Here is a 115343-nt window from a genome sequence, read left to right on the forward strand (position 1 = left end):
CTCGGGTTCGAGCGCGGATACGGCTCGCTCGACGAGCTGCTGGCCGACCCCTCGGTCGACGTGGTGCACGTCTGCACGCCGAACGCGCTCCACGCCGAGCAGGCCCTCGCGGCCATCGCGGCCGGCAAGCACGTCGTCTGTGAGAAACCCCTCGCGACCGACGCCGCGACCGCCGAGCGTCTCGTCGCCGCCGCGGCCGAGGCCGGTGTCGTCGGCACGGTGCCGTTCGTGTACCGCTTCCACCCGCTCGTCCGGGAGGCCCGCGCGCGTGTCGCCGCCGGTGACCTCGGGACCCTGCTCACGATCAGCGGGTCGTACCTCCAGGACTGGTTGCTCGCGCAGGCCGACGACAACTGGCGGGTCGACTCGGCGGCCGGCGGCCGTTCGCGCGCCTTCGCCGACATCGGTTCGCACCTCGTCGACCTCTTGGAGTTCATCACGGGCGCGCGCATCACCGAGCTGAGTTCGACGGTCCGCACCTTCTTCGCCGAACGCGCGAACACCCCGGAGGTCACGACCGAGGACGCGGCCGCGGTCGTCATCCGACTCGAGGGCGGTGCCATCGGCACACTGCTCGTCTCGCAGGTCGCGCCCGGTCGGAAGAACCGGCTGCACCTCGAGGTCGCCGGGACCGAGCTCAGCATCGGTTTCGACCAGGAAGCGCCCGAGACGCTGTGGCTCGGCCGTCGGTCGGGCACGCAGGTGTTGCCGCGCGACGCCGACCAGCTGCACCCGGACGCCGCACGCCTGTCCATCGTCCCCTCAGGGCACCCGATGGGCTACCAGGACGCCTTCAACGCCTTCGTGGCCGACAGCTACGCGGCGATGGCCGGACAGTCGCCGGACGGCCTGCCCGTCTTCGCCGACGGACTCCGCACCGCGCGCATCACCGAGGCCGTCCTCGACGCGGCCGACACCGGTCGCTGGGAAGCGATCGCCACCTCCACCGACGACGAGCAGAGGATCATCGCATGACCGACACCACCGACAAGCAGTACGCGAGCCGCCTCCCAGTGACCCTGTTCACCGGACAGTGGGCGGATCTCCCCTTCGAAGAGGTCGCCCGCCTCGCCGCCTCCTGGGGCTATGACGGCCTCGAGATCGCGGCCTCGGGCGACCACCTCGACCTGAAGCGCGCGGATGAGGACGACGCCTACCTGCAGTCCCGCCTCGACATCCTCGACCGGCACGGCCTCGAGGTCTTCGCGATCTCGAACCACCTCACCGGCCAGGCCGTGTGCGACGACCCGATCGACTTCCGTCACCAGGCGATCGTCCGCGACTACACCTGGGGCGACGGCGACGCGGAGGGGGTGCGTCAGCGCGCGGCCGAGGACATGAAGCGGTCCGCGCGGGTCGCGCGCAAGCTCGGCGTCGACACGGTCGTCGGCTTCACGGGGTCCAAGATCTGGCAGTACTCCGCGATGTTCCCGCCGGTGCCGGCTTCCGTCATCGACGCCGGGTACGAGGACTTCGCCACCCGCTGGAACCCGATCCTCGACGTCTTCGACGCCGAGGGGGTCCGCTTCGCCCACGAGGTGCACCCGTCCGAGATCGCCTACGACTACTGGACGAGTGTCCGCACCCTCGAGGCGATCGACCACCGCCCGGCCTTCGGCTTCAACTGGGACCCGTCGCACATGATGTGGCAGGGCGTCGACCCGGTGGGGTTCATCGTCGAGTTCGCGAACCGGATCTACCACGTCGACTGCAAGGACACGCGGATCCGGCCGGCCACCGGTCACGCCGGCATCGTCGGCTCGCACCTGCCCTGGGGCGACCCGCGACGCGGCTGGGACTTCGTGTCGACCGGTCACGGCGACGTGCCGTGGGAGGATGCCTTCCGTGCCCTGTCGAGCATCGGCTACGCCGGGCCGATCTCCATCGAGTGGGAGGACGCCGGCATGGACCGTCTGCACGGTGCCGAGGAGGCCGTCGGGTACATTCGGAACCTGCTTTGGAAGCTGCCCGAGCAGTCCTTCGACGCGGCGTTCAGCACACAGTAGCCCCGGTCCCTGAGCCGCTCCTTCGGTCCCTGAGCCGCTTCCTCGGTCCCTGAGCCTGTCGAAGGGCTACAACGCCTTCGCCGCCGCCACGAGCACCTGGTTGAGCGTGGGCGCCCCGGTCGCGCGGAACACCTCGGTGCCGTCGTCGGCCGTGATGATGACCGTCGGGGTGGAGCGGATGCCGTCGGCCTCCGCCTCCGCCGAACGGAAGGCGACGTCGCGCTCCTCGACGACGGCGCCGGCCACGAGTGCCGGGACCTCGGCCAGGACGGCGCGAGCCTGCATGCAGGGGGCGCAGAACGCGGAGGTGTACAGGGTGAGCTTCACATCTCGTCCAACGCGACCCGGCGGTCCGCCATTCCGCCGCGACCGCCGGTTCCTGGGTGAGTTGTCAATCGCCCACCCATTCCTCGTCGGATGGACCAGGATGGCGTCATGAGAATCGCAGTGACGGGAGGCTCGGGCAAGCTCGGGCGAACAGTGGTCGGCCATCTTCGGGAGCACGGTCACCTCGTGATCAACCTCGACCAGGCGGGAGAGCGCGGAGACGGCTTCGTCCGCATCGACCTGCGTGACGCGGGCCAGGTGTTCGACGCCCTCACCGGTGTCGACGAACAGGCGCCCGACGGGTTCGACGCGGTCGTCCACCTGAGCGCCATCCCCGCGCCGGGGCTCTCGACGAACACCGCGGCCTTCCAGAACAACATCCTCAGCACCTACAACGTGTTCAACGCCGCCATCAAAGCCGGCATCACGAACATCGTCACGGCGTCGAGCGAGACCGTCCTCGGGCTGCCGTTCGACACCCCGCCGCCGTACATCCCCGTCGACGAGGCCTACGCCGCCCGACCCGAGTCGACGTACTCATTGTCGAAGCACCTCGAGGAGCAGCTCGCGATCGAGCTCACGCGGTGGCACCCCGAGCTCAAGATCATCGCCCTCCGCTTCTCCAACGTGATGGACGAGGCCGACTACGCGGCGTTCCCGTCGTTCGACGCCGACGCCACCCTCCGCAAGTGGAACCTCTGGGGCTACATCGACGGCCGTGACGGCGCCCAGGCCGTGCGGCTCGCGCTCGAGCATCAGGCCACGGGGTTCGACCGGTTCATCATCGCGGCGGCCGACACGGTCATGTCGCGCGACAACGTCGAGCTCGTCGCGGAGGTCTTCCCGGACGTGCCCGTCACCGGCGACATCGCCGGCAACGGCACGCTGCTCTCGATCGACCACGCCCGCGAGGTCCTCGGGTACGACCCGAAGCACAGCTGGCGCTGACCCGTTCTCAGGAGTTCCTCGGCGCGTCGCTCGCTCGCGAGCCCGGCGCTCCGGAGGACTCCTGAGAAAGGGACTTCAGAGGGCGCCGTTGAGCTTCGCGAGGAGTTCGGCGAGCCGCCGCACCTCGGCCTCGTCCCAGGACGAGAGCTGCTGGTAGAGCATCGCCTGATCGTTGGCCCGTGTCGACTCCATCCGGCGCTCGCCCTCGGCGGTCGCGACGACGAGGCTCGCACGACCGTCCTCGGGGTCCGGCGTCCTCGTCACGAGGCCGAGCGTTTCCAGTTGGTGGATGAGGCGGCTCACGGCGCTCTTGTCCGTCGCGAGCATCTCGGCCAGGGCACCGGCGCGGATCGCTCCGGAGCGCGAGACCATGCTGAGCAGCTTGTAGCCGGCCGGCTGGAGTCCGGGGGAGATCCGCTCGGCGCGGTCGCGGATGCCGTTGCGGATGCGGTTGATGAGCAGCGCGAACTGCTCCTCCACGGCACCGATCGCGAGGTCGTGCGCGGTGCCGGCCGCTGCGTCGTCGGCAGCGGCCGGCCCGGCCTGGGCGTCGTGATCGATGGACATCGTTCGCATTGTACGGACTAGCGGCCGTGGCGGGGGCTGTGTGCCTCGGCCTCCGAGCCGCTGTCGGCGTCGGCGGTCTCGTCCCGTCCTCGCTCGAGTCGGGTGTCCGCCTCGCCACCGATCATGGCCTCGGCCACGTCGAGCGCACCGGTCGCGAACGACTGGGTCGACGTGGACGCGGTGGTCGTCGTGACGGAACCGGTGGCCGCGCCGACGAGGGCCGGCTCCCCGGCGCCCTGCTCGGCCATGCGCTGCACGGCGTTCTTCGACCCGAGCTTCTTGTTCGGCAGGAAGATCACGGCGATGATCGTCAGGATCGCGAGTGGTGCGGCGACGAGGAAGATGTCGGCCACCGCGTCACCGTAGACGGACTCGATGATGGTCCGCACCGACTCGGGCAGCGTGCTCACCTTCGGGATCGTGCCGCTCGAGAGCGTCTCGGCGATCTTGGCGCCGGGAGCACCGAGGGCGACGATGGCCGCCTGCAGGTCGTCCTGTCGGTCGGACAGCATGTCGGTGACCTTCGTCGCGAGCACCGAGCCCATGACCGAGACGCCGATCGTGCCGCCGAGGCTGCGGAAGAACGCGACACCCGCGCTCGCCGTGCCCAGCTGCTGCGGCAGGACGTCGTTCTGCACCACGAGCACGAGGTTCTGCATGACCATGCCGACACCGGCGCCGAGGACGAACATGTACACGGAGACGAGCAGGTAGTTCGAGTCGTAGTGGATCGTGCTCATGAGGAACAGGCCGACGGTGAGGAGGATCGAACCCACGATGAGGTACGGCTTCCAGTGGCCGAAGCGGGAGATGAACTGCCCGACCACGATGGAGGCGATCAGGAGGCCGCCGATCATCGGGAGCGTCAGCAGGCCCGACTCGGTCGGCGTCGCTCCACGCGCCAGCTGCATGTACTGGCTGAGGAACACCGAGGTGCCGAACATCGCCACACCCACCGAGATGCTCGCGACGACCGCGAGGGTGAAGGTGCGGTTCTTGAACAGCGACATCGGGATGATCGGCTCGTCGACCTTGATCTCGACGATGACCGCGGCGGCGAGCAGGAGGACGGAGATGCCCACCATGACGAGCGTCGTGAAGCTCGCCCACTCGAACTGCGTCCCCGCCAGGGTGACCCAGATGAGCAGCAGCGAGACGCCGCCGGCGATGAGGGCGGCGCCCAGGTAGTCGATCTTGACCTTGCCGACGTTCCGCTTCGGGAGGTGGAGCGTGCGCTGCAGGAGGAAGATCGCGGCGATCGCGAATGGGACGCCGACGAAGAAGTTCCAGCGCCAGCCGAGCGAGTCGGTGAGGAGGCCGCCGAAGAGCGGGCCGCCGACCGTGCCGACCGCCATGACCGCACCGAAGAGGCCCATGTACCGCCCACGCTCACGCGGGCTGATGATGTCGGCCATGATGATCTGGCTGAGCGCCGTGAGACCACCGGCGCCGAGGCCTTGCAGGACGCGGAAGCCGATGAGCGTGCCGGTGTCCTGCGAGAAGCCCGCGAGCGCCGAGCCGAGGACGAAGATCCCGAGCGCCAGCTGGATGAGCAGCTTGCGGTTGAAGAGGTCGGCGAACTTGCCCCAGATGGGCGTCGAGACGGTGGTGGCGAGCAACGTGGCCGTGACGACCCAGGTGAACGCCGTCTGGTCGCCGTTCAGGTCGGAGATGATCCGGGGGAGGGAGGTCGAGACGACGGTTCCGGCGAGGATCGACACGAACATGCCGAGGAGGAGGCCGGAGAGGGCCTCGAGCACCTGGCGATGCGTCATGCCGTTGTCCGCGCGAGCGGGCGTGGCTGGTGTTGAGGTGGTGTGTGACATGGGCTCCGCGATCGTGATGACGTCAGCTAGTTGATATGCATCAACTATATGAGAAGTAGTTGATCAGTGTCAACCAATCACGACGGCGGGGTATTCCCGTGACCCTTCGACAGGCGTAGGGACCGGGGCGGGGCGGCTCGGGGACCGGGGAGGGGCGGCGCGGATCGCGGAGGGGCGCGTCGGGGAGCGGGCGGGTGACTCAGGGACCGGGGCGGGGTGGCTCGGGGAGCGGATGGAGCCGCTCCCCGAGCCTGCCGAGGGATCGGTCAGCGCCGAGCCGTGACGTCCTTGAGCTTCCCGTTCGCGATGTGCAGACGACGCTCGGCGCGCTTGGCGACCGCGGTGTCGTGCGTCACCACGACGACCGTGAGCCCGCGGTCGCGCCACAGGCCCTCGAGGAGGTCCATGATCTCGTCGCGGGTCTCCTCGTCGAGGTTGCCGGTCGGTTCGTCGGCGAGCAGCACTTCGGGCTCCTTGACGAGCGCACGGGCGATCGCGACCCGCTGCTGCTGCCCGCCCGACAGCTCAGCCGGGAGGTGCGAACCCCGCTCGGCGAGTCCGACGGACGCGAGCGCCGCCCGTGCCCTCGTCTCGCGTTCGGCCCGCGGGGTGCCGATCGGCACCAGGGCCATCTCGACGTTCTCCTGTGCCGTGAGCGTCGGGATGAGGTTGAAGCCCTGGAACACGAAGCCGATCTCCGTGGCGCGGATCCTGCCGAGCTTGGTCTCGCTGAGCGTCGAGAGGTCGTCGCCGGCGAGGGAGATGCTGCCGGCGGTCGGTCGGTCCAGCGCGCCGAGCATCTGGAGGAGCGTCGACTTGCCGCCGCCGGTCGGGCCCTGGATGGCGACGAGCTGTCCATCGGGGATCTCGAGGTCGACGCCGTCGAGCGCCGTGACGGAGCGCTTGGCCTGGCGGTACTGCTTGGTGAGGCCGGTGATCGTGTACATGGGGTCCTTCGTTCTGCTGGCTGGAGTGAGGAGTGGGACCGCCGGGTGGTCGCGGGGGAGACGACCACCCGGCGGCGTCTGGTGCGTCGCCTAGGCGACGGAGCGGAGCGCCTCGGCCGGGCGCAGTCGTGAGGCGCGCCACCCGCCGATGGCACCGGCGAGCAGCCCGCCGAGGATGGCGATCCCGACGGCGATGACGATGATCCACGCGGTCACGGGGGCCTGGAGGACGATGTCGGTGGTGGTCGCGGCCGCAGCGCCCGGGGCACCGCCGAACGCACCGGCCGCTCCCGCCGCCGCGTCCGCCGGCATGCCCGCGGCGCCGCCGGGTCCGCCGAGTCCGCCACCGGCCGAGGTCGTCGCCGCCGCGCTGAGCGTCGGGGCGACGAGGTTCACGACGAGGATGCCGAGGAGGCCGACCGCGACACCGACGGCGCCGCCGATGAGTGACTGCACGACGGACTCACCCGCGACCTGGCCGACGATGCGCCGGTCGCTCCAGCCGATCGCCTTGAGCGTGCCGAACTCGCGCGTGCGGCGCGTGACGCCGGAGATCGTGAACAGGATCGCGATGAGGAACGCGGCGGCGAGCACGATGAGCGACAGCCAGGTGCCGAGGTTGGACACGAGCGTCGACGCCGAGGCGAGCGAGCCGGACACGGTGGACGCGAGGTCCTCCTGGGTGCTCACGGTCGCGTCGGGCAGTGCCGACTCGATGTCCGTCTGCACCTGTGTGATGTCGGTCGACGAGGCGGCCTGCACGTACACGTCGCTGACCTGGCCGTCGAGTCCTGCGAGCGTCTGCGCGACGTCGAGGGGGATGTAGACGTTCGACGCGGTCGTGGCGTCGGCTCCGGAGGCGGTCACCGTGCCGACCACGCTGAACGTGGTGCCCGCGATGTCGATCGTGTCGCCGGTCGCGATCCCAGCCTCGGTCGCGTAGGCGGCGTCGAGGACGGCGACGTCCGTGCCCGCGTCGTCGGCTGCGAGCGAGCGACCGTCGCTGAGGGTGACGGCCGAGAGCGGACCGACGGCGTCACCCGAGGGGTCGAGACCGAGGACCGTGAAGGAGTCGACGCCGAAGGAGCTCCCGCCTGCGCCGTCCGGACCGCCCTGCGGCGGGGTCGCGCCGGTCGTGTCACCGCCGGCGACACCTGCCGCCCCGTCGGAGCCCTGTGCCTGCGAGAAGTCGGGCAGCTCGCCCGTGAAGGTCGTGTTCGTGAGCGACAGGGTGGCTGCGGCGGCCTCGACGTTGGCGACGTCGGTGATCGTGCCGAGGGCCGTCGCGTCGAAGGTCGACGTGCCGCGCGCCGCCTCCAACCGCGACTGGTTGACGGTCGTCGTGCCGTCACTCGTCGACCCGTCGCCCGAGCCGAAGTCGAAGTTCTGGCCGGGGCCGCCGCCCTCCGTCGGCGCCTCGGCGGCCTGACTCACCGTGATGTCCGTTCCGACCCCGTAGACGGATTCCAGCACCGACGCCTGCGCCGTCTTCACGCCGGCTGCGACCGAGTTGACGATGATCACGAGGGCGATGGCGAGCGCCATCCCGATGGCGATGATGATGGTCTGTTTGCGACGACCGACGAGTTCCCGCCGGAGATAGGTTCCGAACATGTCTGCGTTTCCTTCTGTTCTGGTGCACGTGCCGGCGTCCCCGTTGCGCGACGCCGACGATCCGCACGTCGCGGATGACTTGGACCGGACGCTACGGAGGCCCGCTTGGCCTGCGCCTCGGCGACGCTATGAATCGGCCCAGGCCGCTGCGGGCGCTTCGCCGACTCGGGAAGGGCACAGCATCCGTCTGGTCGGTTCATAGACAGCTCATAGGGCGGCGGCGAATACTGAACCCGTGAACATCCCGACCCAGGCGCCCGGTGCCGCGCGAAGCGCACTCAAACGGGCCGACGGCACCGCCGTCCGCGTGCTCGTCGTCGACGACGAGGCCACGCTCACGGACCTCCTGCAGATGGCCCTGCGTTACGAGGGCTGGGAGATCCGGACCGCCGCCGACGGCCGCGAGGCCCTCACGATCGCCCGCGACTTCCGCCCGGACGCCATCGTGCTCGACATCATGCTGCCCGACCTGGACGGCCTGCAGGTGCTGAACCGCCTGCGGACCTCGGGGAGCGACGTCCCCGTGCTGTTCCTCACCGCCAAGGACTCGCTCGACGACCGCATCGCCGGCCTCACCGCCGGCGGCGACGACTACGTGACGAAGCCGTTCAGCCTCGAGGAGGTCGTCGCCCGGCTGCGCGGGCTCATCCGCCGCTCGACCCTCCTGGCCGCCGACGAGTCCGGCCCGGACATCGTGGTCGGCGACCTCGTGCTCAACGAGGACAGCCACGAGGTGACACGCGACGGCGAGCCCATCGAACTCACCGCGACCGAGTTCGAGCTGCTGCGGTTCCTCATGCGGAACCCGCGCCGGGTGCTGAGCAAGGCCCAGATCCTCGACCGGGTGTGGAGCTACGACTTTGGTGGTCGTGCGAGCGTCGTCGAGATCTACATCTCCTACCTGCGGAAGAAGATCGACGCCGGGCGCGAGCCCATGATCCACACCGTGCGCGGTGCCGGGTACATGTTGAAGATCCCGACGGTCGGTTCGTGACCACGAGCGCCCCCGTCACCGACCCGGCAGCGACGACCACCGGCTCCACCCGCCCCAAGCGCGCTCCGTGGACGCTCCGTCGACGCCTCATGGTCGTCGTCGTCGGGCTCCTCGCCCTCGGCAGCGCCATCGTCGGTGTCGCGAGCGCGGTGGCGGTGAGCGGCCTCCTCACCGAGGGCGTCGACAACCAGCTCACGAAGGCCGCCGAGCGGATCGTCGACTACGGCCGGAACGGTCAACTCCCCGCGCCGGACTCCATCCCCGACGCCGCGATCCCGGACGGCTACGGTGGCGGTTCGGGGACGCGCGAGCCACCCGCCTTCATCGGCGCTCCAGGCCTCGGGCCCGGCGCGCTCGGGGCGATCGTCGTCGACGGCACCATCGTCAACGCCGGATACCTCAACGCCGACGGCAGCACGGTCCCGTGCACCGAGAGCCAGGACGCCATGATCCTCACGGTGTCGGCCGGCGACCGACCGTCGACCATCAACCTCGGTGAGCACCTCGGCGACTACCGCGTCGTCGCCGTCACCGACGCGAGCGGCGCCACGAGGATCATCGGGCTCCCGCTCGCCGAGGTCGCGTCGACGGTCATGCAGCTCGTCACCCTCATCGCGATCATGAGCGTCGTGGTCCTGCTGCTCGCCGGGCTGGCCGCGTTCGCGATCGTGCGGTACTCGCTCCGCCCGCTCGACCGGGTCGTCGCGACGGCCGCGGTCGTCGCCGAGCTGCCCCTCGACCGCGGTGAGGTGGCGCTCGCCGTCCGGGTACCGGAGTCGGACACCGACCCGCGCACCGAGGTCGGGCGCGTCGGATCGGCGATCAACCGCATGCTCGGGCACGTCTCGTCCGCGCTGAACGCCCGGCAGGCGAGCGAGAACAAGGTGCGCCGGTTCGTCTCGGACGCGAGCCACGAGCTCCGGACCCCGCTGGCGTCCATCGCCGGATACTCGGAACTCGCCGCCCGGAAGTCGGACGCACTGCCGGAGGACGTCACCCACTCCCTCGGCCGGATCCGCTCCGAGGCCGGTCGCATGACCACGATCGTCGAGGACCTGCTGCTCCTGGCGCGGTTGGACGAGGGACGCGAACTCGCGAAACGCCCCGTCGACCTCACCGAACTCGTCATCCACACCGTCGGCGACGCCCATGTCGCCGGGCCGGACCACGTGTTCGAACTCGACTTCCCCGAGGAGCCTGTCCTCGTCACGGGTGACGCGTCCCGGCTGCAACAGGTGATCGTCAACCTGCTGGCGAACGCGCGGACCCACACGCCCGCCGGGACGACCGTGCGGACGGGACTGGCGGTCGAGAGCGGTCCTGCGGGCGAGATCGCCGTGCTGACCGTGTCGGACGACGGCCCCGGCATCGACCCTGCGCTGCAGCCCAACCTCTTCGAGCGCTTCGTCCGCGGTGACGACTCCCGCTCCCGGGCCACCGGGAGCACCGGCCTCGGGCTCGCGATCGTGCACGCCGTCGTGGCCGCGCACCACGGCACGGTCAGGTGTGAGAGCACACCAGGACGGACGGTGTTCCGCGTGGAGCTGCCGGCCGTCGTCACCCCGGGCGTCCCCGTCCCGTCGGCGGAGTGATCCGTGCGGCCGGGTAGCGTGGTCCCCATGTGGGTCAAGGTGTGCGGTCTGTCCGAGGCGTCCGATGTCGCTGCGGCGGTGGACGCCGGAGTCGACGCGATCGGCTTCGTCTTCGCGCCGGGGTCGCCCCGGACCGTCGAGCCCGAACGCGTCGCCTCGCTGCTCGCCGACGTCCCGGAGTCGGTGCTCACGGTCGGCGTCTTCCGGCGGCAGTCGGTCGAGGAGGTCTCGCGGATCGCCGGTGCTGCCGGGGTGCAGGCCGTCCAGCTCCACGGTGACGAACCACCCGAGGCGTTCCACGAGCTGCAGGCGATGGGATGGCGGACGCTCCGGGCGACCTCGGCGGTGCACTACGCTTCCGAGAACGCCGCCGAGCGCGCCGCCTACGCCGAAGAGCTACTGCTCCTCGACGCACCGGACCCGGGAGCCGGGAAGACCTTCGACACGATCGCCCTGGTGGCGAACCCACCCACCCGCACCTGGATCCTCGCGGGTGGGCTCACACCGGAGAACGTCCAGGGCCTCATCGCGGAACTCCGGCCCTGGGGGGTCGACGTGTCCAGCGGGGTCGAGTCCTCGCGCGGGGTGAAGTCGCCGGAGCTCATCCGGTCGTTCGTGCACGCCGCCCGCACCGCCCGGGCCGTCTGAGCGTCTGCGGGACACCCGCTGGTCCGCGGTGTGACCCGCACGCTACATTCGTCGGATGAGGCGGTCGGTCGACCGCGATGACGACAAGGAGCGCCACCACCGTGTTCGACACCATCCTGCTCGCCGCGGACGACAACGGTCGTGCCGCCATCGAGTTCATGAACGCCCCCGCCAACGTCTTCGGCGGCATCATCGGCTACGCCCTGTTCGTCGCATCCGTCTGGGGCATGTTCGAGAAGTCGGGCCGCTCCGGCTGGACCGCGATCATCCCGATCTACAACTGGTACGTCGTCGTCAAGCTCGCCGGCTTCTCCGGCGCGGCGACCATCCTCTACTTCATCCCGCTCGTGAACATCGTGTTCGGATGGATCGTCGGTTGGCACATCGGCAAGCAGTTCGACAAGAGCACGGTGTTCCGGATCTTCGGACTCGTCCTGTTCCAGCTGATCGGGTTCTTCATCCTCAGCTACGGCTCGGACCGCTACCTGGGCAAGCAGGCCGACCGCGCCTAGACGGCGGTCACCGGAGCCGGACGCTCACCGCGACGGCCAGGCCCACGGCGGCGTCGACAGCAGACCCTGATCCTCGATGGTCGTCTCGCCGAGTCGCTTCACCAGCCGGTGCTCATGCACCTCGCCGGCCTCGAGCATGGCCTCGATGAGCGGACGGGCGTGGGAGACGACCACGAGCTGTGTGTCGGCGCTCGCCGCGGTGATGAGCCGAGCGAGCTGGGGGAGGAGGTCCCCGTGGAGGCTCGTCTCGGGCTCGTTCAGCACCATGAGCTCGGGCGGGCGTGGCGTGAGGAGCGCCGCGACGAGCAGGAGGTAACGGAGCGTGCCGTCGGACAGCTCGCCGGCCGAGAGTGGACGGAGCATCCCCGGCTGTTCGAGCTCCAGCCGGAACACCCCGTCGTCGGCGCGCACGCGCAGCACGCTGCCGGGGAACGCATCGTCGACGGCGGCGTCGAGGCGATTCCGGCCGCCGGACTCGATGATCGTCTGCACCGCGGCGGCGAGGTCCGCGCCGTCGTGCCCGAGCACAGGCGTCCTCGTCCCGACCTGCGGCGCACGCGCCGGGGCCTCGCGGTCGGTCCGGAACTGGTCGTAGAACCGCCAGCCGCGCACCTGGCCGCGCACGCGGAGGACCTCGGGCGTCGCGTCGGCGTCCGAGAACTCGGTGAGGATGCTCTCCGAGGTGCCGAGCGTTCGACCGATCGGACGCCACGACCCGTCGCGGACCCGGACCGCCGGACCATGTCGGTCGACGAGCAGGCTGCTCGGTTTGGCCAGTGCGCCGGCGAAGATCTGCTCCCGCTTGATCTCGGGGTCGCGGCCGAACAGCGTCGTGGACGGTTGCGGGATCCCGAGGTCGACGAGATACCCCAGCGTGTCCGTCGCGAATCCGAGTCGCAGGCTGATCGGACCCGAGCGGCGCGTGCCCTGGACCGGGACGGAGCCGTCGACCATGGCCCGACTCACGTGCTCGGGGCCGGCCCAGAGCGTCGAGGAGAGCCCGCCGTCGCGCGCGAGGGATCCGACGACATCGCCGTCGCCCGCACTCGCGAGGAGGCGGAGTGCCCGGTAGAGGTTGGACTTGCCGGTGCCGTTCGCGCCGGTCACGACGTCGAGGCCGTGCAGCGGCAGCACGGTGTCTCGGATGGACCGGTAGCCGGAGATGGCGAGCGTCTGGATCATGGCTCCATGGTGCCGGGCGCCTCGGACATCCGGACGGGTGGTGGATGCCCGGTGCACGCCTGTCGGGACGGGGCCGGGGGTGTGTTATGGTTGTCGAAACCAAAGACCGCCGGTCACTGTCGCGTGCAAACGAGACAGTCGAAGGTTCTCATGACGAGACGTCCAGCGCAGGTGTATGAAGATCTGATCGAGGCTTGCCTTTCCCCAGCTCCGTGCGCTTGCGCCGGAGCTTTTTTCATGCCCGAACCCTTCACCGGCCCGGCGGTTGGTGTGTGCGGCCTCCGCTGCATGCATTCAAGATTCGAAAAGGAGTGGCCATGGCGAACAAGGAAGCCTCGGTTGCCGAACTCACGGAGAAGTTCCAGAGCTCGACCGCCGTTCTGCTGACCGAGTACCGCGGCCTCACTGTTGCTCAGCTCAAGAACCTGCGCAAGAGCATCAGTGCGGACGCAACCTACGCCGTGGTGAAGAACACGCTGACCAAGATCGCGGCGAACAACGCCGGCATCTCGTCGTTCGACGACGAGCTCGCCGGTCCGTCCGCGATCGCATTCGTGCACGGTGACCCAGTCGCCGTCGCGAAGGCTCTTCGTGACTTCGCCAAGGCAAACCCTCTCCTCGTGGTCAAGGGCGGTTACTTCGACGGTAACCCGCTGACCGCTGACGAGGTGCGCAAGCTCGCCGACCTCGAGTCCCGTGAAGTGCTGCTGGCAAAGCTTGCCGGCGCCGTCAAGGCCTCGCTGTTCGGAGCTGCCTACCTCTTCAACGCACCGCTCTCGAAGGCCGTTCGCACGGTCGAGGCGCTGCGCGAGAAGCAGGAGTCCGCGGCCGAGTAATTCGGTTCCGCGAACAATCAACCCCGTACCTGTCCGCCGCGTGATGCGGTTGCAGGGCATGAAACAAGGAGAACAATCATGGCAAAGCTGTCAAACGAAGAACTGATCAACGCGTTCAAGGAGCTCACGCTCATCGAGCTCAGCGAGTTCGTCAAGCTGTTCGAGGAGACCTTCGAGGTCACCGCTGCTGCTCCCGTCGCCGTCGCCGGCCCGGCTGCTGCTGGCGCTGCTGTTGAAGAGGTCGAAGAGAAGACCGACTTCGACGTCATCCTCGAGGCTGCTGGCGACAAGAAGATCCAGGTCATCAAGACGGTCCGCGAGCTCACCTCGCTCGGCCTCGGCGAGGCCAAGGCTCTCGTCGACGGCGCTCCGGCTGCCGTCCTCGAAGGCGCCAACAAGGAAGCCGCTGACAAGGCGAAGGAAGCCCTCGAGGCTGCCGGCGCCACCGTCACGCTCAAGTAGTCGGTCCCCTGCGGGGGACAACCACTGGGCTGGCGACCGACTCCGGTCGGTCGCCGCTGACGATCGCGGATCTTCCTGACACGAGTGCTGCACGCACTCGGCAGAGACATCCGTGATCGGAGGGCATCGCCCCCGATTCGTTCGGGAGCGGTGCCCTCCGTCAGTTAATCGGAGGGCCTGCGATTCGTCGCGTCGCTCCACACGGACGCGGATGCTCTGCACCCGTCGACGACGTTCGTCGACGGTTCACGCAGGTATCCGCGTCGTCGCCCCGCTCCGTGTGAGCGTGGGCTGTCGGTGCGGTGCCCGAATCGGGAGAACCCACCACCATGAACACCCACGCACGCTGGCGTGCAACCATCACCTGGATCCGAGCCCAGCTCGCATCCGCTTTCACCGAGTCGGAACGGGCGAGCGACGCCCACCCGCCCGATCCGCGGGTCAGCCAGTCCTTCACCACCTGGATGCGCTGACCGGTTCACAATGCAGGTCCGCCTGGGCGAGTCCCGCCCTGCGGGAGGCTCCCGGTGCCGACGCGCCGGGAGCCTCCTGAATGGTGATCACCGGACTGAATGCGCAAATGCATAGCTTGGCTATGTATACTGGATGGATCATGACCGAGAACCGTACGCATTCACCCCTGCACACCATCCTCGGCGACCTCATCACGGCATCGCACCGGCTCACCCGCCTTGCCGCCCAGGCCACCGGATCCTCCGAATCGCCCGCCGTCTGGCGCACACTCTCCGTGCTCACCACGGTCGGCCCCGTCCGGGTCGGCGAACTGGCCCGCCAGAGCCGGGTGTCCCAACCCACGATGACGAAGCTCGTACAGAGCCTCGACGAGCGCGACTGGATCAAGCGGATCGCCGACGTCGACGACCACCGCGCGTGGCTCATCGCCATCGCCCCCAAGGGGACGGCCGCTCTCCTCGCCTGGCGCGACGAGCTCACCGACGCTCTGGAGCCGGCCTTCACCGACCTCGAGGACGACGACCTCGCCGCGATCGCCAGGACCGTCGAGATCATCCAGGCCCGCGTTGCCGTCGAGGTCGCCTCGGAGCTGACGGCATGAGCGCCGACACCAGCGCACGCACGTCCTCCGTGCCCACGTCCGCAGCGTCGAGCCACGGCCACGGCGCCAGCCACAGTGCCGGCCTCGGCGGCATCCTGCATCAGCCGAAGGCCGTCTGGGCGGTCGCCTTCGCGAGTGTCATCGCCTTCATGGGCATCGGCCTCGTCGACCCGATCCTCCCCGCGATCGCCGAAGACCTCCAGGCGACGCCGACGCAGGCCGAGATGCTCTTCACGAGCTACCTGCTCGTCACCGGCGTGGCCATGCTGTTCACGAGCTGGCTGTCGAGCCGGATCGGTGCCAAGCGCACGCTCCTCATCGGACTCGCGCTCGTCGTCCTGTTCGCGCTCCTCGCGGGCCTGTCCGACTCCGTCGGTGCCGTCATCGGCTTCCGGGCCGGCTGGGGCCTCGGCAACGCGCTCTTCATCTCGACGGCACTCGCCACCATCGTCGGAGCCGCAGCGGGCGGCCGCGCCAACGCGATCATCCTGTACGAGGCCGCACTCGGGCTCGGCATCGCGATCGGTCCACTCCTCGGTGGTCTCCTCGGCGGTATCGGCTGGAAGTGGCCGTTCTTCGGCACCGCGACGCTCATGGCCGTCGGGTTCATCGCGATCGTGACCCTGCTGAAGACCGAGGGACCGAAGCCCGCGCCGCTCAAGCTGTCCGCGCCGTTCAAAGCGCTGGCGATCCCGTCGCTGGGCATCCTCGCGGCAGCAGCCCTGTTCTACAACATCGGCTTCTTCACCCTGCTCGCCTACTCGCCGTTCCCGCTCGGCCTCGATGCGATGGGTCTCGGGTTCACCTTCTTCGGGTGGGGTGTCGCGCTGGCGATCACGAGCGTGTTCGTCGCACCGCTGCTCACGGCTCGGATGCGCCGCACCTCCGTGATCAAGCTGGTCCTGCCGTTGCTGGCGCTGGACCTCGTCGCGGCCGGACTCCTCGTGCAGTCCACCACCGGCCTCATCGTCTGCATCGTCGTCGGCGGGCTCCTGCTCGGCGTCATGAACACGGTGCTGACCGAGTCGGTCATGGAGGCGACGGACCTGCCGAGCAACGTCGCATCCTCGGCCTACTCGTCCGTACGGTTCCTCGGTGGGGCCATCGCGCCGCCGGCCGCCGCGGAGATCGCGAAGCTCCTCTCGCCCGCCGCGCCCTACTACGTGGCCGCAGGCTCGCTCATCGTCGCGGTCCTCATCGTCGTCCTCGGTCGCAAACACCTCGCCCGCGTCGACGGCCCGGTGGAGAGCGAGCTCGACGAGGCCATCGCGATCACGGCAGCCGACGCGAGCTGATCCGACCCGTCACCGCGCCCCACTGACGCGAGCGCTCCCCTCCGGGGGCCCGCGCTCACGTCAGTGGGGCGCGCTCGCGTCAGCGCACCGCGCTGGGAGCGCAGCCGGGGGAGGGGCTACTCGGCGGACTCGGGGCGCGTCGTGGTCTGTCGGATCACCAGACGGGTCGGCCAGCGCACCTCGGAGACGGTACTGCCCGGCTCCCCGGAGTCCGGGGCCTGCGCGCGTTGCTCGTCCTCCAGGTCTTGGAGGAGGATCTCGACGGCATGCCGCCCCTGCGCGCGTGGCTCCTGCTCGAAGGTGGTGAGCGCGAACATCTCCGCGTAGGAGTGCCCGTCGATCCCGATGACCGACAGCTCCGCCGGAACGGTGATCCCGAGGCGTCGTGCGGCGATGATGATGCCGATCGCCACCTCGTCCGTCGAGGCGAACACCGCCGTCGGGCGGATCCTCGCATCCCGGAGCAACTGCGCCGCGGCTTCGTATCCGCCCGGCAGCGAGTGGACGGCGGGCAGGACGTGCACGGCCGAGGTGAGCCCTGCCTCCTCCATCGCCGCCAGGTAGCCGGCCAGGCGCCTGCCGTGCACGGTGTCCGTCTGGAGCTCGGCGTCGTGACCGGTGATGTGGGCGATGCGCGTGTGCCCGAGTGTCATGAGGTGTTCCGTCGCCTCGCGCCCGAGTGCCTGGTCGTCGATGTTGATGGAGTGGGCCCCGCGGATGTTGCCGCCGATCGACACCAGTGGACGGGGGTTGGCGAGCAGGCGCGCGATCTCGTCCTGCGAGGCCTCGATCCCGATCGAGATCATGCCGTCGAAGCGCTTGTTCGTGAGGTAGGCGTCGAAGATCCGATCGCGTTCCGGGGAGTCGGGCGGCAGATGGTGGAGTGTCAGGTCGTATCCCCGCGCACGGAGGGCTCCCTCGGCGCCTTCCAGGACCTCGCCGAAGTACCAGCGGTTGAGAAACGAGGTGAGGACGCCGATGGCCAGCGTGCGTCCGGTGGACAGGCTCGCGGCGATGGGCGAGGCGACGTACCCGATCGTGGCCGCGGCCTGCACGACCCGTTCCCGGGTCTCGGCCGACACGTATCCGCGCCCGGTGAGCGCTCGCGAGGCCGTCGCTTTCGAGACGCCGGCGAGGGCCGCGACATCACTGATGGCACCACTCATGCCGACTCCCTCCGTTGGGTAGCACCACCATAGCGAATCTGGAACAGACCTGGAACTGTCGACTGGAACCGATCCATAACATCTGGAACACGAATGGTCCGCCCAGGCGTGTGATTTCGGTGGGAGCGCTCTCACTGTCTATTTCGTTATGTTCTCGTGCTTGCATCCTGTCGCCGGGTGAAGTACTTTGACGCATGGAAACGGTTCCGCATCCGGACCGATTCCGCACCAGTGCATCATCGGAACGGCTCGACCCTGGAGACGTTCGAACCTGCAGCACTCAATGAGGAGGACACAGATGAGTTTCATTCGGACCCGCCGGACGGCCCTGCCGCTGGCCGTCCTGGCCGTCGCGGGCGTCGCGCTCACCGCTTGTTCAGGCGGATCGGGCAGCAGCGGCGGTGGCGACGACGACAAGACCGTCACCATCTACGGGACGATCGCCGACACCGAGGCGAAGCTGCTCGAGGAGAGCTGGGCCGACTTCGAGAAGGACAGCGGCATCACGATCAAGTACGAGTCCTCCAAGGAGTTCGAGTCGCAGATCGGTATCCGCGCCCAGGGTGGTAACCCGCCCGACCTCGCGATCTTCCCGCAGCCCGGCCTCCTGGCCGACCTCGCCAAGCGCGACTACCTGAAGCCCGCGCCCGACAGCGTCAAGGCGAACATCGAGAAGTACTGGTCGACGGACTGGGCCGCCTACGGCACCGTCAACGACACCGTCTACGGCGCGCCGCTCATGGCGAGCGTCAAGGGCCTCGTCTGGTACCAGCCGGCCAAGTTCAAGGAGTGGGGCGTCGAGGTCCCGAAGACCTGGGACGAGCTGCTCACGCTGACCAAGACCATCCAGGAGAAGACGGGTTCCGCACCCTGGTGCGCCGGCTTCGGCTCCGGCGACGCCTCGGGCTGGCCCGGCACCGACTGGATCGAAGACCTCGTCCTGCGCCAGCAGGGCCCGGACGTCTACGACGACTGGGTGGCCAACAAGGTCAAGTTCACCGACCCGAAGATCAAGGAAGCGTTCGACTCGGTCGGCGAGATCCTCAAGAACCCGGAGTACGTGAACGCGAGCTTCGGCGACGTGTCCTCGATCAACTCGACCGAGTTCGGTGACGTCGCTCCGGCGCTCGCCTCCGGCGCCTGCGCACTGCACCACCAGGCATCGTTCTTCTCCGGCTTCCTCGAGGACGCCGGCGCGACCGTCGCCCCCGACGGTGACGTGTGGGCCTTCGTGACCCCCGGCATCAAGGAGGGCGAGACCGCTGTCACCGGTGGTGGCGAGATCGTCGGCGCGTTCAGCGACGACGAGAGCACCGTGAAGGTCCAGGAGTACCTCTCGAGCCCTGAGTGGGCGAACAAGCGGGTCAAGCTCGGCGGCGTCATCTCGGCCAACAACGGCCTCGACCCGGCGAACGCCTCGACCCCGATCCTCAGCCAGGCGATCGAGATCCTGCAGGACGAGAAGACCACGTTCCGCTTCGACGCCTCCGACCTGATGCCCGGTGCCGTCGGCGCCGGAACCTTCTGGAAGGGCCTCGTGAACTGGATCAACGGCGACGAGACCGACCAGGTCCTCAAGGACATCGAAGCCGGCTGGCCCTCCAGCGAGTAATCGATATCCGGAACTGCTGCTCATGAGCGGAAGCGCCGGAGGGTGATCACTCTCCGGCGCTTCCGCCTCGGCAGTGGAACCCCCTAGGGTTCACTCAGGGTCCAACGCCGTACTCGAAAGGCCAGCTATGTCAGGTTTCCTCAACTGGTTGGGCGGACTCCCACCGCTCGCCCAGATCCCGATCGTCGTCATCGCCTTCGGTGCGGTGGTGGCCCTCCTCCTCTTCTTCGTGGACATAGCGCCACGCAAGGGCACCCTCTACACGGTCATCCGTCTGGCGTTCTGCGTCCTGGTGCCCGTCGTCGTCGTCCTCTTCTTCGGCTCGTTCCTGTGGGCCGCGGCCGTCGCAGCCGTCCTGGGTGGCGTGCTCTTCCTCCTCGACTACCGGTCCAAGAAGGGCGTCGGGTACCTCGTCCAGCTCGTCGGCTTCCTCGCACCGGCGTTCCTGCTGCTGCTGATCGGCCTGATCCTGCCGTCGATCAACACGACGATCGCCGCGTTCATGTCGGCGTCCGGTAAGAACTTCGTCGGCCTGAACAACTTCATCTGGCTGTTCACGCAGCCGAGCGCGATCCGCACCGTGATCAACACGATCATCTGGGTGCTGCTCGTCCCGGCGCTGTCGACGGCCTTCGGCCTCGCCTACGCGGTGTTCATCGACAAGTCCCGCGGCGAGAAGTACTTCAAGATCCTCGTCTTCATGCCGATGGCGATCTCCTTCGTCGGCGCATCCATCATCTGGCGCTTCATCTACGCCTACCGTGAGGCCGGCGCGACCCAGATCGGTCTGCTCAACCAGATCGTCGTGTGGTTCGGCGGCACCCCGGTGCAGTGGCTGCAGAACGAGCCGTGGAACACGCTGTTCCTCATCGTCGTGCTCATCTGGGTGCAGACCGGGTTCGCGATGGTCGTCCTGTCCGCCGCGATCAAGGGTGTCCCGACCGAGCAGATCGAGGCCGCCGAGCTCGACGGCACGAACGGCTGGCAGCGTTTCACCAACGTCATCGTCCCCGGCATCCGCTCCTCGCTGGTCGTCGTCGTCACGACGATCTCCATCGCGTCGCTGAAGGTCTTCGACATCGTCCGCACCATGACCGCCGGCAACAACGGCACCTCGGTCATCGCGAACGAGATGTACACCCAGTTCAAGAACTTCGAGAACGGCCGGAGTGCGGCGTTCGCCGTGATCCTGTTCATCCTCGTGCTGCCGATCGTCATCTACAACGCACGGCAGATCAAGAAGCAGAGGGAGATCCGATGAGTGCTGTGCAGCCGATCGAACTACCGATCGACGAGTCCACGAAGGACCAGCTCGCGAAGGGTGAACGCGGCATCGAGGCTGCGAGCCGACGGACGAAGAAGCGGCTCACGAGCCGTGGCGCGACCATTGCGGCCGTCGTCATCGCCGTGCTGTGGACGATCCCGACCTTCGGTCTCTTCGTCTCCTCGTTCCGGCCTGAGCAGCAGGTGAAGACCACCGGTTGGTGGACGATCTTCTCCGACTTCCAGGTCACCATCGACAACTACGTACAGGTGCTGCAGGCCGGCAACTCGACGCTGAACCTGGCGGGTTCGTGGGTCAACTCGATCGCCATCGCGGTCCCGGCGACCCTGATCCCGCTGGTGGTGGCGAGCCTCGCGGCGTACGCGTTCGCGTGGATCGACTTCCGCGGCAAGAACTTCCTGTTCATCCTCGTGTTCGCGCTGCAGGTGGTGCCGATCCAGATGGCGCTCGTCCCGCTGCTGTCGACCTTCTCCCGTGGCCTGAACATCTTCGGTCTGCAGGTCGGCGAGGGACTGGACGCGAGCGGCACCTTCGCCCAGGTGTGGATCGCCCACACCATGTTCGCGCTGCCGCTGGCGATCTTCCTGCTGCACAACTTCGTCGCGGAGATCCCCGGTGAGGTCATCGAGGCGGCACGCGTGGACGGCGCGGGTCACGGTCAGATCTTCTTCCGGATCGTGCTGCCGCTGACGATGCCCGCCATCGCGTCGTTCGCGATCTTCCAGTTCCTGTGGGTGTGGAACGACCTGCTGGTCGCGCTCATCTTCGCGGACGGCGAGGTCGCACCGATCACGAAGCTGCTGGCGGAGATCACCGGTACGCGTGGCAACGAGTGGCACCTGCTCACGGCTGGCGCGTTCATCTCGATCCTCGTCCCGCTCGTCGTGTTCTTCGCACTGCAGCGGTACTTCGTCCGCGGGCTCCTGGCCGGTTCGACGAAGGGCTGACCCGACGCGCGGTTCGATCCTCCGATCGACAGCGTCGTCGGTGCGCGAACGCCCCGGGAGCTCACGCTCCCGGGGCGTCCGTGCGTCTGCGGGTCATCTGGTCTGGTTCACAATTCAGGTGAGCCTCGGCGTGTCGGACCTGCCGCCGGGAGACTCAGTCAGGCTCGCCGAATCCGTCCTGAATTGTGAACAAGGAGACAGGTGTGGGAGTTCGACGGCAGTGTTCACAATTCAGGAGAGCCTCGGCGTGCCCCGCCCGACTGACCGGGTTGTGGACGCAACACTCCGCGGACATCCTGAGTTGTGCACCGAGAGCAACGGCACATCGAACGACCAGTAGAGGTCACGATTCGGCGAGAGCCGAACGAATGGCTCCTTCGACGGCGTACCAGTCGTCCATGACCATCCGGTAGGTGAATCGGAGGACGCGGTACCCGCGGATCACCAGCATCGCGTCCCGCCAGCGGTCGTGCTCGTGAGCATCTGGCGTGTCGTGGAACTCACGTCCGTCCCACTCGATCACGATCCGTCCCGCCAGGACGAGGTCGACCCGTCCTACCCCATCGATAAGTACCTGGTGGACTCCGCGGATGCCCGCACGCTCGAGGCGGATCCGGCCGATGGTCTCGAGGAAGCTGTGGCAGCCGCTCTCTCGCCGGGGGAGGGCGTCGAAGAACCGGCGGGGGAGTTCCCGCAGCCAGTCCTCGAGATGAGCTGCGCCGCGTGGATCGACGTTGATGAAGGAGTCGAATGCGGCGACGGCGAGGTCGGGATGCTGGCAGGCTGCGATCTGCAGGGTGGTCTCGTACGGCGAGGTCAGGAGCTTCGGTCGGTCATCTCTGGAGAGGGGCGAGTGCCAGTGCAGAACGAGACCTTGCAGGTCGCGGAACTCCTCGCCACTGGGGTAGGTCGTCCGGTCATCGGGATGGCGGAGTCGTGAGGCGTTCTCTGTGAGGCTCACATGCAACTCACCCCTCCGAGCAACGGCCCAGCCGTAACGCTCCGCGGCTGAAACACAGCCCAGTCGCCCGCCCACCCGTACGGCCCGGATCAAGGCTGGATCTGCGGCGGGTGCCGCGTACCAGCCACGGCGTGGTCGGACGAGGAGTCCTGTCGCCACCGCGAAGGTCAGTTGTCGCCCCGTGAAACCGTGGTCGATCAGTTCACGCCGAGTCGCCACCTGTCCCAGGTGCTCTACGGCGGTCGCGAGTCCGATCATCGCTCCAGCGTCCTCGTGTCGCATCCGCTGCGATGACGCACGCCTGCGCCGATGTGCACCGATGACCGGTTCGACCGGTTGTGGAGCACGCTCGTGTCGGTTCACAACTCAGGATCGGGGACGGCGTGTCGGCCAGCAGGCACACAAACGGAGGCGAAACGCCGAGCCACTCCTGAGTTGTGAACCGCGGGACGGGGAGAGGGGCGGGAGGGACGGTGGGCGGGGATAGGGTGGCGGGATGAGCATGCACGGCGGACGGGGCGGGCCACGCGGCGGTGCACCCGGGGGCGGCGGGCCCCGCGCGGGCAGCCGCGTCAGCGGTGGCGACATGGCGGCGCAGAAGGCGCTCAACGCCGAGGCACCGAGGATCCCGAATCTCGGCAAGCGCATCGTCGCGCTGTTCGTGCCCTTCCGCGCGAAGATCATCCTCACGATGGTGCTCGTCGTCATCGGTGCCGCCCTCGCGGTGCTCCCTCCGCTGCTGGTCAAGCAGGCGTTCGACGTCGGTCTGTTCCCGACCGACGGTGGCAGTCCGAACCTCGTCGCCCTCGCGGAGATCGTGGGCGTGATGGTGGCGCTGTTCATCATCGCCGCCCTGCTCGGCGTCTGGCAGACCTACCTCACGGCGACCGTCGGCAACAGCGTCATGGGTGCCCTGCGCATCAAGCTGTTCTCGCAACTGCAGGCGATGGAGCTGAGCTTCTTCACCCGCACGAAGACGGGCATCATCCAGTCGCGCCTCCAGAACGACGTCGGCGGCGTCGCGAACGTCCTCACCAACACCGTGTCGAGCGTGCTCGGCAACACCGTGACGGTCATCTCCGCGCTCGTCGCGATGCTCATCCTCAACTGGCAGCTGACGATCGTCGCCCTCATCCTCATGCCGATCCTCGTGATCGCGCAGCGCCGCGTCGGTCAGGTCCGGGCACGGATCGCGACGAAGACGCAGGAGTCGCTGTCGGAGATGACCGCGATCACCCAGGAGGCCCTGAGCGTCTCCGGCGTGCTCCTCGCGAAGAGCTTCAACCGCCAGGACACCGAGGTCGAGCGCTACAGCGCGGAGAACCGCACCCAGATCCGCCTCCAGGTCAGCCAGGCGATGAGCGGTCAGTGGTTCTTCGCGATGGTGAACATCTTCCTGTCGTCCATCCCCGCGATCGTCTACCTCGTGGCCGGCTGGCTCATCACGGGCGGCGCGGCTGACGTCACCGCCGGCTCGATCGTGGCCTTCACCACCATCCAGGCCCGCCTGCTGTTCCCGCTCATGGGCGTCATGCGCGTCGCCCTCGACCTGCAGACCTCCGGCGCCCTCTTCGCGCGGATCTTCGAGTACCTCGACCTCAAGCCCGCGATCGCCGACCGCCCCGGAGCCGCACCGCTCCCGAGCGTCGCACCGCAGATCCGCTTCGACGACGTCACCTTCCGGTACGCCGACGCCCAGGACGACTCGACCCCCACCCTCGACGGCGTCTCCTTCACGATCGAACCCGGACAGTTCGCTGCGTTCGTCGGGCCCTCGGGAGCGGGCAAGACGACCATCTCCTACCTCATCCCGCGCTTCCAGGAGGTGTCGGGTGGCCGGGTCATGGTGGCGGGTGCCGACGTCCGCGACGTCACGCAGGAGTCCCTCGTCTCCCGCATCGGGATCGTCAGCCAGGAGACCTACCTGTTCCATGCGACGATCGCGGAGAACCTCCGCTACGCGAAGCCAGACGCGACCCTCGACGAGCTCGAGACGGCCTGCCGCGCGGCGAACATCCACGAGACGATCGCTCGGTTCGAGGACGGCTACGACACGCTCGTCGGGGAACGCGGCTACCGCTTGTCCGGCGGCGAGAAGCAGCGCATCGCCATCGCGCGCGTACTGCTGAAGGACCCGGAGGTACTCATCCTCGACGAGGCGACGAGCGCCCTCGACACGATCTCCGAACGGGTCGTCCAGGTCGCCCTCGATGACGCGACCCGCGGACGCACCACGGTGTCGATCGCCCACCGCCTGTCGACCATCGTGCATGCCGACGTCATCTTCGTCCTCGACCGCGGGCGCATCGTGGAGCGCGGCACCCACCAGGAACTGCTCGCCGCCGGCGGCGTGTACGCGACCCTCTACGCCCAGCAGGCCGTCACCGTCTGAGCGGTCCAGCCCATTGTGCGCGTGTGGCACGGGTGGCTAGAGTGAGCGCCATCGTGACCCCCGAAGGAGGGGGTGACCGTGCACCGCCGGATCGAGTAGGGGACTCGTCGATGACCGCAGCTGTGGACGCACCATCCGGACCCTCGCCAGACGGCGCCGCGCCGACAGGCCGGTCTGGCCCGCCGATTCCACCGGCACCCTCCTCGGCCGCCAGGTCCCGCAGGTTCGGCCGCGGACGGTTCGGTCGCCCCGGCTTCAGCATCCAGTCGAAGCTGCTCGTCATGCTGCTGCTCGTCAGCGTGGGGGCGTCGATCGTCACCGGGATCGTCGGCTACCTGTCCGGCAGTGACTCGTTGCGCCAGGCGTCCTTCGAGCGGCTGACCGAGGTCCGGGAGTCCCGCGCCCGTGAGATCACGAACTACTACGACCAGACGCGCGACTCCCTCGTCGTCTACACCCGCGGCACCACGGTGGTCGACGCGATGAACGGCTTCCACGACGCCTTCCACGAGTTGGAGGAGCAGCCGGTGGACCCGGCGCGCGCGTCGACGGTGACGTCGTTCTACGAGGACACGTTCGCGCCGGAGCTCGCCGAACGCACCGGAGACGAGGCGGATCCCGCCGCGTTCATCCCGACGAACCCGGCCGAGACCTACCTGCAGTCGGTGTACACGCCGGGCGACCTCGACTACGACACCGCCATCACCGTCGACGACGCCGGTGACGGGAGCGCCTGGTCGTCCGTGCACGCGCAGTACCACGACTACTTCCGCGAGATCATCGACCGCTTCGGCTACGAGGACGCCCTGCTCATCGACGACGAGGGCGACGTCGTCTACAGCGCCTACAAGGGTCCGGACCTCGGCACGAACGTCCTCACCGGCCCCTACAAGGGCGGGGTGCTCGAGGACGGCTTCACCGCGGCGCTCCGGTCGAACGCGATCGACTACGTGGGCATCACCGACTTCGAGCGCTACCAGCCGTCGCTCAACGTCCCGACGCAGTGGATCTTCTCACCGGTCGGCGAGAACGGTCGGGTCGACGGGGTGATGGCGCTGCAGGTCCCGATCGAGGCGATCAACGACATCATGACCGGCTCCGGCCAGTGGGAGCAGGACGGCCTGGGGGAGACCGGCGAGACGTACCTCGCCGGGCCCGATCAACTCATGCGCTCGACCTCCCGCCTGCTGATCGAGGACCCGAAGGCGTACGAGCGGGCCGCGGTCGCCGCCGGCACACCGCCGGAGACCGCCGCGCGTGCCGTGGCCGTCGCCGGGACGATCCAGATCCAACCGACCCGCACCGTCTCGGTCGAGCGTGCGCTCGCGGGCGAGACCGGCACGACCATCGGGCGCGGCTACCTCGGTGAGGAGAACCTGACGGCGTACACACCGCTCGACATCGACGGGCTCCAGTGGGTGCTCGTCGCACGGATCGACGCGTCGGAGGCCTTTGCGCCGGTGACCGACTTCACCCGCAACCTCGTCATCTCGGTGCTCGCCATCGTCGTCGTGGTGTCGTTGCTCTCCCTGCTCCTGGCGCAGGTGTTCGCCAGGCCGGTCCGGGCGCTCGTCGGCGCGGTGCGGCGCGTGGCCGGTGGCGACTACAGCGTCGAGGTGCCGAACACCCGACGCGACGAGTTCGGCGATCTCGGCACGGCCTTCAACGACATGAGCCGCAGCCTGAGACTCAAGCAGGAGCTCATCGAGGAGCAGCGAGCGGAGAACGAGAAGCTGCTGCTCACCCTCATGCCGGCCTCGGTCGCCAAGCGTTACAAGGACGGTGAGGAGACGATCTCCGAGGTCCACCAGGACGTGTCCGTCATCTTCGCCGACCTCGTCGGGTTCGACGACCTGACCCGCGGCCTCGATCCGGAGCGGGAGCTGTCGATGCTCAACGCGCTGGTCCGCAGCTTCGACGAGGCGGCCGAGCGCCTCGGGATCGAGCAGGTGCGGACGCTGCGGGAAGGGTATCTCGCGAGCTGCGGACTGATCGTCCCACGCGTCGACAACGTGCGTCGGACCCTCGACTTCGCGCTCGAGATGCGCACGATCGTCGAACGCTTCAACGCGCAGCACCAGGCGAACCTCACCCTGCGGGTCGGTGTGGACGCCGGTGTCGTGACGAGCGGCCTCGTCGGCCGGACGAGCCTCGCCTACGACATGTGGGGCGATGCGGTCAGTCTCGCCAACCAGGTGCAGTCGGTCTCCGGGACGGCCGGCATCTTCGTGAGTCAGCGGGTCCGTGACCGCATGCAGGACACCGTGGCGTTCGAGGCCGCCGGCACCGTGGAGACGCGCGGGGGTCCGCAGGCCGTCTGGCAGGTCGTCTCGGGGCCGAAGTCATGACGCAGGTGTGGCAGGAGGCGTGGTTCCCTTGGGCCGTGGCGCTGGCCGTCGGCGTCCCCGTGCTGCTCATCGTCCTGACCGAGGTGCTCGGTGCGCTCAACCGCCGGAAGCACGCGGCGGCGAAACCGATCCGTCTGTTGCGGAACTACGTGGTGCCGGTCGGCGCGGTGTTCGCGCTCCTGGTGTTCGCCACGGCGCGGGCGGACGACAGCACCTGGGTGCGGATCGTCGGCACCCTCCTCGGGTTCCTCGTGATCCTGCTCATCCTCTCCGCGTTCAACGTCGCCCTGTTCGCGAACGCCGAGGAGGGGTCGTGGCGCGACCGGATCCCGTCGATCTTCGTCGACCTGGCGCGGCTGGCCCTCATCCTCATCAGCCTCGCGATCCTGTTCTCCTGGGTGTGGGGAGCCGACATCGGCGGGCTCGTCACCGCGCTCGGCGTGACGTCGATCGTGATCGGCCTCGCCCTGCAGAACGCGGTCGGCGGGGTCATCTCCGGACTGCTGCTGCTGTTCGAGCAGCCGTTCCGGCTCGGTGACTGGCTCGACACGGGGAGCGTCCGCGGTCGCGTGGTCGAGGTCAACTGGCGCGCCGTGCACCTCGACACCGGCAACGGCATCCAGATCGTCCCGAACTCCTCGCTCGCCGGGGCGTCGTTCACGAACCTCAGCCAACCGGTCGGTGCGTACACCGCGAGCGTCGAGGTGACCTTCTCGACCGACGACCCGCCGGACGACGTGCTCCGGCTGCTCCGCGAGGTCGGATCGGGTCTGCCGATGCTCGAGCCGGGGGACGCGGTGTCCGCGTCCTACCTCGGTGCCGCGCGGTTCTCCGTCACGCTGCCGGTGTCCGGGCCGTCCACGGCCGACGCCGCGGTCGCCCTGTTCCGCGCGTGGCTCTGGTACGCCTCGCGGCGCCGTGGTCTCGCGCTCGACGGCGACGGCACCGACCCGATCGCGACGCCGGAGCGCTTGCGGAGTGCCATCGCCGCACTGGCACCGACCCTCCATGCGCGGGAGGAGGACTACGACGACCTCGCCCGGACGTGCACACTCGAGCGGTACGGGCCGGGGGAGACCATCCAGCAGGCGGGCACGATCCCCGGCGCGATGCGGTTCCTCGTCGAGGGCGGCGTCCATCTCGCGGTGCCGACGACGGACGGGCTCATCACCTTCCAACGACTCGGCGTCGGCGACTTCATCGGCCAGACGGCGCTGACGAGGGAGGTCGCCATGGCCGCCGCGATCGCCGACGGCACGACCCTGGTCCTGCGGATGCCGCTGTCCACCATCGACCAGCTCGTGCGCAGCAAGCCCCGCCTGGCCCAGGAGATCGGCGCCTCCATCGACAACAAGCATCGGCAGGCGCAGGCGGCGCTCGCCGAGGCGGGGATCGTCCGCGGTACGATCGGCCGGTAGCCAGCAGCCGTCCCCACCCGAGCGAGGAACCGATGCCGAACCCCGATGGGCCGTCCGGGTCGCGGCCGTCTCCCACGGGCGAGTCCGTGACTGAACGGATCCGCAACGCGATCTACGACGGGACGCTCGCCTCCGGTGAGCTGCTCATCGAGGAGGAGCTGCGGGTGTGGCTCGGCGCGCCGACGGATGCGATCGACGCAGCACTCCGGGAACTCGAACGCGTCGGACTGGTCGAGACGGCACCGCAACGGCACGCCCGTGTCGCGCAGCCACGGGCCGAGGACCGGACAGCCGTGCTGCAGACCCTCGGAGCGCTCGTCAGCGGCGTCGTCCGGGTCACCGTCCCGACGTTGACCGCGGGGCAACGTGCCGAGCTCCTGGCGTTCGTCGAGCACACGATGACGACGGTGACGGCGGAGGACGCGGATGCGCACGGCCGCTGCGTCTGGGGCCTCGTGGACCGGTTCCTGAAGCACTGCGAGAACCCGGTCCTCGTCACGGCGACGAAGGATGTGATCGGCGCCCTGATCTACCGCGTCGCGGCGACGCGGTCGGCTGAGACGGTGGACTGGTCGGATCTGCGCGTCGGGTACCCGCACCTCCGCTCCGCGATCGCCTCGGGTGACGCCGTCGGCGCGGAGCTCGCGATCGAGCACGTCTTCCGGCTCCAGGTCCCGCTCCACGACCTGGAGGTGCACTGACGGACGGCGACATGCGGACCGCGGGCTGTCGCCGGTGGGACGCGGGGCAATAGTCTGCTGATGGCGCGGTGCTCGCCAGAGCTCCGCGTCCACGTCGTCACCTCGAGCGAGAAGAGCCCAGATGTCCTCCCCGGAAGTCCCACCCTCCGTCGAACCGACCACCGCGTCGCAACTCCTCGCAGAGCTGGCCGGCACCTTCCTGCTGGTCTTCGGTCTCGTCGGGACGGCGACCTTCTCCGCGTTCTTCGGCGAGGAGACCTCCAACCCCCTGGGCGTCGGTTTCCTCGGGGTGGCGATCGCCCTCGGCCTCTCGGTGACCATCGCCGCCTACGCGTTCGGCCCCATCTCCGGCGGGCACTTCAACCCGGCGGTGACGCTCGGGCTGGCCGCCGCCGGTCGGTTCCCCTGGCGCGCGACGTGGACGTTCATCCTCGCGCAGCTCGTCGGAGCGTTCCTCGGCGCACTCGCGGTGTTCGGCCTCGCGGCCGGCGGCCCGACGGGCTTCCTCGACAAGGCCGTTGCGAGCGGCTTCGTCTCGAACGGCTTCGGTGAGCTCTCGCCCGGCGGATTCGGACTCGTCTCGGCGATCGTGATCGAGGTCGTCATCACCGCACTGTTCCTCTACGTCATCCTGGGTGTCACGCACACACGGGCGGCCGCGGGCTTCGCGCCGATCGCCATCGGCGGCGCCCTCACGCTGTTCCTGTTGATCGCGATCCCGATCGACAACGGCTCGATCAACCCGGCGCGCTCCATCGCGACCGCCATCTTCGGCGGGGGTGACTGGCTCGCGCAGGTCTGGGTGTTCATCGTGTTCCCGATCATCGGCGCGCTGATCGCCGGATTCAGCTACCGGATCCTGTTCGAGGGGACCCGCCCGGTGGGTTCCCGACCGGTCGCGAACCGCAGCTGAGTCGTCTGAGCGTCGCCCGCACCCCGTCCGCCCTGGTGGACGGGGTGCGTCGTTTCGGGCCGGCACCCCGCGAACGCGGGCAACCCGCATTGGGGGACGCGCTTTCCACGGGCACCGAGCATGCTTGAGGTTCGAGCGCCGGAACCTTGGAGGGGCGATGACGATGACCGAACGCGACGCCCCCACGACCGCGTGGGTGGGTCCGCTGCAGGATGGCGGCAGCATGCCCGATGCGCCGCTCCCTCCGGACGTCGCCTGGGAGCTCCTCCGGGAGGCGCTCGTCGAGGACTTCATCGACGACCTCCCGCGTCCGGTCCGGACGGCGGAACTCGCGGCGCGGCTCCATGTGAGCCGAGCGTCGCTCATGACGAACATCCGTCGCGGCAATGTGGTCGCGAACCGTCGCGCCGGCCGATGGGAGATCGACACCGTCGCGAGCCGCACCTATCTGCGGTCGGCCATCCTCAGCCTCGGTGAACGTCGTCGCGCGCTGAGCGGTGTCGATGAAGACCGCTCCGCGACCGTGCAACTGACGCTCAGCGGACGCGCGTCAGAAGTCCTCTCGGACCTCATGCAGGACACGCACCTGTCCGCCCCGGAACTCGTGGCCATCGCGCTCGACCGGTTCCGGAGCAACCCCGTCGACGCCGGCGTCGACGGGCGCTGACCGGCACGGAGTGACGATCGAGCGCTGATCGCCGCCGGCGCGAACGGCCGGGCGCCCGTCGGGACCCGGCCGTCACGCGTCTCGAGCCGGGGACTACTCGTTGCCGACGGCCTTGTCCGCCGCGTCGCGGGCGCCGTCGATCTGCTCGTCGAACTTGCCGCCGGTGACCTTCTTGGCCGCGTCGGCCACGCTGCCGAGGAGCTTGTCGCTGATGTCCTCGGCCTGCTCGCTCTTCAGTGCGTCCTTGACCTTGTTGTCCTTCAGGAATTCCTGAGCCTTCTTGGTGATGTCGTCGAGTGCCATTCGTCGCTCCTGTTCATCGGGCCCGTTCGGGCGTCGGGATCATTCTTCGCCGTCAGTCGGTGTTCTGGCTAGCCCCTTGTCGGAGCCCGCAGCTCGCCCGGGCGGTCGACGGGAGGCGTCAGTCGGCGAGGTCGACCGGTCCGCCCCGGTCGTCGAGCATGCCGGTCATGAGCTCGATCTCCGCCTGCTGGCTCGCGATCACCGCGCGCGTGAAGGCCAGCGCGGTCGCGTTCGTGGTCCGCGGCTGCAGCGCCTCGGCCATCTCGACCGCGCCACGGTGGTGGGCGATCATCAGGGTGAGGAACACGCGCTCCGCCTGGAGGCCGGACGCCGCTGTCAGCTGGTCGATCTGGGCTGGTGTGGCGAGGCCCGGCATCGGGTCGCCAGGGGTGTGGGTGGACCCCGGGGTCGCCGTGTCGCCGCCGTGCGCATGGCCGCTGGCACCCGTGAGCGTGGGGAGCGTCATCCACGTCATGTCCGGCTGCCGCGAACCCTGCGGCAGGTTCCACTGTACGAGCCAGTCGTACAACTGACCGGACTGCTGCGCCTGGGTGGTCGCGATGTCGTACGCGAGGGTGCGCACGTCGACCGCGTCCGTCCGGTCGCGGATGATCATGGCGAGCTCGACGCCCTGGTTGTGGTGCACCTGCATGTCGCGCGAGAAGCCCGCTTCGGCGCTCGTCGTGGTGGGTGTCGGGTCGGCGAGCGTGCTGAGCCGACCGACCGAGAAACCGATCGCCGCGGCGACCATGATCGCGACGACGGCCATCGCGGCGATGACGACGCGGGTCCGGCTGGAGCCGTCGGGGGAGCCCTGCGCTTCCCAGGCGGCGAGTTCCTCGTCGGTCACGCCGTCGTCGGCCGGTTCACCGGTCGTCGGGGCGTCAGGTGTGCTCGCCGGGGTCAACGGATCAGACCTTGCCGGGACCGTCGATCGCGCCCGTGCAGGCCGCGCCGGGTTCCGGGACGTTGTTGCTCTTCCAGAACTCCTCGAAGAAGTCGGCGATGCGCGCGTCACTCGCGTTGTTGACCTGCAACTGCGAGTTCCAGCCGCTCAGCACGATCGGCGAGGGGAGGTCGGACTTCGGCGACAGGACGACGTACGTGGTGGGGAGCAGCTCCTTGAGCTTCGTGAGCTCCGCGTCGCTGAGGGACGGATCGTAGGTGACCCAGATCGCACCGTGCTCGAGGGAGTGGACCGCGTTCTCGTTGGTCTGCTCCTCGGTGTAGATGCCGCAGTTCAGCCAGTACTGGTTGTGCGGGCCACCTGCCGGCGGGTTCTGCGGGTAGTCGACCGTGCCCTCGACGTGCTCCGAGGTGTTCTGGAACAGTTCCACGCCCGCGATGTCCTGGCCGGTGCCGGTGCCACCGCCGGGGTAGCTGGCGTTCTTCGGCAGGGTGAGGACGACGCTCGTGATGAGGACCGCGATGACGGCCACGCCGCCCACGACACCAGCCCAGATCCCGATGCGGCGGTTGCGGTTCTTCCGCTTCTGCGCCTGCTTGAACGCCGCGACCTTGGCCTGACGCTGGGCTTCGCGCTCCTGTTTGACGCTCTGCTGCTTGACGGCGGGCGGGACGGGGGCGTTCTTGGGGCGATCTGCTGCAGGGGTCACGGGGGCCTCTCGAAAAGTTGTATGCGTAACTATCGAACCAGATGCGCTTCCGGGGGCCGTTCCGGCGGCTGACGATGCGCAGTCGATTCTCAGGCTCATCCAAGCAGACAGCGGGTGAATCCAAGAGTTAGCATCGTCTAACAAATGTAGCTCGGTCTTGCTAACATGGCCGACGTGACCACTGACCTCGCCGCTCCGACGACCCGCGCGCCCCGCGGACCACGACTCCTGTTCCTCCTCGGGCCCGCCTTCGTGGCGGCGATCGCCTACGTCGATCCCGGGAACGTCGCGGCGAACCTCACGGCGGGAGCCCAGTACGGCTACCTGCTGGTTTGGGTGCTCGTCGCCGCGAATGCGATGGCGGTGCTCGTCCAGTACCTCTCCGCCAAGCTCGGCCTCGTCACCGGGCAGAGCCTGCCCGAGCTGCTCGGCTCGCGACTGCGCACCGGCCCGCGTCGGCTCTACTGGGTGCAGGCGGAGCTCGTCGCCGCCGCGACCGACCTCGCCGAGGTGATCGGCGGCGCCGTGGCGCTGTACCTGCTGTTCGGGATCCCGCTCGTGCTCGGCGGCGTCATCGTCGGGGTCTTCTCGATCGTGCTCCTCGCCGTGCAGAACTGGTACGGCCAGCGGCACTTCGAGTTCGCGATCCTGACGCTCCTCGCCGTCATCGCCGTCGGCTTCCTCGCCGGTCTGTTCGTCAGTCCCGTCGACTGGGGTGCCGCGGCCGGTGGCCTGGTGCCGCGGTTCGAGGGCACGGCGACGGTCCTGCTCGCCGCGAGCATGCTGGGCGCGACGGTCATGCCGCACGCGATCTACCTCCACTCCTCGCTCAGTCGGGACCGGCACAGCGTCCAGACGAGCGACGGTGCCATCCGTCGGCTCATCGTCGCGACCCGCTGGGACGTCGCCGCGGCACTCGTCCTCGCCGGAGCGGTGAACATCGCGATGCTCCTGCTCGCGGCCGCGTCGCTCGGCGGCGTCGAGGGGACGGACTCGATCGAGGGGGCGCACGCGGCGATCACCGCGGCGCTCGGGCCGGTCATCGGCGTGATCTTCGCCATCGGGCTGCTCGCCTCGGGGCTCGCATCGACGTCGGTGGGTGCCTACGCGGGAGCCGCGATCATGGGTGGGCTCCTCAAGGTGCGCATCCCGTTGCTCGCCCGACGCGTCATCACGCTCATCCCGGCGCTCGTCATCCTGGCGGCGGGCATCGACCCGACCACCGCGCTCGTGCTGAGCCAGGTGTTCCTCAGCCTCGGGATTCCCTTCGCGCTCATCCCGCTCGTGCGCTACACGGGCGACCGGCGGATCATGGGTGTCCACGTCGACCAGCTCGCCACCCGGGTGTTCGCCTGGATCGTGGTCGCGCTCATCGTCACGCTGAACGTCGCGCTCATCGTGCTGACGTTCTTCGGGTGATCCGCCCGGCGGTTCACCCGCCCGAACCTGGGCGAACGGAGAGGGCGGCGGTCAGGCGACGACCGTCACCCAGACGGCGTCGGCGGCGAGCCGACCGAGCGTGAGTCGGGTGCCGGTCGCGGTGAGCCGGAGTTCCAACTCGCCCGCGAACGCACGGTGGTCGTCCACGCTGAGTTCGGTGTCGAGGACGATGCCGAGGGTGCTCAGGTGGCGGAGGGTCTCCGGGTCGGCGTCCGAGATGCGGCACACCATGAGCGGGCTGTCGGACGGCGCCTCGTTCAACCGGACCGCGTCCGGGCGGTGCGGGGTGCCGTCGGCAGAGGGGATCGGGTCGCCGTGCGGATCGCGGATCGGGTGGCCGAGCGCGGCGTCGATGCGCTCGATCATCGTGTCGCTCGCCGCGTGCTCGAGGATCTCCGCCTCGTCGTGGACCTCGTCCCAGCCGTAGCCGAGCATCTCGACGAGGAAGGTCTCGATGAGCCGGTGCCGCCGCACCATCGCGACCGCGTGCGCCTGCCCGGCGGGGGTGAGCTCGATGCTGCCGTAGGGCTCGTGCACGACGAGTCCCTGGGCGGCGAGTCGCTTCACGGCGTCGGAGGCGGTCGCGGGACGGACACCCATGCGATCCGCGAGCAGCTTGACGGTGGCCGACTCGTCGGCCCACTCGGAGGTCGTCCAGATCGTCTTGAGGTAGTCCTGGGAGACGGCGGAGAGGCCGGAGACGGTCATGCCCCCAGTCTAGGGAGCGCGGTGCGCGTCCATCATGCGGCCGTCGGCAGGCCACCGGGTGTTCACGCCCGCCTGGCAGAATGGGCACCGGCACCCCCGAACAGGGCACCCGACTGCTACGGTCGAGTCCTCGCACCCGCGAACACCGATCCATCCGACGAGAAGGGCCACGTGATGTCCCAGGCGCTGCGCACCTCGACCGCACGGCTCGGATCCGGCGCGCGTGCCACGCTCGAACTCGTCGCCGCGGCCATGGCGGGCGAAGGCCACCTGGACGCACCCGGGGCGGACGGGACACCGCGTCGTCGCCCGGTCGAGCTCGCGTTGCGCCGGCTCCCTGCGCTGCTAGCAGTGCTGCTGCTCGCCGCGGTCGTGCTCACGGTCATCGGTGTCCTCATGGTGCTGACCCTCGCCGTCCGGCTGGTGTCCTCGGCTGTCTCGGCACTCGGTCCGCGGCAGCGACTCGTCGCGATCCACTGACGCCCGATCGGCCCCGTCATCCGGCTGCGTTCCCTGCACTCGCCGGGTAGGGTGGTCAGCATGCGTCTCCGCCTGTCGTGTTCCTGCTGTCCCCGCTGAACCGTCCCTGCCGGGATGCCGCCTCAGCCGCCCCAGCCATCCGGTGACGCACGCGAGAGTCGTGCGGTGACGCACCACAGGAACAGATTGCAGACATGAACTACGCAGACTCCGTCCTCGATCTCATCGGGAACACGCCCCTCGTCAAGCTCAACCGGGTCACCGAGGGCATCGCGGCCACCGTGCTCGTCAAGGTCGAGTACCTCAACCCGGGCGGCTCCTCGAAGGACCGCATCGCGACGCGCATCATCGACGCCGCCGAGGCGTCAGGCGACCTCAAGCCGGGCGGCACGATCGTCGAGCCGACCTCCGGCAACACCGGTGTCGGCCTCGCCCTCGTCGCCCAGCAGCGCGGGTACCGCTGCGTGTTCGTGCTGCCCGACAAGGTCGGCGAGGACAAGCGGAACGTGCTCACCGCCTACGGCGCGGAGATCGTCGTCACGCCCACCTCCGTCGCCCCTGACAGCCCCGACTCCTACTACAGCGTGTCCGACCGCCTCACCGCCGAGATCCCGGGTGCGTTCAAGCCCAACCAGTACGCGAACCCGAACGGGCCGCGCAGCCACTACGAGTCCACCGGTCCCGAGATCTGGCGCGACACCGAGGGCGAGATCACCCACTTCGTCGCGGGCGTCGGCACCGGAGGCACCATCTCCGGGACGGGCAAGTACCTCAAGGAGGTCTCCGAGGGCGGCGTGCGCATCATCGGTGCAGACCCGGAGGGCTCGGTCTACTCGGGCGGCACCGGTCGCCCGTACCTCGTCGAGGGCGTCGGCGAGGACTTCTGGCCGACCGCGTACGACCCGTCCATCCCCGACGAGATCATCGCCGTCACCGACGCCGAGTCGTTCGCGATGACGCGTCGCCTCGCCCGTGAGGAGGGACTGCTCGTGGGCGGCTCCAGTGGCATGGCGGTCCAGGCCGCTCTCGTCGCGGCCCGCGACCTCCCGGCGTCCGCCGTGGTCGTCGTCCTCCTGCCCGACGGCGGGCGCGGCTACCTCGGCAAGATCTTCAACGACTCCTGGCTGCAGTCCTACGGCTTCAGCGAGGTCGCCGACGACCGCACCGTGGGCGACATCCTCCGTGGCAAGGGCTCGGAGATGCCGGACCTCGTGCACGTGCACCCGAGCGACACCGTCCGCGACGTCGTCGACATCATGACCGAGTACGGCGTCTCGCAGCTCCCGGTGCTGAGCGCCGAGCCACCCGTGGTGATGGGCGAGGTCGTCGGCGCGATCGACGAGGCGAGCCTCATGGACGCCGTCTTCAGCGGCGCGGCCAAGATGAACGACGCCGCGAGCGCGTTCGTCGGCGACCCGCTGCCGCTCATCGGTCTCGGCGAGTCCATCCCGGCTGCGCGCGCCGCGCTCGGTTCCGCCCCGGCGTTCCTCGTCACCGACGGCGGCAAGCCGATCGGCGTCATCACGCGACACGACCTCCTCACCTACCTGGCGGGTTGAGCATGGGCGGCATGCGGGTCGTATGGGCGGAGTCGGGGCGATGTCCCGACCACGCCCGACCCCGGTGACCCCGTCCGACCGGTCGCCCACCCAGACACCTCCCCGAATCCTGAATCGAAAGAGTCACCCATGAGCAAGCACGACCACGGCTTCGCCACCCGCAGCATCCACGCCGGACAGGAGTTCGACCCCACCACCGGGGCGATCATCCCGCCGATCTACCAGACGTCGACCTTCGTCCAGGACGGCGTCGGCGGGCTCCGCGGCGGCTACGAGTACAGCCGCTCCGCCAACCCGACCCGCACGGCGCTCGAGACGCAGCTCGCCGCCCTCGAGGGTGCGAAGCACGGCTTCTCCTTCGCCTCCGGCCTCGCCGCCGAGGATGCGCTCATCCGCACGGCGCTCCGCCCCGGCGACCACATCGTCATCGGCAACGACGTCTACGGCGGCACCTACCGGCTGATCAACCGGGTACACGGCGCCTGGGGGATCGAGCACACGGTCGTGGACCTCGGCGACCTCGCGGCCGTCGAAGCGGCGATCATCCCGGGCCGCACGAAGCTGCTGTGGGTGGAGACGCCGAGCAACCCGCTCATGAAGATCAGCGACATCGCGGCGCTTGCAGCCCTCGCGCACCGCCACGAGGTGCTCTCCGTGGTGGACAACACCTTCGCCTCGCCGGCGCTGCAGCAGCCGCTCTCGCTCGGGGCCGACTTCGTCGTGCACTCCACGACGAAGTACCTCGGCGGCCACTCCGACGTCCTCGGTGGCGCCATCATCATGAACGACGACGAGCTCGCCGAGCAGCTCGGCTTCGTGCAGTTCGCCGCCGGCGCGGTCTCGGCCCCGCTCGACGCGTGGCTGACGACGCGTGGCATCAAGACCCTCGCGGTCCGCATGCGTCAGCACAGTGCGAACGCGCAGGCGATCGCCGAGTTCCTCGACGGCCACGCCGCCGTCGAGCGCGTCTACTACCCGGGCCTCGAGAGTCACCCCGGTCACGAGCTCGCCGCCCGCCAGATGTCCGGGTTCGGCGGCATGTTGTCGCTCGCGCTCGTCGGTGGCCCGGCTGCAGCCACGCGCCTCGTCGAGAAGACGAAGCTGTTCGCGCTCGCCGAGTCGCTCGGCGGCGTCGAGTCGCTCATCGGCCTGCCGGCGCAGATGACGCACGCCTCGGTGAAGGGCACGGAGCTGGCTGTCCCCGAGAACGTCGTCCGGCTGTCGGTCGGCATCGAGGACGTCGCCGACCTCATCGCCGACCTCGACCGCGCGCTCGCGAAGGTCCTGAAGGCGAGCGCCAAGCACTAGCGGGCCGTTCCGGCTCGTTCGCAATTCAGGAGGGCTGCGGCGCGCCCTACGCCGAACCCGTCGACCGGCGACGGCGCGCCGGGCACGTCCTGAATTGTGAACGGGTCGGGGTTCGTCAGCGCTTGACCTCAAGTCACGTTGAGGTTCTAGGCTCGGAATCGTGACCACAGCGACGACCCCCGAGCCCGCGACCGGAGCCGACCCGACGCCCCGCGACCGCGGGATCTTCAGCCGCCGGTTCGTCCTCGTCACCATCGGTGCGTGCGCGCTCGTGTTCCTCGGCGCCTTCGAGTCCCTCGCCGTCACGACGATCATGCCGCTCGTGAGTGGCGAGCTCGGCGGAGAGCAGCTCTACGCGCTCGCCTTCGCCGGCCCGCTCGCCGTCAGTGTCATCGGCATGGTCGCCGCGGGCTCGGTCGCCGACCGGATCGGTCCAGTCCAGCCGCTGCTCGCCTCCGTCGTCCTGTTCCTCGTCGGTCTCCTCCTGGCCGGAACCGCGACCACGATGTGGGCCGTCGTCGCCGGACGCCTCGTCCAGAGCCTCGGTTCGGGAGCGATGACCGTCGCCCTGTACGTCCTCGTCGCCCGCATCTACCCACCGGCCCTGCACCCGCGGATCTTCGCCGGGTTCGCGGCCGCCTGGGTCGTCCCCTCCCTGATCGGGCCGTTCCTCGCCGGGGTGGTCGCCGAGCGGTTCAGCTGGCACTGGGTCTTCCTCGGGGTCGTCGGCCTCGTGGTCGTCGCGACGCTCCTCCTCCTGCCGGCCCTCCGGATGCTGCGGGCCTCCGCAACCGAGCGCGCCGAGCGGCAGGCCGCCGAGCAGGAGTCGGCGAAGGATGGCGGCGAGGCAGCCCCCGTCGCGCGGACGGGCGCGGAGCTGCGTCGACTCGGCTGGGCGGTGCTCGTCGCGGCGGCGGTCCTCGCGGTCAACCTCTCGACGGAGTTCTCGGGATGGACCGCCTGGGCGCTCCCGGTCGTCGGTGCCGTGGTCGCGATCCTCGCCCTCCGACCACTCATCCCGCTCGGCACGCTCACCGCACGCCGCGGGCTCCCGACGGTCATCCTGGTGCGCGGACTGACCTCCGCCGCGTTCTTCGGCGCCGAGGTGTACGTGCCGTACCTGCTGACCCGCGAGCACGGGCTCACGCCGGCGCTCGCCGGACTCGCGCTCACCGGTGGGGCGATCGCGTGGTCGCTGTCGTCCTGGTTGCAGGGGCGCCTCGGGGACCGGCTGTCGAATGCGAACGCCGTGCAGATCGGGTCGTCACTCGTCACGGTCGCCGTCGCGATCGCCCTGTCCGCCGCCCTCGTCGGCCTGCCGCCGGTGGTGCCGATCGTCGCCTGGGTGGTGAGCGGCGGCGGCATGGGCCTCATGTTCCCGCGACTCAGCGTCATGACGCTCGCCTACTCCGACGAGCGCTCGCAGGGGTTCAACAGTGCGGCGATGTCGATCGGCGACGCGATCGGCGGTGCCCTCGCCCTCGCGGCGACCGGGCTGGCGTTCACGGCGCTCGACGGCTCCGGGGCGTTCGCCGGGCTGGGCTGGATCGCTCCCGGCGGGATCGCGTTCGCCGGGTGCTTCGCGATCGCGCTGGTCGCCGGTGTCGCGGCGGTCGTCGTCGCGCGTCGGGTGAGCCGACCAGCGGAGCCAGGCTCGACCGGGTGAGCCGAGACGCCGTCGCCTGGGTAGTGCTGCGGTGCGTGGGGGGTAGCGTCGCCCACGCATCGCTGCAGTGTCCAGGCGGCGTCGCGAGGCGCGGGACAGGCGTGCTGGGTATCGTTGATGACGATATGCCGGGCGTCGGCGGCTGGTGCACCGAGGGGGCCTCGTGCAGGTGAGGAGCGCCATGCAGGACCCGACGATCGCCCGCCCGGCACGGCCCGTACGGCGGCCGCCCGTCTGGCCGCATCTCGTCGCACTCGTCATCGTCGCGGCGACGCTGGTCGTCGGCCTGGTGGTGTATCCGTCCGCTCCTGATCCGATGCCGGTGCACTTCGACGCCGCGCTCCAGCCGGACGCCTGGGCGGACAAGAGTCTCGGCGGGTTCCTGCTCCCGGTCATCATCGGCGCCGCGGTCGTGGCGATCTTCTGGATCGTGGCCGCCTGCCTGCCGCTCGCCGGAACGACCCGATCGGATGGCGGCCCCCGCCCACCGGCGGCTGCATCGACGTGGTCCACACAACTGTCGCCTCGTCCCGAGGTGACAGCGGCCACGACGGCGGCCACGACGCGGCTGCTGGGCGACATGTCGATCGCGACCGCCGCGCTCATCGCCGTCGTCGCACTCACCACCTGGCTCGGCGTGCCCGCGTGGATGGCGCCCTGGCTGCTCCCGGTGCTGATGGCGGCGTTCTTCGGATCGCTCGCCGTCTCGTGCGTCCGGGTGTTCCGTGCGCAACGCGGGCTCGTGTGATGGCGCCCGCGTCCACGAGCGGTGCCGAAGCCGCGTACCCTTGATGCGTACGTCTCGGCTCGTCCCCCCAGTGACCCGCTCCTCGTGTCTCGGAGCCGGACTGCAGAAGGACTCTCTTGAGCGACGAATGCAAACACGGTTTCGACAACGGCCTCTGCGCGACCTGCTTCCCGCCGCCGCCCCGCGAGGTGCCGGTCGCTGAACCACCCGCTCCCAAGGTCCGTCGGTCGACGGTCGCTCCCTCGCTCCGCGAGCCGGCGCCGACCCGCGTGCGGACCGCGGCCACCACGAAGACGGTGACGAAGGCGGCGGCCGCCCTGCCCGTCGTGCGCGTCGGCGAGCAGCGGCTGTACCACGTCACCCACATTCGCAACCTCGAGCGCATCCTCGAGAGCGGCAGCATCCTGCCGGTGGCGTCACCGGCGCTTCCCGACGGGCCGGTCGTCGACATCGCCGCCGCGAGCCACCGCGAAGCGCGTCGCACGATGGTCCTCGCCGGCACCGACGACCTCACGCCGGCCGACTTCGTGCCGTTCTTCCTGACCCCGGACGCCGACCTCTGGGCGGGAATCCGCGCGGGTGAGCACGACGTCCGTCTGTCCGCCGAGGCGTTCGCGTCGTCGGTCAACGACTACGTCGTGCTCGTCACCACGATCGACGGCGCAGCCGTGCACCCGGGCGAGTTCGACGCCGACACCGGCCGGCCCTCCCGCGCGCGGGTCGTGGTCGCCGACGGTGACGCCTCCCATGTGCTCACGAGCATCGGCGCGAACGCGATGACCGCCGACCGCATGGTGCAGCGCTTCGCGACCGACGAAGATCCCGCGGCCCTCCGACGCGCCGAGGTGCTCGTCGCCGATGCCGTGCCGTTCGACCGCGTCACCGTGATCGGGGTCGCGACGGTCAACGTCCGCGAGCACGTCAAGCGACTCGTCGCGGGCGCCGGCCACCGCACCAAGGTCGCCGCCTACACCCCGTGGTTCCAGGAGCACGTCGCCGAGTAGGCGAAGCGTCACCGCGTTCACAATTCAGGACGCCTCCGGCGAGCCGACCTCACCTCCACACCGGTTGCGGGCGGCTCGCCGTGGCGTTCCTGAATTGCGAACAGGACAGGACAGGCCGGGACCGGACGGGTCAGGCGCGCGGCGGCGTGCTCTCGCGGAGGAGGACCGTCGCGCCGACGGGCTCCGTCGTCGTGGTGTCCGTCGCCGGGTCCAGCGCCAGCCGCACCGCGTGCTCACCGACCGCCTCGAGCGGCACGGCGACCGTGGTGAGCGCCGGGGTGACGTCGCGGGAGGTCGCGATGTCGTCGTAGCCGGCGACCGCGAGGTCCTCGGGAAGGCGGAGTCCGGCCGCGCGGAACGCCGACATTGCCCCGATCGCCATCACGTCGTTGACGGCGAAGACCAGGTCGACGTCGTCGAGTCCCAGCTGCAGGAGCTCGGCGGCACCCTGGCGCCCGCCGTCGCGGGTGAACTCGGCCCGGACGATCCTCGACGGATGGATCGCGATGCCGTGCTCGGCCAAGCCCTCGGCGAACCCGCTCACGCGCTCGCGGGAGGTGAGCAGGCGGTCGTCACCGGCGATGACGGCGAAGCGGCGGTACCCGGCACCGACGAGCTCCCGGGCCAGCTCGCGGGCACCGGTCGCGTTGCCGAGCTGCACCGTCGCGAACGGGAGCGTCCGCTGCGAGACGAGGACGACGCGTCCGCCTGTGGACTCGTAGGCCGCGAGCTCATCCGACAACCGGTGCTCCGACGCCACCCCGTCCCAGCGGCTGCCCGTCAGGATGATGGCGCGTGGCCGTTGCCCGCGGAGCACCCGCACGAGTTCGAGTTCGCGCTCGTGGTCGCGGTGCGTGACGGCCATGGTCGTGGCGATGCGCTGCTCGTCGGCCGCGCGGATGGCCCCGGCCGCGATGGACGAGAAGTACGGGTCGGCGATGTCGCTGACGAGGAGCGAGATCGTCGACGACAGGCCCTTCGCGACCGCCTGGGCCGACAGGTTCGGCGTGTAGTTCAGGCGGAGCGCGGCGTCGAGGACCCGCCGACGGAACGTCTCGTTGACCGTCCGGGTGCTCCCGTTGAGCGCACGGGACGCGGTGGCGAGGGAGACCCCCGCCTCGCGGGCGACGTCGTGCAGCGTCGGTGGGACCGGCGTCGACCGGTGCTCGTCGACCGACATGGCGCTCCTTCGTACTGGCGGCTGCTGAGACACACTCTGCCACAGGGCGGCCGCGGCGATCAGGGGTGGTGGATCGCGTCGTCGTCGTGGTCGAGGTGCGGGACGACCGTCGCCTGGAACGCGTCGACGGTGCGATCGACCACCTGCTGGAACGGGCTGTCCCAGATGTCCTGGTTGAAGAGCTCGACCTCGATGTCGCCCGTGTACCCCGCCGCCTCGACGGCACGGGTGAGCGAGCCGAAGTCGACGACGCCGTCGCCCGGATAGTGCCGGGAGAGGAGCACGTCCGCGGCGAGCGGTGTCGCCCAGTCGCACGCCTGGTAGCTGGAGATCCGACCGGTCACACCCGCGCGGGCGATCTGCTCGAGCACCTGCGGGTCCCACCAGATGTGGAAGGTGTCGACGACCACCCCGACGGCCTCCGGAGCGAACTGCTCCGCGATGTCGAGGGCCTGACCGAGCGTCGAGACGACCGCGCGGTCCGAGGCGTACATCGGATGCAGCGGCTCGATGGCGAGCTGCACGCCGGACTCGAGCGCGTGGTCGGTGAGCTCACCGATCGCGTCGCGGACGAGTTCGCGAGCGCCGAGGAGGTCACGGGACTCGGCCGGGAGGCCGCCGACCACGAGGACGAGGGCCGGGGCGCCCAGGGCGGCGGCCTCGTCGATCGCGGTCCGGTTGTCGTCGATCGACGTCCGGCGAGTCGGACCCTCGGGCATGGTGAAGAAGCCACCACGGCACAGGCTCGAGACGCGCAGACCGCTGTCCGTGAGGAGGCTCGCCGAGGCGGCGATGCCGTACTCCTGCACGGGCTCGCGCCAGGCGCCGAAGCTCGTGACGCCGGCCGCCGTGACGGCTGCGACCGCCTCCGGGAGTGTGGCGTACTTGATCGTGGCCTGGTTGACCGAGAGTCGCGGATGCGGCGTGGTGCGCCCCTCGACAGGCTCGGGGACCGGGGTGCGGGCGGTGGTGCTCATCGGGCTCCTCCCGCAGTGGTCAGCGCGCCGACGACGCCGGCCGTGCGCAGCAGGCCCGTCCAGCGCTCGGCGGCGAGCTCCGGATGTTCGAGCGCGCCGGCCGCGTCGGCCAGGCGCACGATCTCCGACAGGTGCGGCAGGCTCCGGGCCGCGTGCAAGCCGCCGACCATCGAGAACGCCGGCTGGTGGCCGTTCAACCAACTGAGGAAGGCGATACCCGTCTTGTAGTAGTAGGTCGGTGCGGCGAAGATCTGCCGCGACAGGGCCTCTGTCGGTCGGAGGATCCGCTCGTAGGAGGCTGGGTCGCCGGCGTCGAGCGCTTGGATCGCGGCGGACGCGGCCGGAGCGATCGCGGTGAACGCTCCGAGCAGGGCGTCGGAGTGTCCGACCGCGTCTCCGGCGATGAGGTCGACGTAGTTGAAGTCGTCCCCGGTGAACATCGTCGTGCCGGCCGGGAGGCGACGTCGGACGGCGATCTCCGCGTCGGCGTCGAGGAGGCTCATCTTGACCCCGGCGACGTGGTCGACGTGGTCGGTCATGATGCGCAGCAGGGTGTCCGAGGCCTCGGCGACGTCGCTTGCGCCGAAGTAGCCCTCGAGGCACGGGTCGAACGCCGTGCCGAGCCAGTGCAGGACCACGGGTGCCTGCGCCGCCGACAGGACCCGGTCGTAGACGCGACGGTAGTCGTCGGCGGACCGCGCGGCCCTCGCCAGGTGTCGGCTGGCCATGAGCACGGTCCCGGCGCCCGCGTCCTCGGCGAACGCGAGCTGTTCGAGGTAGGCGTCGGCGACCGCGTCGAGCGAGACGGTCTCGTCGGTGAGGTGGTCGGTGTTGACGCCGACGACGAGCGCGCCGCCGACGGAGGCGGCCTCGGCTGCGCTCCGGGTGATCAGCTCGCGCGTGGCGGCGGTGTCGAGCCCCATGTTCCGCTGGGCGGTGTCCATCGCGTCCGCGACGCCGAGGCCGTACGACCACACGTGGTGGCGGTAGGCGAGCGTCGCGTCCCAGTCGAGCTCGGCCGGCGCGCCCGGCACGTTGTCGCCCCAGGCCGTCGGGACGACGTGCGCCGCGGCGTAGGCGGTGCGGCTCGCCAGGGGAGTGGTCGGGCGCTCGGCCACGACGGGCTCGCGGAGCTCCAGCGCGGTGACCGCGCCGTCGGTCGAGAGCAGCGGGACGGACGTCATCGTGCGACCGAGGCCTCGAGCGACGCCAGCTCCTCGTCCGCGCCGGCGGTGTCGCCCGTGCTTCCGAGCGTCACCTCGGGCAGGTCGAGGCGGCGGCCGGTGCGCGAGCTCTCGAGGCCGAGCTCCGCGAGCAGGACGCCACGCGCGCCGGCGAGGAGGTCGTACTCGTAGGGGCCGTCCTCGACGACGTGGCGGAGGAACTCCTCCCACTGCGTCTTGAAGCCGTTCTCGAACACGTCGTTCGTCGGCACATCCTGCCAGTCGCCCGCGTAGTCGTGGTCGTCGGCGAGGTCGGGGTTCCACACCGGCTTCGGGGTGACGTTCCGCGGCTGCACCTTGCAACCGAAGAGACCGGCGACGGCGGAGCCATGCGTGCCGTCGACCTGGAACTGCACGAGCTCATCGCGGTCGACGCGGACCGTCCAGCTCGAGTTGAGCTGGGCGATCACGCCGCCCTCGAGCTCGAAGACCCCGTAGGCGGCGTCGTCGGCGGTGGCCGCGTAGGCCTCGCCCCGCTCGTCGAAGCGCTCCGGGATGTGCGTCGTCGCCTTCGCGTACACGGACTCGACCCGACCGAAGAGGTTCTCGAGCACGTAGCTCCAGTGCGGGAACATGTCGACGACGATGCCGCCGCCGTCCTCGGCGCGGTAGTTCCAGCTCGGGCGCTGCGCCGGCTGCCAGTCACCCTCGAACACCCAGTAGCCGAACTCGCCACGGACGGAGAGGATCCGACCGAAGAAGCCCGAGTCGATCAGGCGCTTGAGCTTGCGCAGCCCCGGCAGGTAGAGCTTGTCGTGCACGACGCCGTTCTTCACACCGGCCTCGGCGGCGAGGCGTGCGAGCTCCAGCGCCTCCTCGAAGGTCTCCGCCGTCGGCTTCTCGGTGTAGATGGTCTTGCCGGCGGCAATCGCCTTGCGCAGCGCGGTGGCGCGGGCCTTGGTGACGAGGAAGTCGGCGTAGATGTCCCAGCGAGGGTCGGCGAGGACCGCGTCGAGGTCGGTCGAGGTGTGCTCGATGCCGTGCCGCGCGGCGAGCTCGTCGAGGGTCACCTGGTTGCGGCCGACGAGGATCAACTCGATCTGGCGGCGGGTGCCGTCGGACAGCTGCACGCCGCCCTGCTCCTGGATGGCCAGCAGCGAGCGCACGAGGTGCTGCCGGTAGCCCATGCGCCCGGTGGCGCCGTTGACGATGATCCCGATGGTCTGCTCTGACACGGTGGCTCTTCCTCTGGTTCGTGTTCCGGTTCCGGCGGCCGCGGGCCAACCGGAAAGCGTTTACCGGGTCACTGTAGAACGGCGCGCGCGGTCAAGGCAAGCGTTCGAACCGATTCGGTCGCAGGTGATCACAGATCGGACACGGATGCGGATTGAATCGTTGCATCGTCCGACGGGGCCGTGATAGAACTTGATGCAGCTCAGCCGGGAAACGCTTTCCGGGAAGTCATCAACGACGATCGACAAGGAGGTCCGACGTGGTCCGTGCAACTCCAGGAGCGCCCAGGACGACACTCGCGAGGGGTGTTCGGTGAGCGCGCTCGGCGAGCTCCGCAAGCTCAGCGCCGGCAAACGCCCGCAGACGGCGGCCGAGAAGGCCTTCATCAAGAAGGACAACCGCCGCGACAACAAGGCCGCCTACCTGTTCCTCCTCCCGTGGCTCATCGGACTCGCCGTCATCACCGTCGGCCCGATGGTCGCCTCGCTCGCGCTGTCCTTCACGAAGTACAACCTGCTGCAGGCGCCCAAGTTCATCGGCCTCGACAACTTCATCCGCATGATGGGCGACGAGCGGCTCCACAACTCGCTCGGCGTCACCTTCGTGTACGTCTTCGTGTCGGTGCCGCTCCAACTCGCCGCGGCCCTGGCGCTGGCCGCCCTGCTCGACCGCGGTCTCCGCGGCCTCGCGATCTACCGGTCCGTGTACTACCTGCCGTCGCTCCTCGGCTCCTCCGTCGCCATCGCGGTGCTGTGGAAGCAGGTGTTCGGCGGCGAAGGCCTCGTGAACCAGTTCATCGCGATCTTCGGGATCGAGGGCCGCAGCTGGATCGCCGACCCGTCGACCGCCCTCTCGACCCTCATCACGCTCAACGTGTGGACCTTCGGCGCACCGATGGTGATCTTCCTCGCCGGTCTCCGCCAGATCCCCGTCATGTACTACGAGGCGGCGCAGATGGACGGCGCGACGAAGTGGCAGCGCTTCACCAAGATCACCCTGCCGCTGCTCACCCCGATCATCTTCTTCAACCTCGTGCTGCAGATCATCCATGCGTTCCAGGCCTTCACGCAGGCCTTCATCGTGTCGGGCGGAACGGGCGGCCCGGCCGACTCGACGCTGTTCTACACGCTGTACCTCTACAACCGCGGCTTCTCGAACTTCGACATGGGCTACGCCTCGGCCATGGCCTGGTTCCTGCTCCTCATCATCGGAGTCTTCACCGCGATCAACTTCTGGGCCTCGAAATACTGGGTGAACTACGATGACTGACACGCTGACCACACGGTCCATCACGACGGACAGCAAGAACCGCAGTCGCGAGGCCAAGCAGGCCGAACGCCAGTACCGCCGCGCTCGTGGCTGGTCGCCCTGGAAGTCGGTCCTGAAACACATCGGCCTCATCCTCGTCGGCTTCATCATGCTCTACCCGGTGATCTGGCTCGTCGTCTCCTCGCTCCGCCCGACGGAGGAGATCTTCCGGAACCCCGGCATCGTCCTCGACAGCTTCGAGGTGAGCAACTACAGCGAGGGCTGGAACACCCTCTCCGAGCCGTTCCACGTGTTCCTGCTGAACTCCGTGCTCATCGTCCTCGGGTGCATCGTCGGCAACCTCGTGTCCTGCTCGATGGCCGCCTACGCCTTCGCCCGGCTGAAGTTCAGCGGCAAGCGCTGGTGGTTCGCGGCGATGCTCATGACGCTCATGCTGCCGATCCACGTCATCATCGTGCCGCAGTACATCATGTTCTCCCAGCTCGGCTTCGTGAACACGTACCTGCCGCTGATCCTGCCGAAGATCCTCGCGACCGACGCGTTCTTCGTCTTCCTCATGGTGCAGTTCATCCGCGGCATCCCGAAGGAACTCGACGAGGCGGCACGCATCGACGGTTGCGGTCACGCCCGCATCTTCGGGGTCATCATCCTGCCGCTCATGGTGCCGGCGCTCGCGACGACCGCCATCTTCACCTTCATCTGGACCTGGAACGACTTCTTCAGTCAGCTCCTGTACCTGACGAAACCGGAGATGTACACGGTGCCGCTCGCCCTGCGGGCGTTCATGGACGCGCAATCCTCCACCTCATGGGGGCCGATGTTCGCCATGAGTGTCGTCTCGCTCCTGCCGATCTTCCTCGTCTTCCTGTTCGGTCAGCGGTTCCTGTTGAAGGGCATCGCGACGACCGGCGGCAAGTGAGGCCCGACCCACCGACCAGCACCACCGCAGCACCCGCACCAGACCACCAGCACCAGACCCAGCACCACCGGATCCAGCAGCTCCGGATCCGGATCGATCGATTCGAAAGGGAACAGCATGAGCATCAGCAAGCACGGCAGAGCCGCCGGCTTCATCGCAACGGGAGCCGTCGCGGCCCTCCTCCTCGCCGGCTGCAGCGCCGGGGGCGACGCCGCCACCGAACTGTCCGACGAGCCCGTCACCCTCCGCTTCACCTGGTGGGGCAACGACGCCCGCACGGCGGCCACCCAGGAGGTCATCGCGGCCTTCGAGAAGAAGTATCCGAACATCACCATCGAGCCGCAGTTCACGGACTGGGCCGGCTACTGGGACAAGCTCGCCACCGAGACGGCGGCGAACGACACCCCCGACATCATCCAGATGGACGAGAAGTACATCGCCACCTACGGCGACCGGGGTGCGCTCCTCGACCTGAACACGGTCACCGACCAGCTCGACCTCGGCGACTTCCCCAAGGAGACGCTGACGTCCGGCACGGTCAACGACTCGCTCTACGGCGTCCCCTCGGGCATCACGAGCTACTCCTTCGTCGTGAACCCCGACCTGCTCGCCTCGGCCGGTATCGAGATGCCCGACGACGAGACCTGGACGTGGGACGACTTCACCGAGCTCAGCGAGCAGGTCTCGGCAGCCGGTGGCGGATCGATCTACGGCTTCCAGCCCTTCGGCTTCGAGGACGGTGGCCTGAACAACTGGGCCCGTCAGCACGGCGACGAGCTGTACAACGACAAGGGCGAGGTGTCCATCAAGCCGGAGACCCTGTCCTCCTGGTGGACCTACCTCCTCGACCTCGTGAACGCGGGAGCGACGCCGTCGCCCTCCGCGATCATCGAGAAGCAGGCCGGTGGGCTCGCCGAGTCCTTCACCGCGACCAACTCGGCTGCGTTCGCCCCCTGGTGGAACAGCCAGCTGACGGCCCTGACCGAGGCGAGCGGTTCGCCGCTCGAGCTCCTGCGGGTGCCGACGGTGGACGGCGGCGCCGATGGTTCCGCGTACTACAAGCCGTCGATGTACTGGTCGGCGTCCGCCCGGACCGAGCACCCTGCCGAGGCGGCGCTGTTCATCGACTTCCTCGCCAACAGCGAGACCGCGGCCGACTCGCTCCTCACCGAGCGCGGCGTCCCGGCCAACACGAAGATCCGCGAGTACATCACGCCGAAGCTGGCGGAGACCGACCAGGCGGTCGTCGAGTTCCTCGACGGGCTCGCCGACGACATCGGTGAGCCGCCGACCGTCACGCCCGCCGGTGGCAGTGCGATCGAGGCGCTCGTGAAGCAGTACACCGAGCAGGTCCTCTTCGGGAAGAACACGCCCGACCAGGCCGCCGAAGGGTTCATCAAGGACCTCAAGGCCGCGGTCGCAGCCGGCTGACCCGCCACAGCCCCTCGACCGGCTCGGTGAACGACGTCCGTTCCCCGAGCCGGTCGACCGGCAGCTCCATCACCGCTTCATCCGAGGGGATCCCGTGACGACCGAACACCGCCCCCGTCCGACCGGTCTCGCGCTGACGCACGAGATCAGTTCGGCCATCACCGTCCACCTCGACGGGACCGACATCCTGCGGTACACCTACCGTCCGGACACGGTCCAGCGCGAGTCGCCGAAGCCGTACCTGCACCCCGTGCGGACGGCTGGTGGCGCACTCGTCACCCTGGCCAGACCGCACGACCACGTCTGGCACACCGGTATCGCGTGGGCCCTCCCGCACGTCGGCGACGACAACTTCTGGGGCGGCCCGACCTTCACCGGGACCGCCTACGAACAACTCGCGAACAACGGCCGCTCCGAGCACGTCGCGGTCACGGACGTCCGTGCCGACCCGGGCGAGGTGCGGTTCGAGCATACGCTCGCGTGGACCGCGGAGGACGGTCGGCACGTCCTCGACGAGGAGCGCGCGCTCGCGGTGCGACCGGCCGCCGGCGACTGGACGCTGACCTTCGAGACCCGGATGCGCAACGTCTCCGGCCGGGACCTGTCCATCGGGTCGCCCACGACGAAGGGGCGGGAGAACGCCGGCTACGGCGGGCTCTTCTGGCGCGGCCCACGATCCTTCACCGGAGGCACCGTCCACACCCCTGACGGGAGCGGCGGCGAGGAACTCCGCGGCACCCGCCACGCGTGGATGGGGTTCACCGGCCTCCACGACGGAACGGCCGCGGCGTCGAGCATCGTCATCGTCGACGACGTGCGGAACCCGGCGCACCCGCCGCAATGGTTCGCGCGCACCGAGGAGTTCGCCGGTCTCTGTCCGGCCCCGTTCTTCAGCGAGGAGCTGCCGTTCGGCGCCGACGAGACCCTCGCGTTCCGCTACGCCGTCGTCGTCGCCGACGGTCCAGCCGGGGATGGCCGGGCCGCTGCGCTCGCCGCATCCGGTCGAGACGCGCTCGAACGGTCGCGTTCGGGCCGTGCCGACCACCACGACAGCGCGCCCATCACCACGCCCGCCGCACCGACCCGGAAGGACCCACGCGCATGACCACGACCCGCGAACGCTACGCCCTCATCGGCACCGGACACCGCTCGCAGATGTACCTCGACGCCATCACCGGCCCGCACGCCGACGTCGCCGAGCTCGTCGCCTGGAGCGACAGCAACCCCGGCCGGCTCGACCACTACGAGACGGTCCTCGCCGGGCAGGGTGTCCCGCTGCCGGCTCGATACGGCCCGGAGGACGTCGAGCGGCTCATCGCCGAGCAACGCGTCGACCGGGTGATCGTGACGACCCCCGACTTCACGCACGCCGAGATCGTCTCGCGCGCGCTCCTCGCCGGTGCCGACGTCGTCGTCGAGAAGCCACTCACCATCGACCGCGAGGGCGTCGAGCGCATCGCGGCGGCCGTCGCCGAGAGCGGCCGGAACGTCGTGACGACCTTCAACTACCGCTACAGCCCGCGGAACTCGGAGCTGCGCCGCATCGTGCAGGACGGCGGGATCGGACGGGTGACGAGCGTGCACTTCGAGTGGGTGCTCGACACCGTGCACGGCGCCGATTACTTCCGTCGCTGGCACCGTGAGAAGGAGCACTCCGGCGGGCTCCTCATCCACAAGGCGTCGCACCACTTCGACCTCGTCAACTGGTGGATCGGGGCTCGGCCGGCCTCCGTCTACGCCACCGGCGGGCTCCGCTTCTACGGTGACGCCAACGCGGCCGAGCGCGGGCTCGCGGCGCGTCCGGGGCGTGGATCGGTACCGGACGACGCCGAGGCGGCGGCTCGTGGTCGCTCGACCGACCCGTTCGCCCTCGACCTGCGTGACGACCCGCGGCTCGAGTCGCTCTACCTGCGGGCCGAGCAGCACGACGGGTACCTGCGCGACCGCGACGTCTTCTCGCCCGGGATCGACATCGAGGACAACCTGTCCGTCCTCGTCGAGTACGACGGCGGCGCCTCGCTCAGCTACTCCCTGAACGCCCACGCGCCGTGGGAGGGGTATCGCGTCGCCGTCAACGGGACGGAGGGCCGGGTCGAGCTCGAGGTCGTGGAGCGCGCCGCCGTGCTCGTCGGGTCCGACGGGCGCGTCGTCCTCGACCCGAGCCTGAGCGGCGACGGCGCGACCGCGGACGGCGCTGCGTCCGTCGCACCGGTGCGCTCGCGCGGGGAACGCCTCGTGCTGCAACGCCACTGGGAGGAGGCCCGCGAGATCGAGATCCCCGAGGGCGTCGGCGGACACGGCGGCGGCGACGCGTTCCTGCTGCGGCACCTCTTCGACCGCGTCACCGAGGACGAACTGGGACGGCCCGCCGGCTACGACGACGGCGTGCGGGCGATCTCGGTCGGCATCGCCGGGAACGAGTCGCTGCTGACCGGGCGTCCGGTCGCGACGATCGCGCCGTGAGCTCCGGCCCGGATGCCGGCGCCGGCGCTGACTCGGACGTCGGGTCGACCCCGGCGAGTGAGCCGGTGACCGAGCCCGCCCAGATCACCGAGTCTGTTCCGGTCGCTCAGTCTGTTCCGGCCGCTGAGTCTGTTCCGGTCGCCGAGCCTGTCGATGTTCGGTCCCGGACAATGTCGGTCCCGGCCCCGGATGCTGCCTTGCGGGACGGTCCCGTATCGGTCGGCGTCCCGGTCGTTGGCCACGTCCCGGTCACCGAGTTAGTCGAGGTGCGGTCCCGACCGGTCACACCTCCACCTGCGCGCGACCCCGGTCTGCGGGCGCTCGCAGCTCGCTTCCGCGCATCCCCGCACCAGAGCAACCAGGGCGACCGGTCGCTCGGCGCCATGCGCACGCGCCTCGCCGAGGTCCTCGGTGTCCTGCCGCGACCGGCGCAGCCCGAGCCGCGCCAGGAGCTCGGCAGCTGGACCCGCGACGGCGTCGACGGGGTCGAACTCCGCTGGTCGACCGGGTTCGGCGCGCCGACGTCGGCGTGGCTCCTGCGGCCGGCCGGCGAGACGGGCGCGCTCCCGGGCGCGCTTGCGCTGCACGACCACGGTGGGTTCACGCGCGTCGGGCGGGAGAAACTCGCGGACGGACCTGATAGCGTCCCTGCCACGACGTCCGTCGCGCGCGAGGAGTTGCAGGCGTTCCGCGACCGCTGCTACGGAGGCCGCGCCGTCGCGTCCGATCTCGCGCGCGACGGGTTCGCCGTGCTCGTGCACGATGCGTTCGGGTGGGGATCCCGGCGGATCCTGGACGAGGCCGTCGCCGAACGCTTCCATCGGACCGTCGACCTGCAGCTCGCCGGTCGTCGGGCCGCGTCGGTGCAGCGCGGGGAGCAGGCCACAGCGGTGTCGCCCGGGCAGCGGTCCGAGCTCCTCGCGGCGGCCAACGAGCCGCAGCTCGCGAAGGAGCTGGGCGTCCTGGGCACCTCGCTCGCCGGACTCGTCCTCCGCGACGACCTCATCGCGCTCGACCAGCTGGCGGCCGCGCCCGGAGTCCGTTCCGGAGCCGTCGCGTGCTTCGGCCTCTCCGGTGGTGGTGCCCGGGCTGTTCTGCTCGCAGCCATGGACGACCGGATCCGCGCTGCCGGCGTGGTCGCGATGATGTCGACGTTCGACGGTGTGCTCGACGGGCATGCCGATCAGCACTCGTGGTCGTTCCTTTCACCAGGACTGTCACGTGTCGGTGACTGGCCGGAGCTCGCATCCCTGCGCCCCTGGCTGCCGCTGCTCGTCCAGTATGCCGAGCGCGACGAACTCTTCGAGCCGGCCGGCATGCGTGATGCGCACACGATCCTCACGGAGCGGTACCGGTCCGGTGGCGAGCGCTCGGCCTACACGGGCACCTTCCACGACGAACCGCACAGCTGGTCCGCGCCGATGCAGGCCGAGCTGCGCGCCTGGCTCATAAAGGAGTGGCCTGCGTGACAATGGACTTGCTGGATCAAGCTCGACTGCACTGTACGGTTCAGAGGAACGGTACCGACCCGGCCGACAGGGGCTGCCAGTGGCGCAGTCGGACTGACGATCAAGATTTGTAGGGCTCTTTGAACAATGCACAGTTGAGGCCGTCAGAGACGACGGCCGGGCGAGAGTGGCTGAGTGCATTCCGCGATGCCGAGCAACCGACGGCGCAATTGCTACTCGACAGCTTGGAGATTCATGATCACGTAAAGGCGATGCACAGCATTGCTGATCGAATCGAGAAGGCTGTTTCGGCGGAGGGTCACCGATCGCCGGCAGTCCTCGTCCCTATTCGTTCGATGGAAGACCTGCCTCCTCTCGTACGAGTGAGTGACCACGTCGCCTACGAGACGTTTCAGCCGGGGGCCGACCTCCCAGTCTTGCCAGGCAGTGAAGCAGATATTGGAGGATTGGTCCGCGATCTGGTTCAATCCAGTCCAAAGTACCTCGACCCCTCGCACGGTATTGATCATCTGAGACTGGCCAAAGCGCGTACCCTCTATCTCTTAGCGGACTATGCGGGCAGCGGAACACAGGCATTGCGCTATCTGGAGACCTTTCGTCGCAATACCACTATCGCAAGTTGGGTATCGTACGGATACCTCGAGATTAGAGTGCTTGTATATGCGGCTAGTTTGGAAAGCGCTGATCGGATCCGTGAGAAGCGAGGAGTGCGATTTGAGTTCTGCGTCGATGCGAAGTCATCTTTGTCGACGGATTGGAGTAACGATCAACGCACCGCAATTGAGGCGTTCTGCAGACACCACTGGGATCCTAGCCTTCCAGGGAAGCCCCTAGGATATGGCGACAGTTTTGGTTTGCACTTGACGAACATGCGGGTTCCAAACAATCTACCGCAGGTCTTGATTCGTGGCGGCGGAGTTTTGCCTGGAATATTCGCGAACAGGCGAGTGCCAGAGCCTCTTGTTAGTGAGCTGCGTGAGTATGTGCCGACGCCCTCCCTTGAGCGCACCCTCAGGAACCTCGGTGCTGAGGATATCGCAGACATACTTGAAAGTAGCACGCGACCAGTAAAGGGACTGCGAGCACTGTCTGCCCTATACCTGCTCGAATACGGGCTAGACATTGATCGAATACGTAGCCTCCTCGGTCTGGATGAACCAGGAATGCGGAGGTTGTGCACCACCTTAATTGCGCTCGGCTGTATTGACATGGATTGGCGTCTCACTCCTCGCGGTCGTACCGAGTTGGGTCAGGCAAGATTTCGAGGCGGCCGCGCTGACCGCTACCGGCACGAGCGGTTTTCTGCGATAGACTACCTACCAACTCAGCTGAGGTGAGTGTTGTATGGAACCTAGTGTTGAAGCCTGGCTAATTGCTTAGGCTCGGGCGTCGAGAGGCGTCGGGTTGTGACAATTCACAATCGGCGGCCAAGCTATCGATTCGGCGGTGATGGTGGGGCCTCGCCCCCCGAAGCCTCGAAGGGCGAGGCCCCACCATCCCCCTCCGGGGGAGAATCAGGGTAGGTCAAGTGAGCACTCACCTCCGCTGGGCTGTGGCTCGTAACTCCGGACGAGACGTGCCTACTGCGGATTCGATCGTAAGGTACACCGAACGCATGCGGCGTTCTGGTGCACCTGTGATCTATTCGCTGCGACATCTATCGCTGATTACGAACGTCAGCTACGGGTTCTTGCGAGGAGTCGTCCGTCGGACTGCGCCAGCGTACCGGACGGTGAGAATCCCCAAGAACACCGGTGGACATCGAACGTTGCATGCTCCGGCGGATTCCTTGCGCATTGTGCAGAGGTGGATCCTACATGAGATACTTCATGTTATCGATCGCCATGAAAACAACTACGCATACTTCCCGCAGGTGACTGTTAAGGAATGTGCTTCGAGACATATCGGCGCTTCCTGGATGATTAAAACGGACATTCACAATTACTTTCCGTCTGTATCGGCTAGATCGGTATATGGAGTTTTCCTGGGGCTTGGATACGCGCCCCTCGTCGCGTATGAACTGAGTCGTCTCTGCACCTGGCCCATCGGTGGACCGGACCTGTCTCATCTGGCCACACTTGAGCCGCCGACGGATTCAGATTTGGTGTATCCGAGCCTGTGGTCTGAAGCTCTGCCGCAAGGCGCGCCGACTAGTGGCGCGCTTGCGAATGCTTGCACGCGTGAGATGGATGCCCGCCTGTCGAGTTTCGCCATTAAAAATCGTCTCGTATACACTCGATACTCTGACGACATGGTCTTCTCTGGCATTGGGTCTTTTAGTCGATCTTTGATTAGCGAGCTAATGACCGAAGTTCGTAAGATCGTTGTCTCTAATGGGTTCGCGCTGCATTTAAAGAAGACGCGCGTTGTTTCTCCTGGATCGCGAAAGATTGTGCTTGGTTTATTAGTGCAAGAGGAGTCGATTGCACTATTGCCTGAGCATCGACGAATGATTGATCTGTACATACATGCCACTAGCCGATATGGTCCGGTCGGCTATGCTGGCGTTCGAAAGTTTGAGTCGGTTATTTCGTTCATAAATCATGTCGAAGGCTGGCTCTCTTACTCTTCTCATATTGATGAAGAATGGACTAGGGAGCGTTCAGTGCGGTGGCGTGCGGCCCTCGATAAACATCAGGTCTACGTTGATTCGCTCGGATAGAGCTTGATCGGTCTGGTAATGGTGTTGCGTGCTCCCGTGCGGGATCTCATGGGGAGAGCGTGCGCCAACGTGGTAGCCGCAGGCTGGCGAGTGCTGCCGTGGCGCGCCTTTCCACTATGAAACGGAGGTGGGGAGCTCCAGGACGCCGTCGACGCGGCGGGGGAGACGGAGCGGGTTCGCTTCGTGCAGGGCCTCGGGGAGCACGCGCTCGGGTGCGTCCTGGTAGACGATCGGGCGCTGGAAGCGGCGCACCGCCGACGCACCCACCGAGGTGTGGAGCGAGGTGGTCGCCGGCCACGGTCCTCCATGGTGCTGCGCCCAGCCCACAGCGACACCCGTCGGCCAGCCACCGAAGAGCACCCGGCCGGCGATCGGCTCGAGCCGCGACACGAGACCGGCGATCTCCTCACCGGGCGCCGCGTGCACGGTCGCGGTGAGCGCGCCACCGACCTCGGCCAGGACCGCGTGCAGCTCGGCGTCGTCCGCGACCTCGATGACGAGCGTCGCCGGCCCGAAGATCTCCTCGAGCAGGACGTCGGGCGCGTCGAGGACCGTCGCGGCGGTGGTCGCGAGGACGGCCGGAACGCCGGAATCCGCAGCCGCCGTCTCGCCGCCGAGGAGCGTCCGCACCCCGGGATGGCCGGCGGCGCGAGCGGTACCCGCGGCATAGGCCTGGGCGATGCCCGGCGTCAGCATGCGCCCGGCGACGGTGTCCGCCGCGGCCTGCGCGACGAGCTCAGCGAACCCGCTGCCGCTCGGCACGAGCACGAGACCGGGGTTCGTGCAGAACTGCCCCACGCCGAGGGTGAACGACGCCGCCAGCCCGCGAGCGAGGTCACCCGCGGCCTCGCCCTGCAGTGCGGCCTCGGTGATGACGACCGGGTTCGTGCTGCCGAGCTCGCCGTAGAACGGGATCGGGGCCGGCCGCTGCGATGCGAGGTCGAACAGGGCGCGCCCGCCGGTGAGTGAGCCGGTGAACCCGACCGCGGTGATCACCGGGTGCTGCACGAGGGCGGTGCCCTGCTCACGACCCTCGACGAGCGCGAACGTTCCGTCCGGGGCACCCGCCGTGTGCAACGCCTCGGTGACGATCGCCGCGGTCAGTCGCGAGAGCCGCGGGTGGGCGGAGTGCGCCTTCACGACCACCGGACATCCGGCCGCCAGCGCCGACGCCGTGTCGCCGCCGGCCACCGAGAACGCGAACGGGAAGTTCGACGCGCTGAAGACCGCCACCGGCCCCGTCGGCCGAAGCATCCGTCGCAGCTCCGGCTTGGGCGGGGTGGCGGAGGCCTCGGCGTGGTCGATGACGACCTCGAGGAAGGCACCGTCGCGGAGGACGGCGGCGAACAGCCGCAGCTGGCCCGTCGTCCGCGCGACCTCGCCTGTGAGGCGCGCGGTCCCGAGGTGGGACTCCTCGTCGGCCAGGGCGACGAGCTCGTCGACCCGTCCGTCGAGGGCATCGGCGACGGCCTCGAGCCAGGCGGCGCGCGTTGAGGGCGCGGCGGAGGCGAGCTCGGAGGACGCCGCGGCTGCCGCCGCGGCGACCTCGTCGACGGTCGGAACGGCGGCACGTCCCGCGCCGGACGCGGCGTCGCCAGTGTGACCTGCGGGCGTGACGGTGTCGCCGCCGAGGCCCACGCTGCTGCTGCTGCTGCTGCTGCTGCTGCCGCCGCCGTTGCCGCTGCCGTCGGTGTGGTCGATACGGCCGCCGACGCGGTCCGAGTCGTCGGTGCGCGCCCTGGCGGGGGTGGTGCGGTCGATCGAGCCAGTGCTGTGGTCGGTGTCGTGCATGGTGGTGACTCCTCGAAGGATGCGGGTACGGCTGGTGATGGTCGGGGCGTGTGGCCGGCTGGCAGGCGGCCGGGCGGACGGGTCAGCCCGCGACGGGAGTGGGCTCGGCGACACGGTCGCGGATGACGAAGCCGAGGCCGGGTCGCTGCTCGACCTGCACCAGGCCCCCGGCGATGGTGACCGGCCCGGGCGGGTCGATGGCGCCGATCGCCACGAAGCCCGCGTCCTCGACGTCCTCGACCTCGGTGACCTGCGGGAGGGTGAGGGCGAGCTGACCGGAGAGGTCGGGGAGCAGGTGCGGGGCGAGCGTCAGCCCGGCGTCGTCGATGAGCGCGGCGATCGCGAGGAAGGGGGTGATGCCGCCGACGCGCACCACGTTCGGCTGCAGGACGTCGGCGACGCCACGGTCGACGAGGTCGCGGAACCGGTGGATCGTGTGCACGTTCTCGCCCAGAGCGATCGGGATGTCGGTCGCCTGACGCAGCCGTTCGTACCCCGCGGTGTCGTCGGAGCGCAGCGGCTCCTCGATCCACGCCGGGTCGACGACGCCGAGCCGTTCCAGGGACGAGACCGCTTGGTCGACGTCCCAGCGCTGGTTCGCGTCGATCATGAGCCGGCGGTCCGGTCCGAGCAGTTCGCGCACCATCGTCACCCGGTCGACGTCCTCGGCGAGGTCGGGCTTGCCGACCTTGATCTTGACGGCGTCGTAGCCCGCCGCGATCCACCGTTCGACCTGCGCTGCGAGCGAGGCGGCGTCGAGGTGGAGGTTCACGCCGCTGCCGTACGCCCGGACCGTGTCGCGTCGACGGCCGAGGAGGTCGGGGAGACCGAGACCGGCCCGTCGCCCACGGAGGTCCCAGAGCGCGGTGTCGAGCCCGGCGAGCGCGATCGTGGTGATCCCGCCACCCCCGGCCTCGTGCAGATGCGCCCACAGCCGCGGCCACAGCGCTTCGGGGTCGGTCGTCGCTCCGAGGGCGGCGGCCGTGATGTCGTCGTCGAGCAGCGCCCGGACGGCCGTGGCCCCGATCGTCGGCGTCCACGTGAAGCCCGAGCCGGTCGCCCCCTCGTCATCGACGACGTCCACGCGGATGAGATGCAGCCACGGCGCCTCGGGCACCCAGGGGCGTGGCATGGCGAACCGGCCGAGCGAGGTGGTGATGGAGGCGATCCGGGTCATCGTCAGCGCCCTGCGGCCAGCGTCGCGTGCTCGGCGACGAGGTCTGCGCCGGTCGCGAGGAGTGCCTCCAGGCGGTCGGTCTGCTCGGGGGTCGGATCGACGAAGGGCGACCGCACGGAACCGACCGGCAGGCCTCCGAGCCGGACCCCGGCCTTGATGAGCGACACGGCGAAGCCGGGGGTCTCGTCGCGGAGGGCGACCAGCGGTCGGTAGAACTCGCGGAGCAGGCGTTCGCGGAGCGGCTCGTCATGCTCGGTGTACGCGCGGTAGAACAGCGTCGCGAGCTCCGGCAGCATGGCGAAGACGGCCGAGGAGTAGAGCGGGATGCCGATGCCGCGGTAGGCGGCCTGCGTGAGCTCGGCGGTGAGGAGGCCGTTGAAGAAGGCGAAGTCGTCTCGTCCCTCCTCGTGCACCGCCAGCACGATGTCCTGGGCGGCCGCGACGTCGCCGACGCCGTCCTTGAAGCCGACGACCTGCGGGTTGCGGGCGAGGTGGCGCATCGTCGCCGTCGTGTACCGGGCGTTGTTCCGGTGGTAGACGATCGCCGGGAGACTCGTCGCCGAGAGGACGTCCTCGACGTACGCCTGCAGCCCGGCCGCCGGCCCGGAGACGAGGTACGGCGGCATGAGCAGGATCGCGTCGGCGCCCGCCTCTTCGGCCGCCACGGCGAGCTCCTTGGCGGTCGCCACGCCTCCTCCGGCGCCACCGATGACCGGGACGGCGCCGTCGACGACCTCGACGGTCCGCTGGACGACGCGGGCGGCCTCCGACGGCGACATCGCGTGCAGCTCGCCGGTGCCGCAGGCGGGGAACACCCCTCCCGGGCGGTGTTCGAGTCGCGACTCGAGGTGGGTGCCGAGGAGCCCCAGGTCGACCTCGCCCGCGGCGTCGAAGGGGGTGATCGGGAAGTACAGGACGCCGTCGAAGGCGAGCGGTGCTGGCATGGTGGAGGTCCTCGTCATCGTGGGGCTGGGGCTGGAACAGGAGTGGTGGCCGGCCGGCCGGTGTCGGCGGCGAGCAGGTCGGTGAGGCGGGCCGCCTCGGCAGGGCTGAGTGCGGATCGCCAGTCGTGCTCCGGGCGCCACCCGAGGTGGGCGGTGGCCTTCGCGCTGCTGAAGGCGGCGGCTCGGTCGACGAGTCCGTCGGCGAACCCGGCGGTGCTCGGGACCTGCGCGGGCAGCAGGGTGGACAGGGGTGCGAGCGCCAGGGCGTCGTCGGCGCCGACGAAGTACACCTCGCCGGAGTGTCGGGCTTCGGCACGATCGATCCAGGCGGCGACGAACCGGCCGGCGTCACGCGCATCCACGTAGTTGTAGAGGGAGACGGCCGCGAGTGCGGGATCGGCGAGCCGGTCGACGATGGTGTGCCCCTGCTGCGTCGGCGCGCCCTCCCACTCCTCCGGGGAGACGACGAAGCACGGCCGGAACGCACCGGTGATGACGGCGTCACCGTGGGCTCGGGCCAGCATCGCGACCGTCGACTCGATCGCGACCTTCGACAGTGCGTAGGCGTTCCACGGGGCGACCCGGTGCTCCTCGGTGATGGGGAGCGCCTCGGGCGTCCACCCGTGCGGGGCGCCGTAGCCGATGACGGTCGGGCTGCTCGCGGCCAGCAGCCTGGTCGCCCCGGCGGCGATCCCGGCGGTGAGGGCGGTGAAGGCGAGCGTCTGGTTGGTCGCCAGGATGACGTGCTCCGGCGCGCTGAACGGCACCGCGATCGCCGCCAGGTGCACGACGGCGTCGGGCCGCAGGGTGGCGAAGAGCTCATGGGTGGCGTCGTGGTCGAGGAGGTCGGCGGTCCGGCCCTCGACGCCGGGGAGTCCGGGGTCGGTCCGATCGACGGAGACGACCTCGTGGCCTGCTTCGGCGAGGGCGCTCGCGACGCTCCGCCCGAGTCGTCCTGCGCCGCCGGTGACGATGATGCGCATCGGTGTCCTCTCTGACCACGTCCGGGTCGACCAGGCCGACCGCACCAAATGGGAAACCGGTTTCTCGAAGTGAGCCTATAGGATGATTGAGGACGGCACCACCCGTGACGAGTTGAACGAGGACGTATGAGCAACCGGTTCCCCAGTGCTGGACCGACACCGACGATCTCCGACGTCGCCGAGCAAGCGGGCGTCTCGAAGGCCACCGTGTCGCGTGTGCTCAACGGCAAGGCGACCGTCGACGCGACGATCGCCGACCGCGTCCTCGCCGCGGTCGACGCCCTCGGCTACCGGCCGAGCATGCTGGCCCGAAGCCTGTCGCTCGGCCGCACGAACACCATCGGGGTCGTCGTGCCCGACCTCGAGAACCCGATGTTCCAGGAGATCCTGCGCGGGGTCACCCGGGCCGCGGCGACCGACGGCTACCGCGTCCTCGTGACCGACACCGAGGAGGACCCGGCAGACGAGGCTGCGGCGGCCCGCGAAGCCCGTCGTCGCTGCGACGCGATCGTCCTCTGCTCACCCCGCCTGGCCGAACCGGAGCTTCGAGCGCTGCTCGCCGAACTGCACCCGGTCGTGCTCGTCAACCGTGAGCTCGCCGACTCGCCCGTGCCGTCGGTGTCCATCGACTACGCCAGCGGCATGGAGCAGGTGCTCGCCGAGCTGCACGCACTCGGGCACCGGCGCATCCTGTACCTCGCCGGGCCCGCCGCGAGTCAGGGCGATCGCCTCCGACGGGTCGGCATCGCCCGCGCACGCTCGGACCACGACGACCTCTCGGTCGACATCGTGCCGGCCGGTTCCGCGCTGGTGGACGGCGCGGCGGTCGTCGACAGCGTGCTGCAGCACGACGCGACCGCCGTCGTCGCCTTCAACGACCTCGTCGCCCTCGGGCTCGTCTCGGCGCTCCGCGGTGCCGGTGTGTCCGTCCCCTCGGCGCTCAGTGTGGTCGGCTTCGACGACATCCCGTTCGCGGCGTTCGCGGTGCCGGCGCTCAGTACGGTGTCCGTCCCGCGACGCGAGCTCGGCGCCGAGGCGTGGACCAGACTGCGCGACACCATCGGCGGCGCGGAGGGTGGACACCCGCTCGTCTTCCGACCGCGGTTCGTCGCCCGGGAGAGCACCGCCGCCCGCCCGGCCGCGAGTCCACCGGTCTGGCACGGAACCGAGCAGCACCCCATCTCACCGGAGCTGACCGCCCGGCTCGGCGACCGCGAGGTCCTCGTCCTCCACGACGGCAGCGGCCTCGAACCGACTGACGCCCCGCGACCGTTCGCACACCCCGTCACGTCGCTCGGCGGGACCGTCGTCACGGAGTCCGCTCCCGACGACCACCCCCACCATGTCGGTCTCTCGATGGCCGTCGCCGATGTCGACGGTGTCTCCTACTGGGGCGGTCGCACCTACGTCGCCGGGCAGGGGTCGACGATGCTCGACAACCACGGTGTCCAGCGCGTCACCGAGACCGTGGTGGACGCCGGTGTGCTGCGTCAGTCCCTCGACTGGGTCGGGCGCGACGGGACGACGGAGCTGCGGGAGTCGCGCACCACGGTCGTCGAGGAAGTCGCTGTGCCCGTACCCGGCGTCGGGAGCGGGAGGTCGGCGCTCCGCGTCGCGGTCTCCAGCGTCCTCCAGACGACAGGATCGACGGTGACGATCGGATCGCCGGCAACGAACGGCCGCGAAGGCGCCGGATACGGCGGATGGTTCTGGCGGCTGCCCGCAGACGCCCACCGGTCCGTCCTCAGCGCGGACGGATCAGGGGAGTCGACCGCGCACGGCTCGCGTGCGGCGTGGGTCGCCTTCGTCCTCGAGGCCGACGGGAGCGCCGACCCGGATGCGAGCGACACCACCGAGCCCGCCCCGACGCCGGCTCGACGCCCCACCACGGTCCTGTTCCGACAGCCCGCAGCGAACGCCTTCCCCTGGTTCCTCCGCGCGGCCGAGTACCCGGGTGTCGGGGTCTCGCTCGCCGCCACCAGCCGCACCACCATCACCGCCGACACCCCGCTCGTCACCGGTCTGGAGGCGGTCGTCGTCGACGGCACCCTGGACGCGGAGCAGGCGGACGCCATCCACCGGACGCTCCTCACCGCCGAGGAACGCCGCACCGAACCGCGCAGTACTGAACCGCGCAGCACAGGGAGTGACGCATGACCAGCACCGACCACCCGACCGCCCCGACCGTCGTGGTCGTCGGGATCCACGGACATGGCGCCAGTCACGTGGCGGCAGCCAGGGCGCTCGCCGCGACCGGCGCGATCCGCCTCGTCGGACTCGTCGACCGGACCTTCACCGAGGAGGACCGCGCAGCCGGGGACGCACCGCTCCGCGACTCGCTCGAGGAGTGCTTCGCCGCCGGGCGGGTGGACGTGGTCATCCTCTCGACCCCGATCCACACGCACCTGGACCTCGCCGTCGCCGCACTCGAGCACGGCGCCGACGTCCTGCTCGAGAAGCCGCCGGTCACCTCGAACGACGAACTCGACCGGCTGCAGGCCACCGCCGCCCGCACCGGTGGGCTCGTCCAGGTCGGGTTCCAGAGCCTCGGATCGCACGCGATCGGCGAGATCGCGGCCATCGTCGACAGCGGGGAGATCGGGGCCGTGACAGCACTCGAGGCGAGGGGCACCTGGGTCCGCACCGTCGGGTACTGGACGCGTGCCGCGTGGTCGGGCAGGCGCACGCTCGACGGCACACCCGTCGTGGACGGTGTCGTCACCAACCCCTTCGCGCACGCGGTCCAGACCATGCTCCGGCTCGGCGGCACGACCGACCGCGCGGCGATCGCCACCATCGACCTCGATCAGTACCGGGCGAACGACATCGAGGCGGACGACACCTCGGTCGTCCGCATCACCCCACAGCGCGGTCCGATCATGACCGCGGCGCTCACCCTGTGCGCGCAGAAGACGACCGATCCGGTGGTCACGGTCCACGGGGAGCTCGGCTCGATCCGGTTCCACTACACGCGCGACGAGGTCGAGGTGGTCGTCGACGGCGTCACCCTGCGACGCTGGACGACGGGCCGGACCGACCTGCTCCCCGACCTCCTCCGCGCGCGCGAGGCGGTCCGGGCGGGTGAGGACGCCGCACTCGTCAGCTCCCTGGCCGACGCGTCCGCCTTCACCGCCGTCCTCGACGCGGTCCGGTCGGCCCCAGCGCCGCGCCGCATCCCCGCTGATCTCGTCGAGTGGCTCGGGACGGGCGACGAGCGCCGCCCGGTCATCCCGAGGATCGAGGAGCTCGTCGCGGAAGCGGCCGCCACCGGCAGCACCTTCGCCGAGCTCGGGACCGAGTGGGCCCGGCGATGAACGACGAGCGGCCCGGGCCGGATGAGGGCGACCGCCGGCGCAAGCACGCCCGACTCGTGTCGCTCCTGGAAGCCCGCGGAGCCGGCACGATCGTGCTGCGGTCCGCCGCCGCGGTCAGCTGGTACCTCGACGGCTCGCGCGTCCATGTGAGCCTCGCGGCTGACCCGATCGTCGCGGTCGTGGTCTCGCCGGACGACGCATGGCTCGTCGCGACGTCGAACGAGGTGGACCGGCTGCAGGCCGAGGAGCTGCCCGACATCCGGGTTCGGACGGTGCCGTGGCACACGCCGATCGACACGGTGTTGCCGAGTGGGGACGGGGTGCTCCAGGAGGCCGACGTCACTGCCGAGCTGCGCGCCGCACGTGCGTCGCTCCTCCCGGCCGAACTCGCGCGCTTCCGTTCGCTCGGGCGGGAGACGACGTCGGCGCTCGAGACGCTCGTCGACGGGCTCGACCCTGCCTGGACGGAACGCGCCGTCGCCGCAGACCTCGCCGGGCGTCTCGTCGCAGCCGGGATCGACCCGCTCGTCCTCCTCGTCGCCGGGGAGAGCAGACTCGCCCACCGACACCCGCTGCCGACCGGGGGGCGACTCGGTTCCCGGGCAATGCTCGTCGCCTGCGGCCGCCGCGACGGGCTCATCGTGAACCTCACGCGGTGGTTCGACGAGGGCGGCACCCCGGCTGAGCCGTTCGCCACGGACATGCAGCGCATCCGGGCCGTCGAACGCGCCTACCTCGACGCCACCGTGCCGGGCGCCTCGCTCGCCGACATCCTCGGAACAGGGAGCGCGGCCTACGCCGAGCAGGGCTTCGACGCCGACGAGTGGACGAAGCACCATCAGGGCGGTGCGGCCGGCTACGCGGGACGTGACCCGCGCGCCACGCCCGAGGCGACCGACGTCGTCCAGCCATGGCAGGCCTTCGCCTGGAACCCGACCGCACCCGGCGTGAAGGTCGAGGACACCGTCGTGGTCACGCCCGACGGCGTCGAGGTGCTGACCACGAGCACGGCCTCGACCCACCCGACCCCGTCCACCGTGGGAGGCTGAAGGCATGACCCGGCACATCGTGATCGCACCGGACTCGTTCAAGGGCACGGCGACCGCCGCGGAGGTCGCCGAGGCGATCGCCGAGGGGTGGCGGACTGTCCGGCCCGATGACCTCCTGCAGTCGCTCCCGATGGCCGACGGTGGCGAGGGCACGCTCGACGCGTTCGCGGCAGCCGTTCCCGGCGCTCGTCGGCACCCGATCACGGTCACCGGCCCGGTCGGCGACCCGGTGGACGCCGAGTGGCTCGAGTTGCCCGACGGTTCGGCGGTCGTGGAACTCGCGCAGACGAGCGGCCTCACCCTCCTCGACCCCCTGCAACCGTTCGCGGCGCACACCGTCGGCTTCGGTGAGGCGATCGCGGCCGCGCTGGACCACGGTGCCCGACGGCTGCTGCTCGCGATCGGCGGAAGCTCCAGCACGGACGGCGGAGCCGGGCTGCTCACCGCGCTCGGGGCGCGGCTGATGAACGCCCACGGGGGACCGGTTGCCACTGGCAACGCCGGACTCGCGACGCTCCGCGACATCGACACCGCCGGACTCCGCGCGCTGCCGCCGGACGGCGCGGTCATCCTCAGCGACGTGACCAACCCGCTGCTCGGCGACCGCGGTGCCGCTGCGGTCTTCGGTCCGCAGAAGGGTGCGACTGCCACCGACGTCGCCGTCCTCGACGCGAACCTGGCGCAGTTCGTGACCCGCGCTGCGGTCGCCTTCGGCTCGGACCGCACGGAACGCGCAGCGGTCGAACCCGGCGCCGGTGCCGCGGGCGGTGCGGGCTACGGGCTCCTGCTGTGGGGCGCCACCGCCACCTCGGGCGCGCGCGGCGTCGGTGAGGCGATCGCCCTCCCGGAAGCGGCCGCGACGGCGTCGATCGTGATCACGGGCGAGGGCCGCTTCGACGACCAGACGGCCGACGGCAAGGTCGCCTCCTGGGTCGCCGGGCTCGCGGCGGACCGGACCATGCTCGTCGCCGGGGCGATCCAGGCGCCCACCGAGGGGATCTTCCTCGCGGCGGCATCGCTCACGGAGCTGGCCGGCGGCGTCGAGGCGGCGATGGCCGAACCGCTCGTCCACCTGCGTGCGGCAGGGGCGGCACTGGCCACCCGGTACCGCCCCTGATCACCTCACCTGGCGGTGACGTACGTCATGCGGTGACGTCGATGAGGACCTTCCCGACCGTGTCGTCCTCGACGGCGGCGTGGGCCGCAGCCGTCTCGGCGAGGGGGAACACCGTCAGCGCCAGACCGTGGTCTTCGCCGACGTCGAGCGCGCCGTCCTCGATCGCGGCGGTGATGTCCTCGGCCGCGGCGTGGAGCGCGGCGTCGCCGACCGTGTAGAGCAGCATGAACTGCAGCCGCGTGTTGAGCCCCATGTGCGGACGGATGTCGAGCGTGATCGAGTCCCCGCCGTTGTTGGCGTAGCTGACGATCGTGCCGCGCGGGGCGAGGACCGCCTGGTCGAGGGGGAGGTTCTGCGCGATAGCGACCTCCACGACGAGGTCGACGCCGTCGGGTGCCACCTCGCGGATCGCCGCGGCGGTGTCGCCCTCGCGGTAGTTGACGACGTGGTGCGCTCCCGCGGCGGTCGCGAGGCGGGCCTTCTCGTCGCTACTGATGGTGCTGATCACCGTCGCGCCCGCCCAGCGCGCGAGCTGGATCGTGGCGTTGCCGACGGCCCCGGCGCCGCCCTGGACGAGGACCGTCCGGCCGTCGAGGGCTCCGGGGGCGAGCCGGGTCGGGCCGTCCTGCGCGACGGTGAGGGCGCGGTGCGCGGTCATCGCGGGGACACCGAGGCTGGCGCCGAGTTCGAATGACGCGGCGTCGGGCAGGGGGACCACACGGGAGACGGGCTGCACCGTGAACTCCTGGGCCGTGCCCAGCGGGCTCTCGTGCGCGGCGAGGAACACCCAGACGCGGTCGCCGACGGCGAAGGTGGTCGCCGCGTCGCCGGCAGCGGGGCCGACCGCGTCGATCACGCCGGCACCGTCGAGGTTCGGGACGACCTCGGGGAAGGGCATGCCACCCGAGGGGCCGCCGCCGCGCCTGGTCTTCCAGTCGGTCGGGTTGACGCCGGAGAACGCGAGCTTGACGCGGACCTCGCCGGGGCCGGGCTCGGGGAGCTCGCGCTCGACGAGGTGCAGGACGGACGGGTCACCGTTGGTGGAGTAGACGATCGATCGCATACCGGGGCCAACGTCTCCGCCCCGCGGAAGATTCCGCGGAGGCACTTCGACAGGCTCAGTGACCGGGGGGGCTTAGCGACCGGGGAAGGATTACTCGGTGACCGGGGAGGAGATACCCGTTCCCTGAGCTTGTCGAAGGGCCCCCGGGGTGGCGTTGCGGGTCTGAGGGCTTCGGCGTGTGGCACTTCGACAGGCTCAGTGACCGGGGGATGTTCGCTCAGTGACAGGGTGGCGCTCGGTGACCGGGGAGGAGATACCCGTTCCCTGAGCTTGTCGAAGGGCCCCCGGGGTGGCGTTGCGGGTCTGAGGGCTTCGGCGTGTGGCACTTCGACAGGCTCAGTGACCGGGAGAGGTCGGCTCAGAGACCGGGAGGGTTCGGCCCACTGACCGGGGAGGAGATACCCGTTCCCTGAGCTTGTCGAAGGGCCCCCGGGGTGACGTTGCGGGTCTGGGGGCTTCGGCGTGTGGCACTTCGACAGGCTCAGTGACCGGGAGGGGTCGGCTCACTGACCGGGGAAGGCTCAGCGACCGGGGAGGAGATACCCGTTCCCTGAGCTTGTCGAAGGGCCCCCGGGGTGGCGTTGTAGGTCGGGAGGCTTCTGCGTGTGGCACTTCGACAGGCTCAGTGACCGGGAGAGGTTCGCTCGGCGACCGGTGCCGCCTCAGGCTCGGGCGGCGTACTGCTCCCGGGCGATCCCGGACGCGTCCGCAGCGACCGCGTCCGCCTGGTCGGCGCCGTCGCCGGCCCCCACCGCAGCCCACGCCGGGCGAGTACCACTCAGTGCCCAGGCCGCCTGCACTGCGGCGCCGTCGGCGACGTACTCCCCGGGGGCCGGCACGACGACCGGCACGTCGAAGACCTCGCGAGCGATCGCCTGCACCGCCGGGTTCTGCGCCGCACCACCGATGAGGAGGACCCGTTCCGCCGTGACGCCCTGCGCGAGCACCGCGTCGAGGCCGTCGGCGAGTCCGCAGAGCAGCCCCTCGATCGCCGCCCGGGCGAGGCCCTCGCGCGTCGTCGACTCCAGGGTCATGCCGAAGAGGGTCGCCGTCGCGTCCGGCCGGTTCGGGGTGCGCTCGCCCTCGAAGTACGGCTGGAGCACGAGACCCCGTGCCCCGGCCGGGGCCTCGAGCGCGAGTCGACCGAGTTCCGTGTGGTCGACGCCGAGCAGCGCGGCCACCGCGTCGAGGATCCGGGCGGCGTTGAGCGTCGCGATGAGCGGGAGGAACGCGCCGTCGGCCGAGGCGAACCCGGCGACGGTGCCCGAGCTGTCGCGGACCACGGCCGGCGTCACGGCGAACACCGTCCCGCTCGTGCCGATCGACACGACGACATCGCCGGCCGTCGCCCCGAGCCCGAGGGCGGCTCCCGCGTTGTCGCCGGCACCCGCCCCGATGACGGTGTCCGGCCCGATGAGGCCGCCGTCGACACCGGTCCCGGCGGACTCCTCCGGCGCGAGCACGCGCGGGAGGATCGCATCGTGGCCGAGCGCTGCGACGAGCAGCTCGCGGTCGTACTCGCCGTCGGCGGGGGACCAGTACCCGGTACCGGAGGCGTCGGAGCGGTCGGTCGTCAGTTCGGCGAGGTCCGCGCCCAGTGGGCTCTCGTCGGCCGGACCGAAGCCGCGCAGACGCCAGCTCAGCCAGTCGTGGGGGAGCGCGACGGCGGCGACCTCGGCGGCGTTCGCGGGTTCGGCGTCGCGCAGCCAGCGCAGCTTCGTGATCGTGAAGGAGGCGACGGGGACGCACCCGGTCCGCTGGGCGAGTTCCGCAGCGCCGAACTCGGCGATGAGGTCCGTCGCGGCCTGCGCGCTCCGGGTGTCGTTCCAGAGGAGTGCCGGACGGATGACGCGTCCGTCGACGTCGAGCGCGACCATGCCGTGCTGCTGGGCCGCGACCGACACCGCGGCGACATCGGCCAACCCGCCGGCGGCGGCGGCCGCCTCCTGCAACGCCTGCCACCACGCGGTCGGGTCGACCTCGGTGCCGACGGGGTGCGCCGCGCGTCCTTCGCGGACGAGCGCTCCGGTCTCGGCGTCGCGGATGACGACCTTGCAGCTCTGGGTGGACGAATCGATGCCGGCGACGAGCGTCATCGCTCTCCCTGTTCTCGGTGGTGGGCGGTCGGGTGACCGCCGGGTCTGCTGTGGGGTGGAACGCGGAACGGCGTTCCGCCCCCGATCCTCTCGGATCAGGAGACGGAACGCCAGGTTCGCGGGTGTCGGTTAGCGCGCGCCCATGAGGTGGTCGACGGCCAGCTGCTGCAGGCGGACGAACCCGAAGCCCTTGCCGCCGAAGTAGGCGTCGGCGTCGAAGTCCTCGTAGGACGAGCGATCGGCGAGCAGCTGCTCGACGGTCTCGCCGGGGTTGAGCGTCGGCTCGCGCAGCTCGGGCACGCGGGCGGCGGCCAGCGCCTCCTGCACCTCGGGGTCGGCGCGGAACGCCTCGGCGCGCTCCTTGAGCAGCAGGTACATGCGCATGTTGGCGGCTGCGGAGTCCCATACGCCCGTGATGTCCTCGGTGCGGCTCGGCTTGTAGTCGAAGTGACGCGGGCCGTCGTACGCGGGGCCGCCGTTCACGCCACCGTGCTCGAGGAGGTCGACGAGCGAGAACGCGTTCTGCAGGTCGCCGTGACCGAAGACGAGGTCCTGGTCGTACTTGATGCCCCGCTGGCCGTTGAGGTCGATGTGGTAGAGCTTGCCCTGGTAGAGCGCCTGGGCGATACCGGCGGTGAAGTTGAGGCCCGCCATCTGCTCGTGGCCGACCTCGGGGTTGATGCCGACGAGCTCCGGGCGCTCGAGGGTCTCGATGAACGCCATCGCGTGGCCGAGCGTCGGGAGCAGGATGTCGCCGCGGGGCTCGTTGGGCTTCGGCTCGATCGCGAAGCGGATGTCGTAGCCCTTGTCGGTGACGTAGTCGCCGAGGAAGTTGACGGCCTCGCGGTAGCGCTCGAGCGCCGCCTGCACGTCCTTCGCGGAGTCGTACTCGGCGCCCTCGCGGCCGCCCCACATGACGAAGGTCTTGGCGCCGAGCTCGGCGGCGAGGTCGAGGTTGCGGAGCACCTTGCGGAGGGCGAAGCGTCGGACGGCGCGGTCGTTCGAGGTGAAGCCGCCGTCCTTGAAGACGGGCGCGCTGAACAGGTTGGTGGTCACCATCGGCACGATGACGCCGGTGTCGGCGAGCGCCTGCTTGAGGCGGTCGATCTGCTTCTGGCGTTCGGCGTCGGTCGAGCCGAAGGCGAAGAGGTCGTCGTCGTGGAAGGTGAGGCCGTAGGCGCCGAGGTCGTTCAGGCGGGTGACGGCCTCGACCACGTCGAGGTCGGGGCGGGTGGGGCCACCGAACGGGTCGGTCCCGTTGTAGCCGATCGTCCAGAGGCCGAAGGAGAACCGGTCGGCTTTGGTGGGGGTGAGGCTCATGCGTGCAAGTCCTTCAACGTCGTTGGTGAGCGGATGATTTGTTGTTAACAACAACTTATAGTCGAGACTAGCAGATCGTCGGCCTCGCGTCACCGGTCGGGTGTCGCGAAATATTTCGTTAGCATGGGCAGAACTTCTCGCTGCAGAGACGGCCGTCCGGCCCGACGGAGAGGGATCGGAGGACTCGGATGAGCGACGACCTCGCGGTGCAGGCCGCCGGATCCGGCGGCGTCGGCGGGCGGGCCACCCTGTCGCGCATCGCCAGAGAGGCCTCCGTGTCGGTCTCGACCGCCTCGAAGGTGCTCAACGGGCGACCGGGGGTGTCGCCGGACACCCGGGAGATCGTCGAGCGACTGCTGGACCGCCACGGCTACAGTCGCCGCGGTGCCGAGCTCGCGCAGGGCTCGCTCATCGAGCTCGTCTTCGAATACATCGACAGCTCCTGGTCGCTCGAGATCATCCGCGGTGTCGAGAAGGTCGCGCGCCAGCACGGCATGAGCGTCACCCTCACCGAGACGGGCGCCCGGCGTTCGACCGGCGAGGGCTGGGTCGAGAGCATCATCTCGCGGAAGCCGGTCGGGGTCATCCTCGTGTTCTCGGACATCGACCCGGCGTACCGGCGCCAGCTCCACACGCGCAACATCCCGGTCGTCGTGGTCGACCCGGCGGGGGACCCTGGCCCGGAGGTGGCCGCCATCGGCTCCACGAACTGGTCCGGTGGGATGGCCGCGACGCGCCACCTCATCGAGCTCGGACACCGCAGGATCGGCCTGATCTCGGGCCCGCAGGACCTCATGTGCTCGCGGGCACGGGTCTCGGGCTACCGGTCCGCGCTCGAGGAGGCCGGGATCCCGCTCGACGAGACGATCCTGCGCCGCGGGGAGTTCATCCCGGAGGCCGGACGCGTCCTGGCGCTCGAACTGCTGCAACTCGAGGATCGGCCGACCGCGATCTTCGCCGGCAACGACATGCAGGCGTTCGGCGTCTACGAGGCGGCGCGCTCGCTCGGGATATCGATCCCGGAGCAGCTGTCGGTCGTCGGGTACGACGACGTCCCGCCGGCTAAGTGGGTCGGTCCGGCCCTCACGACCATCCGGCAGCCGCTCATCGAGATGGCCGAGGAGGCCACCCGCCTGGTGCTGAAACTCCGGTCCGAGACGGTCGACAACATCCGCCTCGACCTCGCCACCTCCCTCGTCGTCCGGGGTTCGACCGCAGCCCCGCCCACCCCGTAGCCCGCGAACTGTCACTCGCCGCTCGTCCCGGCGGACGGGACTGTGTCGGAGTGACAGTTCGCGGGCAGGGGTGGGGATGGGCGGACGCGAAAAGTTTCCAATGCGGGAGAGGGAAGTTGCGGGCAGACAGGCGGCGGGGCTAGCTTCAGGGCACCGCAGCGAAGCGATCCGGAACCCCGGGGCCGCAGCTGCGCGAGCAGCTCGGGAGCGTTGCACATGGCGGGAAGCGGACGGCCGGAACTCCGGGTCGCGATGATCGGATACGGCTTCATGGGAGCCGCGCACTCGCAGGCCTGGCGCACCGCACCGCGCTTCTTCGACCTCGACGCGGAACCGGTCATGGCCACGATCGTCGGCCGCAATCCCGAGGCACTCGAAGCGGCCCGCGTGAAGTTCGGCTGGGAGTCGGCCTCGACCGACTGGCGGAGCGTCATCGCCGACCCGTCCATCGACATCGTCGACGTCTGCACGCCCGGCTCATCGCACGTCGAGATCGCGATCGCCGCCCTCGAAGCCGGCAAGCACGTCCTCTGCGAGAAGCCGCTCGCCAACAGCGTCGAGGAGGCGGAGCTGATGGTCGCCGCGGCCGAGGCGGCGAGGGCTCGCGGCGTCCGCTCCATGGTCGGCTTCAGCTACCGTCGCGTGCCCGCCATCGGGTACGCCCGCCAGCTCATCGCGGAGGGCGCGCTCGGCGACGTCCGTCAGATCCGCGCCCTCTACCTCCAGGACTGGCTGAGTGATGCCGAGGGGCCGATGACCTGGCGCCTCGACAAGGACCAGGCCGGCTCCGGCTCGCTCGGCGACATCGGCGCGCACGCCATCGACCTCGTGCAGCACCTGACCGGTGCCCGACTCGACGCCGTCAGCGGGACGCTCGCCACCTTCGTCACCGAGCGACCACTCCTCGGCGAGACCGTCGGCCTGAGCGGGACCGCCTCGGAGGAACGCGGCGCGGTCACCGTCGACGACGCCGCCTGGTTCACCGCGAAGCTCACGGGCGGACTCGCGGACGGCGCGATCGGTGCCTTCGAGGCCACCCGCTACGCGACCGGCCGGAAGAACGCGCTCCGCATCGAGCTGAGCGGCTCGCGCGGAGCCATCGCCTTCGACCTCGAGCGGATGAACGAGCTCGAGGTCTACGACGCCACCGCTCCCGCCGGCAAGCAGGGCTTCACGCGCATCGTCGTCACCGAGCCGGAGCACCCGTACATGGCCGCCTGGTGGCCGACCGGCCACGGTATCGGCTACGAGCACCCGTTCTCGCACCAGGTGCGGGACCTCGTCCAGGCCATCACCGGCGGCACCGATCCCGAGCCGTCCTTCGCCGACGGTCTGCAGGTCCAGCGGGTCCTGCGCGCCGTCGAGTCGAGCGCCGCGAACGGCAGCGCCTGGACGCCCACCGACTGATCCGTCCCCATCGCACCATCAGCAGCAGCACCCACCAAGGAGAGAACGCAATGACGCTTCGTACTTCATCCCGCCGTCGGACCCGACTGGCCGCAGTCGCCCTCGGCGTCTCAGCCCTCATGCTCGGCGCGACCGCCTGCTCCAGCGGCGGTGGCGCGCCGAGTGGCAGCGCCACCCTCTGGGGCCTCACCGGCACCGACGAGGACACCGTCCTCGGCCCGTCGCTCAAGGAGTGGAACGGCGCCAACGCCGATGGCCAGATCGCCGCGACCTACTTCCAGAACGACGCCTACAAGACCAAGATCCGCACCGCAGTCGGCGCAGGCAGCGCTCCGACCATCATCTACAGCTGGGCCGGCGGAACCCTGAACTCCTACGTGGACGCGGGCAAGGTCGCCGACATCACCTCGGAGACCGCGGACGCCAAGGGCAAGTTCCTCGAGTCCGTCTGGAACCAGGGCGTCATCGACGACAAGGTCTACGCGGTGCCGATGAACGCCACCACGCCGATCATGTTCTATTACAACAAGGACGTCCTGAAGGCCGCCGGCGTCGAGGTCCCGACGAACTTCGACGAGATCGTCGACGCCATCCCCAAGCTCAAGGCCGCAGGCGTGGCCCCGTTCTCACTCGCCGGTGCCTCCAAGTGGCCGTCGCTCATGTGGGAGGAGTACCTCGTCGACCGCGTCGCCGGACCCGAGGCCTTCAACAAGATCATGGCCGGTGAAGCCGACGCGTGGAGCGATCCCGGCATCATCGAGGCGAACGAGAAGATCCAGGAGCTCGTGAAGGCCGGCGCGTTCGTCGACGGCTACGCCTCGGTCACGGCCGACAGCAACGCCGACGTCGCCCTGCTCTACACGGGCAAGGCAGCGATGATGCTCCAGGGCGCCTGGGTCATGACGACCTTCAAGCAGCAGGCGGCCGAGTTCGCCGAGAAGGGTCTCGGCTACACGACCTTCCCCGCCGTCACCGGTGGCAAGGGCGACCCGTCGAACATCGTCGGCAACCCGTCCGGGTACTTCTCCATCTCCGCCTCGGCGACGAAGGAGCAGAAAGCCAGCGCGCTGAAGTACCTCACCGAGGGTGTGTTCGACAAGGGCTACATCGACCGCATGGTGAAGGCCGGCCAGGTGCCGCCCATCACCGACATCGACGCGGAGATCGCGGACGCCGGCGGCGACTTCGGCACGACCGTCTACGACCTGACGAAGAACGCCAAGAACTTCCAGATGTCGTGGGACCAGGCGCTCCCGCCGGCACAGGCGACCGCGCTCCTGACGAACCTCGACCAGCTGTTCAACCTGCAGATCACCCCGCAGGAGTTCTCCGACAACATGAACAAGACGATCGGACAGTGATCTCCCGATGACCGTCACCCGTCCATTGAACGGGGCCCGAGGGGCCGGTGCGGCAGCGATGCGCCGCCGCACCGGCCCCAGTGGCTGGATGGTCGCGCCGGCGCTGGGCTTCTTCCTCGTCTTCGCGATCATCCCGCTCATCGTCGCCCTGTACCTGAGCTTCACCCGCTGGGACGCGATCACCGACCCCGCGTGGGTCGGCCTCGACAACTGGGCTTCCGTCCTCGTCGACCCGGTCGCGATCGACGCCCTCGTCCTGACCCTCAAGGTCATCGTGATCTCCTGGATCGTCCAGACCCCGATCAGCCTGCTGCTCGGGACCTGGACCGCCGGCAAGCAGCGCAACCGGGCCGTGCTCGGCGCGATCTTCTTCCTGCCGCTCCTGCTGTCGTCGGCGGCGACCGCCATCGCGTTCAAGGCGATCCTCGACCCGAACTTCGGCCTGTCGGCGTCGCTCGGCATCCCGTTCCTCAAGCAGGACTGGCTCGGCAACCAGCAGCTCGTGCTCTTCGTCGTGATCTTCATCATCGCGTGGCAGTTCGTGCCCTTCCACACGCTCCTGTTCCAGGGTGGCGTGCGGCAGATCCCGGCGTCCCTCTACGAGGCGGCCGAGATCGACGGTGCTGGGACGGTCAAGCAGTTCTTCCACATCACGCTCCCGCAGCTGCGGTACACGCTCGTGACGTCGTCCACGCTCATGATCATCGGTTCGCTCACCTACTTCGACGTGATCTTCGTGCTCACCGGCGGCGTTCCGAGCGCCGGCACCCGCATCCTCCCGATCCTCATGTACGTGACGGGCTTCTCCGCGAGCCAGTTCGGGCAGGCGAGCGTCATGGCGATCATCCTGGCCGTCATCGGTCTCGCCATCGCCCTGCTGCTCACCAAGCTGAGCGGCTTCGCCAAGATGGACAGTCAGCAGGAGGGCCTCTGATGTCAGCGACGAACCCACTCACGAAGCCCGGCGCGCTGCCGACCGGGAGCCTCGACACGGTCAGCGTCTCGACCGCCGGGTCCAAGCGTGGACGCCCGGGCGAGCACGAGACGCGAGGCAGGCGCCCCCGCGGTGCCCGCCGCAAGCCGAACATCATCGGCGGTATCGGCGCCTGGATCTGGCTGCTCATCATCGTGCTGCCGATCTACTACATCGTCATCACGAGCGTGCGCCCGCAGGCCGGGTTCTTCTCGAGCAACCAGCTCATCCCGCCCACCGACCCGACCCTCGATGGCTACGCCCTCGTCCTGCAGAGCGACTTCTTCCTCTACCTCGGCAACAGCGTCATCATCACCATCGCGAGCGTCGCCGTCACCGTGTTCGTCTGCCTCATGGCGTCGTACGCGATCGTGCGCACGAACTCCCGGTTCACGCGGGGAGCGTTCTCGTTCTTCCTGCTCGGCCTCGCGATCCCGCTGCAGGCGACGATCATCCCGCTGTTCTACATGCTCAGCAAGGCGGGACTCTACGACACCCTCCTGGCGCTGATCCTGCCGTCGATCGGCTTCGCGGTGCCCGTCACCGTGCTCATCCTGTCGAACTTCATCCGCGACATCCCCAAGGAGCTGTTCGAGTCGATGACCGTGGACGGGGCGTCGAGCTGGCGGACCCTCGTCTCCCTCGTACTCCCGCTCGCCCGGCCGGCGATCGTCACCGTCGCGCTGTACAACGCGCTCAACGTCTGGAACGGATTCCTGTTCCCACTCGTGCTCACGCAGTCGCCGAGCAACCGGGTGCTGCCGTTGTCGCTGTGGACGTTCCAGGGCTCGTTCAGCGTGAACGTGCCGGCGGTGCTCGCCGCCGTGGTGTTGTCGACCCTGCCGATCTTCATCCTGTACCTGTTCGGCCGACGCCAGTTGATCAGTGGCATGACCGCCGGCTTCAGCAAGTAGTGCTGATCGCGAGCCGACCAATGACCGAACCATCCCCTGAGAGGAACACATGACTGACAAGCAGGCGCTCGTGGTGCGAGGCGGCTGGGACGGGCACATGCCCGTCGAGACGACCGCGGCCTTCATCCCCTTCCTGGAGGCGAACGGGTTCACCGTCCGCGTCGAGGACGGGACCACCGTCTACACGGACACCGACTACCTCGACACGGTCGACCTCATCGTGCAGATCAACACGATGAACACCATCGAGCCGGAGGAGTTCGCCGGCTTGCAACGCGCCGTCCTGAACGGGACGGGCATGGCCGGTTGGCACGGCGGGATCGCGGACTCGTACCGCAACAACGCCGACTACCTCCACATGATCGGTGGCCAGTTCGCGCACCACGCCGGCAAGGACCCGGCCGAGCGGACGGGGGAGCAGTCCGACAACTACATCCCCTACACCGTCCACATCACCGAGTACGGCCGGACGCACCCCATCACGGAGGGGATCGAGGACTTCGACCTCGTCACCGAGCAGTACTGGGTGCTGAGCGACGAGTACAACGACGTCCTCGCGACGACGACGCAGGAGGTGCGGCCCTGGGACGCGTGGAACCGTCCCGTCACGGCGCCCGCCATCTGGACGCGGCAGTGGGGGAAGGGCAGGATCTTCGTGTCCGCTCCCGGCCACCGCATCGAGATCGTCGAAGACCCGAACGTCCGCACCATCATCGAAAGGGGCCTGCTGTGGGCAGCTCGCTGAACGGAGTGTCCGAGACCGCCGGGGGATCCGTCCTCCGGGTCGGCGTCATCGGCGTCGGCAACATCTCGAAGCAGTACTTCGCCGAGTTCCCGAAGCTGCCGAACCTCGAGCTCGTCGTCGTCGCGGACCTCGACCTCGCCCGCGCCGCGGAGGTCGCCGCCGAACAGGGCGTGCGGTCGTCGAGCGTCGACGAGCTGCTCGCCGACCCCGAGGTCGACGTCGTCCTGAACCTCACCATCCCGGCCGCGCACGCCGAGGTCGCGCTCCGAGCCCTCCAGGCCGGCAAGCACGTCTACGGGGAGAAGCCGCTCGCCCTGTCGACCGCCGAGGCGCGACCGGTGCTCGAGCTCGCCGCGGCGAAGGGCCTCCGCGTCGGCAGCGCACCGGACACCGTCCTCGGGTCGGGCGTCCAGACGGCGCTCGCCGTGCTCGACAGCGGTGCCATCGGTCGGCCGATCGCCGCGGCGGTCGCCTGGAGCGCTCCGGGCCACGAACTGTGGCACCCGGCTCCCGCGTTCTACTACCAGCCGGGTGGCGGGCCGCTCCTCGACATGGGACCGTACTACCTGACGAGCCTCGTGTCGTTCTTCGGTCCCGTCGTGCGGGTGTCGGGGGCGGTCGCGCGGTCGGATCGCGAGCGCTCTGTGGCGACGGGCGCGCTGGCCGGGACGCCGATCCCGGTGCACGAGGAGGTCGACACGCACGTCACCGCGATCCTCGAGCACGCGAACGGGGTGGTCTCGACCGTGACGGTCTCGTTCGAGGTGTGGGCGAGCCGCGTGCCGCTCTTCGAGGTCTACGGTACGGGCGGGACGGTCGCCGTGCCCGACCCGAACCGGTTCTCGGACCCGGTGGAGATCGCGACGGCCGACGACCGCACCTGGCGTGCCGTCCCCGACAGCGCAGGCTTCGTCGACGCCGGGCGCGGGGTGGGCCTGTCGGACCTGGCCGAGGCGATCGAGCAGGACCGACCGCATCGGGCCTCGGGCGACCTCGCGTTCCACGTGTTGGAGATCATGGAGGCGATCATCGTCGCCGGTCGTGAGCACCGCGTCGTGGAACTGACGAGCACCGTCGACCGTCCGGCACCCGTGGCCCGCGAACTGTCACTCCGGCACAGTTCCAGCCGCTCGGACTAGCGCCGAGTGACAGTTCGCGGGCAGGGGGAGGGTTAGCGGGCGACCGGGATGAGGAGGACGTCGGTGAGGGTGCCGTCGGTGACCCGCGCGGTCATCATCGTGCACTCCGGTTGACGACGGCGGTCTGTCGGCGAGCCAGGGTTGAGCAGGCGCAGACCAGCTGGCGAGACCGAGTCCCACGGGATGTGGCTGTGTCCGAAGACGAGGACGTCGGTGTCGGGGAAGGCCTCGTCGGCCCGTCGCTCGCGACCGGTCGCCGCCCCCGTCTCATGGACGACGGCGAACCGCAGCCCGTCGACCTCGAAACGCGCGACCTCGGGGAGACGCGCGCGGAGTCCGGGGCCGTCGTTGTTGCCGAAGACACCGACCAGGCGGGCGGCCCGGGCCTCGAGGGCGTCGAGGGTCGCCTCGTCGACCCAGTCACCCGCGTGGACGACGACGTCCGCTGCGTCGACGGCAGCCCAGACCGCGTCCGGCAGAACCTTCGCCCGCTTCGGCAGGTGGGTGTCGGCGAGGAGGAGCAGCGAGGTCGGCATGTTCCCACGGAAGCGGATCGCGCCGACGCCGTCAACCGGGTGGTGCTCCCGCGCCCGTCGACCTGCTCGGCGACCGGGCCGCGGACCGCCGTTCACGGACACTCCCGCAGGAGGGGCGACTAGGGTGATCCCATGCCCGCAACCGACCTTCGTTTCTCCGGGAGGATCGCCGGCTACGGCACCACGGGCGGCGTCCGCATCGTCCTCGGGCTCTGGTCCACCTCCCCGTTCGGCTCCTTCGCCGACGCGATGATCGAGGACTCCCGCGGCAAACGCCTGCTGCTCGCGCCGACGCAGGAGATCGCCGACTTCATCTCCTCCACGTACACCTTCGACGACGTCGAGATCGGCACCGTCGGCTGGACGCGTCTGCCGACGGGGCTCCGCTTCGTGGGCGGTCCGCTCGACACGACCCTCCGGATCGGTGGGAGCTCTCCGCTCGGCCGGGCGCTGCGGGTCGTCCCCAAGCCGGTGGCCGTGAACCCTGTCTGGCTGCAGACCATCGACCCCCTCGCCCGCGTGCTCCAACCCGGCGCCCGGACGGCGGGCTCCGCCGGCAACGGTCGACGCGAGTACTACGGCGTGACCGGCGCTCGCCGCATCACCGCCGCCACCGCGAGCTGGTCCGGTGCGGACCTCGGCACCCTCGCCAGACTCGACCCGCCCGTGCGCTTCGGCTTCGGCTCCGCGCCGGCCGACCCGCACCTCGTCGACATCGTCACCACGGTCCGCCAGCCCGCGTGAGCTGCTCCGGGGTCGCGCAGCTCACCATGTAGCCCGTGTCGGCGTCGCGGCAGGAGATCCGCGCGGTGGCAGGACGCTCCTCAGCCGGACGTCCTGCTGCCGAGCCGACCTCCTGCTGCCGCACCATTGGGTGTTCAGCCCCGGCGGACCATCCAGACGTCGACCTCGTCCTCGCGTTCGAGCGTGAAGCCGTGGCGCTCGTAGAGGCGGCGGGCCGGGCTGCCCTGCAGCACGTTGAGACGGAACGGGCGCGGGTCGCCGTCGTCGGCCAGGAGCCGCGCGAGCACCGCGGTGCCGAGGCCCGCGCCCTGGTGTTCGGGTGCGAGGTAGAAGTGCTCGAGCCACCGCTCGTCGGGTTCCGGACGGAGGGCGACCAGCCCGGCCGTGATGCCCTCGACCTCGATCACCGAGGTGTGCTCCGGGCGATATCCGTCGAGGAAGCGACGGCGCACGCGGGTCTCGTCGTAGCGACCGAGGCGCTCGAGGTCGGGCCGCATGACGACGGCGCGCAGCTCGGCCATCCAGGTCGAGTCGTCGATGGTGGCGGGGCGGAGTGTCCAGGCGGCGGGCATCCGTCCAGTCAACCATCCACGGCCGGAGGCGGGTGAACCGCCGCGTGCCTGGATAGGGAACACTGGAGGGATCGAGCAGAGGGTGTGCGTGTGAGCGAGTCGACAGCGGTCGGGGCGGGTCCGGCGGGCGGATCCGGCATGGGGAGCGGACTCGACTCGGTGCGCCGTCGCAACCTCGGGCGGATCGTCGAGCTCGTGCACCAGGGCGGGGTGCAGTCGCGGTCGGCGCTCACGAAGGCGACCGGGCTCAACCGGTCCACGGTCGCCGCGCTCGTCACGGAACTCGCCTCGACCGGCATCGTCACGGAGTCGGTCCCGGTGGGCGGGCAGGGAGTCGGCCGGCCGTCGCCACTCGTCTCGGCCGGCCCACGAGCCGTCGCCTTCGCGGCGAACCCGGAACTCGACGCGATCACGGTGGCGGCCGTGCGACTCGGCGGCGAGGTCCTCGAGCGCGTGCGTCGCGAGGTCGACACGACACCGACGGCGGCCGAGGCGACGGCGATCATCGCGGAGCTGGTCGCGGAACTCGCCGGCCGCCTGCCCGACGAGGCGCGCGGTGGCGGTGGGATCGGCCTCGCGATCCCCGGTCTCGTCCGGGACGCCGACGGGGTCGTCCGGCTCGCACCGCACCTCGGGTGGGTCGACGAGCCACTCGTCGAACGGCTGCGTGCCGCGACCGGTCGTGCGGTGTTCGCGGCCAACGACGCGAGTCTCGGCGCTCGGGCGGAGCGGACCTTCGGGGCTGGACGCGGCATCGACGACCTCGTCTACCTGAACGGTGGCGCGAGCGGTATCGGTGGTGGCATCATCGCCGGTGGCCGACCCGTCGGTGGTGCGCGCGGGTACGCGGGGGAGTTCGGTCACACCTCGGCGACGGCCGCCGGCAACGCACTCGAAGACGCCGTCCGACGCAGTGAGCTGCTCCATGTCGCCGGCCTCGCCGCCGGGGACGACGCGGTCCTCGAAGCGGCGCTCGCCGAGGGCATCGCGGCCGATCCGGCGGGGGCGATGCGGGAGGAGGTCGTGCGGCAGGCCAGGACGCTCGGACGGGCGCTCGCCGGGACGGTGAACATCCTCGACCCCGAACTCGTCGTCCTCGGTGGGCATCTCGGGATCGTGCTCGAACTGGCGTCGGAGGAGCTGCACGACGCGGTCCGTGAGCGGGCGCTCGTCCCGCCGTTCGAGGACGTTTCGATCGTGCGCGCGGAACTCGGCCAGGACCTCCTGCTCATCGGTGCCGCGGAACTCGCCTTCGATCGACTCGTCGCGGACCCCGCCGCCTGGTGATCGTCGCCGTGAGTGCTGTCGGCCTGGTGGTCAGCGCGGTGCGCTGACGCGAGACGTACTCACCCGGCGTCGGCGCGGTGCGCTGACGCGAGCTCGCCCGAATCGGCGTGGGCGCGGGGCGTGGACTCGGGCGCGGGTCTCCGGAGGGGCGCGCTCACGCGTGTGACCCGCGCTCGTGTCAGCGCACCGCGCTGGCGCCACCACCACACACCACACAAGACCACCAGGGGTCAGAAGGCCGGGCGACCCGTCGACTTCCGTACGATGAGCTCCGGCTCGATCGTTCCGCGGTAGCCGACGGCGTCGACCTCGAGGTTGCCGAGCAACCGCGCGACACAGCGACGCCCCAGCTCGTCGAAGTCCTGCCGCACGGTCGTGAGCGGTGGCCAGAAGTGCGGTGCCTCCGGGATGTCGTCAAACCCCACGATCGACACGTCCCGGGGCACGTCGTACCCCTCGTCGCGGATCGCATGGATGAGGCCGAGCGCCATCTGGTCGTTCGACGAGAAGATCGCCGTGAAGTCGCGCACCCGCATGAGTTCGATCCCGGCGCGATACCCGAAGTCGGCAGTCCAGTCACCGAGGATCGGGGCGGTCGTCGGCACATCCTGCGCGCTCATCTCGGCGAGGAACCCGTGCATGCGCGCCTCCGCCTCGATCCAGTCCTGCGGTCCGGCGAGATGGTAGATGTTCCGATGCCCGAGCTCGATGAGGTGCCGCGTCGCCAAGCGTCCACCGGCGACCTGGTCGACGCCGATCGAGTGGTCGTCGAGGTCGCCGCCGGACTGCACCGCGATGAACGGCACCCGCACCTGCAGCTCCTCGATCGCCCGGAACACCCGGACCTGCGGCGCGATGACCACGATGCCGTCGACCGACTGCGCGAGCAGATGCTCGACGGCGGCGACGATCGACGCGTCGGAGACGTCGGGCAGGTTCGCCGTGCTGACGAGGTAGCCCGCGTCCTTGCTCGCGTTCTCGATGGCCTGGATCATGCTCGCCGGACCGTACTGCGACCGCTGGCTCGCAAGCACGCCGATGGTCCGCGACCGACTCGTCACCAATGCCCTGGCCGCCCGGTTCGGACGGTAGTTGACCTCGTCCATGACGGCGAGGACCCGGTCGCGGGTGGAGTCGCGGATGCTCGGGTGGTTGTTGAGCACTCGCGAGACCGTCTGGTGGGAGACCCCGGCCAGGCGCGCGACATCACGGATATTGGGGGCTCGCCCCCGTTCGGCGTCGTCGCTCACGGATTCCTCGGACCTCGATGTGCACGGTCACATTTCGTGCTGCACCCATTATGCACACGCCTCAGGCCCCCGGCGGATCGGGTCCCCCAGGGCGCGTGGAGCCACAGAGGGGTCCGCGACGGTACCGTTGGGGGATGGATACCGAAAGCGTCGCCCGCGTCATCGAAGCCACCGACTTCTCGGGCGTCGTGCTCGTCAAGCGCGGTGACGAGACGCTCTTCGAGGCCGCCCGAGGCCTCGCCTCGCGGGAGCGCGACGAGCCCATCACGCTCGAAACCCGCTTCGACACGGCGTCCATCACGAAGCTCTTCACCGCCGCCGCCGTGCTCCAGCAGGTCGACGCCGGACACATCGACCTCGACGAGTCGATCCACGAGTACGTCGACCTCGACGGCACCACCATCCGCCGCGACGTCCAGCTGCTCCACCTGCTCACCCACACCTCGGGCATCGCCGACGACGCCGACGAGACCGCCGGCGAGAGCTACGACGACCTCTGGGCCGAGCGCCCGGCCTCGTCGATCCGCGAGACCGCCGACCTTCTGCCGCTCTTCGCCGACAAGGAGCCGCTCGCGGCCCCCGGCGAAGAGGCGAACTACGTCAACGCGGGCTACGTGCTGCTCGGGCTCGCGCTCGAGGGCGTGACGGGGCTGCCCTACCGCCAGCTCATCGAGCAGCAGGTCTTCGCGCTCCTCGGCATGGACCACTCGGGCTTCGTCGACCGCCGGACGGGCGAGCCCGGCCTGGCCGAGGGCGGCGACGTCGACGACGACGGCGTCTGGCACTCGAACGCCGACGCCTTCCCACCGCTCGGCGGTCCGGACGCCGGTGCGCAGTCCACCGCGGGCGACCTCATCACCTTCCTGCGCGCCGCCCGCGACGCGAAGATCCTCACCGCCGAGCTGACCGAGGAGTTCACCTCCCCGCAGATCGAGGTCGACGAGGAGATCTCCTACGGCTTCGGCTTCGAGTTCGACGTCGACGAGGACGGCCAGGTGCGATCGATGTACCTCGACGGTGTCAACCCCGGCGCGAGCGGCATCGTCCGCACGTACTTCGGCCCGACCGCTGCCGAAGCCATCGACGTCGTCGTGCTGTCGAACTCCGAGGACGGCGCGTGGGACGTCATCCGCGCGATCGACGCCGAACTCTAGGCGTCCACAGGGATCGCCCGGGCACCTCCCCGGGTTCCGGGCACGCCGATCGAGGCGTATTCGCGCCCCCGGCACGTGCCCGCGCGGGCCCACTGAGAGCGCGACCATGCCCCGACAGTCACCGGTTATGAAAATGAGACCCATCCCGACTTGACATCAGGTGGAGGTCTGGGGCTATCGTGTGACACACAATGTGAACGGTCACATTCGGAGTGACGAGGAAGTCGACGTGGGAACGAAGCGCAATGGAGCGAGCAGGTCGGCGATGAGCCGCCTCCCGATCCACGGCACCGATCGATCCGACCACAGCTCCCTCTCGGCCCGGCTCTCCGCCGGCCACCTCTCCCTGCACCCTCGCCGGCATCACGACGAGGCGTCCGCACCCGCACCCGCGAACGCCACGTAGCCGACGAGCGGCCTCGATGAGCTGGACACATCGAAGCCGACAGACCTGCGCATGACAATGACGTCCAAGCAACTCCCTAGGGAAGGAACCACACAGTGAAGAAGAGAATGCTCCTCGCCACGCTGGCCGCAGGCACGATGGTCGTGTCGCTCGCCGGCTGCTCCGGCGGCGCAAGCGGCGGATCGGGCGGCGGCGAAGGCGACGGCAAGCTCGTCGGCGTCGCGATGCCCACCAAGAGCTCCGAGCGCTGGATCCAGGACGGCAACGCCGTCAAGGAGCAGCTGGAGAAGGAGGGCTTCAAGGTCGACCTGCAGTACGCCGAGGACGACATCCCCACCCAGGTCTCGCAGATCGAGAACATGATCACCAAGGGCGCCTCCGTCCTGATCATCGCCTCGATCGACGGCACCACGCTCACGAGCGTGCTGCAGGAGGCCAAGGACGGCGACATCCCCGTCATCGCCTACGACCGCCTGATCCGCGACAGCGAGAACGTCGACTACTACGCGTCGTTCGACAACTACAAGGTCGGCGTGCAGCAGGCCAACTCGGTCCTCAACGGCCTCGGCCTCGTCGACCTCGAGGGCAAGCCCACCGAGGGCGCACCCGCCGGTCCGTTCAACATCGAGATGTTCGCCGGCTCGCCCGACGACAACAACGCCACGTTCTTCTGGGACGGCGCTCAGGACACCCTGAAGCCGTTCATCGACGCGGGCACCCTCAAGGTCGCCAGCGGCCAGACCTCCTTCGAGCAGGCTGCAACGCTCCGTTGGGACGGTGAGACCGCGCAGAAGCGTATGGAGAACATCCTCACGTCGACCTACTCCGACGGCAGCAAGGTCAACGCGGTCCTGTCGCCCTACGACGGCATCTCGCGAGGCATCATCTCGGCGCTGACCGACGCCGGCTACTCGGTGGGCGACGGCTGGCCCGTCATCTCCGGCCAGGACGCCGAGCTCGACTCGGTCAAGGCCATCGAGTCCGGCGAGCAGTACGCGACCATCTTCAAGGACACCCGCCAGCTGGCGAGCGAAGCCGTCAAGATGGCCGTCGCCGTGCTGAACGGTGAGAAGCCCGAGGTCAACAACACCGAGGACTACGACAACGGCAAGAAGGTCGTCCCGTCCTTCCTCCTCGAGTCGCAGATCGTCGTCAAGGACAACATCCAGGAGGTCCTCGTGGACTCCGGTTACTGGACCGAAGACGAGATCAAGGGCTAGTCAGTCCTGCAACACCCCTTTCGACAGGCTCAGGGAACGGAATCACTTCCGATCCCTGAGCCTGTCGGAGGGCCCGGTTCAACGACGATCACCTGTAAGGAGACACGGTGTCAGGCGAGACCACGAGCATCCTCGAGATGCGCAACATCATCAAGACCTTCCCCGGCGTCAAGGCCCTCTCGAACGTCACGCTCGATGTGCAGCGCGGTACCGTGCACGCCATCTGCGGTGAGAACGGCGCCGGCAAGTCGACGCTCATGAAGGTGTTGTCCGGCGTCTACCCGTTCGGCACCTACGAGGGCGACATCGTCTTCGAGGGCGAGACGATGGAGTTCAAGGACATCCGCGACTCGGAGTCCAAGGGCATCGTCATCATCCACCAGGAGCTGGCCCTCAGCCCCTACCTCTCCATCGCGGAGAACATCTTCCTCAACAACGAGCTGAAGGGGCCGCTCGGCCTCATCGACTGGAACCGCACCAACCAGGAGGCGGCAGCACTGCTCGCCCGGGTCGGCCTGCGGGAGAACCCGACGACCAAGATCCTCGAGATCGGCGTCGGCAAGCAGCAGCTCGTCGAGATCGCGAAGGCCCTCTCGAAGCGCGTGAAGCTCCTCATCCTCGACGAGCCGACCGCCGCGCTGAACGACGAGGACTCCGACCACCTGCTCGACCTGATCCTGCACCTCAAGGAGCAGGGCATCACGTCGATCATCATCAGCCACAAGCTCAACGAGATCAAGAAGGTCGCCGACACCGTCACGGTCATCCGCGACGGCAAGACCATCGAGACGATCGTGAAGAACGACGTCACCGAAGAGCGCATCATCAAGGACATGGTCGGCCGCGACCTCGAGCACCGCTACCCGGACCACACGCCGAACATCGGCGAGGAGATCCTGCGCGTCGAGGACTGGACCGCCCACCACCCGCAGGACCCGACCCGCGTGATGGTGGACGCCGTCAACCTCAACGTCCGCGCCGGTGAGATCGTCGGCATCGCCGGCCTCATGGGCGCCGGACGCACCGAGTTCGCGATGAGCCTGTTCGGTCAGTCGTACGGTAGCCGGATCAGCGGCAAGGTCTTCAAGAACGGCACCGAGATCCGCACCCGGACGGTGTCGGAGGCGATCGACAACGGCCTCGCGTACGCGACCGAGGACCGCAAGTACTACGGCCTCAACCTCATCGAGGACATCAAGCGGAACATCTCGATGGCCTCGCTGAAGAAGCTCGAACGCGGCGGACTCGTCAACGACAACGAGGAGTACAAGGTCGCCGAGGAGTACCGGAAGAGCATGAACATCAAGGCTCCGAACGTGCTCGCGAAGACCGGGAAGCTCTCGGGCGGCAACCAGCAGAAGGTCGTCCTGTCGAAGTGGATCTACTCCGACCCCGACGTCCTCATCCTCGATGAGCCCACCCGCGGCATCGACGTCGGTGCGAAGTACGAGATCTACACGATCATCAACCGCCTCGCCGCCGAGGGGAAGGGCGTCATCGTCATCTCCTCCGAGCTCCCCGAGCTCATCGGCATCTGCGACCGCATCTACGCCCTCAGCGAGGGCCGCATCACCGGCGAACTGCCGATCGAGGAAGCGAACCCCGAAGCGCTCCTCAAACTCATGACCATGGAGAAGCCCCGCTGACGCGGGCGCGGACGGATCGAAGGAGAACCGCAATGTCCGATCTGGACACCAAACCCACCGTCCCGGCAGGCGACGGCACCGCCGCCGGCGGCCTCGTCAACCCGGCCACCAACCGCTTCACGAGCTGGCTGACCCACATCCTCAGCGACCTCGGCAAGAACGGCATCTTCATCGCCCTTCTGCTCGTCGTCGTGTTCTTCGCCGTCATCACCGACGGCATCCTGCTGCGGCCGCAGAACATCTCCAACCTGATCGTGCAGAACGGGTACATCCTCGTCCTCGCGATCGGCATGGTGATGGTCATCATCGCCGGCCACATCGACCTGTCGGTCGGTTCCGTCGCGGCCTTCGTCGGTGCGGTCTCCGGTGTGTTCGCCGTGCAGATGCAGATGCCGTGGTGGATCGCGATCATCCTGTCGCTCGCCATCGGCGCGCTCGTCGGTGTCTGGCAGGGCTTCTGGATCGCCTACGTCGGGATCCCGGCGTTCATCGTGACACTGGCCGGCATGCTCATCTTCCGCGGCCTCGCACTCGTGGTCCTCGGCAACGCCAACATCGGTTCCTTCCCGGCGGAGTACCGCGCGCTCGGCAACGGCTTCCTGAACGACGTGTTCGGTGACTTCCCGATCGACCCGCTGACGCTCGGTATCGGCGTCATCGCCGTCGTCGGCCTCGTCGTGCAGCAGGTCCGCACGCGCCTCGGCCGTCAGAAGTACGGCCAGGACACCGAGCCGTTCCCGTGGTTCGTCGCCAAGCTCGTCCTCATCATCGCGGGCATCGGCTTCTTCGTGTACGCCCTCGCCGCGTACAAGGGCATCCCGGTCACGCTCATCGTGCTGGCCGTCCTCGTGCTCGTCTACGGCATCGTCATGAACCGCTCGGTCTTCGGCCGCCACATCTACGCGATCGGTGGCAACCGTCACGCCGCGGAGCTGTCCGGTATCAAGACCCGCAAGGTCGACTTCTTCCTGTTCGTCAACATGGGCTTCCTCGCGGCGCTCGCCGGCCTCATCTTCACGGCCCGCCTGAACCTCGCCGGTCCGAAGGCCGGTGACGGCTTCGAGCTCGAGGCGATCTCCGCCGCCTTCATCGGTGGAGCCGCGGTGCAGGGTGGCGTCGGTACCATCGGCGGCGCGATCATCGGTGGTCTCATCATCGGTGTGCTGAACAACGGCATGTCGATCATCGGCCTCGGCATCGAGTGGCAGCAGGCCGTCAAGGGCCTCGTGCTGCTGCTGGCCGTCGCGTTCGACGTCTACAACAAGCGCCGCAGCGGCGGACGCTGATCCCGAGGTCCGCGACAGCGGAACCCGGATCGATCCGACGCATGGACATCCACCACGGAGGCGAGAGCACCGGCGACCTGGCCGGTGCCCTCGCCTCCGTGCGTGGTGGCGAGGAGACCGCTGAGCGCGAGTCCTCATCGGCCCCGCCAGCGGCGCTCGCGATCCTGCGGGACGGTCGGCCGCTGCTCGAGGTGTCCGTCGGTACGGTGCACGCCGTGCTCGGACCGGTCTCCACGCTCCGGCACCTGATCGCGCGGTTGTCCGGGACGTCTCCCGCCCCGCGCGGCGCGGCCAGGGCGTCCGGTTCTGAGACGGTGCTCGTCGCCGGCAGGCCGGCGCGGTTGTCGTCCCGGGCTACGTCGAGTGCCTCCGGGGTGGCCGTCGTGACGGCCGGGCAGGCCATCAGCTGGTCGCAGACCATCGGTGAGAACGTGCTGCTCGGGTCCGAGCGTGCGGCGGGACTGCGGGAGACGGTCATGCGCCTCCTCCGAGGACCGTCCGCCGACGGGACGTCCGTGGGGCAGAGCGATGCCGCGCGGATCCACCGCGCCCTGAGTATCGTCGGGCTCGACCGGTCACCCGCGGACTCCGCCGGTGCCCTGTCCGTCGTGGAGCGTCGGCTCGTGGAGCTGGCCAGGGCGGTCGCCGCGGAGGCGTCACTCATCGTGATCGACGACAGTGGCCCCGCACTTCGAACGGACGAGGTCGAGCGCTGGCGGCAGGCGATGGTCGAGGTGGCCCGAGCTCCTCGAACCGCTGCCCCTGCACCCGGCATCCTGCTCGCGACCGGGGCCGTCACCGGGCTCGCGCGGGTCGCATCGACGGCGACTGTGCTCGCCGTCGGCGGTGCCCCGTCGCCCTCGATCCGGCTGACTCCCGACGAGGGTGAACGCGAGGTGCTCGAAGCCTTGGCCGCCGGGCTGGGCGGCGTCGACGCGTTCCATCCGGTTGCCGGCGGATCATCGACGTCGGACGGTGCCGCGGTGGTCGCGTCATCGGTGACGGCTGCCGGCCTCACCGTCGAACACTGGACCGCGAGCCACCCGGCGGACCCTGAACGGATCGTCGTCGACGACCTGTCCTTCGCCTGTGCGCCGGGGGAGGTGCTCGGGCTGTTCGGTCCGCCGGACTCCGGTGCGGGGGAGGTGCTGCTGAGCGTCTTCGGTCGGTCGTACGGCGCACGGACCCGTGGTTCGGTAGCGCTCGACGGTGCGGTGGTCGACGTCTCGACGACGGACCTGGCGCGCGCCGCGGGGGTGCTGTACACGACGGAGCACCCGATCCGCTTCGACCTCTCCTTCCTCGGCGGGGTGCCGTCGAGCGTCTCCCCGGACGCCCTCACGAGGATGGTCAGGCTCGGTGTGGCCGACCCGCGCCGCGACTACCGGGCGACCACCGTGCCGAGCGGCCTGGTCGCCGCACTCCCCGGCGTGCACCGCGGGCCGGACGCCGACCAGTTCACCGAGTCGCTCCGGATCATCGCGGACACGGGGGCGCGCGCCGTGCTGCTCGCCGAACCGTTCGGTCGGGCGGGCGCCCCCGGCTCCGAGGACGGACGTCGGCGGGCTGAGCGGTGCGCACTGATCCGTTCGCTCGCGGCGTCCGGCCGGGCGGTCGTCGTCTCGAGCGAGGACCCGGCGGCGCTCGCGGCCGTCTGCGACCGGGTCGTCGCCGTCCGCGCGGGCCGGATCGTGGGGACCGTCGGCGCTGCTGACGCGCCGGATTCCGAGCCGCTCGACGCACGCGCCGTCATCGAGGCGATGGGCGGTTTCGCATGAGTCGCGATCGCATCGTCCTGTCCATGGCCACGGCAATATACAACGTTGTACACTGGAGCGCGGCCCAGCCCTGATCCACCCGGCCGAGCAGCCGCCCCCACCCGCTTGCACCACAGCATCGCGAATCAACCGAGCACCAGATCGACGAAGGAGTCCCACCGGTGAACACCGAGCAGAACCCGGCCGCCAGCGCCCCCGAGCAGGCGACAGCCACGCACGCCGAGACCTATACGATCGGCGTCGACTTCGGCACGCTGTCCGGCCGAGCCGTCGTCGTGCGAGTGTCCGACGGTGCCGAACTCGGGTCGGCGGTGCTCGACTACCCGCACGCCGTCATGGACCGTGAGCTCGCCTCGACCGGCGCCGCGCTGCCGCCCGACTGGGCGCTGCAGGTGCCGGCCGACTACGTCGCCGTCATGCAGTCCGCTGTGCCGCGCGCCGTCGAGGCCGCCGGGATCGACCCCGCCGCCGTCATCGGCATCGGCACCGACTTCACCGCCTGCACGATGGTCCCCGTCATCGCCGACGGGACACCGCTCAACGAGCTGCCCGAGTACGCCGACCGCCCGCACGCCTACGTGAAGCTGTGGAAGCACCACTCCGCGCAGCCGCAGGCAGACCGCATCAACGAGCTCGCCGCCGAGCGGGGCGAGTCCTGGCTGCCGCGCTACGGCGGCCTCATCTCGAGCGAGTGGGAGTTCGCCAAGGGCCTCCAGCTCCTCGAGGAGGACCCCGAACTGTACGAGCGCATGGACCACTGGGTCGAGGCGGCCGACTGGATCATCTGGCAGCTGACCGGCACCTACGTCCGCAACGCCTGCACCGCCGGCTACAAGGGCATCTACCAGGACGGCGCCTACCCGAGCCACGAGTTCCTCGCCGCGCTCAACCCCGCCTTCGAGCGCTTCGCCGACGACAAGGTCGCACACGAGATCGGAGAACTGGGCGCCGCCGCCGGCACCCTGTCGGCCGAAGCCGCTGGGTGGACCGGTCTCCGCGAGGGCATCGCGGTCGCGGTCGGGAACGTCGACGCGCACGTCGCAGCACCCGCGGCGCAGGCCGTCTCGCCCGGCCAGATGGTCGCGATCATGGGCACCTCCACCTGCCACGTCATGAACGGCGACGTCCTCCGCGAGGTCCCCGGCATGTGCGGCGTCGTCGACGGCGGCATCATCGCCGGCCTCTACGGCTACGAGGCCGGGCAGTCGGGCGTCGGCGACATCTTCGCCTGGTACGTCGCGAACCAGGTCCCCGCCCGGTACACCGAAGAGGCTGCGGCGCGTGGTGTCAGCATCCACGAGTACCTCACCTCGCTCATCCAGGACCAGCCCGTCGGCGCGCACGGGCTCGTCGCCCTCGACTGGCACTCGGGCAACCGCTCGGTCCTCGTCGACCACGAGCTCTCCGGCACCGTCCTCGGCCTGACGCTCACGACCCGCACCGAGGAGGTCTACCGCGCATTGTTCGAGGCGACCGCGTTCGGCACCCGGAAGATCGTCGAGACGTTCAACGCCTCGGGCGTCCCCGTCACCGAGTTCATCGTCGCCGGCGGTCTGCAGCGGAACCCCTTCCTCATGCAGACGTACTCCGACATCCTGCGCCTGCCGATCTCCATCACGGCGAGCGACCAGGGCCCCGCACTCGGCTCGGCCATCCACGCCGCCGTCGCCGCGGGGGCCTACCCGGACGTCCCGGCCGCCAGCGCCGCGATGGGCAAGGTGAACCGCGCCGTCTACACGCCGAACGAGGCAGCGGCCGACGCGTACGACCTGCTCTACGCGGAGTACGCGACGCTCCACGACTACTTCGGTCGTGGCGCCAACGACGTCATGAAGCGCCTGAAGCGCATCCGCCGAGCCGCCCTCGGTGGCGGCGTCGACAGCCTGCCGACCGACACCGAGACCACCGCCCTCGAAGGAGCAACCGCGTGAACACCTACTCGCCCGAGATCGAGGTCGCGATCGCGCGCGTCCGGTCCGACGTCGCCAAGCTGCACGGGGAGCTCGTCCGGTACGGGCTCGTCATCTGGACCGGCGGCAACGTCTCCGGGCGGGTGCCGGGAGCCGACCTCTTCGTCATCAAGCCCTCCGGCGTCGACTACGACGACCTCGCGCCCGAGAACATGATCCTCTGCGACCTCGACGGCAACGTCATCCCGGGCACGCCCGGTGCTGAGCGGTCGCCGTCGAGCGACACCGCGGCACACGCATACGTCTACCGGCATATGCCCGAGGTCGGCGGCGTCGTGCACACCCACTCCACCTACGCGGTGGCCTGGGCGGCACGCGCCGAGCCCATCCCGTGCGTCATCACGGCGATGGCCGACGAGTTCGGCGGGGAGGTCCCGATCGGTCCGTTCTCGATCATCGGCGACGACTCGATCGGACGCGGCATCGTCGAGACGCTCACCGGTCACCGGTCGCGCGCGGTGCTCATGCAGAACCACGGTCCGTTCACGATCGGGAAGGACGCCCGCGACGCCGTGAAGGCCGCGGTCATGGTCGAGGACGTCGCCCGCACCGTGCACATCTCGCGTCAGCTCGGCGAGCCGAAGCCCATGCCGACCGAGGCGATCGACGCCCTGTTCGACCGCTACCAGAACGTCTACGGCCAGGCGCCGCAGGGCGCGCTCTAGCCAGAACGACCTCCGGTCCGATCCCGGTCCCTGACACCCTCCCGGTCCCTGAGCTTGTCGAAGGGCCACCCCACCACGGTCCCGCCCTTCGACAGGCTCAGGGATCGAAACGACCTCAAGAAAGAACCCACCAATGCCGAAGCCCACCACCACGCTCGACCACTACACCGTCTGGTTCCTCACCGGCAGCCAGAACCTCTACGGCGAGGAGACCCTCCGTCAGGTCGCCGAGCAGTCCCAGGCCATCGCCGCCGAGCTCGGCGCCGCCGCCGACGTCCCCGTGCGGATCGAGTGGAAGCCCGTCCTCAAGGACTCCGAGTCGATCCGTCGCGCCATGCTCGACGCGAACGCCGACGACAGCGTCATCGGTCTCGTCACCTGGATGCACACCTTCAGCCCGGCCAAGATGTGGATCGCCGGCCTCGACGCGCTGCAGAAGCCGCTGCTTCACCTCCACACGCAGGCGAACGTCGAGCTGCCGTGGTCGGAGATCGACTTCGACTTCATGAACCTCAACCAGGCCGCGCACGGCGACCGCGAGTTCGGGTACATCCAGACGCGTCTGGGCGTCGCCCGCAAGACGGTCGTCGGCCACGTCTCCGACCCGCGCGTCCAGCGTGAGGTCGGCACCTGGCAGCGCGCCGCCGCCGGTTGGGCGGCCACGCACGAGCTCAAGCTCGCGCGCTTCGGCGACAACATGCGTTATGTCGCCGTCACCGAGGGCGACAAGACCGAGGCCGAGCTGCGCTTCGGTGTGCAGGTCAACACGTGGAGCGTCAACGAGCTGGCCGAGGCCGTGCACGCGTCGACGGACGCTGACATCGACGCCCTCGTCGCCGAGTACGAGGAGCTGTACGACGTCGTCCCCGAGCTGCGGAAGGGTGGCGAGCGGCACGAGTCGCTCCGCTACGGCGCCGCGATCGAGCTGGGCCTGCGCTCCTTCCTCGAGGCCGGTGACTTCGCCGCGTTCACGACGAGCTTCGAGGACCTCGGCGAGCTGCGTCAGCTGCCGGGCCTCGCCGTCCAGCGCCTCATGGCCGACGGCTACGGCTTCGGTGCGGAGGGCGACTGGAAGACCGCCGTCCTCGTGCGCGCCGCGTCCGTCATGGGTGCCGGCCTCCCCGGCGGCGCCTCGCTCATGGAGGACTACACGTACCACATGGAGCCCGGCAACGAGCTCATCCTCGGTGCGCACATGCTCGAGGTCAGCCCGACGCTCTCCTCGGCTCGTGCCACCCTCGAGGTGCACCCGCTCGGCATCGGCGGCAAGGAGGACCCGGTGCGCCTCGTCTTCACGGCCGACTCCGGCCCCGCCGTGGTCGTCGCGATGAGCGACATGCGCGACCGCTTCCGGCTGACGGCGAACGTCGTCGAGGTCGTCCAGCCCATCGAGGCCCTGCCGAAGCTGCCCGTCGGGCGCGCCGTATGGAAGCCGGCTCCGGACTTCGCGACCTCGGCCGCTGCCTGGCTGACCGCCGGTGCCGCGCACCACACCGTCATGTCGACCGCCGTCGGGGTCGAGGTGTTCGCCGACTTCGCGGAGATCGCCAAGACCGAGCTCCTCGTGATCGACGAGTCGACCACCACGCGCGACTTCCAGCGCGAGGTGCGCTGGAACAACGCGTACTACCGCCTCGCCCAGGGGTTCTAGCCCCGGGACGATCCGACCGAGACGGCCTCCTGCCCACCAGCGGGAGGCCGTCTTGCGTCGTGGTGTCGTCGATCGTGCTGTGCGACGTCGGCGCTTGCTAGCCTGGGGCGACGCGCCGGGGGTGGCGCGCTGAACGACGGGGGTCGACCGATGACGGACGTGTTCACGCAGACGGAGCAGCAGGAGCCGGGCGATGAGGGGACGGCCGAGCCGACGAGGCTCGGGTGGAAGCTCGCGATCGGTGGGACCGTCCTCGTCGCCGGTGTCGGAGCGGTCCTCGCGATCGTCGCAGCGACCGGCGGGTTCACCGCCGCCGACCCAGCAGCCGCCGAGCGGGCGATGGAACGGTGCATCGCGGAGCGGGCGAGCACCATCATCGACGCCGGCGACCGCACCCCGGCCGAGGCCGCCGCCGAGGGATGTGCGCTCGATGCCGAGTCGGACACCTTCCTCGACGAGTACGGCGACTGACCCGGGTCGGTTCGGGCGCGTTCGGGCGCGCTACCGGAGCCCGATGATCGTGCCGACGACGAACAGCCCGAGCGCGCTCCACATGAGGATGTCGTCGACGCTCATCCGGACCCTGAGTCGCCGACCACGGGTGCTGACGCGGCCGGCCGCAGCGGTCGAGGCCGACTCGTCCGCTTTGGCGCTTCGCCGGTCACCTCGGGTCTCCCGCCACCGGGCCCAGCGTTCGACGCGGTCGTCCACGGCGTCGACAGCGGCGGCGATGTCCTGCCAATCGTCGACCTTCGTCGTGACGAGGTCGTCGCTGGTCACGAGCAGGAGCCAGTCGTCGACGATCTCCACGTCGAAGCCGCGCACGTGGTCGAGCAGTCGCGCCATCACGTCGGGCGTGAACAGGTAGAGGGCATCGGCCTCGTAGCCGACCGGGCAGTAGAGGTGGAAGTGTCGGTCGAAGCCGCCCTCGAGGCTGAGCTGCTGCGTATCGGCCGGGGCGCCGGCGCCAGTCATCCCTCGGCGGCGGCCGTCCTGGGCGCGGAGCAGGATGTGGGGGAGGGCGACGGGCATCCGGAGCGCGCAGTAGCCGCCGAAGGGGGCCGCGAGGTTCTTGCGGTTGCCCATGACCTCGTAGTCGGCGATCTCGATGCCACGCGGCTCCCGGCTCCGGAGGACTCGATGGAGGTTCACCGACCCGCGGCTCCGCCAGGGCATGTCGCGCTGGAGGGCGATGGGACCGACGCGGTAGTCGAACCCGTTGGCCTCGGCGAAGGTGGCGAGGCGGAGGTGTGTGCGTCGCATGGTCCTCCGCGACCAGACCCTGATCGTCATGCGGACGAGGATCACGGCGAGGAGGATCATGACCACCACGAGCGTGCCCATGCCGAAGGCGATCCCTCCCGCGTTCCTGCTGCCTTGAGCGTAGGCGAGTAGGCCGACCAGGCCGAAGAAGAAGATGCCGAACAGTCCACCGAGCGCGCCGAGGGTGGTGGTGAGCCGTCGGATTCGCCCGATGCGATCGCGGGCGCCGGGGTCCTCCCCGACGAAGGCTCGCCACTGCTCTCGAACCTCGTGACGGGGAAGCGGCCGGGTGAGCGCACTCGTGTCGAGTGGTTCGGGAAGCGCCTGCACGCCCTCCAGCCTAGTTCCGTGTCGAGGCGCGGCCCGCTCAGTCGGGGGCGTCCGTCGGGGCCTCGTATCCGACCGGCAGCTCGGGGACGGTGCTCGAGCCAGTGTGGAACGCGGTGACCGCGAGGAGCGTCGGCACCGGTGCTTCCGCAGAGCGACCCGCGTCGTCGGTGACGTCGGGGACGAGCGCGATCGTCAGCCGGTCGGTCGTGACCGGTTCGAACACGTGCACCCTCGAGACGCCGACGGAACCGGCTTCGACGAGCGTGCGGCCGTCCGGTGTGCGGACCTCGTGGCGGTCGATGAGCTGTCCGGCGGTGAGGTTTTCGTGCAGCCGGAGATGATCGAAGGTGACCGGCTCCGCGAACGTGACGGTGGCCGTCGACCCGTCGGTGGTCAGCGTTCCCGGGATCGGCTGTGCGAAGCGTCGGTCGCGCTCCGCGGCCCAGGCGGTCACGCGTTCCACATCGGCGTCGGGGAGGAGCCCACGGGTGTCGGGTGGGAGGTTGAGGAGCAGGTTCGCGCCGAGTCCGACGGACCGGTAGAAGATCGCGAGCAGATGCTCCATCGACTTCGGCTCGTCGTCCGGGTGCCAGAACCAGCCGCGGCGGATCGAGACGTCGCACTCCGGCGGCAGGTACAGGGCCTCCTCGAACCGGCTGGTGACGACGGTGTAGTTGCTGAAGTCGGTGTGGTCGACGACGTACCGCACCGGGTCTTCGGCGAGACCGTTCTCGTTACCCACCCAGCGGATCGTCGGGGCGCCCATGTTGAACACCATCGCCTGCGGCTGGAGTCGTTCGATGATGGCGGTGATGCCGGGCCAGTCGTAGGTGTACCCCTCGGACCCGGCGCCGTCGAACCACAGCTCGACGAGCTCGCCGTAGTTCGTGCACAGTTCGGTGAGCTGCCGGGCGTACACCTCGGCGTAGCGCGCCTCGTCGGCGTACTCGGGAGCGTGGCGATCCCACGGCGAGAGGTACAGCCCCAGTCCGAGGCCCGCCTCGCGACAGGCTGCAGCGAGCTCGGCCACGACGTCGCCGTGGCCGTCCTGCCACGGTGAGGATGCGACGCTGTAGTCGGTCGTCGAGGTCGGCCAGAGACAGAACCCGTCGTGATGCTTCGCGGTGAGGATGACGTATCCGGCGCCGATCGAGGCCGCCACGCGCACCCACTGCCGCACATCGAGGTCGCTCGGATCGAAGCTCGAGGCGGGCAGCGTGCCGTCGCTCCATTCCTTGCCGGCGAAGGTGTTGACCCCGAAGTGGAAGAACACGCCGAACCCGTGCTGTTGCCAACGCAACTGGCCCTCGGTCGGGACGGGACGGTGCTCGTGGTGGTGCGGCTGCTGACTCACTTGACTCCTCCTGCTGCGACGCCTCGGTGGAACCATCGTTGCAGCACGATGAACACCACGAGGACCGGGACGACGGCGATGATGGATCCGGCCATCACGACCCTGGGGTCGAACCCGAACGACGACGCCGAGAGTCGTGCGAGTCCGAGCGAGACGGTGAACGACGACTCGCTCCGCAGGACGAGGAGCGGCCAGAGGAAGTCGTCCCACGCGGTGATGAACGAGTTGACGACGACGACGAGCATCGCGCCGATGGACGACGGCAGGAACAGGGCGGTGAACCGCTGCCACTCCGAGGCTCCGTCGAGGAACGCGGCGTCCTCGATCTCGTCGGGCACCGCCGTGAACGCGGCCCGCATGATGAGGACGTTCATCGCGGAGACGGCACCGGGGAGCCATGCGCCGACGAGGGTGTCGAGCAGGCCGAGCTCCTGGGTCATGAGGAAGAGCGACACCATGATCGACTCGAAGGGCACGACCATCGACACGATCAGCACGGTGAAGGTGACCCGCCGCCCGCGCCAGCCGCGTCGGGAGAGCATGTACCCGGCGGCGGTCGGCAATACCACCTGGGAGGCGATGGTGAGTGCGCAGACGATCGCGCTGTTCGTCAGGTAGGCGTCCATGGGGATCTGCCGGAAGATCGTGACGTAGGCGTCGAGCGTCGGCGACTGGGGGAACAGGGTGGCATCGCGCCCGAAGAGTGCCTCACCGGAGCCCTTGAGCGACGACAGGAACTGCCACAGCAACGGGCCGACGGAGATGAGGAGCACGACGAGCAGGAGCGCGTACCGCACCGGTGTCGTCCTCGACCAGCGCCAGCGCCGACGCCGACGCCGCAGGAGCGGCCGCGCGGGCGGCTGCTCGATGTGCGCGCTCATGCGTCCCGCTCCCCGCCGAAGCGCTGAGCCAGCACGGCGAACACGGCGGTGAGCGCGAAGAGCGCCACGCTCGCGGCTGCACCGTAGCCCGCGTTGCCGGTGATCGGGTCGAGCGCTGCGTCGCGGATGAAGAACGGGAGTGTCCGTGCCTCGCCTCCCGGACCACCGGTGGCGCCGCCGAGCAGGTAGACCTCGCTGAACACGCGGAGCGACCCGATGCCGGCGAGGAGCCCGACGAGGAGCATCGTGAGGCGGGTGCCCGGCACCGTGATGGTGAGGAACCGTCGCGTCGGGCCGGCGCCGTCGAGCTCGGCCGCCTCGTACAGCTCACGGGGGATGTTCGAGAGCGCCGCCAGGTAGAAGATCAGGTACCACCCGAGCCCACGCCACACCGTGAGGGCGATGGCGCTGAGCAGGATGAGTGACCCCTCGGAGAGGAACGGCACCGCCTGCTGGATGAGACCGACCCGCTGGAGCACCGTGTTCACGGGCCCCTGTTCACCGAGGAGGTTCTGCCAGACCAGTCCGACCGCGACGACGGACGCCACGATCGGAGCCGCGTAGGCGGAGCGGAAGAACCCCATCCCGGGGAGCCGGGTGTGGACGAGCTGCGCGAGCAGTAGCGGGAGGACGACCAGCAACGGGACGGCGATGATCGCGTACAGGACGCTGTTGCCGGTCGCGGACCAGAACGCGGGGTCCTGCAGGATCGAGCGGTAGTTGTCGAGGCCGACGAACGCTCCACCCATGCCGAGCGGGGACGTGTCGGTGAACGACAGCGCGATGGTCCCGACGAAGGGCCCGACGCTCCAGATCGTGATCATGAGCAGCGCGGGTGCGCACCACAGCAACGGCACCCAGGGCGGTCGATAACGCGCCGCCCCGTTGAGGTGGATCGCGGTCGTCATCGAGCGTCTGCTCCGATGACCCGGTTGGCCGCGTCCTGCGCGGCCTGGAGTGCCTCACGCGGCGCCTTCTTCCCGGTGAGCGCCAGCTGGAGCTCGGCGTTGACCGCGTTCGCCACTGCGTCGCTCCACTGCACGATGGTGACGATCTCCGCTTCGTCGGCGAGGTCGACGGCGAGACGGTTCGCCTCGTCGATGGGGGCGGTACCGGTGATGTCCGTGAGCTTCGGGATGCCGAGCGACTCGGTGGTGCTCGGGAAGTTCTGGATGCGTGGGTCGCTGATGAAGCGGTTCTGCTGCTCGGCGTCGAGGAGGAATCGCGCGAAGGCGATGGCGGTGGCCGGGTTGGTGCTCGTGCTCGGGACACCGATGGTCTGCACTTCGGCGATCGCCGTGCCGCGGCGGTCGAGGAGGGACGAGACGCCCACGTGCTCGTAGACGCCCGGGTTGCCCTCCTGCACGTACCGGAGCGAGGAGGCGTTCGGTGAGCCCCAGACGGTCGCGCCCTGGGTGAACAGGGCGGTGGGCTCGTCGTCGGACGCGATCGAGTCCTTCGGGATGCCGCCGGCCAGCGCGAGTCGCGTCATGCGCTCGGTCCACTCCTGCACGGCCGGATCGTCGGCGAAGACGAACGCCGAACCGTCGTCGGCGATGACCTCGGCCTCCTGCAGCTGCCACTCGAGCGGGAGTCGCAGACCGAGACTCGCGGAGAAGGCACTGAACTCGCCGTTCGACCGTTCGGCGACCTGATCGGCCGCGTCGAAGAGTTCCTCGAAGGTGGTCGGCGGCTGCTCCGGGTCGAGTCCGGCGCGCTGCATGAGCTCGGTGTTGTACGTCTGGAGGCCGATGAGGCCCCAGTACCAGGGGAGCACGTAGTGGTGGTCGTCGCCCGGGAGGACCAGGCTGTCCCACAGGCTCGGGATGAAGTCGTCGCCGATGCCCGGTGACGCGGCGTCGAGGTCGGCGAGGAAGCCCTGTTCGCGGAGCCCGCCGGCGGTGGCGAGCGGCATGTTCACGACGTCTGCCAGCGAGCACGCCTGCGCGTCCGCGACGAGCCGGGTGGCGAAGCTGCCGTCGCCAGGGTCGTCCTCCCAGGTGACGGTCGTGCCGGGGTAGGTGGCCTCGAACTCCTCGATGAGTTCGGTGAAGTACTCGGAGAACGAGGCCTTCAGCGCGGTGGTCTGGAAGGTGATCTCACCGGACGGCGTCGCGTCGACCGGCGTGCCAGCGGCGAACTCGTCTGCGATCGCGCAGCGACCGACGCGCTCGCCCCCGGCGTCGCCCGTGCACGCGGAGAGCACGGCCAGCGTGGCGGCTGCAGCGGCGATCGACAGGGTTCGTTGGTGCTTCATGGGGGCTCTCCTCGTCCGCGGACGGGTTCGTCAGCCGTCCTTGCATATCGAGGATAGGCATGAGGTATGTGATATGCAAGCCCTGTGTACAAAAGCCTCATGAGGGCTGCTTGTGGAGTGCGCTCAGCCGTCCAATCGACGGAACCCCACGGTCATGGCCGGATATCGGTGGCCCATGGCCGGGAATCCCTCGGCAGGGTTCGCGGCACCCGTCAGAATGAGGGTATGACCGAACAACGCGCCGTCCTCGATGCCACCGTCAGCTTCCTGAACGGCGGCGGTCTCGCCGTCGAGGACTTCCGTCTCGACCTGCCGCCCGCCATCGCGCAGGCGAAGGGGAAGGCGCAGCAGCAGGAGGTCGGTCGGCTGCTCGTCACGCACCTCGGTCTCGCGATGGTCGGCGAGATCCGCATCACCAAGCTCGAGATCGTGCGCGAGCAGCACAAGGGCTCCCGCGGGATCCTGGCGGCGGCAGCGGCAGCCGGGCTCGAGATCCCGGACACCGCAGCGCAGGCGGACGCCGTGCGCCCCCGTCCGGAGGGCGCGCTCGTCGAACTCAGCCACCCGATCCGTGCCGGCCTCCGTACCTACCCGGGGCTGCCGGAGCCGGTGATCCGTCCGTTCCTCACGCGTGAGGACTCGCGCCCGAAGTACGCCGAGGGCACCGAGTTCGCGATGGACATCATCGAGATGGTGGGCAACACCGGCACCTACCTCGACAGCCCGTACCACCGCTACGCCGGCGGCGGCGACCTCGCGAGCCTGACGCTCGAGCAGCTCGTCGACCTCCCGGCCGAGGTGTTCCACCTCCAGGACTCCACCGAACGCGGCATCGGCGCGAACGTCTTCCTCGAGCGCGAGCTGCGCGGGACCGCCGTCCTCCTGCACACCGGTTGGGACCGCCACTTCGCGACCGAGGCCTACACGAAGGACGCTCCCTACCTCGCCGAGGACGGGGTGCGGTACCTCGTCGAGCAGGGCGTGGTGCTGGTCGGCATCGACTCCATCAACATCGACGACACCGAGCCGGGATCCGGTGGCGCGCGTCCGGCCCACTCGCTGCTCCTCGAAGCCGGGATCCAGGTGGTCGAGCACCTCACCGGCCTCGAGCAGCTCCCCGCGAGCGGCGCCGCCTTCACCGCGGCGCCGCCACTCGTCGAGGACTTCGCGACCTTCCCCGTCCGTGCCTTCGCGCGACTGCCCTAGGCGCGGTCCGAAGACCGTCCTCGCGGTGCCGTGGGCGCGCTGAGGACGGTCCCGATCACTCCTCGATCTCGGCCCGGAGCAGTGCCGCATCGGTGTGCTGCTCCAAGCGCTCGTGCGCGTCCGCGAGCTCGGCCGTGACCGTCGTCCAGTCGGGCGAGCCGGCAGGGAGGCGTCCGCGAGCCGAACGGAACAGGTCGACGGAACCGGCGTGGTCGTCGACGGCGACCCGGGACCTCGCCGCGAACACCTCGGCCACCGCCGCGCCGTTCTCGTCGCCGGCGGCCACGAACCCCGCGGCGGCGAGCCGAGCGGTCGCCGTCGCGTCGTCGGCGCGTCCGAGTGCACCGAGCGAGCGGGCCTCCGAATCGGTGATGTCGGCCACGAGCCACGCCGCCTCGTGCGCCGAGGCGATGTCGCGAGCCTCCGAGTAGAGCGGCAGCCCGGTGTCGTCGCCGAAGGCCGCCCGTGCGCTCGCCGCACGCTGGAGTGCCTGGACGAGGAGCTGCGGGTCGCCCAGACGACGAGCGGCGGCGAGTGCCTGGTCGATGACCTCGATCGCGTCGTCGTCCTCGAACTGGACGAGGAGCGTGCTCAACCCGAAGCCGGTGCGGATGACCACCTGGTCGTTCCCGACCGATGCGGCGTCGTCGAGCGCAGCGCGCCACACGCCGTACGCCATGCCGTGTTCGCCGATCATGCGCGCGGCCTCGCCCATGTTGGCGAGCAGGTCCGCGAGCTCGCCCGGCGCGGCGTGCTCGCGCTTCGCCTGGTAGACCTCGTCGTAGTGCTCGAGCGCCGTGGCGGCATCGCCCGCGAACTGGAGGTACCGCGCGAGTTGGAGCGTGAGCGAGTCGAGGTCGGCGTACTCCGCCCGCTTCGCGTGGGTGATCGCGAGCTGCATGCGGGCCGCGGCCTCGCGATCACGGTCGGCGTCGCTCAGGAGGGCTGCCGAGAGGGAGCACGCCTGGATGATGCCGAGTCGGTTGCCGAGGACGGTCTGGAGGGCGACGAGTTCGTCGGCGAGCGCGACCCCCTCGGCGAAGGCCCCGGCCCCGCCGAGCATGCGGGTGCGGAGCGTCAGTGCCGGGAGTCGGACCGACGCCCGCTGCCCGGGCTCGAGGAGCGGGTCGAGAAGCTCTGCCGCCTCCTCGATCCGGCCGGTCACGGCGAAGAGGTGCGCGTGCAGGAGACGGGCCGGCGGGCCTGCCTCGCCCGGGTCGTCGATCGCGGCGGCGAGCACGGCCTCACCGGCGAGCCGGTCGGCGATCCCCATGAACCGTTCCGCGGACTCCTGCTCGGTCTGCGCTCCCGCCAGCTCGAACGCATGGCGTGCGGTGACGACGAGCGTGTGGATGAGCCGGTCCGCGTCGACGGGGACGAGACGGGCGTCGTCGAGCTCGGCGAGCAGGAGGGTGAGCCGGTCCTCGGTCGCCGTGCCGAGCAGGGCCACGCCGAAGCGGGCCTCGACGTCGGCGACCGCGATGCGTCCTGCTGCACGGAGCGCCGTGTCGCGGTCGGCCCAGGCCACCCCCGCACGGTCGTCGTCACCCTCGATGACCGCTGCCTGCGCGATCGCGCCGAGGAGCCCGGCGCGGAGGTTCTCGTCGGGATCCGCGTCGTCCGCGAGGAGCGCGAGGCCCTGCTCGGCGGCGACGATCGCACCGCGTGGGTCGGCGCTCTGCAGGAGTGCGGAGGTCCGTTCACGCCACTCGGCGGCCGTGGTCGCCGGTTCCGGCTCGGCGACCGGGGCTGCGAACCCCTCGACCGACAGTGGGAGGTCCCAGTGCTCCGTCGCGAGTGCCCGCGCGGCCTCGAGTCGCTCAGTGCGGAAGCCGTTGCCGTTGCGTTCGTCGAAGGCACGGGTCAGGTGCTCGGCGGCTGCCCAGGCGCGCGCCGCGACCGCGGTGACGGTCCAGTCGGCGGCGTCGGTCGACTCGGTGCCGAGGTACCGGGCGAGGTCCGGGGCGTCGGCACCGCGGACGGGCAGATCGCCGTGACCGGCTCGGGCGACGGCATCCAGCAGGACGCCGACCGCGATGAGCCCGTCGGCGTGCCCGGACAGGTTGATGGGGTCGTTGACGAGGGTCGGCAGGTGGCGCTCGAGCATCGCCAGGCCGCGCGCCTCGTTGCCCGTGACGGCGCAGAACACGAGGTGGTCGGCGATGATACTGAATCCGTCGGCGTTGGAACGGGCGACCCGGTAGCTGCGCTGGTGCGCCGCCTTGGCATCGTCGAACCGGCCGGTGCGGAGGTAGGGGAGGAGCGCCTGTGCCTCGCTCGTCTCCGGCTCCTCGCCACAGCTCATGCGGTTCTCGAACATCTCGTCGTAGATCCGGATCGCGTCGTCGTCGTGCCCGCGGAGCTGGTGGAACCAGGCGTCCTCATTGCGCACGCACGCTTCGCAGTGGCTGTAGCGGTCGTCCTCGATGGTCGAGCGGTGTTCCAGGAACGCGGCGGCCTCGTCGAGGCGACCGGTCACCGTCGCGATGTGGAACTGCGACTGCACCACGCCGCTCATCGTGGCGCCCGCTGCCGCGTACCTCGCGCGCATGTCCTCGTGCATGGCCTCGATCTGCGCGAGCGAGAAGGTCGGGTTCGTCGACAACCGGCCGGCCATCCACTTGTACTGGAACAGCAGGTCGCAGCCGTCGACCGTGATCGGGAAGCGCTCCGGGTCTGCGTCGTGCTTGCCGACGCACCAGCCGAAGGAGCTGAACATGGCGTCGGTGTCGCCCGTCATGTGCGCCGACTGGGTCAACCGCATGCGGGTCGCGTACGCGGCCTCCTCGTCGCCGGCGGCCTCAGCTCGCCGGAGTGCCTCGTCGAGCAGGGCGCGCTCGGCGGGACCACACGGCAGGGTGTCGGCCTCCTCGAGGAGGTCCTGGACGCTCGCGTCGGGGTCGATGTCGTTCACAGGGGTGGCGGTGGTGTCGGTCATCGGAGTTCCTTGTCGTCGAGACCGACACTGAGGCCGATCAGGTCGGTCATGGCTGCGTCGAGCATGCGGCGGTCGCGTGCTTCGAGGGGGCGGTGCCCGGCGAGGAGCGCCTGGACGTAGAGCAGTTGGATGCTGCGCTCGAACACGAGGTCGTCGTCGAGGGTCGCCAAGCGGCGGACGAGCGCCGCGTTCCAGTTGAGGCAGAGCCGGGCGGCGGTGTCGGCCTCAGCGCCTCCCGGACCGGCGTCGGCGAGGAAGGAGTCGACGGCCCCGACGACCTGCGACCAGATACCCGGCGCGACCGAGGCGGCCCGGTGCCGCTCGAGCCGTCGGAGCACGGACGGGTCGGCGACGTACAGCGCGGCGAGGTCGTCCGGTCGGTACCGGCGCACCGAGACCCGGCACTCGACCTCGGCGAGCACGCGGCTGGCGCGGTCCTCGAGCGCCGTCGTCGCGGCGAGGTCGTCCAGGTGCGGCGGCTCGAGGTTGTCGAGCTCGTCGGCGACCGTCACCCGTTCGACCCGAACGCCGTCGATCAACTGGGGCAGTCGCTCCAGGATCTCCTGGTCGTACACGTACCCGCCGTTGACGATCGGCGAGGCGGGGTCGACGACCGCGGCGATCTGACGGAACTCGTCGCGGGATGCGGTGTACCGGATGACGCCGGTCTGCGACAGATGTTCGTCGATGGTCATCGTGCCGGCAGAGGTCTCGATCGGGAGCCACCGGACGACGGCGCTCGCGAGGTCGTCGTCGTGCGCGGCGATCGCCTTGATGCCGAGCTGGTGGACGCCGATGAACTCCTGGAGTCGGTGCGGCCGTTGGCGGGCGAGGTCGAGGATCCACCGTCGCAGGGCTGATCCGATGGCCTCGCGGGTGAACTCCAACGCGTCGTCCTGCACGAGCTGCTCGCGCGACGCCGTCGGGCGGAGTCCCGTCGTGTCGACGATGCAGCGCACGAAGAACGCCCACTCGGGCAGCAGGTCGTCGATCTGTTCGCTCAGCAGCATGCCGCCGAGGTAGACCCGGCTCGCCTGCCGGGCGCCCGGCGGAGGCGGCGAAGGCAGGACGAAGGCGGTGCCCCGGGTGCCGGTGCCGGGCACCACGATCTCGACGGCGTCGAACGGGCGTGCCCCGAGGAGGTCCTCCCCGAACGCCAGGAGCGCCTCGCGAGTGGTCGCCTCAGCCGTCCGGAACACCGGGTCGACGTTGATGCGCACCGGGTGGTCGGGTGCGGAGGGATCGACCACCTCGACGTCCAGGTCGAGGAACCGTCCGAAGGTCGTGGCGAGGCCGAGCACCGTGCCGTGTCCGAGCAGACTGCCGTCGTGCAGCGGACCGTCGATGCGCGGGTCGAGGACGACCTCCGAGCCGATCGGCATGGCGGCGGTCGTGGCGTCGTCGAGTTCGCGGATCGTGAACGTGCCGTCGGCGTCGCCGATCCATTCGATGGCCGGACCGCCACGAGCCGAGCGGCTGCGGACGGTGATGGTGTCGGCGACCATGAAGCAGCTCAGCAGCCCGATGCCGAACCGGCCGAGGTAGTCGCCGCGCTGGAGCTCGTCGAGGTCGCCGCGCTTGGAGCTGCGGCCGACCGTCGCCAGCAGCTCGGCGGCTTCGTCGCGGGTGAGCCCGACACCGTCGTCGCGGAATCGGAACGGCGAGCCCGCCTCCGAGCCGGACGGTGGCACGTGCGGGGTGATGAGGAGTCTGCCGGGAGGCGCCGTCGGGTCGTCGGCGCGACGGGCTGCGACGGCGTCGCGTCCGTTCTGCAGGAGCTCACGGAGGTAGACGCGCGGTCCCGAGTAGATGTGGCGGCTGAGCAGGTCGACGACTCCGCGGAGGTCGACCTGGAACGGCAGCGGGGCTCGGGAGTGGTCTGGCATGGCTCTCTTCCGTCGGCGGCTACGGGGCCTGCATCGGGGGTACATGCAGGGTGGATCGGGCTCCAGGCAGGCGGACCGCGACCGGTTCGTCTGCAGCCGGATCAGCCTAGCGAACGTCGTGAAACGGATGCTGGGCGGTCGCCTGGGAGTCGTTGAGACGACCGCGCTCCCCAGGGGCTGTGGAGCAAGGTCGACGCCGATCGGTCGTCCGGGGGTGTCGCGAAAACGCGTCCCCGACTGCTAGCCTTGACGCCGATTCTCGAATCGATTCGACATCGATTCGGACCACCCCTCCCGCCCCCGCACCTCGCTAGGAATCCGTTCACCAGTGCACACCGCAGGAATCACCGTCGTCCACCCCGGGGACTCGCTCTCGGGCAGGCAGCGCCTCGTCTACATCCTCGTGCTCGGCGCGCTCACCGCGCTCGGGCCGTTCACCATCGACCTCTACCTGCCGGCGTTCCCGATCCTCGAACAGGACCTCGACGTCCCGGTCAGCCTCATCCAGCTCACCCTCACCGGGACCACGATCGGCTTCGCGGTGGGCCAGCTCTTCATGGGGCCCTGGAGCGACAAGGTCGGCCGGCGTCTCCCGCTCATCCTCGCGACGAGTATCCACATCCTGGCCTCGGTCGGCGCCGCGTTCGCGCCCGACATCGGGTGGCTCATGGTGTTCCGCGTGCTGCAGGGTGCTGGCGCGGCGGCCGGTGGTGTCGTCGCGATGGCGATGGTCCGCGACCTCTTCGGCGGGAAGCCGCTCGTGCGGATGCTGTCGCGACTCGCACTCGTGAACGGGCTCGCGCCGATCGCCGCCCCCGTCATCGGGTCGCAGCTCCTCCTCGTCCTCGACTGGCGCGGCCTCTTCGTGTTCCTCGCCGCCTACGGGCTGTTCGTCGTCATCGCGGTGTCGCTCTGGATCGTCGAGACCCTGCCGCCTGCGCGGCGTCGCGACGCCGGACACAGCACCGTCCGCGACCGCTACCGCTCGGTGTTCAGCGACCGCGTGTTCGTCGGTGTCGCCCTCATCGGTGGCATGAGCTTCTCGGGCCTGTTCGCCTACCTCTCGAGCTCGTCGTTCCTCTTCCAGGAGGTCTACGACTTCGACGCACAGGAGTACGGTCTCCTGTTCGCGGTGAACTCGCTCGGCATCGTCGCCGGCGTGCAGATCTCGTCGCGCCTCATGCGCTGGTACGGGCCGCAGTGGATCCTCGCGTGCACGACCATCGTGCAGCTCATCTCCGCGGTCACGATCGTCGCGCTGACGATGGCCGACGTCGGGCTGTTCGGTGTGCTGGTGCCGCTGTTCTTCTTCATCCTGTCGTGCGGCTTCGGCTTCCCGGCGGTGCAGGTGCTCGCACTCGCGAACCACGGCCACGAGGCCGGGACGGCGGCGTCGCTCCTCGGGGCGCTCAACTTCGGGCTTGCGGGACTCATCTCGCCGATCGTCGGGGTGCTCGGGATCGGTACCGCGATCCCCATGGGTGCCGTGATGGCCGCGACCTCGGTCGTGTCGGTGTGTGCGCTCTGGTTCATCGTGCAACCGAAGAAGGTCCCGGCCCTCGCCGGCTGACCTGGTGGGCTGCGCCAGCGCGGTGCGCCAGCGCGGTGCGCTGACGTGAGCGCGGGCCTGTGGCGTGAGCGCGGGTCTCCGGAGCGGCGCGCTCAGGGCTGCGACCCGCGGTCACGCCGGTTCGGGCTCACTCGGGTGGCCGCACCGCGCTGACGCCGGTTCGGGGCGGTTCGGGCCAGCGCACCGCGCTGACACCGGCTCGGGCCGGGCCGGGCGAGCGGGTCCCGGTCAGGCGGAGGGGTCCAAGCCGTCGACGTACGTCCAGGCGCCGGTGTCCTTCGAGAACCGACTCCGTTCGTGCTGGCTCCCCGCCGAGCCCCGCACGCCGGGAACCTTGTGGTGCGCGACGAACTCGACCATCCCCTCGGTGTCGAGCAGGCCCCCGCGGGAGGTCTCGACGATGTCGAGCCGGTACCAGCGGAGCGAGCCGTCCAGCTCGAGCGACGCCGGCCTGGTCGACGGATGCCAGGTGCGCAGCAGGTACGCCGCGTCACCGACCGCGAAGGCCGAGAACCGCGACCGCATGAGCGCCTCCGCGGTCGCAGCCGCCGAATAACCTCGGTGCAGGCGCCCGCAGCAGGCGCCGTACGTCTCACCGGACAGGCAGGGGCACCGCGCGTCGTCGGCGAGGAGAGCGGTTCGGGGGTCAGGGATCACCGCTCCAGTATCGCCCGTGAGGCTCGCGGGTCCTGCTCGTCGGCCGTCGGCCGTGCTGGCCGCCGGCGCGAGTCCGGCGGTGCATCGACGCGGCGATCAGGGCGTCATCCTCCTGGCGCAAGCCCACGCGTGAGACATGCCCGACACGGCATGATGGGACGATGACGGCACCCGACGACCACGACGACCCAGCAGCTGCACCGGCTCCCGAGGTGCACGAGGCGGTCTCGCCCGCGCTCGACGAGTCCGGTGCACTCGCGATGGATCCGGACCCGGCGTCGATCCGGCCCGATCCGAAGCTCGCCGCGAAGGTCTCCCGGCGGTGGCCGTTGATCAGCGGCGCGATCGCCGTGGTCCTCGTCCTCCTGCTCGGCGTGCTGCTCTTCCAGCGTGGTCCGAACGCGCCGTTCGGGTTCGACGAGGAGTGGATGCAGGAGGTCCTCGAGGAGCGTTCGCCGTGGCTCGTCCAGGCTGCGCTCGTCATGAACTGGCTCGGCGGTGGGGTCGTCGCGATCTTCGTCGTGCCGCTGCTCGGGATCGCCGTCCTCCTGCTGTTGCGTCGGCCGTGGGCCGCACTGTACTTCGCGATCGTCTCCGCCCTGAGTGCAGGAGCGGTGCAGATCATCAAGAACATCGTCGGTCGATCGCGGCCCGAGGACATCCTCGTCCACGCGGACTTCGGTTCGTTCCCGTCCGGGCACAGCGCGAACGCGGCGACCATCGCCGTCGCGTTCGGGATCATCTTCCCGCGGGTCTGGGTGTGGTTGATCGGTGTCGCCTACACGCTGCTGATGATGCTGTCGCGGACCTATCTCGGCGCCCACTGGGTGAGCGACACGATCGGTGGGCTGCTGCTCGGTGCCGGTGTCGCGCTCATCATCGCCGTGCCGTTGCTGCACCGCATGTCGACCGAACCGAAGAAACGGGTCCCGCTCACCGACGGCTGACCGAGTGGACGCCCGGCGCTTGATGGCCGTCGTCCGGCGCTCGTCGTTCGTGGTCCGTCCTGACGCCAGCGCGGTGCGCTGACCCCAGACCGCCCGGATCGGCGTGAGCGCGGGTCCACCCCGTGGGCGCGCCCCTCCGAAGGCCCGCGCTCACGCCACAGACCCGCGCTCGCGCCAGCGCACCGCGCTGGCGGCCACGACACCCCGTGCCGGCGGAGCGGTAGTCTGCTGGCAGCCGGGAGCCGGCCGGGGGAGGAGACGCGTGTCGATCACGATGCACGACGTCGCCGCACGCGCGGGCGTCTCGATCAAGACCGTCTCGAACGTCGTCAACGACTACCCGCATGTGAGCGATGCGACCCGCTCCAAGGTCGAGCGCGCGATCGCCGAACTCGGCTACCGCCCCAACCTCTCGGCCCGGAGTCTCCGCTCAGGTCGGTCCGGCGTGATCAGCCTCATCATCCCGGACCTCCGCAACGCCTACTTCGCGGAGCTCGCCGACGCGGTCATGCGTCAGGCTCGTGCGCGCGGACTCTCGGTGCTCATCGAGCAGGTGGCCGGCGGTCGCGACGTCGAGCTCGAGATCCTCCGCGGGCCGCGCATGCAGCTCGTCGACGGCATCCTCTACAGCCCGCTCAGCCTCGATCGCGACGACAGCGCGCTGCTCCCGGACGGGCCCATGGTGATCCTCGGTGAGCAGCTGTTCGACGGCGACCGCGACCACGTCACGATGGCCAACGTCGACGGCGCCCGCGCGGCGACCGAACACCTGCTCGCGCAGGGCAGACGCCGCATCGTCGCACTCGGCACCGACCCGCACGACACCCTCGGGCCGGCCGCTCTCCGCCTGCAGGGGTATCGGGAGGCGCTCGAGGCCGCCGGTATCCCAGCCGATCCCGCCTACGTCAGCACCGTCGTCAGTTGGCATCGCAGTGACGGGGCGAACGCGATGCGCGAGGTCATCGCCGCGGGCCTGCCGTTCGACGGCGTCGTCGCCTTCAACGACGCGATGGCCCTCGGCGCCATGCGCGTCCTCCAGGACGCCGGGCTCCGCATCCCCGACGACGTCGCGATCATCGGCTTCGACGACCTGGACGAGACGCGCTACGCCCTCCCGACCCTGTCCACGGTCGACATCGGCCGGGAGGAGATCGCCGAGCGCGCCGTCGAGCTCCTGATCGAGCGGATCGCCGCGCCCGGGCAGTCGGAGGCACCGCGCGCGATCGTCAGCGGGTACCGCGTCGTCCCAAGGGAGTCCACCGGTTCCCTGACCGCGCACACGCCCGGATCCAGGGCCGCTCCTTCAACGTTGTAGAGTGCGTACAGGGCGGCCGGGCATGCCGCCGCCGAGGAGGATCATGGCGACCACCCTGCACGACGTCGCGAAGCTCGCCGGGGTGTCCGCCAAGACCGTCTCGAACGTCGTCAACGACTACCCCCACATCAAGCAGGCCACCAAGGAGCGGGTGCTCGCGGCGATCGCCGAGCTCGGCTACCGCCCGAACCTCTCCGCGCGTGGGCTCCGCTCCGGCCGGTCCGGCGTCATCAGCCTGATCATCCCCGACCTCCGGAACTCCTACTTCGCCGAACTCGCCGACGCCGTCATGCACGCCGCCGACCAGCTCGGCCTGTCGGTGCTGATCGAGCTGAGCGGCGGCGACCGGGCACGCGAGGCCGAGCTGTTGCGCGGCGCACGACTCCGTGCGGTCGACGGTGTCCTCTACAGCGCGCTCCACCTCGGCGACGAGGACCTCGCCGTCGTGGAGGAGGTCACCATCCCGATGGTGCTCCTCGGTGAGCGCATGTTCAACGCCCCGAACGACCACGTGACGATGCGCAACACCGAGGGAGCGCGTGCCGCGACGGAGCATCTGATCGGGCTCGGTCGGACGCGGATCGTCGCCTTCGGAGCGCACCGCGCCGACATCGTCAGTTCGGCCAGCCTGCGTCTCGCCGGGTATCGAGCCGCGCTGGAGGCTGCCGGCATGGTGTTCGATCCGGCGCTCGTCCGCGAGGTCCCGGTCTGGGGTCGCTTCGACGGAGCGGTCGCGATGCGCGCGATGCTCGATGAGGGTGTCGCGTTCGACGGCATCGTCGCGTTCAACGACGCCCTGGCGCTCGGAGCCATGCGCGTCCTGAGCGAACGAGGCGTCGCCATGCCCGACGAGGTCGCGGTCATCGGCTTCGACGACATCGACGAGGGTCGGTACTCCCTGCCGTCGCTGTCGACGATCGCGCCGGGGCGGGAGCAGATCGCCCGGACCGCCGTGTCGCTGCTCGTCGAGCGGATCGCCGGGGGAGTCGATGACGTGCCACCCCGTCGGGTCTACGCGGACTTCGAACTGGTGCGACGTGAGTCGACCGCGTCCTCGCCCGTCGGCGCCGACTCCCCATCTCCATACGTGTCTTGACAGCCGCCGATCGGCGCACGAGACTGCTTCTGCAACGTTTACCTTCAACGTTGTAGAAGCCTGGACGACGACGTCCCCGGAAAGGACCCAATGACCACCGCACGCATCGCCATCGACCCGAACGTCACGGTCGCCCCCGTCAACCGCCGGATCTTCGGCTCGTTCGTGGAGCACCTGGGACGCTGCGTCTACGACGGCATCTACGAGCCCGGCCACCCCACCGCCGACGCCGACGGCTTCCGCGGCGACGTCGTCGACCTCGTCACGGAGCTCGGCACGAGCACCATCCGCTACCCCGGCGGCAACTTCGTCTCCGGCTACCGCTGGGAGGACGGCGTCGGGCCGCGCGAGAACCGCCCCGTGCGCCGCGACCTGGCCTGGCACTCGCTCGAGACCAACCAGGTCGGCGTCGATGAGTTCGCCAAGTGGTGCAAGCTCACCGGCAGCGAGATGATGATGGCCGTCAACCTCGGCACGCGCGGGGTGCTCGAAGCGCTCGACCTCCTCGAGTACACGAACCACCCGAGCGGAACGGCGCTGTCCGACCAGCGGATCGCGAACGGCGCTCCCGAGCCCTACGGCATCAGCATGTGGTGTCTCGGCAACGAGATGGACGGGCCGTGGCAGGTCGGCGCCATGTCGGCCGACGACTACGGCAAGCTGGCCGCCCGGACCGCGTCGGCGATGAAGATGGTCGACCCGAAGCTCGAACTCGTCGTCTGTGGTTCGTCGAGTTCCTCGATGCCGACCTTCGGGGACTGGGAGCGCACCGTCCTCGAGCACAGCTTCGACTCGGTGGACTACATCTCCTGCCACGCGTACTACCAGGAGCGCGACGGCGACCTCGGGTCGTTCCTCGCGTCGTCCCTCAATATGGAGTACTTCATCCGGACGGTCGTCGCGGCCGCCGACCACGTCCAGCACAAGCGTCACTCCGACAAGCAGATCCAGCTCTCGTTCGACGAGTGGAACGTCTGGTACCTCGACGAGTGGAATGCGATCGAGGGCACCATCGAGGAGTGGGCCTACGCGCCCCGCCTCATCGAGGACGTCTACTCGGTCGCCGACGCGGTCGTGTTCGGCAACCTGCTCATGACGCTCCTCAAGCACAGCGACCGCGTCGGCTCCGCAAGCCTCGCGCAGCTCGTGAACGTCATCGCCCCGATCATGACCGAGCCGGGTGGCGGAGCCTGGCGACAGACGACGTTCTTCCCGTTCTCGGTGACCAGCCGGCTCGCGTCAGGTGTCGTGATCGCGCCGCGCATCGAGGTCGGCAGTTACACCACGAAGGTCCACGGTGACGCACCGCTCGTCGACTCGGTCGCGACGTACGACGCCGAGGCCGGGACCGCGGCCGTGTTCCTCGTGAACCGCCACCAGGACGAGGCGATCACGGTGACCGTCGACGTCTCGGCGCTCGGCGTGGGCTCGATCATCGAGGCGAACGGCATCCACGACGAGGACGTCTACGCGAAGAACACGATCGACGATCGCGAGCGCGTCGGCCTCGTCGCGAACGAGAGCGCGTCGCTCGCCGACGGCACCCTCACGATCACGCTCCCGCCCGTGTCGTGGACGGCGGTCGCACTCGGCGCCTGAGTCGGGAAGCGGGCTGCGGTCTGCGGGCTCCGGTCTGCGAGTCAGGGGTCTCGGCGTTCGCAACTCAGGACGATCACGGCGGGTCTGCCGCGCTCGCGGCGATCGCGGGACGGCGCGCCGGACCCGTCCTGAGTTGTGCACGTATCGGCGTCGGCGGTGGGTGGGGGAATCCCATGCACCGCTGTCGTCGTGCGGCCCTACAATCGGCACATGACGGCACGGGGCTCCTACGCGAAAGGCGTTGCGCGCCGGGAGGAGATCCTGCGCGTCGCGCTCGCGGTGTTCGCACGCGAGGGGTACCGCGGCACGTCGCTCCGTGAGGTCGCGCGTGAGGTCGGCGTCAGCCTGCCGGGGCTCATGCACTACTTCGAATCCAAGGAACACCTGTTCGCGGCGATCCTGCGGGAGCGCG

Annotated in this window: 99 protein-coding genes (2 of these 99 running past the window's edge); 65 read left to right on the forward strand and 34 right to left on the reverse strand. The window is 69.6% G+C overall.

The genetic code is table 11. From position 1 onward, the window contains the following. Together ITJ66_RS15165 and ITJ66_RS15170 are read left to right on the forward strand one after the other, a co-directional pair. Positions 1–975 carry the 3' portion of a Gfo/Idh/MocA family protein gene (locus tag ITJ66_RS15165; RefSeq protein WP_194645143.1) on the forward strand. The gene continues 144 nt to the left of window position 1, outside the view, so the window shows 975 of its 1119 coding nt (coding positions 145–1119); its start codon lies off the left edge, out of view; its stop codon occupies positions 973–975. Further along, positions 972–2006 carry a sugar phosphate isomerase/epimerase gene (locus tag ITJ66_RS15170; RefSeq protein WP_064294543.1) on the forward strand — a complete coding sequence of 345 codons (1035 nt, stop codon included), beginning with the start codon at positions 972–974 and terminating at the stop codon, positions 2004–2006. The genes ITJ66_RS15165 and ITJ66_RS15170 overlap by 4 nt, the downstream gene beginning before the upstream one ends. A gap of 66 nt (positions 2007–2072) precedes the next feature. On the opposite strand, the gene ITJ66_RS15175 is transcribed toward ITJ66_RS15170, so the two are convergent. Beyond that, complete coding sequence (locus ITJ66_RS15175; protein ID WP_064294542.1) at positions 2073–2333, reverse strand: hypothetical protein; 261 nt, start codon at positions 2331–2333, stop codon at positions 2073–2075. 108 nt (positions 2334–2441) lie between these two features. Here ITJ66_RS15175 and ITJ66_RS15180 point away from each other — a divergent pair, with 108 nt between their 5' ends. After that, positions 2442–3281 carry an NAD(P)-dependent oxidoreductase gene (locus tag ITJ66_RS15180; protein ID WP_194645144.1) on the forward strand — a complete coding sequence of 280 codons (840 nt, stop codon included), beginning with the start codon at positions 2442–2444 and terminating at the stop codon, positions 3279–3281. Between the two features lie 75 nt (positions 3282–3356). Here the strand turns inward: ITJ66_RS15180 and ITJ66_RS15185 are convergent, their stop codons facing one another. The 4 genes from ITJ66_RS15185 to ITJ66_RS15200 form a co-directional block, all read right to left on the reverse strand. After that, the gene (locus tag ITJ66_RS15185; protein ID WP_192005853.1) at positions 3357–3848 is read right to left on the reverse strand and encodes a MarR family winged helix-turn-helix transcriptional regulator; all 492 of its coding nucleotides are present in this window, start codon (positions 3846–3848) and stop codon (positions 3357–3359) included. A gap of 17 nt (positions 3849–3865) precedes the next feature. Beyond that, on the reverse strand, positions 3866–5674 hold the full coding sequence (locus ITJ66_RS15190) for an MDR family MFS transporter (RefSeq protein WP_370582673.1): 1809 nt from the start codon (positions 5672–5674) through the stop codon (positions 3866–3868). Between the two features lie 266 nt (positions 5675–5940). Then, positions 5941–6621: an ABC transporter ATP-binding protein gene (locus ITJ66_RS15195; protein WP_138945153.1), complete on the reverse strand. Its 681-nt coding sequence runs from the start codon at positions 6619–6621 to the stop codon at positions 5941–5943. 90 nt (positions 6622–6711) lie between these two features. Continuing rightward, the gene (locus tag ITJ66_RS15200; protein WP_194645145.1) at positions 6712–8235 is read right to left on the reverse strand and encodes an ABC transporter permease; all 1524 of its coding nucleotides are present in this window, start codon (positions 8233–8235) and stop codon (positions 6712–6714) included. A 235-nt stretch (positions 8236–8470) separates the two neighbouring features. On the opposite strand from ITJ66_RS15200, the gene ITJ66_RS15205 reads away from it, so the two are divergent. From ITJ66_RS15205 to ITJ66_RS15220, 4 genes are all read left to right on the forward strand, one after another. Continuing rightward, on the forward strand, positions 8471–9229 hold the full coding sequence (locus ITJ66_RS15205) for a response regulator transcription factor (RefSeq protein WP_079003251.1): 759 nt from the start codon (positions 8471–8473) through the stop codon (positions 9227–9229). Then, positions 9226–10821 carry a sensor histidine kinase gene (locus ITJ66_RS15210; protein ID WP_370582674.1) on the forward strand — a complete coding sequence of 532 codons (1596 nt, stop codon included), beginning with the start codon at positions 9226–9228 and terminating at the stop codon, positions 10819–10821. Before ITJ66_RS15205 ends, ITJ66_RS15210 begins: the two co-directional genes overlap by 4 nt. A 27-nt stretch (positions 10822–10848) precedes the next feature. Further along, positions 10849–11469, forward strand: a complete 621-nt coding sequence (locus tag ITJ66_RS15215; RefSeq protein WP_194645146.1) for a phosphoribosylanthranilate isomerase — start codon at positions 10849–10851, stop codon at positions 11467–11469. Positions 11470–11570: 101 nt separating this feature from the next. Then, positions 11571–11981, forward strand: a complete 411-nt coding sequence (locus ITJ66_RS15220) for a DUF5684 domain-containing protein (protein ID WP_194645147.1) — start codon at positions 11571–11573, stop codon at positions 11979–11981. Positions 11982–12005: 24 nt separating this feature from the next. Here the strand turns inward: ITJ66_RS15220 and ITJ66_RS15225 are convergent, their stop codons facing one another. Then, a complete protein-coding gene (locus tag ITJ66_RS15225) occupies positions 12006–13163 on the reverse strand; it encodes an AAA family ATPase (RefSeq protein ID WP_194645148.1) in 1158 nt (385 codons plus the stop codon). A 317-nt stretch (positions 13164–13480) separates the two neighbouring features. On the opposite strand from ITJ66_RS15225, the gene rplJ reads away from it, so the two are divergent. The 5 genes from rplJ to ITJ66_RS15250 all read left to right on the forward strand — a co-directional run bounded on the left by rplJ (position 13481) and on the right by ITJ66_RS15250 (position 16831). After that, on the forward strand, positions 13481–13999 hold the full coding sequence (gene rplJ, locus ITJ66_RS15230; RefSeq protein WP_137243886.1) for a 50S ribosomal protein L10: 519 nt from the start codon (positions 13481–13483) through the stop codon (positions 13997–13999). Between the two features lie 78 nt (positions 14000–14077). Beyond that, a complete protein-coding gene (gene rplL, locus ITJ66_RS15235; RefSeq protein ID WP_056014124.1) occupies positions 14078–14461 on the forward strand; it encodes a 50S ribosomal protein L7/L12 in 384 nt (127 codons plus the stop codon). A gap of 329 nt (positions 14462–14790) precedes the next feature. Next, complete coding sequence (locus tag ITJ66_RS15240; protein ID WP_153303516.1) at positions 14791–14934, forward strand: hypothetical protein; 144 nt, start codon at positions 14791–14793, stop codon at positions 14932–14934. Positions 14935–15074: 140 nt separating this feature from the next. Next, entirely contained in the window at positions 15075–15536 is a 462-nt protein-coding gene (locus ITJ66_RS15245; RefSeq protein ID WP_064294532.1) for a MarR family winged helix-turn-helix transcriptional regulator, read from the forward strand. Further along, the gene (locus tag ITJ66_RS15250; protein WP_194645149.1) at positions 15533–16831 is read left to right on the forward strand and encodes an MFS transporter; all 1299 of its coding nucleotides are present in this window, start codon (positions 15533–15535) and stop codon (positions 16829–16831) included. Before ITJ66_RS15245 ends, ITJ66_RS15250 begins: the two co-directional genes overlap by 4 nt. A 116-nt stretch (positions 16832–16947) precedes the next feature. Here ITJ66_RS15250 and ITJ66_RS15255 read toward each other — a convergent pair whose 3' ends face one another. Beyond that, entirely contained in the window at positions 16948–17997 is a 1050-nt protein-coding gene (locus ITJ66_RS15255) for a LacI family DNA-binding transcriptional regulator (RefSeq protein WP_194645150.1), read from the reverse strand. Positions 17998–18295: 298 nt separating this feature from the next. Between ITJ66_RS15255 and ITJ66_RS15260 the strand changes: the two genes are divergently transcribed. From ITJ66_RS15260 to ITJ66_RS15270, 3 genes are all read left to right on the forward strand, one after another. Next, entirely contained in the window at positions 18296–19609 is a 1314-nt protein-coding gene (locus ITJ66_RS15260) for an ABC transporter substrate-binding protein (protein WP_137243883.1), read from the forward strand. 127 nt (positions 19610–19736) lie between these two features. Continuing rightward, on the forward strand, positions 19737–20870 hold the full coding sequence (locus tag ITJ66_RS15265) for a carbohydrate ABC transporter permease (protein ID WP_137243882.1): 1134 nt from the start codon (positions 19737–19739) through the stop codon (positions 20868–20870). Next, positions 20867–21841 (forward strand): carbohydrate ABC transporter permease, encoded by a 975-nt coding sequence (locus ITJ66_RS15270; RefSeq protein WP_079706730.1) that lies wholly within the window; start codon positions 20867–20869, stop codon positions 21839–21841. Before ITJ66_RS15265 ends, ITJ66_RS15270 begins: the two co-directional genes overlap by 4 nt. A 343-nt stretch (positions 21842–22184) precedes the next feature. Here the strand turns inward: ITJ66_RS15270 and ITJ66_RS15275 are convergent, their stop codons facing one another. Continuing rightward, on the reverse strand, positions 22185–22802 hold the full coding sequence (locus ITJ66_RS15275; RefSeq protein WP_191941750.1) for an endonuclease domain-containing protein: 618 nt from the start codon (positions 22800–22802) through the stop codon (positions 22185–22187). A gap of 502 nt (positions 22803–23304) precedes the next feature. On the opposite strand from ITJ66_RS15275, the gene ITJ66_RS15280 reads away from it, so the two are divergent. From ITJ66_RS15280 to ITJ66_RS15305, 6 genes are all read left to right on the forward strand, one after another. Further along, positions 23305–25194 carry an ABC transporter ATP-binding protein gene (locus ITJ66_RS15280; RefSeq protein ID WP_194604487.1) on the forward strand — a complete coding sequence of 630 codons (1890 nt, stop codon included), beginning with the start codon at positions 23305–23307 and terminating at the stop codon, positions 25192–25194. Positions 25195–25304: 110 nt separating this feature from the next. Continuing rightward, positions 25305–27542: an adenylate/guanylate cyclase domain-containing protein gene (locus ITJ66_RS15285; RefSeq protein ID WP_228501943.1), complete on the forward strand. Its 2238-nt coding sequence runs from the start codon at positions 25305–25307 to the stop codon at positions 27540–27542. Further along, the gene (locus ITJ66_RS15290; RefSeq protein WP_194645151.1) at positions 27539–28960 is read left to right on the forward strand and encodes a mechanosensitive ion channel domain-containing protein; all 1422 of its coding nucleotides are present in this window, start codon (positions 27539–27541) and stop codon (positions 28958–28960) included. The genes ITJ66_RS15285 and ITJ66_RS15290 overlap by 4 nt, the downstream gene beginning before the upstream one ends. A gap of 86 nt (positions 28961–29046) precedes the next feature. Next, positions 29047–29661, forward strand: coding sequence for a GntR family transcriptional regulator (locus ITJ66_RS15295; RefSeq protein WP_194645152.1), 615 nt, complete (start codon positions 29047–29049; stop codon positions 29659–29661). 121 nt (positions 29662–29782) lie between these two features. Beyond that, entirely contained in the window at positions 29783–30574 is a 792-nt protein-coding gene (locus tag ITJ66_RS15300; RefSeq protein WP_194645153.1) for an aquaporin, read from the forward strand. Between the two features lie 163 nt (positions 30575–30737). Further along, positions 30738–31241 carry a hypothetical protein gene (locus tag ITJ66_RS15305; protein WP_194645154.1) on the forward strand — a complete coding sequence of 168 codons (504 nt, stop codon included), beginning with the start codon at positions 30738–30740 and terminating at the stop codon, positions 31239–31241. A 93-nt stretch (positions 31242–31334) separates the two neighbouring features. Here ITJ66_RS15305 and ITJ66_RS15310 read toward each other — a convergent pair whose 3' ends face one another. From ITJ66_RS15310 to ITJ66_RS15320, 3 genes are all read right to left on the reverse strand, one after another. Then, the gene (locus ITJ66_RS15310) at positions 31335–31544 is read right to left on the reverse strand and encodes an antitoxin (protein WP_079706736.1); all 210 of its coding nucleotides are present in this window, start codon (positions 31542–31544) and stop codon (positions 31335–31337) included. Between the two features lie 118 nt (positions 31545–31662). Further along, positions 31663–32451, reverse strand: coding sequence for a DUF305 domain-containing protein (locus ITJ66_RS15315; RefSeq protein ID WP_228501945.1), 789 nt, complete (start codon positions 32449–32451; stop codon positions 31663–31665). A 4-nt stretch (positions 32452–32455) separates the two neighbouring features. Further along, positions 32456–33160: a DUF3105 domain-containing protein gene (locus ITJ66_RS15320; protein ID WP_370582675.1), complete on the reverse strand. Its 705-nt coding sequence runs from the start codon at positions 33158–33160 to the stop codon at positions 32456–32458. Between the two features lie 174 nt (positions 33161–33334). On the opposite strand from ITJ66_RS15320, the gene ITJ66_RS15325 reads away from it, so the two are divergent. Beyond that, positions 33335–34579, forward strand: coding sequence for an Nramp family divalent metal transporter (locus ITJ66_RS15325; protein ID WP_370582676.1), 1245 nt, complete (start codon positions 33335–33337; stop codon positions 34577–34579). Between the two features lie 51 nt (positions 34580–34630). On the opposite strand, the gene ITJ66_RS15330 is transcribed toward ITJ66_RS15325, so the two are convergent. Beyond that, complete coding sequence (locus tag ITJ66_RS15330; RefSeq protein WP_194645157.1) at positions 34631–35308, reverse strand: metal-dependent transcriptional regulator; 678 nt, start codon at positions 35306–35308, stop codon at positions 34631–34633. Between the two features lie 171 nt (positions 35309–35479). Here ITJ66_RS15330 and ITJ66_RS15335 point away from each other — a divergent pair, with 171 nt between their 5' ends. The 6 genes from ITJ66_RS15335 to ITJ66_RS15360 all read left to right on the forward strand — a co-directional run bounded on the left by ITJ66_RS15335 (position 35480) and on the right by ITJ66_RS15360 (position 42073). Continuing rightward, the gene (locus ITJ66_RS15335) at positions 35480–35788 is read left to right on the forward strand and encodes a hypothetical protein (RefSeq protein WP_194645158.1); all 309 of its coding nucleotides are present in this window, start codon (positions 35480–35482) and stop codon (positions 35786–35788) included. Between the two features lie 194 nt (positions 35789–35982). Next, positions 35983–37347 carry a cystathionine beta-synthase gene (locus ITJ66_RS15340; RefSeq protein ID WP_064295706.1) on the forward strand — a complete coding sequence of 455 codons (1365 nt, stop codon included), beginning with the start codon at positions 35983–35985 and terminating at the stop codon, positions 37345–37347. A gap of 129 nt (positions 37348–37476) precedes the next feature. Further along, positions 37477–38655, forward strand: coding sequence for a cystathionine gamma-synthase (locus ITJ66_RS15345; RefSeq protein ID WP_194645159.1), 1179 nt, complete (start codon positions 37477–37479; stop codon positions 38653–38655). A gap of 160 nt (positions 38656–38815) precedes the next feature. Beyond that, complete coding sequence (locus tag ITJ66_RS15350) at positions 38816–40321, forward strand: MFS transporter (RefSeq protein WP_194645160.1); 1506 nt, start codon at positions 38816–38818, stop codon at positions 40319–40321. Positions 40322–40502: 181 nt separating this feature from the next. After that, entirely contained in the window at positions 40503–41069 is a 567-nt protein-coding gene (locus ITJ66_RS15355) for a DUF1648 domain-containing protein (RefSeq protein ID WP_194645161.1), read from the forward strand. A 116-nt stretch (positions 41070–41185) separates the two neighbouring features. Continuing rightward, on the forward strand, positions 41186–42073 hold the full coding sequence (locus ITJ66_RS15360; RefSeq protein ID WP_194645162.1) for a DarT ssDNA thymidine ADP-ribosyltransferase family protein: 888 nt from the start codon (positions 41186–41188) through the stop codon (positions 42071–42073). A gap of 130 nt (positions 42074–42203) precedes the next feature. Here ITJ66_RS15360 and ITJ66_RS15365 read toward each other — a convergent pair whose 3' ends face one another. Genes ITJ66_RS15365 through ITJ66_RS15380 form a run of 4 tightly spaced genes read right to left on the reverse strand, consistent with a single transcriptional unit; the run spans position 42204 to position 46580 of the window. Further along, positions 42204–43253 (reverse strand): LacI family DNA-binding transcriptional regulator, encoded by a 1050-nt coding sequence (locus ITJ66_RS15365; protein WP_194645163.1) that lies wholly within the window; start codon positions 43251–43253, stop codon positions 42204–42206. 59 nt (positions 43254–43312) lie between these two features. Next, entirely contained in the window at positions 43313–44230 is a 918-nt protein-coding gene (locus ITJ66_RS15370; protein WP_194645164.1) for a sugar phosphate isomerase/epimerase, read from the reverse strand. Then, positions 44227–45414, reverse strand: coding sequence for a dihydrodipicolinate synthase family protein (locus ITJ66_RS15375; RefSeq protein ID WP_194645165.1), 1188 nt, complete (start codon positions 45412–45414; stop codon positions 44227–44229). The genes ITJ66_RS15370 and ITJ66_RS15375 overlap by 4 nt, the downstream gene beginning before the upstream one ends. Continuing rightward, a complete protein-coding gene (locus ITJ66_RS15380) occupies positions 45411–46580 on the reverse strand; it encodes a Gfo/Idh/MocA family protein (protein ID WP_086475123.1) in 1170 nt (389 codons plus the stop codon). Before ITJ66_RS15380 ends, ITJ66_RS15375 begins: the two co-directional genes overlap by 4 nt. 358 nt (positions 46581–46938) lie before the next feature. On the opposite strand from ITJ66_RS15380, the gene ITJ66_RS15385 reads away from it, so the two are divergent. The 7 genes from ITJ66_RS15385 to ITJ66_RS15415 all read left to right on the forward strand — a co-directional run bounded on the left by ITJ66_RS15385 (position 46939) and on the right by ITJ66_RS15415 (position 56839). After that, positions 46939–47895, forward strand: a complete 957-nt coding sequence (locus ITJ66_RS15385; RefSeq protein WP_370582677.1) for a carbohydrate ABC transporter permease — start codon at positions 46939–46941, stop codon at positions 47893–47895. Next, entirely contained in the window at positions 47888–48814 is a 927-nt protein-coding gene (locus tag ITJ66_RS15390; protein ID WP_194645167.1) for a carbohydrate ABC transporter permease, read from the forward strand. The genes ITJ66_RS15385 and ITJ66_RS15390 overlap by 8 nt, the downstream gene beginning before the upstream one ends. A 117-nt stretch (positions 48815–48931) precedes the next feature. Continuing rightward, positions 48932–50245: an ABC transporter substrate-binding protein gene (locus tag ITJ66_RS15395; RefSeq protein ID WP_194645168.1), complete on the forward strand. Its 1314-nt coding sequence runs from the start codon at positions 48932–48934 to the stop codon at positions 50243–50245. 94 nt (positions 50246–50339) lie between these two features. Further along, positions 50340–51350, forward strand: a complete 1011-nt coding sequence (locus ITJ66_RS15400) for a PmoA family protein (RefSeq protein ID WP_194645169.1) — start codon at positions 50340–50342, stop codon at positions 51348–51350. Next, entirely contained in the window at positions 51347–52708 is a 1362-nt protein-coding gene (locus ITJ66_RS15405) for a Gfo/Idh/MocA family protein (RefSeq protein WP_194645170.1), read from the forward strand. Before ITJ66_RS15400 ends, ITJ66_RS15405 begins: the two co-directional genes overlap by 4 nt. 383 nt (positions 52709–53091) lie before the next feature. Continuing rightward, positions 53092–54177 carry an acetylesterase gene (locus ITJ66_RS15410; protein WP_194645171.1) on the forward strand — a complete coding sequence of 362 codons (1086 nt, stop codon included), beginning with the start codon at positions 53092–53094 and terminating at the stop codon, positions 54175–54177. Between the two features lie 1732 nt (positions 54178–55909). Continuing rightward, positions 55910–56839 (forward strand): reverse transcriptase family protein, encoded by a 930-nt coding sequence (locus tag ITJ66_RS15415; protein WP_194645172.1) that lies wholly within the window; start codon positions 55910–55912, stop codon positions 56837–56839. Between the two features lie 114 nt (positions 56840–56953). Here ITJ66_RS15415 and ITJ66_RS15420 read toward each other — a convergent pair whose 3' ends face one another. The 4 genes from ITJ66_RS15420 to ITJ66_RS15435 all read right to left on the reverse strand — a co-directional run bounded on the left by ITJ66_RS15420 (position 56954) and on the right by ITJ66_RS15435 (position 61734). Continuing rightward, positions 56954–58630, reverse strand: a complete 1677-nt coding sequence (locus ITJ66_RS15420) for an aldehyde dehydrogenase (NADP(+)) (RefSeq protein WP_194645173.1) — start codon at positions 58628–58630, stop codon at positions 56954–56956. 82 nt (positions 58631–58712) lie between these two features. Beyond that, entirely contained in the window at positions 58713–59807 is a 1095-nt protein-coding gene (locus tag ITJ66_RS15425) for a mandelate racemase/muconate lactonizing enzyme family protein (RefSeq protein WP_137243862.1), read from the reverse strand. 2 nt (positions 59808–59809) lie between these two features. Further along, positions 59810–60751: a 5-dehydro-4-deoxyglucarate dehydratase gene (locus ITJ66_RS15430; RefSeq protein ID WP_086474959.1), complete on the reverse strand. Its 942-nt coding sequence runs from the start codon at positions 60749–60751 to the stop codon at positions 59810–59812. 14 nt (positions 60752–60765) lie between these two features. Next, positions 60766–61734: an NAD(P)-dependent oxidoreductase gene (locus ITJ66_RS15435; protein ID WP_137243861.1), complete on the reverse strand. Its 969-nt coding sequence runs from the start codon at positions 61732–61734 to the stop codon at positions 60766–60768. A 126-nt stretch (positions 61735–61860) separates the two neighbouring features. Here ITJ66_RS15435 and ITJ66_RS15440 point away from each other — a divergent pair, with 126 nt between their 5' ends. The 4 genes from ITJ66_RS15440 to ITJ66_RS15455 are packed head-to-tail and all read left to right on the forward strand — an operon-like array spanning position 61861 to position 67214. After that, positions 61861–63891 (forward strand): DUF6807 family protein, encoded by a 2031-nt coding sequence (locus tag ITJ66_RS15440; protein WP_194645174.1) that lies wholly within the window; start codon positions 61861–61863, stop codon positions 63889–63891. Beyond that, the gene (locus ITJ66_RS15445) at positions 63888–65048 is read left to right on the forward strand and encodes a Gfo/Idh/MocA family protein (protein ID WP_194645175.1); all 1161 of its coding nucleotides are present in this window, start codon (positions 63888–63890) and stop codon (positions 65046–65048) included. Before ITJ66_RS15440 ends, ITJ66_RS15445 begins: the two co-directional genes overlap by 4 nt. Further along, positions 65045–66097, forward strand: coding sequence for a Xaa-Pro peptidase family protein (locus ITJ66_RS15450; protein WP_228501946.1), 1053 nt, complete (start codon positions 65045–65047; stop codon positions 66095–66097). Before ITJ66_RS15445 ends, ITJ66_RS15450 begins: the two co-directional genes overlap by 4 nt. 4 nt (positions 66098–66101) lie before the next feature. Further along, positions 66102–67214, forward strand: a complete 1113-nt coding sequence (locus tag ITJ66_RS15455) for a glycerate kinase (RefSeq protein WP_194645176.1) — start codon at positions 66102–66104, stop codon at positions 67212–67214. Between the two features lie 25 nt (positions 67215–67239). Here ITJ66_RS15455 and ITJ66_RS15460 read toward each other — a convergent pair whose 3' ends face one another. From ITJ66_RS15460 to xylA, 3 genes are all read right to left on the reverse strand, one after another. Next, the gene (locus ITJ66_RS15460) at positions 67240–68277 is read right to left on the reverse strand and encodes an NADPH:quinone reductase (RefSeq protein WP_194645177.1); all 1038 of its coding nucleotides are present in this window, start codon (positions 68275–68277) and stop codon (positions 67240–67242) included. Between the two features lie 662 nt (positions 68278–68939). Next, complete coding sequence (xylB, locus tag ITJ66_RS15465; RefSeq protein ID WP_194645178.1) at positions 68940–70373, reverse strand: xylulokinase; 1434 nt, start codon at positions 70371–70373, stop codon at positions 68940–68942. A gap of 129 nt (positions 70374–70502) precedes the next feature. Next, entirely contained in the window at positions 70503–71693 is a 1191-nt protein-coding gene (gene xylA, locus ITJ66_RS15470; protein WP_064295008.1) for a xylose isomerase, read from the reverse strand. Positions 71694–71881: 188 nt separating this feature from the next. Here xylA and ITJ66_RS15475 point away from each other — a divergent pair, with 188 nt between their 5' ends. The 7 genes from ITJ66_RS15475 to ITJ66_RS15505 all read left to right on the forward strand — a co-directional run bounded on the left by ITJ66_RS15475 (position 71882) and on the right by ITJ66_RS15505 (position 79467). Further along, complete coding sequence (locus ITJ66_RS15475; protein WP_124769991.1) at positions 71882–72928, forward strand: LacI family DNA-binding transcriptional regulator; 1047 nt, start codon at positions 71882–71884, stop codon at positions 72926–72928. 216 nt (positions 72929–73144) lie between these two features. Beyond that, positions 73145–74335: a Gfo/Idh/MocA family protein gene (locus ITJ66_RS15480; RefSeq protein ID WP_124769990.1), complete on the forward strand. Its 1191-nt coding sequence runs from the start codon at positions 73145–73147 to the stop codon at positions 74333–74335. Positions 74336–74385: 50 nt separating this feature from the next. Further along, the gene (locus tag ITJ66_RS15485) at positions 74386–75696 is read left to right on the forward strand and encodes an extracellular solute-binding protein (RefSeq protein WP_124769989.1); all 1311 of its coding nucleotides are present in this window, start codon (positions 74386–74388) and stop codon (positions 75694–75696) included. Between the two features lie 7 nt (positions 75697–75703). After that, positions 75704–76630, forward strand: coding sequence for a carbohydrate ABC transporter permease (locus tag ITJ66_RS15490; protein ID WP_071258845.1), 927 nt, complete (start codon positions 75704–75706; stop codon positions 76628–76630). After that, complete coding sequence (locus tag ITJ66_RS15495; RefSeq protein WP_194645179.1) at positions 76630–77583, forward strand: carbohydrate ABC transporter permease; 954 nt, start codon at positions 76630–76632, stop codon at positions 77581–77583. Before ITJ66_RS15490 ends, ITJ66_RS15495 begins: the two co-directional genes overlap by 1 nt. 49 nt (positions 77584–77632) lie before the next feature. After that, a complete protein-coding gene (locus tag ITJ66_RS15500) occupies positions 77633–78328 on the forward strand; it encodes a ThuA domain-containing protein (RefSeq protein ID WP_064295003.1) in 696 nt (231 codons plus the stop codon). Further along, on the forward strand, positions 78313–79467 hold the full coding sequence (locus tag ITJ66_RS15505; RefSeq protein ID WP_370582678.1) for a Gfo/Idh/MocA family protein: 1155 nt from the start codon (positions 78313–78315) through the stop codon (positions 79465–79467). The genes ITJ66_RS15500 and ITJ66_RS15505 overlap by 16 nt, the downstream gene beginning before the upstream one ends. Positions 79468–79499: 32 nt before the next feature. On the opposite strand, the gene ITJ66_RS15510 is transcribed toward ITJ66_RS15505, so the two are convergent. Next, positions 79500–80003 carry a metallophosphoesterase gene (locus ITJ66_RS15510; RefSeq protein WP_194645180.1) on the reverse strand — a complete coding sequence of 168 codons (504 nt, stop codon included), beginning with the start codon at positions 80001–80003 and terminating at the stop codon, positions 79500–79502. A 132-nt stretch (positions 80004–80135) separates the two neighbouring features. Here ITJ66_RS15510 and ITJ66_RS15515 point away from each other — a divergent pair, with 132 nt between their 5' ends. Further along, the gene (locus ITJ66_RS15515) at positions 80136–80747 is read left to right on the forward strand and encodes a hypothetical protein (RefSeq protein WP_064295001.1); all 612 of its coding nucleotides are present in this window, start codon (positions 80136–80138) and stop codon (positions 80745–80747) included. Positions 80748–80881: 134 nt separating this feature from the next. On the opposite strand, the gene ITJ66_RS15520 is transcribed toward ITJ66_RS15515, so the two are convergent. After that, entirely contained in the window at positions 80882–81319 is a 438-nt protein-coding gene (locus ITJ66_RS15520) for a GNAT family N-acetyltransferase (protein WP_191941726.1), read from the reverse strand. Positions 81320–81409: 90 nt separating this feature from the next. On the opposite strand from ITJ66_RS15520, the gene ITJ66_RS15525 reads away from it, so the two are divergent. After that, positions 81410–82606 (forward strand): ROK family protein, encoded by a 1197-nt coding sequence (locus ITJ66_RS15525; RefSeq protein WP_370582679.1) that lies wholly within the window; start codon positions 81410–81412, stop codon positions 82604–82606. A gap of 230 nt (positions 82607–82836) precedes the next feature. Here the strand turns inward: ITJ66_RS15525 and ITJ66_RS15530 are convergent, their stop codons facing one another. Further along, entirely contained in the window at positions 82837–83856 is a 1020-nt protein-coding gene (locus ITJ66_RS15530; protein WP_064294998.1) for a LacI family DNA-binding transcriptional regulator, read from the reverse strand. Between the two features lie 134 nt (positions 83857–83990). Between ITJ66_RS15530 and ITJ66_RS15535 the strand changes: the two genes are divergently transcribed. The 10 genes from ITJ66_RS15535 to ITJ66_RS15580 all read left to right on the forward strand — a co-directional run bounded on the left by ITJ66_RS15535 (position 83991) and on the right by ITJ66_RS15580 (position 96103). Then, positions 83991–85010, forward strand: coding sequence for a serine hydrolase (locus tag ITJ66_RS15535; RefSeq protein WP_194645181.1), 1020 nt, complete (start codon positions 83991–83993; stop codon positions 85008–85010). A 265-nt stretch (positions 85011–85275) separates the two neighbouring features. Further along, positions 85276–85416, forward strand: coding sequence for a hypothetical protein (locus tag ITJ66_RS15540; protein WP_158596666.1), 141 nt, complete (start codon positions 85276–85278; stop codon positions 85414–85416). Between the two features lie 107 nt (positions 85417–85523). After that, the gene (gene chvE / locus ITJ66_RS15545; RefSeq protein ID WP_079706775.1) at positions 85524–86636 is read left to right on the forward strand and encodes a multiple monosaccharide ABC transporter substrate-binding protein; all 1113 of its coding nucleotides are present in this window, start codon (positions 85524–85526) and stop codon (positions 86634–86636) included. A 137-nt stretch (positions 86637–86773) separates the two neighbouring features. Next, positions 86774–88282, forward strand: coding sequence for a multiple monosaccharide ABC transporter ATP-binding protein (gene mmsA, locus ITJ66_RS15550; RefSeq protein WP_064295024.1), 1509 nt, complete (start codon positions 86774–86776; stop codon positions 88280–88282). Positions 88283–88314: 32 nt separating this feature from the next. Then, a complete protein-coding gene (gene mmsB, locus ITJ66_RS15555) occupies positions 88315–89568 on the forward strand; it encodes a multiple monosaccharide ABC transporter permease (protein WP_085512640.1) in 1254 nt (417 codons plus the stop codon). 41 nt (positions 89569–89609) lie between these two features. Further along, positions 89610–91346, forward strand: a complete 1737-nt coding sequence (locus tag ITJ66_RS15560; RefSeq protein WP_194645182.1) for a hypothetical protein — start codon at positions 89610–89612, stop codon at positions 91344–91346. A 233-nt stretch (positions 91347–91579) separates the two neighbouring features. Then, positions 91580–93277 (forward strand): ribulokinase, encoded by a 1698-nt coding sequence (gene araB, locus ITJ66_RS15565; RefSeq protein ID WP_370581971.1) that lies wholly within the window; start codon positions 91580–91582, stop codon positions 93275–93277. After that, positions 93274–93981 carry an L-ribulose-5-phosphate 4-epimerase gene (locus tag ITJ66_RS15570; protein ID WP_071258853.1) on the forward strand — a complete coding sequence of 236 codons (708 nt, stop codon included), beginning with the start codon at positions 93274–93276 and terminating at the stop codon, positions 93979–93981. Before araB ends, ITJ66_RS15570 begins: the two co-directional genes overlap by 4 nt. 133 nt (positions 93982–94114) lie before the next feature. Next, on the forward strand, positions 94115–95632 hold the full coding sequence (gene araA, locus ITJ66_RS15575) for an L-arabinose isomerase (protein ID WP_056014267.1): 1518 nt from the start codon (positions 94115–94117) through the stop codon (positions 95630–95632). A gap of 150 nt (positions 95633–95782) precedes the next feature. Beyond that, complete coding sequence (locus ITJ66_RS15580; RefSeq protein WP_191941723.1) at positions 95783–96103, forward strand: hypothetical protein; 321 nt, start codon at positions 95783–95785, stop codon at positions 96101–96103. 30 nt (positions 96104–96133) lie between these two features. On the opposite strand, the gene ITJ66_RS15585 is transcribed toward ITJ66_RS15580, so the two are convergent. From ITJ66_RS15585 to ITJ66_RS15605, 5 genes are read right to left on the reverse strand one after another with little or no spacing between them, the layout of a single operon-like run. Next, a complete protein-coding gene (locus ITJ66_RS15585; protein ID WP_194645183.1) occupies positions 96134–97225 on the reverse strand; it encodes a hypothetical protein in 1092 nt (363 codons plus the stop codon). A gap of 37 nt (positions 97226–97262) precedes the next feature. Then, positions 97263–98579, reverse strand: a complete 1317-nt coding sequence (locus ITJ66_RS15590) for an alpha-L-fucosidase (RefSeq protein WP_370582680.1) — start codon at positions 98577–98579, stop codon at positions 97263–97265. Beyond that, complete coding sequence (locus ITJ66_RS15595) at positions 98576–99460, reverse strand: carbohydrate ABC transporter permease (RefSeq protein WP_191941720.1); 885 nt, start codon at positions 99458–99460, stop codon at positions 98576–98578. Before ITJ66_RS15595 ends, ITJ66_RS15590 begins: the two co-directional genes overlap by 4 nt. Beyond that, complete coding sequence (locus ITJ66_RS15600; protein ID WP_124769977.1) at positions 99457–100368, reverse strand: carbohydrate ABC transporter permease; 912 nt, start codon at positions 100366–100368, stop codon at positions 99457–99459. The genes ITJ66_RS15595 and ITJ66_RS15600 overlap by 4 nt, the downstream gene beginning before the upstream one ends. Continuing rightward, the gene (locus ITJ66_RS15605) at positions 100365–101717 is read right to left on the reverse strand and encodes an extracellular solute-binding protein (protein ID WP_194645185.1); all 1353 of its coding nucleotides are present in this window, start codon (positions 101715–101717) and stop codon (positions 100365–100367) included. Before ITJ66_RS15605 ends, ITJ66_RS15600 begins: the two co-directional genes overlap by 4 nt. 225 nt (positions 101718–101942) lie before the next feature. On the opposite strand from ITJ66_RS15605, the gene ITJ66_RS15610 reads away from it, so the two are divergent. Then, positions 101943–102923, forward strand: a complete 981-nt coding sequence (locus tag ITJ66_RS15610) for a cyclase family protein (protein WP_194645186.1) — start codon at positions 101943–101945, stop codon at positions 102921–102923. 55 nt (positions 102924–102978) lie between these two features. On the opposite strand, the gene ITJ66_RS15615 is transcribed toward ITJ66_RS15610, so the two are convergent. Both ITJ66_RS15615 and ITJ66_RS15620 read right to left on the reverse strand, forming a co-directional pair. Continuing rightward, the gene (locus ITJ66_RS15615) at positions 102979–105861 is read right to left on the reverse strand and encodes a hypothetical protein (protein ID WP_194645187.1); all 2883 of its coding nucleotides are present in this window, start codon (positions 105859–105861) and stop codon (positions 102979–102981) included. Beyond that, entirely contained in the window at positions 105858–107747 is a 1890-nt protein-coding gene (locus tag ITJ66_RS15620) for an HSP90 family protein (protein WP_194645188.1), read from the reverse strand. Before ITJ66_RS15620 ends, ITJ66_RS15615 begins: the two co-directional genes overlap by 4 nt. 328 nt (positions 107748–108075) lie before the next feature. On the opposite strand from ITJ66_RS15620, the gene ITJ66_RS15625 reads away from it, so the two are divergent. Further along, entirely contained in the window at positions 108076–109317 is a 1242-nt protein-coding gene (locus ITJ66_RS15625; RefSeq protein ID WP_205858686.1) for a multidrug effflux MFS transporter, read from the forward strand. A gap of 228 nt (positions 109318–109545) precedes the next feature. Here ITJ66_RS15625 and ITJ66_RS15630 read toward each other — a convergent pair whose 3' ends face one another. Beyond that, positions 109546–109974, reverse strand: coding sequence for a YchJ family protein (locus ITJ66_RS15630; protein WP_202939696.1), 429 nt, complete (start codon positions 109972–109974; stop codon positions 109546–109548). A gap of 161 nt (positions 109975–110135) precedes the next feature. On the opposite strand from ITJ66_RS15630, the gene ITJ66_RS15635 reads away from it, so the two are divergent. From ITJ66_RS15635 to ITJ66_RS15655, 5 genes are all read left to right on the forward strand, one after another. Then, positions 110136–110921: a phosphatase PAP2 family protein gene (locus tag ITJ66_RS15635; RefSeq protein WP_228501947.1), complete on the forward strand. Its 786-nt coding sequence runs from the start codon at positions 110136–110138 to the stop codon at positions 110919–110921. Positions 110922–111183: 262 nt separating this feature from the next. After that, the gene (locus ITJ66_RS15640) at positions 111184–112236 is read left to right on the forward strand and encodes a LacI family DNA-binding transcriptional regulator (protein WP_194645189.1); all 1053 of its coding nucleotides are present in this window, start codon (positions 111184–111186) and stop codon (positions 112234–112236) included. A 43-nt stretch (positions 112237–112279) separates the two neighbouring features. Continuing rightward, on the forward strand, positions 112280–113332 hold the full coding sequence (locus tag ITJ66_RS15645) for a LacI family DNA-binding transcriptional regulator (RefSeq protein WP_194645190.1): 1053 nt from the start codon (positions 112280–112282) through the stop codon (positions 113330–113332). Positions 113333–113422: 90 nt separating this feature from the next. Continuing rightward, the gene (locus ITJ66_RS15650) at positions 113423–114931 is read left to right on the forward strand and encodes an alpha-N-arabinofuranosidase (protein ID WP_194645191.1); all 1509 of its coding nucleotides are present in this window, start codon (positions 113423–113425) and stop codon (positions 114929–114931) included. A 210-nt stretch (positions 114932–115141) separates the two neighbouring features. Continuing rightward, positions 115142–115343: the start of a TetR/AcrR family transcriptional regulator gene (locus tag ITJ66_RS15655; protein WP_121293817.1), read on the forward strand. It continues 392 nt past the right edge of the window; the window shows 202 of its 594 coding nt (coding positions 1–202); its start codon is at positions 115142–115144; the stop codon falls past the right edge of the window.

Origin of the sequence: Plantibacter sp. VKM Ac-2885, assembly GCF_015351205.1 — a bacterium.
Classification (GTDB): domain Bacteria; phylum Actinomycetota; class Actinomycetes; order Actinomycetales; family Microbacteriaceae; genus Plantibacter; species Plantibacter auratus.

Bases quoted from the DNA above. Each gene is read 5' to 3' on its own strand.
- ITJ66_RS15485 (WP_124769989.1), top strand. From the start codon at position 74,386: ATGACGCTTCGTACTTCATCCCGCCGTCGGACCCGACTGGCCGCAGTC.
- ITJ66_RS15395 (WP_194645168.1), top strand. From the start codon at position 48,932: ATGAGCATCAGCAAGCACGGCAGAGCCGCCGGCTTCATCGCAACGGGA.
- rplJ (WP_137243886.1), top strand. From the start codon at position 13,481: ATGGCGAACAAGGAAGCCTCGGTTGCCGAACTCACGGAGAAGTTCCAG.
- ITJ66_RS15340 (WP_064295706.1), top strand. From the start codon at position 35,983: ATGAACTACGCAGACTCCGTCCTCGATCTCATCGGGAACACGCCCCTC.
- ITJ66_RS15225 (WP_194645148.1), bottom strand. From the start codon at position 13,163: ATGATCCAGACGCTCGCCATCTCCGGCTACCGGTCCATCCGAGACACC.
- ITJ66_RS15280 (WP_194604487.1), top strand. From the start codon at position 23,305: ATGCACGGCGGACGGGGCGGGCCACGCGGCGGTGCACCCGGGGGCGGC.
- chvE (WP_079706775.1), top strand. From the start codon at position 85,524: ATGCTCCTCGCCACGCTGGCCGCAGGCACGATGGTCGTGTCGCTCGCC.
- mmsB (WP_085512640.1), top strand. From the start codon at position 88,315: ATGTCCGATCTGGACACCAAACCCACCGTCCCGGCAGGCGACGGCACC.
- ITJ66_RS15455 (WP_194645176.1), top strand. From the start codon at position 66,102: ATGACCCGGCACATCGTGATCGCACCGGACTCGTTCAAGGGCACGGCG.
- ITJ66_RS15425 (WP_137243862.1), bottom strand. From the start codon at position 59,807: ATGACCCGGATCGCCTCCATCACCACCTCGCTCGGCCGGTTCGCCATG.
- ITJ66_RS15450 (WP_228501946.1), top strand. From the start codon at position 65,045: ATGAACGACGAGCGGCCCGGGCCGGATGAGGGCGACCGCCGGCGCAAG.
- ITJ66_RS15600 (WP_124769977.1), bottom strand. From the start codon at position 100,368: ATGACGACCGCGATCCACCTCAACGGGGCGGCGCGTTATCGACCGCCC.
- ITJ66_RS15635 (WP_228501947.1), top strand. From the start codon at position 110,136: ATGACGGCACCCGACGACCACGACGACCCAGCAGCTGCACCGGCTCCC.
- ITJ66_RS15290 (WP_194645151.1), top strand. From the start codon at position 27,539: ATGACGCAGGTGTGGCAGGAGGCGTGGTTCCCTTGGGCCGTGGCGCTG.
- rplL (WP_056014124.1), top strand. From the start codon at position 14,078: ATGGCAAAGCTGTCAAACGAAGAACTGATCAACGCGTTCAAGGAGCTC.
- ITJ66_RS15520 (WP_191941726.1), bottom strand. From the start codon at position 81,319: ATGCCCGCCGCCTGGACACTCCGCCCCGCCACCATCGACGACTCGACC.
- ITJ66_RS15245 (WP_064294532.1), top strand. From the start codon at position 15,075: ATGACCGAGAACCGTACGCATTCACCCCTGCACACCATCCTCGGCGAC.
- ITJ66_RS15390 (WP_194645167.1), top strand. From the start codon at position 47,888: ATGACTGACACGCTGACCACACGGTCCATCACGACGGACAGCAAGAAC.
- ITJ66_RS15580 (WP_191941723.1), top strand. From the start codon at position 95,783: ATGACGGACGTGTTCACGCAGACGGAGCAGCAGGAGCCGGGCGATGAG.
- xylA (WP_064295008.1), bottom strand. From the start codon at position 71,693: ATGAGCCTCACCCCCACCAAAGCCGACCGGTTCTCCTTCGGCCTCTGG.
- ITJ66_RS15610 (WP_194645186.1), top strand. From the start codon at position 101,943: ATGACCGAACAACGCGCCGTCCTCGATGCCACCGTCAGCTTCCTGAAC.
- ITJ66_RS15515 (WP_064295001.1), top strand. From the start codon at position 80,136: ATGCCCGCAACCGACCTTCGTTTCTCCGGGAGGATCGCCGGCTACGGC.
- ITJ66_RS15410 (WP_194645171.1), top strand. From the start codon at position 53,092: ATGCGCACGCGCCTCGCCGAGGTCCTCGGTGTCCTGCCGCGACCGGCG.
- ITJ66_RS15645 (WP_194645190.1), top strand. From the start codon at position 112,280: ATGGCGACCACCCTGCACGACGTCGCGAAGCTCGCCGGGGTGTCCGCC.
- ITJ66_RS15490 (WP_071258845.1), top strand. From the start codon at position 75,704: ATGACCGTCACCCGTCCATTGAACGGGGCCCGAGGGGCCGGTGCGGCA.
- ITJ66_RS15330 (WP_194645157.1), bottom strand. From the start codon at position 35,308: ATGACCGTCTCCGGCCTCTCCGCCGTCTCCCAGGACTACCTCAAGACG.
- ITJ66_RS15420 (WP_194645173.1), bottom strand. From the start codon at position 58,630: ATGCACGACACCGACCACAGCACTGGCTCGATCGACCGCACCACCCCC.
- mmsA (WP_064295024.1), top strand. From the start codon at position 86,774: ATGCGCAACATCATCAAGACCTTCCCCGGCGTCAAGGCCCTCTCGAAC.
- ITJ66_RS15605 (WP_194645185.1), bottom strand. From the start codon at position 101,717: ATGAAGCACCAACGAACCCTGTCGATCGCCGCTGCAGCCGCCACGCTG.
- ITJ66_RS15380 (WP_086475123.1), bottom strand. From the start codon at position 46,580: ATGGGCTACCGGCAGCACCTCGTGCGCTCGCTGCTGGCCATCCAGGAG.
- ITJ66_RS15370 (WP_194645164.1), bottom strand. From the start codon at position 44,230: ATGAGCACCACCGCCCGCACCCCGGTCCCCGAGCCTGTCGAGGGGCGC.
- xylB (WP_194645178.1), bottom strand. From the start codon at position 70,373: ATGACGCTCGTCGCCGGCATCGATTCGTCCACCCAGAGCTGCAAGGTC.
- ITJ66_RS15310 (WP_079706736.1), bottom strand. From the start codon at position 31,544: ATGGCACTCGACGACATCACCAAGAAGGCTCAGGAATTCCTGAAGGAC.
- ITJ66_RS15445 (WP_194645175.1), top strand. From the start codon at position 63,888: ATGACCAGCACCGACCACCCGACCGCCCCGACCGTCGTGGTCGTCGGG.
- ITJ66_RS15615 (WP_194645187.1), bottom strand. From the start codon at position 105,861: ATGACCGACACCACCGCCACCCCTGTGAACGACATCGACCCCGACGCG.
- ITJ66_RS15270 (WP_079706730.1), top strand. From the start codon at position 20,867: ATGAGTGCTGTGCAGCCGATCGAACTACCGATCGACGAGTCCACGAAG.
- ITJ66_RS15195 (WP_138945153.1), bottom strand. From the start codon at position 6,621: ATGTACACGATCACCGGCCTCACCAAGCAGTACCGCCAGGCCAAGCGC.
- ITJ66_RS15185 (WP_192005853.1), bottom strand. From the start codon at position 3,848: ATGTCCATCGATCACGACGCCCAGGCCGGGCCGGCCGCTGCCGACGAC.
- ITJ66_RS15305 (WP_194645154.1), top strand. From the start codon at position 30,738: ATGACCGAACGCGACGCCCCCACGACCGCGTGGGTGGGTCCGCTGCAG.
- ITJ66_RS15440 (WP_194645174.1), top strand. From the start codon at position 61,861: ATGAGCAACCGGTTCCCCAGTGCTGGACCGACACCGACGATCTCCGAC.
- ITJ66_RS15180 (WP_194645144.1), top strand. From the start codon at position 2,442: ATGAGAATCGCAGTGACGGGAGGCTCGGGCAAGCTCGGGCGAACAGTG.
- araA (WP_056014267.1), top strand. From the start codon at position 94,115: ATGCCGAAGCCCACCACCACGCTCGACCACTACACCGTCTGGTTCCTC.
- ITJ66_RS15250 (WP_194645149.1), top strand. From the start codon at position 15,533: ATGAGCGCCGACACCAGCGCACGCACGTCCTCCGTGCCCACGTCCGCA.
- ITJ66_RS15355 (WP_194645161.1), top strand. From the start codon at position 40,503: ATGCAGGACCCGACGATCGCCCGCCCGGCACGGCCCGTACGGCGGCCG.
- ITJ66_RS15375 (WP_194645165.1), bottom strand. From the start codon at position 45,414: ATGACGTCCGTCCCGCTGCTCTCGACCGACGGCGCGGTCACCGCGCTG.
- ITJ66_RS15595 (WP_191941720.1), bottom strand. From the start codon at position 99,460: ATGAGCGCGCACATCGAGCAGCCGCCCGCGCGGCCGCTCCTGCGGCGT.
- ITJ66_RS15240 (WP_153303516.1), top strand. From the start codon at position 14,791: ATGAACACCCACGCACGCTGGCGTGCAACCATCACCTGGATCCGAGCC.
- ITJ66_RS15535 (WP_194645181.1), top strand. From the start codon at position 83,991: ATGGATACCGAAAGCGTCGCCCGCGTCATCGAAGCCACCGACTTCTCG.
- ITJ66_RS15405 (WP_194645170.1), top strand. From the start codon at position 51,347: ATGACCACGACCCGCGAACGCTACGCCCTCATCGGCACCGGACACCGC.
- ITJ66_RS15345 (WP_194645159.1), top strand. From the start codon at position 37,477: ATGAGCAAGCACGACCACGGCTTCGCCACCCGCAGCATCCACGCCGGA.
- ITJ66_RS15475 (WP_124769991.1), top strand. From the start codon at position 71,882: ATGAGCGACGACCTCGCGGTGCAGGCCGCCGGATCCGGCGGCGTCGGC.
- ITJ66_RS15560 (WP_194645182.1), top strand. From the start codon at position 89,610: ATGGACATCCACCACGGAGGCGAGAGCACCGGCGACCTGGCCGGTGCC.
- ITJ66_RS15300 (WP_194645153.1), top strand. From the start codon at position 29,783: ATGTCCTCCCCGGAAGTCCCACCCTCCGTCGAACCGACCACCGCGTCG.
- ITJ66_RS15190 (WP_370582673.1), bottom strand. From the start codon at position 5,674: ATGTCACACACCACCTCAACACCAGCCACGCCCGCTCGCGCGGACAAC.
- ITJ66_RS15215 (WP_194645146.1), top strand. From the start codon at position 10,849: ATGTGGGTCAAGGTGTGCGGTCTGTCCGAGGCGTCCGATGTCGCTGCG.
- ITJ66_RS15495 (WP_194645179.1), top strand. From the start codon at position 76,630: ATGTCAGCGACGAACCCACTCACGAAGCCCGGCGCGCTGCCGACCGGG.
- ITJ66_RS15620 (WP_194645188.1), bottom strand. From the start codon at position 107,747: ATGCCAGACCACTCCCGAGCCCCGCTGCCGTTCCAGGTCGACCTCCGC.
- ITJ66_RS15365 (WP_194645163.1), bottom strand. From the start codon at position 43,253: ATGTCGGTCGACGAGCACCGGTCGACGCCGGTCCCACCGACGCTGCAC.
- ITJ66_RS15480 (WP_124769990.1), top strand. From the start codon at position 73,145: ATGGCGGGAAGCGGACGGCCGGAACTCCGGGTCGCGATGATCGGATAC.
- ITJ66_RS15510 (WP_194645180.1), bottom strand. From the start codon at position 80,003: ATGCCGACCTCGCTGCTCCTCCTCGCCGACACCCACCTGCCGAAGCGG.
- ITJ66_RS15460 (WP_194645177.1), bottom strand. From the start codon at position 68,277: ATGCGATCGATCGTCTACTCCACCAACGGTGACCCGTCCGTCCTGCAC.
- ITJ66_RS15255 (WP_194645150.1), bottom strand. From the start codon at position 17,997: ATGAGTGGTGCCATCAGTGATGTCGCGGCCCTCGCCGGCGTCTCGAAA.
- ITJ66_RS15540 (WP_158596666.1), top strand. From the start codon at position 85,276: ATGAGCCGCCTCCCGATCCACGGCACCGATCGATCCGACCACAGCTCC.
- ITJ66_RS15435 (WP_137243861.1), bottom strand. From the start codon at position 61,734: ATGCGCATCATCGTCACCGGCGGCGCAGGACGACTCGGGCGGAGCGTC.
- ITJ66_RS15260 (WP_137243883.1), top strand. From the start codon at position 18,296: ATGAGTTTCATTCGGACCCGCCGGACGGCCCTGCCGCTGGCCGTCCTG.
- ITJ66_RS15500 (WP_064295003.1), top strand. From the start codon at position 77,633: ATGACTGACAAGCAGGCGCTCGTGGTGCGAGGCGGCTGGGACGGGCAC.
- ITJ66_RS15430 (WP_086474959.1), bottom strand. From the start codon at position 60,751: ATGCCAGCACCGCTCGCCTTCGACGGCGTCCTGTACTTCCCGATCACC.
- ITJ66_RS15265 (WP_137243882.1), top strand. From the start codon at position 19,737: ATGTCAGGTTTCCTCAACTGGTTGGGCGGACTCCCACCGCTCGCCCAG.
- ITJ66_RS15200 (WP_194645145.1), bottom strand. From the start codon at position 8,235: ATGTTCGGAACCTATCTCCGGCGGGAACTCGTCGGTCGTCGCAAACAG.
- ITJ66_RS15650 (WP_194645191.1), top strand. From the start codon at position 113,423: ATGACCACCGCACGCATCGCCATCGACCCGAACGTCACGGTCGCCCCC.
- ITJ66_RS15170 (WP_064294543.1), top strand. From the start codon at position 972: ATGACCGACACCACCGACAAGCAGTACGCGAGCCGCCTCCCAGTGACC.
- ITJ66_RS15285 (WP_228501943.1), top strand. From the start codon at position 25,305: ATGACCGCAGCTGTGGACGCACCATCCGGACCCTCGCCAGACGGCGCC.